At 34.3% G+C, this 115,343-nt stretch carries 91 protein-coding genes, 1 tRNA gene and 3 pseudogenes (2 of these 95 cut by a window edge); 54 read left to right on the forward strand and 41 right to left on the reverse strand.

The annotated features are described in order from the left end of the window. The 5 genes from CW751_RS02070 to CW751_RS02090 all read right to left on the reverse strand — a co-directional run. Nucleotides 1–250, reverse strand: the 5' end (the start) of a protein-coding gene (locus CW751_RS02070) for an enoyl-CoA hydratase/isomerase family protein (RefSeq protein ID WP_101333292.1). 527 nt of this gene lie to the left of the window's left edge; only the first 250 of its 777 coding nucleotides appear in the window; its start codon is at nucleotides 248–250; its stop codon lies beyond the left edge, outside the window. Between the two features lie 88 nt (nucleotides 251–338). After that, a complete protein-coding gene (locus CW751_RS02075) occupies nucleotides 339–1,274 on the reverse strand; it encodes an Omp28-related outer membrane protein (protein ID WP_101333293.1) in 936 nt (311 codons plus the stop codon). 12 nt (nucleotides 1,275–1,286) lie between these two features. Then, a complete protein-coding gene (locus CW751_RS02080) occupies nucleotides 1,287–2,942 on the reverse strand; it encodes a DUF6029 family protein (protein ID WP_101333294.1) in 1,656 nt (551 codons plus the stop codon). A 36-nt stretch (nucleotides 2,943–2,978) separates the two neighbouring features. Further along, the gene (locus CW751_RS02085) at nucleotides 2,979–3,488 is read right to left on the reverse strand and encodes a peroxiredoxin family protein (protein ID WP_101333295.1); all 510 of its coding nucleotides are present in this window, start codon (nucleotides 3,486–3,488) and stop codon (nucleotides 2,979–2,981) included. Between the two features lie 189 nt (nucleotides 3,489–3,677). After that, nucleotides 3,678–5,294 carry a T9SS-dependent choice-of-anchor J family protein gene (locus CW751_RS02090; protein ID WP_101333296.1) on the reverse strand — a complete coding sequence of 539 codons (1,617 nt, stop codon included), beginning with the start codon at nucleotides 5,292–5,294 and terminating at the stop codon, nucleotides 3,678–3,680. Between the two features lie 170 nt (nucleotides 5,295–5,464). Here CW751_RS02090 and CW751_RS02095 point away from each other — a divergent pair, with 170 nt between their 5' ends. Further along, on the forward strand, nucleotides 5,465–6,190 hold the full coding sequence (locus CW751_RS02095; protein ID WP_101333297.1) for a T9SS type A sorting domain-containing protein: 726 nt from the start codon (nucleotides 5,465–5,467) through the stop codon (nucleotides 6,188–6,190). 38 nt (nucleotides 6,191–6,228) lie between these two features. On the opposite strand, the pseudogene CW751_RS02100 reads toward CW751_RS02095, so the two are convergent. Continuing rightward, nucleotides 6,229–6,926: pseudogene (locus CW751_RS02100) on the reverse strand (SIR2 family NAD-dependent protein deacylase). Between the two features lie 82 nt (nucleotides 6,927–7,008). Between CW751_RS02100 and CW751_RS02105 the strand changes: the two are divergent. The 8 genes from CW751_RS02105 (at nucleotide 7,009) to CW751_RS02140 (ending at nucleotide 24,643) form a co-directional block, all read left to right on the forward strand. Beyond that, nucleotides 7,009–9,276, forward strand: coding sequence for an NADP-dependent malic enzyme (locus CW751_RS02105; protein ID WP_101333298.1), 2,268 nt, complete (start codon nucleotides 7,009–7,011; stop codon nucleotides 9,274–9,276). Between the two features lie 2 nt (nucleotides 9,277–9,278). Beyond that, entirely contained in the window at nucleotides 9,279–9,854 is a 576-nt protein-coding gene (gene ruvA / locus CW751_RS02110; protein WP_101333299.1) for a Holliday junction branch migration protein RuvA, read from the forward strand. 45 nt (nucleotides 9,855–9,899) lie between these two features. Next, a complete protein-coding gene (sov, locus tag CW751_RS02115) occupies nucleotides 9,900–17,357 on the forward strand; it encodes a T9SS outer membrane translocon Sov/SprA (RefSeq protein WP_165779191.1) in 7,458 nt (2,485 codons plus the stop codon). 14 nt (nucleotides 17,358–17,371) lie between these two features. Beyond that, entirely contained in the window at nucleotides 17,372–17,818 is a 447-nt protein-coding gene (locus CW751_RS02120; protein ID WP_101333301.1) for a GNAT family N-acetyltransferase, read from the forward strand. An 803-nt stretch (nucleotides 17,819–18,621) separates the two neighbouring features. Further along, complete coding sequence (gene lepA, locus CW751_RS02125) at nucleotides 18,622–20,421, forward strand: translation elongation factor 4 (protein ID WP_101333302.1); 1,800 nt, start codon at nucleotides 18,622–18,624, stop codon at nucleotides 20,419–20,421. 19 nt (nucleotides 20,422–20,440) lie between these two features. Continuing rightward, nucleotides 20,441–21,091 (forward strand): LysE family translocator, encoded by a 651-nt coding sequence (locus CW751_RS02130; RefSeq protein WP_101333303.1) that lies wholly within the window; start codon nucleotides 20,441–20,443, stop codon nucleotides 21,089–21,091. 42 nt (nucleotides 21,092–21,133) lie between these two features. Continuing rightward, complete coding sequence (locus tag CW751_RS02135; protein ID WP_165779192.1) at nucleotides 21,134–22,861, forward strand: toxin-antitoxin system YwqK family antitoxin; 1,728 nt, start codon at nucleotides 21,134–21,136, stop codon at nucleotides 22,859–22,861. A 42-nt stretch (nucleotides 22,862–22,903) separates the two neighbouring features. Continuing rightward, nucleotides 22,904–24,643 carry a WG repeat-containing protein gene (locus CW751_RS02140; RefSeq protein ID WP_101333305.1) on the forward strand — a complete coding sequence of 580 codons (1,740 nt, stop codon included), beginning with the start codon at nucleotides 22,904–22,906 and terminating at the stop codon, nucleotides 24,641–24,643. A gap of 14 nt (nucleotides 24,644–24,657) precedes the next feature. Here CW751_RS02140 and mgtE read toward each other — a convergent pair whose 3' ends face one another. The 4 genes from mgtE to CW751_RS02160 form a co-directional block, all read right to left on the reverse strand. Further along, nucleotides 24,658–26,004 (reverse strand): magnesium transporter, encoded by a 1,347-nt coding sequence (gene mgtE / locus CW751_RS02145; protein WP_101333306.1) that lies wholly within the window; start codon nucleotides 26,002–26,004, stop codon nucleotides 24,658–24,660. Between the two features lie 45 nt (nucleotides 26,005–26,049). Continuing rightward, nucleotides 26,050–26,844, reverse strand: coding sequence for a 16S rRNA (adenine(1518)-N(6)/adenine(1519)-N(6))-dimethyltransferase RsmA (gene rsmA, locus CW751_RS02150; RefSeq protein WP_101333307.1), 795 nt, complete (start codon nucleotides 26,842–26,844; stop codon nucleotides 26,050–26,052). A 10-nt stretch (nucleotides 26,845–26,854) separates the two neighbouring features. Next, nucleotides 26,855–27,169 carry a DUF4286 family protein gene (locus tag CW751_RS02155; RefSeq protein ID WP_101333308.1) on the reverse strand — a complete coding sequence of 105 codons (315 nt, stop codon included), beginning with the start codon at nucleotides 27,167–27,169 and terminating at the stop codon, nucleotides 26,855–26,857. 245 nt (nucleotides 27,170–27,414) lie between these two features. Then, complete coding sequence (locus tag CW751_RS02160; RefSeq protein WP_101333309.1) at nucleotides 27,415–28,197, reverse strand: DUF3108 domain-containing protein; 783 nt, start codon at nucleotides 28,195–28,197, stop codon at nucleotides 27,415–27,417. A 115-nt stretch (nucleotides 28,198–28,312) separates the two neighbouring features. On the opposite strand from CW751_RS02160, the gene cls reads away from it, so the two are divergent. Then, nucleotides 28,313–29,737 carry a cardiolipin synthase gene (cls, locus tag CW751_RS02165; protein WP_317045777.1) on the forward strand — a complete coding sequence of 475 codons (1,425 nt, stop codon included), beginning with the start codon at nucleotides 28,313–28,315 and terminating at the stop codon, nucleotides 29,735–29,737. Nucleotides 29,738–29,789: 52 nt separating this feature from the next. Here the strand turns inward: cls and CW751_RS02170 are convergent, their stop codons facing one another. The 8 genes and pseudogenes from CW751_RS02170 to CW751_RS02205 all read right to left on the reverse strand — a co-directional run bounded on the left by CW751_RS02170 (nucleotide 29,790) and on the right by CW751_RS02205 (nucleotide 37,528). Further along, on the reverse strand, nucleotides 29,790–31,082 hold the full coding sequence (locus tag CW751_RS02170; RefSeq protein WP_101333310.1) for a cryptochrome/photolyase family protein: 1,293 nt from the start codon (nucleotides 31,080–31,082) through the stop codon (nucleotides 29,790–29,792). 20 nt (nucleotides 31,083–31,102) lie between these two features. Then, entirely contained in the window at nucleotides 31,103–31,753 is a 651-nt protein-coding gene (locus tag CW751_RS02175; RefSeq protein WP_240612515.1) for a flavin reductase family protein, read from the reverse strand. Then, nucleotides 31,743–32,149 (reverse strand): annotated as a pseudogene (locus tag CW751_RS02180) (6-pyruvoyl trahydropterin synthase family protein). Before CW751_RS02180 ends, CW751_RS02175 begins: the two are co-directional and overlap by 11 nt. Continuing rightward, entirely contained in the window at nucleotides 32,143–32,673 is a 531-nt protein-coding gene (idi, locus tag CW751_RS02185) for an isopentenyl-diphosphate Delta-isomerase (protein WP_101333311.1), read from the reverse strand. The pseudogene CW751_RS02180 and the gene idi overlap by 7 nt, the downstream one beginning before the upstream one ends. After that, on the reverse strand, nucleotides 32,673–33,509 hold the full coding sequence (locus CW751_RS02190; RefSeq protein ID WP_101333312.1) for a phytoene/squalene synthase family protein: 837 nt from the start codon (nucleotides 33,507–33,509) through the stop codon (nucleotides 32,673–32,675). Before CW751_RS02190 ends, idi begins: the two co-directional genes overlap by 1 nt. Next, on the reverse strand, nucleotides 33,510–34,997 hold the full coding sequence (locus CW751_RS02195; protein WP_101333313.1) for a phytoene desaturase family protein: 1,488 nt from the start codon (nucleotides 34,995–34,997) through the stop codon (nucleotides 33,510–33,512). After that, nucleotides 34,997–35,509, reverse strand: coding sequence for an RNA polymerase sigma factor (locus tag CW751_RS02200; RefSeq protein WP_101333314.1), 513 nt, complete (start codon nucleotides 35,507–35,509; stop codon nucleotides 34,997–34,999). Before CW751_RS02200 ends, CW751_RS02195 begins: the two co-directional genes overlap by 1 nt. A 1,167-nt stretch (nucleotides 35,510–36,676) precedes the next feature. Then, nucleotides 36,677–37,528 (reverse strand): MerR family transcriptional regulator, encoded by an 852-nt coding sequence (locus tag CW751_RS02205; RefSeq protein ID WP_101333315.1) that lies wholly within the window; start codon nucleotides 37,526–37,528, stop codon nucleotides 36,677–36,679. Between the two features lie 242 nt (nucleotides 37,529–37,770). Between CW751_RS02205 and CW751_RS02210 the strand changes: the two genes are divergently transcribed. From CW751_RS02210 to CW751_RS02220, 3 genes are all read left to right on the forward strand, one after another. Further along, nucleotides 37,771–38,391 (forward strand): carboxymuconolactone decarboxylase family protein, encoded by a 621-nt coding sequence (locus CW751_RS02210; RefSeq protein WP_101333316.1) that lies wholly within the window; start codon nucleotides 37,771–37,773, stop codon nucleotides 38,389–38,391. A gap of 61 nt (nucleotides 38,392–38,452) precedes the next feature. After that, on the forward strand, nucleotides 38,453–39,658 hold the full coding sequence (locus tag CW751_RS02215; protein WP_101333317.1) for a DEAD/DEAH box helicase: 1,206 nt from the start codon (nucleotides 38,453–38,455) through the stop codon (nucleotides 39,656–39,658). Between the two features lie 56 nt (nucleotides 39,659–39,714). Beyond that, nucleotides 39,715–40,176 (forward strand): peroxiredoxin, encoded by a 462-nt coding sequence (locus CW751_RS02220; RefSeq protein ID WP_101333318.1) that lies wholly within the window; start codon nucleotides 39,715–39,717, stop codon nucleotides 40,174–40,176. 5 nt (nucleotides 40,177–40,181) lie between these two features. On the opposite strand, the gene CW751_RS02225 is transcribed toward CW751_RS02220, so the two are convergent. The 5 genes from CW751_RS02225 to ric all read right to left on the reverse strand — a co-directional run bounded on the left by CW751_RS02225 (nucleotide 40,182) and on the right by ric (nucleotide 44,445). After that, nucleotides 40,182–40,958, reverse strand: a complete 777-nt coding sequence (locus CW751_RS02225; protein ID WP_101333522.1) for a class I SAM-dependent methyltransferase — start codon at nucleotides 40,956–40,958, stop codon at nucleotides 40,182–40,184. A 96-nt stretch (nucleotides 40,959–41,054) separates the two neighbouring features. Then, entirely contained in the window at nucleotides 41,055–41,387 is a 333-nt protein-coding gene (locus CW751_RS02230) for a metal-sulfur cluster assembly factor (protein WP_101333319.1), read from the reverse strand. Continuing rightward, on the reverse strand, nucleotides 41,384–42,679 hold the full coding sequence (locus CW751_RS02235; protein WP_205677767.1) for a cation-translocating P-type ATPase: 1,296 nt from the start codon (nucleotides 42,677–42,679) through the stop codon (nucleotides 41,384–41,386). Before CW751_RS02235 ends, CW751_RS02230 begins: the two co-directional genes overlap by 4 nt. Next, nucleotides 42,630–43,472 (reverse strand): DUF2249 domain-containing protein, encoded by an 843-nt coding sequence (locus tag CW751_RS02240; RefSeq protein ID WP_101333321.1) that lies wholly within the window; start codon nucleotides 43,470–43,472, stop codon nucleotides 42,630–42,632. Before CW751_RS02240 ends, CW751_RS02235 begins: the two co-directional genes overlap by 50 nt. Nucleotides 43,473–43,491: 19 nt before the next feature. After that, entirely contained in the window at nucleotides 43,492–44,445 is a 954-nt protein-coding gene (ric, locus tag CW751_RS02245) for an iron-sulfur cluster repair di-iron protein (protein ID WP_240612516.1), read from the reverse strand. 217 nt (nucleotides 44,446–44,662) lie between these two features. On the opposite strand from ric, the gene CW751_RS02250 reads away from it, so the two are divergent. The 3 genes from CW751_RS02250 (at nucleotide 44,663) to CW751_RS02260 (ending at nucleotide 46,329) form a co-directional block, all read left to right on the forward strand. Next, on the forward strand, nucleotides 44,663–45,139 hold the full coding sequence (locus CW751_RS02250) for a GNAT family N-acetyltransferase (protein ID WP_101333323.1): 477 nt from the start codon (nucleotides 44,663–44,665) through the stop codon (nucleotides 45,137–45,139). Between the two features lie 347 nt (nucleotides 45,140–45,486). Further along, on the forward strand, nucleotides 45,487–45,807 hold the full coding sequence (locus tag CW751_RS15630; protein WP_240612517.1) for a hypothetical protein: 321 nt from the start codon (nucleotides 45,487–45,489) through the stop codon (nucleotides 45,805–45,807). Nucleotides 45,808–45,888: 81 nt separating this feature from the next. Beyond that, nucleotides 45,889–46,329, forward strand: coding sequence for a DoxX family protein (locus CW751_RS02260; RefSeq protein WP_240612518.1), 441 nt, complete (start codon nucleotides 45,889–45,891; stop codon nucleotides 46,327–46,329). A gap of 50 nt (nucleotides 46,330–46,379) precedes the next feature. Here CW751_RS02260 and CW751_RS02265 read toward each other — a convergent pair whose 3' ends face one another. From CW751_RS02265 to CW751_RS02275, 3 genes and pseudogenes are all read right to left on the reverse strand, one after another. After that, complete coding sequence (locus tag CW751_RS02265) at nucleotides 46,380–47,240, reverse strand: fructosamine kinase family protein (RefSeq protein WP_101333324.1); 861 nt, start codon at nucleotides 47,238–47,240, stop codon at nucleotides 46,380–46,382. Nucleotides 47,241–47,243: 3 nt separating this feature from the next. Continuing rightward, the gene (gene pth / locus CW751_RS02270) at nucleotides 47,244–47,867 is read right to left on the reverse strand and encodes an aminoacyl-tRNA hydrolase (protein WP_240612519.1); all 624 of its coding nucleotides are present in this window, start codon (nucleotides 47,865–47,867) and stop codon (nucleotides 47,244–47,246) included. A 48-nt stretch (nucleotides 47,868–47,915) separates the two neighbouring features. Further along, nucleotides 47,916–49,084 (reverse strand): annotated as a pseudogene (locus CW751_RS02275) (sigma-54-dependent transcriptional regulator). A gap of 453 nt (nucleotides 49,085–49,537) precedes the next feature. Here CW751_RS02275 and CW751_RS02280 point away from each other — a divergent pair. From CW751_RS02280 to CW751_RS02295, 4 genes are all read left to right on the forward strand, one after another. After that, entirely contained in the window at nucleotides 49,538–49,906 is a 369-nt protein-coding gene (locus CW751_RS02280; RefSeq protein ID WP_101333325.1) for a hypothetical protein, read from the forward strand. Nucleotide 49,907: 1 nt separating this feature from the next. After that, complete coding sequence (locus tag CW751_RS02285; RefSeq protein ID WP_101333326.1) at nucleotides 49,908–52,652, forward strand: T9SS type B sorting domain-containing protein; 2,745 nt, start codon at nucleotides 49,908–49,910, stop codon at nucleotides 52,650–52,652. Nucleotides 52,653–53,000: 348 nt separating this feature from the next. Continuing rightward, entirely contained in the window at nucleotides 53,001–53,585 is a 585-nt protein-coding gene (locus tag CW751_RS02290) for a Crp/Fnr family transcriptional regulator (RefSeq protein WP_101333525.1), read from the forward strand. A gap of 136 nt (nucleotides 53,586–53,721) precedes the next feature. Beyond that, nucleotides 53,722–54,600 (forward strand): pirin family protein, encoded by an 879-nt coding sequence (locus tag CW751_RS02295; protein WP_101333327.1) that lies wholly within the window; start codon nucleotides 53,722–53,724, stop codon nucleotides 54,598–54,600. Between the two features lie 94 nt (nucleotides 54,601–54,694). Here CW751_RS02295 and CW751_RS02300 read toward each other — a convergent pair whose 3' ends face one another. Continuing rightward, entirely contained in the window at nucleotides 54,695–57,547 is a 2,853-nt protein-coding gene (locus CW751_RS02300; protein ID WP_101333328.1) for a PD-(D/E)XK nuclease family protein, read from the reverse strand. Nucleotides 57,548–57,777: 230 nt separating this feature from the next. On the opposite strand from CW751_RS02300, the gene CW751_RS02305 reads away from it, so the two are divergent. The 10 genes from CW751_RS02305 to CW751_RS02345 all read left to right on the forward strand — a co-directional run bounded on the left by CW751_RS02305 (nucleotide 57,778) and on the right by CW751_RS02345 (nucleotide 67,415). Continuing rightward, nucleotides 57,778–59,427, forward strand: coding sequence for a BCCT family transporter (locus tag CW751_RS02305; RefSeq protein ID WP_101333329.1), 1,650 nt, complete (start codon nucleotides 57,778–57,780; stop codon nucleotides 59,425–59,427). A 16-nt stretch (nucleotides 59,428–59,443) separates the two neighbouring features. Next, the gene (locus CW751_RS02310) at nucleotides 59,444–60,322 is read left to right on the forward strand and encodes a universal stress protein (RefSeq protein ID WP_133122100.1); all 879 of its coding nucleotides are present in this window, start codon (nucleotides 59,444–59,446) and stop codon (nucleotides 60,320–60,322) included. A gap of 134 nt (nucleotides 60,323–60,456) precedes the next feature. Further along, a complete protein-coding gene (locus tag CW751_RS02315; protein WP_101333331.1) occupies nucleotides 60,457–60,720 on the forward strand; it encodes a lipopolysaccharide biosynthesis protein in 264 nt (87 codons plus the stop codon). After that, nucleotides 60,714–61,934: a polysaccharide biosynthesis C-terminal domain-containing protein gene (locus tag CW751_RS02320; RefSeq protein WP_101333332.1), complete on the forward strand. Its 1,221-nt coding sequence runs from the start codon at nucleotides 60,714–60,716 to the stop codon at nucleotides 61,932–61,934. Before CW751_RS02315 ends, CW751_RS02320 begins: the two co-directional genes overlap by 7 nt. A gap of 211 nt (nucleotides 61,935–62,145) precedes the next feature. After that, a complete protein-coding gene (gene dut, locus CW751_RS02325) occupies nucleotides 62,146–62,580 on the forward strand; it encodes a dUTP diphosphatase (RefSeq protein ID WP_101333333.1) in 435 nt (144 codons plus the stop codon). Between the two features lie 3 nt (nucleotides 62,581–62,583). Further along, nucleotides 62,584–63,594, forward strand: a complete 1,011-nt coding sequence (locus tag CW751_RS02330) for a sugar phosphate nucleotidyltransferase (protein WP_101333334.1) — start codon at nucleotides 62,584–62,586, stop codon at nucleotides 63,592–63,594. 3 nt (nucleotides 63,595–63,597) lie between these two features. Then, nucleotides 63,598–63,855: a hypothetical protein gene (locus CW751_RS15305; protein ID WP_133122101.1), complete on the forward strand. Its 258-nt coding sequence runs from the start codon at nucleotides 63,598–63,600 to the stop codon at nucleotides 63,853–63,855. After that, on the forward strand, nucleotides 63,810–64,313 hold the full coding sequence (locus CW751_RS02335; protein WP_101333335.1) for a tetratricopeptide repeat protein: 504 nt from the start codon (nucleotides 63,810–63,812) through the stop codon (nucleotides 64,311–64,313). Before CW751_RS15305 ends, CW751_RS02335 begins: the two co-directional genes overlap by 46 nt. Continuing rightward, on the forward strand, nucleotides 64,310–66,124 hold the full coding sequence (locus tag CW751_RS02340; protein ID WP_133122102.1) for a DUF4292 domain-containing protein: 1,815 nt from the start codon (nucleotides 64,310–64,312) through the stop codon (nucleotides 66,122–66,124). The genes CW751_RS02335 and CW751_RS02340 overlap by 4 nt, the downstream gene beginning before the upstream one ends. Beyond that, complete coding sequence (locus CW751_RS02345) at nucleotides 66,117–67,415, forward strand: murein hydrolase activator EnvC family protein (RefSeq protein ID WP_165779193.1); 1,299 nt, start codon at nucleotides 66,117–66,119, stop codon at nucleotides 67,413–67,415. The genes CW751_RS02340 and CW751_RS02345 overlap by 8 nt, the downstream gene beginning before the upstream one ends. Nucleotides 67,416–67,520: 105 nt before the next feature. On the opposite strand, the gene CW751_RS15340 is transcribed toward CW751_RS02345, so the two are convergent. Continuing rightward, nucleotides 67,521–67,685, reverse strand: a complete 165-nt coding sequence (locus CW751_RS15340; RefSeq protein ID WP_165779194.1) for a hypothetical protein — start codon at nucleotides 67,683–67,685, stop codon at nucleotides 67,521–67,523. A gap of 80 nt (nucleotides 67,686–67,765) precedes the next feature. Here CW751_RS15340 and fumC point away from each other — a divergent pair, with 80 nt between their 5' ends. The 3 genes from fumC (at nucleotide 67,766) to lysS (ending at nucleotide 73,617) form a co-directional block, all read left to right on the forward strand. Continuing rightward, nucleotides 67,766–69,157, forward strand: coding sequence for a class II fumarate hydratase (fumC, locus tag CW751_RS02350; RefSeq protein ID WP_101333338.1), 1,392 nt, complete (start codon nucleotides 67,766–67,768; stop codon nucleotides 69,155–69,157). 445 nt (nucleotides 69,158–69,602) lie between these two features. Further along, on the forward strand, nucleotides 69,603–71,645 hold the full coding sequence (locus CW751_RS02355) for a zinc-dependent metalloprotease (protein ID WP_101333339.1): 2,043 nt from the start codon (nucleotides 69,603–69,605) through the stop codon (nucleotides 71,643–71,645). 256 nt (nucleotides 71,646–71,901) lie between these two features. Then, nucleotides 71,902–73,617, forward strand: coding sequence for a lysine--tRNA ligase (gene lysS, locus CW751_RS02360; protein WP_101333340.1), 1,716 nt, complete (start codon nucleotides 71,902–71,904; stop codon nucleotides 73,615–73,617). A 134-nt stretch (nucleotides 73,618–73,751) separates the two neighbouring features. Here the strand turns inward: lysS and CW751_RS02365 are convergent, their stop codons facing one another. Continuing rightward, nucleotides 73,752–73,961, reverse strand: coding sequence for a hypothetical protein (locus CW751_RS02365; RefSeq protein WP_101333341.1), 210 nt, complete (start codon nucleotides 73,959–73,961; stop codon nucleotides 73,752–73,754). Nucleotides 73,962–74,195: 234 nt separating this feature from the next. Here CW751_RS02365 and CW751_RS02370 point away from each other — a divergent pair, with 234 nt between their 5' ends. The 4 genes from CW751_RS02370 (at nucleotide 74,196) to alr (ending at nucleotide 82,369) form a co-directional block, all read left to right on the forward strand. After that, nucleotides 74,196–77,348: a hybrid sensor histidine kinase/response regulator transcription factor gene (locus CW751_RS02370; RefSeq protein WP_101333342.1), complete on the forward strand. Its 3,153-nt coding sequence runs from the start codon at nucleotides 74,196–74,198 to the stop codon at nucleotides 77,346–77,348. Nucleotides 77,349–77,551: 203 nt separating this feature from the next. Continuing rightward, complete coding sequence (locus CW751_RS02375; protein WP_101333343.1) at nucleotides 77,552–79,207, forward strand: SBBP repeat-containing protein; 1,656 nt, start codon at nucleotides 77,552–77,554, stop codon at nucleotides 79,205–79,207. A 307-nt stretch (nucleotides 79,208–79,514) separates the two neighbouring features. After that, the gene (locus tag CW751_RS02380; protein ID WP_101333344.1) at nucleotides 79,515–80,090 is read left to right on the forward strand and encodes a thymidine kinase; all 576 of its coding nucleotides are present in this window, start codon (nucleotides 79,515–79,517) and stop codon (nucleotides 80,088–80,090) included. Beyond that, on the forward strand, nucleotides 80,087–82,369 hold the full coding sequence (alr, locus tag CW751_RS02385; protein WP_101333345.1) for an alanine racemase: 2,283 nt from the start codon (nucleotides 80,087–80,089) through the stop codon (nucleotides 82,367–82,369). Before CW751_RS02380 ends, alr begins: the two co-directional genes overlap by 4 nt. 464 nt (nucleotides 82,370–82,833) lie before the next feature. On the opposite strand, the gene CW751_RS02390 is transcribed toward alr, so the two are convergent. The 3 genes from CW751_RS02390 to CW751_RS02400 form a co-directional block, all read right to left on the reverse strand. After that, a complete protein-coding gene (locus tag CW751_RS02390; RefSeq protein WP_101333346.1) occupies nucleotides 82,834–85,236 on the reverse strand; it encodes a TonB-dependent receptor in 2,403 nt (800 codons plus the stop codon). A 387-nt stretch (nucleotides 85,237–85,623) separates the two neighbouring features. Continuing rightward, nucleotides 85,624–86,175: a hypothetical protein gene (locus CW751_RS02395; protein ID WP_101333347.1), complete on the reverse strand. Its 552-nt coding sequence runs from the start codon at nucleotides 86,173–86,175 to the stop codon at nucleotides 85,624–85,626. A 40-nt stretch (nucleotides 86,176–86,215) separates the two neighbouring features. Further along, the gene (locus CW751_RS02400; protein WP_101333348.1) at nucleotides 86,216–89,623 is read right to left on the reverse strand and encodes a caspase family protein; all 3,408 of its coding nucleotides are present in this window, start codon (nucleotides 89,621–89,623) and stop codon (nucleotides 86,216–86,218) included. 296 nt (nucleotides 89,624–89,919) lie between these two features. Here CW751_RS02400 and CW751_RS02405 point away from each other — a divergent pair, with 296 nt between their 5' ends. The 8 genes from CW751_RS02405 to arsB all read left to right on the forward strand — a co-directional run bounded on the left by CW751_RS02405 (nucleotide 89,920) and on the right by arsB (nucleotide 96,810). Then, nucleotides 89,920–90,870: an NAD-dependent epimerase/dehydratase family protein gene (locus CW751_RS02405; protein WP_101333349.1), complete on the forward strand. Its 951-nt coding sequence runs from the start codon at nucleotides 89,920–89,922 to the stop codon at nucleotides 90,868–90,870. A gap of 132 nt (nucleotides 90,871–91,002) precedes the next feature. Next, nucleotides 91,003–91,878, forward strand: a complete 876-nt coding sequence (locus CW751_RS02410) for a toxin-antitoxin system YwqK family antitoxin (protein ID WP_101333350.1) — start codon at nucleotides 91,003–91,005, stop codon at nucleotides 91,876–91,878. 99 nt (nucleotides 91,879–91,977) lie between these two features. Next, nucleotides 91,978–93,456 carry a cysteine--tRNA ligase gene (gene cysS, locus CW751_RS02415; protein WP_101333351.1) on the forward strand — a complete coding sequence of 493 codons (1,479 nt, stop codon included), beginning with the start codon at nucleotides 91,978–91,980 and terminating at the stop codon, nucleotides 93,454–93,456. Nucleotides 93,457–93,624: 168 nt separating this feature from the next. Continuing rightward, nucleotides 93,625–93,700: transfer RNA gene (locus tag CW751_RS02420), tRNA-Met, on the forward strand. Between the two features lie 307 nt (nucleotides 93,701–94,007). After that, a complete protein-coding gene (locus CW751_RS02425) occupies nucleotides 94,008–94,349 on the forward strand; it encodes an ArsR/SmtB family transcription factor (RefSeq protein ID WP_101333352.1) in 342 nt (113 codons plus the stop codon). A 118-nt stretch (nucleotides 94,350–94,467) separates the two neighbouring features. Then, nucleotides 94,468–94,935, forward strand: coding sequence for a DUF6428 family protein (locus tag CW751_RS02430; protein WP_101333353.1), 468 nt, complete (start codon nucleotides 94,468–94,470; stop codon nucleotides 94,933–94,935). Between the two features lie 202 nt (nucleotides 94,936–95,137). Continuing rightward, a complete protein-coding gene (locus tag CW751_RS02435) occupies nucleotides 95,138–95,761 on the forward strand; it encodes a low molecular weight phosphatase family protein (protein ID WP_101333354.1) in 624 nt (207 codons plus the stop codon). 2 nt (nucleotides 95,762–95,763) lie between these two features. After that, nucleotides 95,764–96,810: an ACR3 family arsenite efflux transporter gene (arsB, locus tag CW751_RS02440; RefSeq protein ID WP_101333355.1), complete on the forward strand. Its 1,047-nt coding sequence runs from the start codon at nucleotides 95,764–95,766 to the stop codon at nucleotides 96,808–96,810. 203 nt (nucleotides 96,811–97,013) lie between these two features. Here arsB and CW751_RS02445 read toward each other — a convergent pair whose 3' ends face one another. The 4 genes from CW751_RS02445 to pta form a co-directional block, all read right to left on the reverse strand. Continuing rightward, entirely contained in the window at nucleotides 97,014–97,337 is a 324-nt protein-coding gene (locus tag CW751_RS02445; RefSeq protein ID WP_101333356.1) for a YtxH domain-containing protein, read from the reverse strand. A gap of 217 nt (nucleotides 97,338–97,554) precedes the next feature. Further along, nucleotides 97,555–98,775, reverse strand: a complete 1,221-nt coding sequence (locus tag CW751_RS02450; RefSeq protein WP_101333357.1) for a metallophosphoesterase — start codon at nucleotides 98,773–98,775, stop codon at nucleotides 97,555–97,557. 62 nt (nucleotides 98,776–98,837) lie between these two features. Beyond that, a complete protein-coding gene (locus tag CW751_RS02455; protein ID WP_101333358.1) occupies nucleotides 98,838–100,031 on the reverse strand; it encodes an acetate/propionate family kinase in 1,194 nt (397 codons plus the stop codon). A gap of 9 nt (nucleotides 100,032–100,040) precedes the next feature. Continuing rightward, nucleotides 100,041–102,152, reverse strand: a complete 2,112-nt coding sequence (pta, locus tag CW751_RS02460; protein WP_101333359.1) for a phosphate acetyltransferase — start codon at nucleotides 102,150–102,152, stop codon at nucleotides 100,041–100,043. Nucleotides 102,153–102,538: 386 nt separating this feature from the next. On the opposite strand from pta, the gene CW751_RS02465 reads away from it, so the two are divergent. Continuing rightward, nucleotides 102,539–103,138, forward strand: a complete 600-nt coding sequence (locus tag CW751_RS02465) for a hypothetical protein (RefSeq protein ID WP_133122103.1) — start codon at nucleotides 102,539–102,541, stop codon at nucleotides 103,136–103,138. 60 nt (nucleotides 103,139–103,198) lie between these two features. Here CW751_RS02465 and CW751_RS02470 read toward each other — a convergent pair whose 3' ends face one another. Then, nucleotides 103,199–104,434 carry a glycosyltransferase gene (locus tag CW751_RS02470; RefSeq protein ID WP_101333361.1) on the reverse strand — a complete coding sequence of 412 codons (1,236 nt, stop codon included), beginning with the start codon at nucleotides 104,432–104,434 and terminating at the stop codon, nucleotides 103,199–103,201. A 176-nt stretch (nucleotides 104,435–104,610) separates the two neighbouring features. Between CW751_RS02470 and CW751_RS02475 the strand changes: the two genes are divergently transcribed. Then, nucleotides 104,611–105,648 carry an AI-2E family transporter gene (locus CW751_RS02475; RefSeq protein WP_101333362.1) on the forward strand — a complete coding sequence of 346 codons (1,038 nt, stop codon included), beginning with the start codon at nucleotides 104,611–104,613 and terminating at the stop codon, nucleotides 105,646–105,648. Between the two features lie 507 nt (nucleotides 105,649–106,155). On the opposite strand, the gene CW751_RS02480 is transcribed toward CW751_RS02475, so the two are convergent. Further along, entirely contained in the window at nucleotides 106,156–106,812 is a 657-nt protein-coding gene (locus tag CW751_RS02480; RefSeq protein WP_101333363.1) for a signal peptidase II, read from the reverse strand. Between the two features lie 9 nt (nucleotides 106,813–106,821). After that, nucleotides 106,822–107,205 (reverse strand): TraR/DksA family transcriptional regulator, encoded by a 384-nt coding sequence (locus CW751_RS02485; protein WP_101333364.1) that lies wholly within the window; start codon nucleotides 107,203–107,205, stop codon nucleotides 106,822–106,824. Nucleotides 107,206–107,361: 156 nt separating this feature from the next. Between CW751_RS02485 and CW751_RS02490 the strand changes: the two genes are divergently transcribed. The 3 genes from CW751_RS02490 to CW751_RS02500 all read left to right on the forward strand — a co-directional run bounded on the left by CW751_RS02490 (nucleotide 107,362) and on the right by CW751_RS02500 (nucleotide 110,316). Further along, entirely contained in the window at nucleotides 107,362–107,994 is a 633-nt protein-coding gene (locus CW751_RS02490) for a nitroreductase family protein (protein WP_101333365.1), read from the forward strand. Nucleotides 107,995–108,089: 95 nt separating this feature from the next. Next, the gene (locus CW751_RS02495; RefSeq protein ID WP_101333366.1) at nucleotides 108,090–109,250 is read left to right on the forward strand and encodes an iron-containing alcohol dehydrogenase; all 1,161 of its coding nucleotides are present in this window, start codon (nucleotides 108,090–108,092) and stop codon (nucleotides 109,248–109,250) included. Nucleotides 109,251–109,290: 40 nt separating this feature from the next. After that, nucleotides 109,291–110,316 (forward strand): hypothetical protein, encoded by a 1,026-nt coding sequence (locus CW751_RS02500; protein ID WP_101333367.1) that lies wholly within the window; start codon nucleotides 109,291–109,293, stop codon nucleotides 110,314–110,316. 5 nt (nucleotides 110,317–110,321) lie between these two features. On the opposite strand, the gene CW751_RS02505 is transcribed toward CW751_RS02500, so the two are convergent. After that, nucleotides 110,322–110,834 (reverse strand): hypothetical protein, encoded by a 513-nt coding sequence (locus CW751_RS02505; RefSeq protein WP_133122104.1) that lies wholly within the window; start codon nucleotides 110,832–110,834, stop codon nucleotides 110,322–110,324. A gap of 403 nt (nucleotides 110,835–111,237) precedes the next feature. On the opposite strand from CW751_RS02505, the gene CW751_RS02510 reads away from it, so the two are divergent. Next, nucleotides 111,238–111,852 carry a carbonic anhydrase family protein gene (locus CW751_RS02510; protein WP_101333369.1) on the forward strand — a complete coding sequence of 205 codons (615 nt, stop codon included), beginning with the start codon at nucleotides 111,238–111,240 and terminating at the stop codon, nucleotides 111,850–111,852. A gap of 126 nt (nucleotides 111,853–111,978) precedes the next feature. On the opposite strand, the gene aspS is transcribed toward CW751_RS02510, so the two are convergent. Next, on the reverse strand, nucleotides 111,979–113,727 hold the full coding sequence (aspS, locus tag CW751_RS02515) for an aspartate--tRNA ligase (protein ID WP_101333370.1): 1,749 nt from the start codon (nucleotides 113,725–113,727) through the stop codon (nucleotides 111,979–111,981). Nucleotides 113,728–114,189: 462 nt separating this feature from the next. Between aspS and CW751_RS02520 the strand changes: the two genes are divergently transcribed. The 3 genes from CW751_RS02520 to CW751_RS02530 form a co-directional block, all read left to right on the forward strand. Beyond that, nucleotides 114,190–114,543, forward strand: a complete 354-nt coding sequence (locus tag CW751_RS02520; RefSeq protein WP_101333371.1) for a single-stranded DNA-binding protein — start codon at nucleotides 114,190–114,192, stop codon at nucleotides 114,541–114,543. Between the two features lie 112 nt (nucleotides 114,544–114,655). Further along, a complete protein-coding gene (locus CW751_RS02525; protein ID WP_101333372.1) occupies nucleotides 114,656–114,982 on the forward strand; it encodes a single-stranded DNA-binding protein in 327 nt (108 codons plus the stop codon). Between the two features lie 57 nt (nucleotides 114,983–115,039). Beyond that, nucleotides 115,040–115,343 carry the 5' portion of a single-stranded DNA-binding protein gene (locus CW751_RS02530; protein ID WP_101333373.1) on the forward strand. It continues 17 nt past the right edge of the window, so 304 of the gene's 321 nt are visible here — the first part of the coding sequence; it begins with the start codon at nucleotides 115,040–115,042; its stop codon lies off the right edge, out of view.

Genomic DNA, 115,343 nt, shown 5'->3' on the forward strand with positions numbered 1-115,343 from the left:
CTGCAAGTTGTTTACCATTTTCAGTATCAAAATCAGCAAATTCCTTAATGTCAGCTCCAGCAACAAAAGCTTTTTCACCGCTTCCTGTCAATATAACTACACGTGTGTTTTCATCTGCTTCAGCAGATTTTAAAGCTTCATGTAATTCTTGAATTGTTGCCTTATTTAAGGCGTTTAATTGTTTTGGTCGATTTACTGTAATGTAGTGAACACGTTCTTTTTGTGTTGTCGTTATATTTTCGTAACTCATGTTTGTTTTTTGTGCTAAAGTAAGGAAATAGACTGTATTGTCAAAGTCAACACTTCAATTACGAAAAACATCAAAGAAAGTTGATTAATTATTCAATTTTTTGTTTGATGACCTGAAGAATTTCATACGTATCTACATCATACACATAAATCAAAAAATGGAGATTTTCTTTATTGATGTTTGCGGGTAGTGTATAGGAATAATCGAGTAAAACTTTTTCACCCACTGGAGCGTCTGCATCAAAAGCCTTTATTCCAAATGGATTGTTATCGATACTGCCTAAATGTTTATCACGATGTATATAAAATTCGTTATGTGTGTTATCTGGCATCAATTGCCAATCCACTAGAGAATCTTGAATTACATAAACAACTGCGTTCATTTCAATGGCTTCGCTTGTTTTCTTTTCTGCTTCAACATGTAAAAAACCTCCGTTGGTACTCTGATAATAATTAAAAACTGATTGAATATTTACTTTTAAATCATTTGCTGTAAGTATATCAGAGGTTCTACTTTGCCATGTACCCGAAAGATCAAACATTTTGTTGTCAACCGTTTTTCTATTGACTGTTCCATTTGGATTTCCACCGAAGTTAAATCCATTCTCAAACTCCTTACCATAAACCACAGCATCTGGATTAGTATGGTCAGTATAATATTTTGTGGCATTTGGAAATGCAGATTGAAAAGATAAATTTGCTCCAGGGTCAATATGAATAGATGCTACAAAAACACGATTTGGGTTGTTTTCATGTATTCCGTGTGCGATATCTGCTGCTGTAGGGCAATTATTACATTTATGTCCTGTATAATCTTCAATTAATACATTCACATTTGTATTTGTATTTTGAGAAAATGAAGGATATTCATTTGCTAAATAATCATCCCATGTTCCATTAGGATATAAAGTAGTATCCAAATTAACACTTGCCACCTTTTCATAAGGATGATCTACTTTGTCGCAGCTGGTTAGCAAAACAAGTGAACTGATCAAAATAAATAGTACGTAATTTAAATTATTCATTACTCTTTTCTTTTAAAAACTATGTGTAAAGGTTACGCTTAACCCATTTGATGCAGGAACAAATCTACATATTCCTCCAACACAAAACAACCCCTCTTTTTGTCTACCGTAACCAACTTGAAGACGTGTAGCTCCCCAAATTTTTCCAACAAAAATCATCGGATAATTGATGCGGTCTTCTTTTACTGGATTTCCGTAATTGGATTGTAAAATTGCGCTAAAGAACCAGTCAGGAGATATCGTGTACTCAATTAATGCAGTTGCCCAAGCCCCTCTATCTTTGTTATCAACCGTCCATAATCCTTGTAGTTCTGCCCTCACGGTATGTTTTCTATTAATTTTATATTCCACATCCAAAACTCCAATATGAGATTGAATAATACCTTGTTCACTTGTAAGCTTCAGCACATCGTTATTCATCGATATGTTGTAATAGCTTCCTTCAACAGTCCACTTTCTATTTAACTTTCTTTTGATACTCACATTGATATCCTGCCAATACAATAAATCACTTTTATCAAAAAGTGTTGATTCGTAAGTTACCCTTGAGGAATCCATGGGGTCAATTCCTGAAGTTCTCTTCAAGGGTTCATAAGCAGTTGAAAAATTCAGTGAAACATCTGTTCCATATTTACCTCCAAGTGCAGTTCCTCTTTTTATTTTGTAAATTACATCAGCTTGAAAAGCAACTTCGCCATTGGGTTGTGAGGCATAAGGATACAATGTTGCCGCTAAGTTGTAAGTATGAGTCTTTGTTAATGGAGGTATAAAACCGATAGTTAAATCTTGCAAAGCAGCGTTTCTATCACTTCTAAAACTCATATTGTCAATAGATTTGGCAGACAGAACAATTCCAAGTCCTTTTTGAGAATATCCAGCATTTACAATCATACCTTTACCGTAATTATAAATATATCCGTTGTCTTGAGAAGGGTCTTGTTCTTTAATGATGTATTCACCATTGATAAAGAATTTCTTATATGCTAATTCTAATCTTCCGCCATAAGCTCCAGTGTTTTCTGGCAATATAAATTGCGAATTATTATCCTCTTGATATTTTGAGACCAAAGATCCACCACCGGTGATTCGTATATTATTATCGGAAAGACCAGGAAACCATTGGTTAAAGTTTACCTCTAAATCTGCTCCTCTAACAATCCCAGGACTGTATTGGTTTTTCCCATTGGTAAATGAAAAACGTTGCCTCCCATAAACTGTTTTAATGGTAACTCCTTTGTACGGACGTAAATTTAAACTTATACCGTTCATCATGTTATCTACGCCTAGAGCACGATCTTCATAGGACCTAAAAATTAATCCTGATCCAAATTGTTCATAAAAATTACCTACGGTAACATCTATCAAATCGTTTTCGTATCCTACATACCGATACCCTAAACCAGCACCATCAAAACGATCAGGATAGCCAAGTGTTCTTGGAAGATAAGCTTCTAGTCGGACCCCCGCTTTAAATCCTGCCATTCGGTAATTAACATTAATATAAGAGTTCAGTAAAGATTTTTCATCAGGTTGAATAGCATTAATTTTTTCATCGGAAAGTAAATATTGATAATTCGTTTCCATATTTCCCGAAATAGAACCTTGAGCTATTAGATTACCAACAATAGTTGAGCAAAAAACAGCAATAAGAAGTTGTAAAGTTTTCATACGCACAATTAAACCGTCAATATTCAGATTGCTTTATTATTCCTTTAGTTTAAGGATTTCATCGTACAATTCATATTCATCCCCAGGAGCATAGTTATTATGCGAGTAAACAATTTTACCGTTACCATCTACCAAAAATGTATGTGGCACATTGTTTACACCCATTGCACGTTTAAAATCTCCATTAGGATCTAATAGGATTTCATACTCCCAAGCTTTTGAATCAACATAAGGAACAACACGACTTGCAGTTCTTTGGTCATCTACTGATACTGCTACTAACCGAACACCTGTTTCATCTTGCCAATCGATATACATATCGTGAATAGCGTTTAATTCCTTTTTACAGGGTGTACACCAAGTTGCCCAAAAAGAAATAATCATTGGTTTCCCATCATTTTCTAACTCACCTGTTTGAATAGTTTTACCTTCTGTATCTTTTAATTGCATATCAGGGATTCCTTTTTCAAAAACACCTTCTTGAGCATTTGTAATTAAGAACAAAGTCATAAAAGTGGTAGTTAATATCAGTGATAATTTATTCATAATTTATTTTTTTATTGTTCTGCATTGCCTAGGCATACTTCGTGCCGAATTCTGTATAGATTTCAAATATATAGATTAAACTTACAAATAAAGTTAAAATCAAGACCCTACTCTTGGAATCCAAAAAAAGAAAGAGGAACGAAATTTCGTTCCTCTTTCAAGTTTATTATATGTAATTTTTCAAGAAAACTACTTCGCTACAGAGATTCTTTTTGTTTGTTCTCCATTAGAAGTTTTAACTTTAACAATATACATTCCTGCTTCTAAATCAGCAACATTAAGTTGAATCGACTGTACACCTGTAACACTTCCTAAGTTATTTACAACTACAGTTTGACCAACAGTATTGATGATAGAAATAGTAGTCTCTTCTTGAGTATTCAATTCAAAATCAATATTTACTACATTGTTTGCTGGATTTGGATATGCTTTAAAATCTACTTCTTGTGCTGTCATTTCAACTACATCCATTGTTGCTGTTGGACATTGATCTAAAGCTGTTTGGTATGCGTTAAACATTCCGTTGCTATATCCTTCATCAGACTTTACAATTGTACTCAATTCTGGATTTTGTACATCCGGACATATTAATAGAAAGAAAGGAATAGAACCTCCTGCATTCAATTCATGATTAGAAGCATAATGAGAATAATGCTGTACATTTGTGGCTGAATAAGGAAACTTAGGATATTCATAAAAACCACCGTTCCAATTTAAACCATTTAGTACACTTGCATCATCTGTTTGTTCAACCGTTATTGCTAATGCTTCTACGTCACCTTGCCCAGAACCATTGTTCTCAATAAATTCAGAAAGTGCTGGGGTAGACTGTAAACAAGGATTACACCAAGAAGCCATAAAATCAAGAACAATAGCTTGGCCATTCGATAAGCGATCATGAAGATTAAAAGAGTTACCTTCAGAATCTGTTGCAATGTATTGTGGGATGGGGTTAAGAATTTCTAACGATCCAGAAATGCTGTTATTAGTTGCCACATCATCAGAAGTGGTTAATTCCGCTGAAATTGTTTTTACACCAGCAGTTACACCAGTAATATTGATGTTTAGGGAGTGAACATCACCAAAATTTAAATTTAAACCAGTAACATTCTCTGTATAAACATCTCCGTCAAAATCCAAAGATACATCAAAAGAATTTACGGTATTCACTCCTGTGTTTTTAACTTCAACGGTTACTGTTCTATCACCAATTATTGTTTTATCTAAACTTAAACCGTTTAATGACAAGTCATTATCAGGAACTTTAGCTACTTTAACATCGTCAATGTTTAACCAAAATTGATCTGTTACATCATGGTGACGAAATGCAACATAAATCGTTTGACCATTGAACCCAGAAACGTCTATACTTTCTGCCGACCAATCATCACCGGTATAACCCACTACATCCGTAAAATTAGCTCCATTCGCAATAAATGAAGTAGTATCACTTGCAGTTCCAACATACACAGAGTACTTTTCATCAGGAAAACTTTGATCTTGTGCTCTTGCAATCCATGATAGCATTGTAACTCCAACCGCACTGGATAAATCAATAACTTCGGAAATCATCCAGTTATCTGGTGTCAATGGAGTGCCATTGGCATTATCATATGATTTGGATGTAGCCATTTCAACCGTAGCGCCTTGCTGTGTTTGTGGTCTTAACCAATTGTTGTTGTCTTCATCCCCATCGATAAGTGTCCAATTATTTGAAAGAGGACTAGAAAAATCATCTTCAAAATAAGTTTGTGCACTAAGCCCTGTTGCAAATAAGAGCGAAGCCCCAAGTAATAATTTATTCATAATTGTATAGTTTTAAATTAATTTTTGTAAAAGTAGAGATTTAATATACAACCAAATTATTTAAATCTACGTAATGTTGGAATGCTATTTATCACAATCATTGATATTACAATACAAGATTTTTGACTACTAGAACTAAATCTCTTATATTTGGTCTAAAATCAAAATATATGAAGATATTATACACAATTAGTGCAATCCTTTTATTTACAACATGGTCTTTGAGTCAAAGCAGTGTAGAAATTAATGGAGCAGATGACAATATAAATTATGCAAGCGATACCGCTTATGTTGTCGGAGATGGAGACGGCGTTGGTTTTATATTTAAAAAGTTTTATGTTGTCAATACCGGAAACACCACTAACTTTTTTTATTCTAGATCTATTTTAAGTAAATCTAACTCAAGTTTACAGATACAATTATGTGATGAAACACAATGCTTCTCAACAGGAAATGATCCATATTGGATTATAGATGACTCTTTTGAGAAAACAATTCAACCTGGAGATTCTCTAGAAATAAAACCTCAAATGACCTTCGGAATGTCTGATGGGAATGCAAAGATCAAATACTACGTACTTGATGGGAATAAAAACAAAATTGATTCTGTAACTGTATTTTTCACCTCTACGCTTTCAACGTTAAAACAAGAAAAACTAGCTTTCAATATTTTTCCCAATCCAGCACAAGATGTTGTTACCCTTAAAGGTGAGGCATTTAAAAAAGGAGGTGAAATAGTATTCCTAGATGCGTTGGGTAAAGAAGTTAAACGCACAAAAATTATGAATGCTAATAATCAAATCAATATTAGTTCGCTTAAGAAAGGAGTGTATTTTGTTAATATTCTCCACAAGGATGGTGAAAAAAGCGCTGTACAAAGATTAATTAAGCAATAGAAGCAAAAAAGAATTTATTACAACCCTGGTCAATACGATCAGGGTTTTTCTTTGTTTAAACTTTTTACTAAATCAACAAGCCCTTCAGAAGCAGTCTTTTTAATAACGTTGAAACTTTGTGGAACATTTACCTCGTTGGGATCTACCAAATAAAACCTTGCGTTTTTGGGTGCATAATCAATGATACCCGCTGCAGGATAAACATTTAAAGAGGTTCCTACAACAATAACAATATCTGCTGAAACAATTTTTTTACAGCTTCCTCTAACATTGGAACTGCCTCACCAAACCAAACAACATGTGGTCTAAGTTGATATCCATCAGGACATAGATCTCCCATCTTTACCTCCCAATGAGATTGCTCATAAAAGGCTTTTTCGGCGGATGGACCTGAGCTTTTTACTTTGCTCAACTCGCCATGTAGGTGTATCACTTTGCTACTTCCAGCGCGCTCATGTAAGTCGTCAACATTTTGGGTAATCACCTCAACATCATATTTCTTTTCTAATGCAGCGATAGCATGATGAGCAGGGTTTGGTTGTGCCTCAAAACATTGTTTTCTTCGCATGTTGTAAAAGGCTGTCACTTTTTCTGCGTCTTTATTCCAAGCTTCTGGAGTTGCCACGTCTTCAATTTTATACTTTTCCCATAAACCTCCACTATCTCTAAATGTTCCAAGACCAGACTCAGCACTAACTCCAGCTCCTGAAAAAACAATTATTTTCTCTTTTCTCATACTTTGCAGATATTATTTCTTTTGATGTGTTGGTTTTTGTTAAATTTGCCCTCTTGCATAAGATTTACAAAAACTTAATAGTATGGCTAAGATAAAAAAACAAGATGCATTAGACTATCATTCACAGGGAAAACCAGGAAAAATTGAGGTTATTCCTACAAAACCTTACAGTTCGCAACGTGATTTATCCTTAGCTTATTCACCAGGAGTTGCAGAACCTTGTTTGAAAATAGCGGAAAACCCTGATGATGTTTATAAATATACTGCTAAATCTAATTTAGTCGCAGTTATCTCAAATGGTACTGCTGTCTTAGGATTGGGAGATATTGGTCCAGCAGCATCAAAACCTGTTATGGAAGGAAAAGGATTATTATTTAAGATTTTTGCGGATATTGATGTTTTTGATATTGAAGTAGATGCCAACGATCCAGAGACTTTTATTCAAACAGTAAAAGCCATTGCACCAACTTTTGGAGGGATTAATTTAGAAGACATTAAAGCTCCAGAAGCATTTGAAATCGAAGATCGATTAAAAGAGGAACTCGATATTCCAGTAATGCACGACGATCAACATGGAACTGCAATTATATCTTCGGCAGGGTTGATTAATGCTTTAGAATTAGCAGATAAAAAAATTGAAGAGGTGAAAATCGTTGTTTCTGGTGCAGGAGCATCGGCAATGAGTTGTGCAAAGCTTTATAATTCTTTGGGTGCCAAAATGGAAAATATTTTCATGTTTGACAGTAAAGGATTGTTGAGTAAAGATAGAGAAAACCTGAGTGGAAATAAGGCCTTTTTTGCTGAGCACCACGAAAATACGTCAGATCTTGCAACAGAATTAAAAGGTGCAGATGTACTAATAGGATTATCAAGGGGAGGTGTGGTTTCTAAGCAGATGGTAAAATCGATGGCAGACAACCCAATTGTTTTCGCTTTAGCTAATCCAGAACCTGAAATAGCTTATGATGATGCAATGTCGGTTCGGAAAGATGTAATCATGGCAACAGGCCGATCAGATCATCCCAATCAAGTCAATAATGTACTTGGCTTTCCTTTTATTTTTAGAGGAGCTTTAGATGTACGTGCTAAATCTATAAATGAAGAAATGAAATTGGCAGCTGTTTATGCCATTGCTAATCTTGCGAAAGAAACAGTTCCCGATGAGGTTAGTGAAGCGTATGGAGAGCGAAGTATAACTTTTGGTCGCGACCAGTTTATTCCAAAGCCACTTGATCCTCGCTTGATCTATTATGTAGCGCCTGCCGTAGCAAAAGCCGCAATGGACTCAGGTGTTGCACGAACACCAATCGAAGATTGGGATGCTTACGATGCCGAGTTAAAAAAACGTTTAGGAATTGATAATAAATTAGTAAGAACAATTACAGATAAAGCGGAACGTAATCCAAAACGTGTTGTTTTTGCTGAGGCGGATAATTACAAAATCCTAAAAGCTGCACAAACTGCAATGGAGGAAGGTGTTGCTACTCCAATTCTGTTGGGAAGAAAAGAAAAAGTGCTTCACATGATTGAGGAATACAATATGGACTTCCCAGATGTAGAAGTAGTTGATCCGAAGGATATCGGAGAAAAAGATAGATTGGAAAGATATGCAGAAGCATTTTTCGAGCTGAGACAACGGAAAGGTTTTACCGCTTATGAAGCTTCTAAAATAATGCGAGAAAGAAATTATTTTGGTGCAATGATGGTTCAATCTGGTGATGCTGACGCAATGATTTCTGGTGCAACAAGAAAGTATAGCGATGTGCTTAGACCTGCATTACAAGTGATTGGTACGCAGAAGGATGTAGACAGAGTGGCTGGAATGTATATTCTCATTACGAAGCGAGGTCCAATCTTTATGGCCGACACTACTGTTAATTTTGATCCTACGGCAGAAGAAATTGCAGACATGACGCATCATATCGCAAAAACCATCCGTAAGTTCAAAGTGAATCCTAATATTGCATTGTTATCTTATTCAAACTTTGGATCAGCAGAAGGGAAGGATGCCAAGAAAATGGCAAAAGCTGTTGAAATCATACACGATAAATATCCTACATTAAGAGTGGATGGTGAAGTACAAGCAAACTTTGCATTAAACAATGAGTTAATGAATGAGAAGTTTGCATTTTCAGAATTAACCAATAAAAAAGTAAATACATTCATATTCCCGAATTTATCAGCAGGAAATATAGCGTATAAATTATTACAAGAAATGACAGAAGCAGAGGCTATTGGTCCTGTTTTAGTTGGTTTGCGTAAATCAGTACATGTATTGCAATTGGGTGCTTCGGTTAGAGAAATCGTGAACATGGTAAAGGTTGCGGTTGTTGATGCTCAAAATAAATAAATATGATAACATACCTTAACGGAAGATTAATTGAAAAAACACCTACCCATATTATTGTTGAATGTGGAGGGATAGGTTATGATGTTCGGATTTCGTTAAACACGTTTTCAGCTATTTCGGATGAAGAATCCATCAAGATTTTTACGCAATTTGTGGTGCGTGAAGATGCACAAATCTTATATGGATTTAAAGATATCGAAGAACGTGAAATGTTTAACTTATTGGTGTCTGTTTCTGGAATAGGACCAAATACGGGTATTCTAATGCTTTCAGGATTAACGCCATCGGAAATAGCAAATGCAATAACCTCAGAAGATGTAGCAACCATCAAAGGAGTGAAAGGAATAGGCAACAAGACCGCACAAAGAATAATCGTTGATTTAAAGGATAAAATGTTAAAATTCGAAGTTTCTGATGAGAATGTTGCTACTCAAAACAATACGCTTCGATTTGATGCGTTAACTGCATTGGTTTCTCTTGGATTTGATAAGAAATCAGCAGAAAAAGCATTAAAGAAAGTAATAAAAGAACAAGATACAGTAGAACTTTTAATTCGAGATGCATTGAAAGTTTTATAATCGGAAAACACTGCCGTGAAAGTACATTTTTTAAATATTAATTTTGTGAAAGGGTTACTAACCTTGATTTTTTGTGTAGTTATTTCGCTAGTACATGGACAAAACAATCCTGATTCTACGGAATTAAAATATCCAATTAAAAATCCTTACGATCCTACAAGCAACGATAAACAAAGTTTTGACATTGGAGACCCTTCTAGTGTTGAAAAAACAATTGTTTATGATCCGAAAACAGGAAAATATATATTTAAGGAAAAAATTGGTGATTCTGATTATCGAAAAGGTTCCATGATGACCTTAGACGAATACATTGAGTATGAGCGTCAACAAAACATGAAAGATTATTGGAAAGAAAAAATAGACGCTCAAACAGCTGAAGAACAAGGGCTAATTCCACCCATTAAAATTGACTCTCCAGGTTTTGCTAATATTTTTGGATCAGATGAAATAGAAATTCGCCCGGAAGGTAGCGTTGAACTTTCTTTAGGTGTCAATTCAGCACGATATGACAACCCAAACATTCCAGAAAGAGATCGAAGAATAACGCGTTTTGATTTTCAACAACAAATTCAATTGAACTTAGTTGGACAAATTGGTGATAAATTGAAGTTAGGTGCCTCATACAACACGGAGGCCGCATTTAGTTTTGACAACCAAACCAAATTGGAATGGACAGGAAACGAAGATCAAATTTTACAAAAAATTGAAGCTGGTAACGTTGCAATGCCATTAGAAACATCTTTAATTGAAGGTTCTCAAACGCTTTTTGGTGTAAAAACGAAATTAAAGTTTGGTCGCTTAACCATCGATGCAATTGCTTCTACCTCTCAAGGTCAAAAACAAGAAATTAATATTCAAGGAGGAGCACAAGTACAAGATTTCAAATTAAAAGCTGATGAATATGAAGCTAATCGTCACTATTTCTTGAATTATTATCATCGTGAACATTATAATGAAGCCATGGAAACGGTTCCTGTTGTGAGCTCACTGGTTAATATTACAAGGATTGAAGTTTGGGTAACAAACGAAACCAATAAAGTAGAAGATACAAGAAATATTCTGGCTTTTACGGATTTAGGGGAGTCAAATCCAGACAATTGGTCGGGTAATCCTGGGAGTCCATCTTCCAACGAATTGCCTAAAAACACGTCAAATGGATTATATAACTATGCTAAGAATAACCCTTCCATAAGAGGTTTTAATAATGCAGTAACTACACTTCAATCAGAATTAACCGAGCCTGGTCCTTTCCAACAATCTGATGATTATGAAAAAATTGAAAATGCAAGAAAGTTAACGGAACAAGAGTTTACCTATAACGCTCAACTTGGTTTTATTTCCGTTAATTTACCGCTCAACAATGATGAGGTTTTGGCTGTTGCTTATGAATATACCTATTCAGGTAGAACATATCAAGTAGGAGAATTTTCAACAGATGGAATTGTTGGAACAGATGCATTGTTTTTAAAATTACTAAAACCAACAATCGTTAATCCCAAGAATAAACTATGGGATTTAATGATGAAAAACGTGTACTCAATTGGTGCTTACCAAGTAAGTCAAGAAGGATTTAGACTGGATATACTTTACAACAATCCCAACAACAGTTTAATGGTCAATTTCTTGCCTTATCCTGGTTTAGACGATCGTCAAGTAATTGATGTAGTAGGAATGGATCGCCTCAATCAAAATAATCGTGCACAAAAAGATGGTGTTTTTGATTTTATGCCGATTACATTTGACGGGAATAGGGCAACAAATGGAGGAACAATAAACACGCGAAACGGTAGGATTTATTTCAGTACCATTGAGCCTTTTGGAGAAACAGTACGGGAAGAAGTGTTAAAAGATAACACGCCACAAATTGCAAATAATGTTGCTTTTAGCGAGTTGTATGATTCTACAAAGATAGCCGCCCAACAAGTTCCGAAAAAGAATAGGTTTTACTTTGTTGGAAAATATGAATCTTCAGTTAGTGATGAAATTCCGTTAAATGCTTTAAATGTTCCAGAAGGTTCAGTTGTAGTAACAGCAGGAGGAATTCGCCTTCAAGAAGGTTCAGACTTTACAGTAGATTATAATTTAGGCCGTGTAAAAATTCTCAATAGTGCTGTTTTAGAATCCAATGCTGATATAAAAATTTCAATTGAAAGTAATTCTGTATTTGGATTTCAAAATAAATCTTTGATTGGTACGCATTTGAATTATATGGTGAATCCAGACTTTAATATTGGGGCTACTTGGATGCGTATGACAGAGAAACCTATTACCCAAAAGGTAGATATTGGAGACGAGCCTTTTAAAAACAATATTGTTGGAATGGATCTTTCATACCGAACAGATATTCCCTTCTTAACAAAGTTAATTAACTTAATCCCAACGATTTCAACAAAGCAAATGTCTACTTTAACATTAAATGCTGAAGGAGCACATTTAATTCCTGGTACGCCACGCGCTATTTCAAAAGAAGGTATTTCTTACGTAGACGATTTTGAAGGAAGTCAATCGACTGTTGATTTAAAGAATTTTACATCATGGAAATTGGCATCTATTCCTCAAGGACAAACAGATTTATTTCCAGAAGCTTCCTTGAAAAATAACTTGGCAGCAGGATTTAATCGTTCGCATCTATCGTGGTACGTCATTGATTATTCCACTTTTCATACAACAACAGCCACTACGCCACAACATATTGCTGAAGATCCAACCATCAAGGAAAACATGAATGTTTCTTATGTAAATAAGCAACAGTTATTTCCTAATAATGACCCGGCATTTGGTGAAATAACTAATTTACCCACTTTAGATATGACGTATTATCCTCAAGAAAGAGGAATGTACAATTATGACACTACAAACACTGTAAATTCAGATGGTGAGTTTATTAATCCACAGGATAGGTGGGCGGGAATTATGCGTTCCTTGACCACTACCAATTTTGAGGAGACTAATGTTGAGTATATCCAATTTTGGATGTTAGACCCATTTAACGATGATCAGGAAGCACAAGATCCGAATTCAAATCATACAGGAGGTGAGCTATATTTTAACTTAGGAAACCTTTCTGAAGATGTGTTGCCAGACTCAAGGAAAAGTTTTGAAAATGGTCTTCCCAGAGATTACTCGAACACCGACAATATAGATCAGACCAATTGGGCTCGGGTTTCAACAGAGCAAGTCGTAGTAAATGCTTTTGATAATGACCCAGAAACAAGAGCAGCTCAGGATGTTGGATTAGATGGATATGATGATGATAAAGAAAAGCAAAATTTCGAGAATTATGTCAGTTGGGTTCAAAACAATCCAACGCTTTCACAAGCAGTAAAAGATAAATTAATAGAAGATGTTTCTAATGATAATTACAACTATTATCGTGATGACTTATACGACCAACAGAAGCTTGGAATTAGGGATCGATATAAATACTGGAACGGCCACGAAGGAAACTCTCCAACTCCAGAAATGTCCGCTGAATTAAATGCTGAAGGCTATAATACACAGGCTACCAACACGCCTGATATGGAGGATGTAAACCGCGATAATAATTTGAGTGAGACAGAAAGTTATTATCAATATCGTGTTTCACTTGAAAAGAGTGATATGCAGGTAGGAAAAAATTATATTATAAACACAAGGGAATATAGTGAAGGAAGCAAAAACTACAAATGGTATCAATTCAGAATTCCTATTCGTAGTCCTCAAAAAGCGGTAAATGGTATTTCAGATTTTAGGTCAATTCGTTTTATGCGAATGTTTTTAAAATCATTTGAAGAGAAGACAACATTGCGTTTTGCAAAATTAGAACTTGTAAGAAGTGAATGGAGAAAATTTAGAGAAAGCTTAGAAGCACCTGGTGATGGTGTGCAAACTGATCCAGATCTTACCTCTTTCGATATTGGAGCTGTAAATGTAGAAGAACATGATCAAAGAAAGCCCATTAAATACGTGATTCCTCCAGGAATTATTAGAGAAGTTGACCCATCTCAAACCTATCAAAGACAATTAAACGAACAAGCCATGACTATTGAGGTTTGTGATTTGAAAGACGGAGATGCAAGAGCAGCAACCAAGAATGTAGGGATGGACATGATCATGTATAAAAACTTAGAAATGTTCCTCCATGCAGAAGAAATAGAACCAACACAGCCATTAGCTGATAATGATGTCAGTGTTTTTGTGCGACTTGGAACTGATTTTAGAGAGAATTATTATGAATACGAAGTTCCTTTAAAAGTCACACCATGGGGAGCAACAAGTGATTTAGAAATATGGCCTGAAGAAAATAATTTAAGGATTGTTTTTGATGAACTAATTAACCTAAAAAAAGAAAGAAATAAGGCATTAGAACAACCGGGTTCTGGAGCAGCTTATAATATAGAATATTCGAAACCGACTGATCATCAACCAGGAACATCCGACAATAATAATGTGAATCACCCAAAGCGATTAATTAAAATTAAGGGGAATCCAAACTTAACGGACGTTAAAACCATTATGATTGGTATCCGAAATCCAAAACAAACATCAGATCATCCTTGGAAACCCGATGATGGTTTAGCCAAATGTGTTGAGGTTTGGGTTAATGAATTACGTTTAACAGAATTCCAAAACGAAGGAGGATCAGCAGCTTTAGCGCAGGCACAGTTAAAAATTGCAGATTTTGCAAACATTCAGGTGGCAGGTGCATATAGTGGACTCAATTGGGGTAGTATAGATAGTCGTGTTGCGGATCGACAAAGAGATACACGACTTAATTTAGACGTTTCAGCAAATGTACAAGTTGGACAACTCCTTGGAGAGCGTGCAAAGATAGATATTCCATTCCTCTATACTTATTCAGTTGGAACGATTAATCCACGTTTTGATCCCTATAACCCGGATATAGAACTTTCTTCTTATGATGCTGATGAACGCAGAAAACGAATGAAAGAAGGTCAAGATTTTAACGAAAGAAGGTCTTTTAACTTCACGAATGTTCGTAGACAAAGAAAACCTGGCGCAGAAGCAACGATTTTCGATATTAGTAACTTTTCTTTAGACTTTACTTATAGCGAAGATTTACACAGGGATTTTAGAACGAATTACGACCGAACAAAAGTATGGAAAGGTGGGTTAAATTATGTTTATAATGGTTCTCCAACACTTTGGGAGCCTTTTAAGAACGTAAGCTTTATGCGGAAATCAAAATGGTGGGACTTAATTCGGTCTACCAATCTTTATCTAGGGCCTAAAAACATTAGTGTTAAAAATAATTTGATTAGAAATTATAATGAGCGTCAAATAAAAAACAATATACCGAATACCAGTTTTGAGTTCCAGCCCATTTATTTAAAGAATTTCACTTGGAACCGCAGGTTTAATTTCAAATATGATTTAACAAGAAATTTCAAATTTGATTTTGCATCCAATACAAATGCAATTATAGATGAGCCAGAAGGACAAGTTGATAGAAATGAAAATCCGTCACTTTACCGTGAGTTCCAAGATTCAGTAAGAAATCAATTGAGAACATTGGGTAAAACAATGCGTTATGATCAAAATTATAACATTTCATACAACATTCCTTTTAATAAAATTCCTGCCTTAGACTTCATTAATTCAAATATTCGATATTCTGGAGCTTACGAATGGACACGACCTAATTTAGGGCAAGAAGCTTTTGGTAATACGATTCAAAATAGTAGAACGATAAATGCCACAGCTCAATTGAATATGCTTACTTTGTATAGAAAGTCAGAATTCCTTAAAAAAGTCATTAACGATGGAAGAGGACGATCCTCAATGCGCAGAAGTATAGGCGGCAGAGGTCGAGCTTCACGTGGCGGAAACAGTGGTAAAACACCAAAAAACGATAGCCGACTTGCTAAAAAAGTAAAGGAATTGGAGAAGAAAAAAGAAGAGTTAGACAAAGTTAATGTCGAAGACCTTTCACCAGAAGAACTCATAGAATATCAGAAAAATCTGAACAAGGTAGAGCGAAAGCTAGAAAACAAAACGCCACGATTAGAAAGGCAAAACGAAAGGATTGCTAAAAAGCAGGAAAGAGAAGAGAAGTATCAAGAAAAATACGGTAAAACATTCCATCCTGCTACTGGGTTCCTTGCGCGAGCACTAATGAGCGTAAGAACTGTTTCAGGAACCTACAGTCAAAATGATGGAATTCTTATGCCAGGATTTAATGAAGAGGCTGCATTTTTTGGAATGAATTCCAACACTATTGCGAACAGTAAGATTAGAGGATTTGCATTAGGAAATCAGCAAAGAGATGTCTTTGGAAGAGAGAATGGTTTTGAATATGCACCATATCTAGGAAGCAATGGGTTTATTGTTGATACAAGTGGTCTTAACACTCAACACACCGTTATGCATGGTCAAAACTATAACTTAAGGGCAAGTTTAGAACCGCTTAAAGATTTGAAAATTGATTTAACGATGAATAGAAACTTTACAGAGAATAGTTCAGAATTTTATCGATTCTCCGATAGTTTACAAGCATTTGAAAGTCAAAGCAGATTTAAAACAACCACAGTAACTTATTCAACAATTTCGATTGGAAGTGCTTTTGAAGAATTAAGTCCGAAAGACGAATATCGTTCTGAAACCTTTAAGAAGTTTAGAGAAAATAGAGCAGCTGTTTCAACTTTACTTGGAAAAGGAAATCCATATAGTATTTCCGATAGTGCTGGATATTATGAAGGATATGATCCAAGTCAGCAAGACGTAATAATAGGTGCATTTTTATCTACTTATACTGGAAAAAGCACGAATGAAAAATCAATATCACCGTTGAGAAATATCCCACTTCCAAACTGGCAAATTTCTTATAATGGACTAACAAAGTTTAAATTTTTCAAAAAATACGTTCAAAACTTTACGTTGCGACATGGGTATACGTCTTCAGTTACGGTTGGTGGAATGCAAACAAACCTGAATGCAGAAACCGATGCAGATGGAAATTTAACCGCGCGGAATATCAATGATAACTTTATTTCTCGTCAACAAGTACAAAATATTACAATTTCAGAGCGTTTCTCTCCTTTAATAGGTTTTGATGCTACTTGGAAAGTTGGTGGAAATGGCTTATTAACGAAATTTGAATTTAGTAAAGAACGATCTGCATCACTTTCATTGGCCAATAATCAATTAACGGAAATGATAGGAAGTGAAATCGTGATAGGAACAGGGTATAAATTTACGAAGTTTAGACTTCCATTGACATTTCAAGGAAACAAGCTTAAACCATCTGATTTAACGATTCGTATTGACCTATCCATTAGAGATAACTTAACGGTTATCAGGAAAATTGTTGAAAATAGTAGACAAGCAACGGCAGGACAAAAAGTGTTTTCTATTCGTTCCAGTGCAGATTATTTAGTGGGTAAAAACTTAACGGTTTCCTTATTTTATGATCAACAATTAAACACACCTGTAATTCAAACGTCTTACGTTACAGGAAACATTTCTTCTGGAATTCGTTTAAGATTCAACCTAGGTGGACTCTAATTTAAGCGTAGAATATGAAAACAATTAGGAAAGCTCAGCCGAATGATGAGATTCAAATCATGAAATTAATTCATGAATTAGCGGAATATGAAAATGCACCAGAGGAGGTAATAAACACCCCAGAACAACTGGCAATCGACCTTTTTCAAGATCAAATATGTGATTGCTTTGTTTATGAAGAAGATGGTGAAATTAGAGGTATGGCCTTATATTATATTTCTTATTCAACTTGGAGGGGAAGGTCCTTGTACCTTGAAGATTTATACATTCAACCCAAATATAGAAGAGGAGGAATAGGTCAAAAACTATTTAATCGTTTAATAGAAGAGGCAGAAAATTTAAACGTGAAAAGAATGGATTGGCAAGTTTTAGATTGGAATGAACCAGCGATTCAGTTTTATAAGAAAATAGGTGCAACCTTAGATGGTGAATGGATCAATGGACGGTTGTTTTTTGATTAGTCTAAATTTGATTTTTCTAAAGTAAAATCGATAGTGTTTTTCCTTCTTTCGTATATCATTTTATCCTGAAAAATACTTGAAAATAGAAAAGGGAAAGTAATAAAATGCTTATCGTAAACTTTATTGTTAGTTAACCGTTTATTCTCATGATTGACGTCTTAAATATATTTCAGATAAAGTATCGGATAGGCATATATATAAAATTAACATTTATTTAAGATTAAATACCTAGGTAAGTTGTTTTGTAATTCTTTTTATTCTTATATTTGCAGTGTTAGGTTTCATAAGTAGTAGTGTTTGATTGGAGATAGAGGCGCCCGCTTCTGTCTCCAATTATTTTTTAGACTTATTTCTTCTTAACCTCACCAAAACTTTGAGTCAATAGTAATTATGTGTTGAGTTGTAAATATACGTCCTCTATTGAGGATGTTCTTGATATTGAATGCAATGCATAAAGATCTAGAGTGAAGATCGAAATGTCACCACTGTGAAGCTAGGTTTATGTTAATTTTCTACTCCTATTTTTTATAAACACGGCACCCCTTTCCAACTTTTAATACTGATTCAAAGTTTTCATTTAATAATATATTTCCAGAAGAATATCAGGTATTGTGTTTATTACCCTTGGTCACATGGTTAAAGTGCGATACGATTAGAAAACAGACACAATTCTATCTATAATTGCATTCTCTATGATTCTTACAAATAAATACGTTGAAAAACCACTAATTTCCATTAAATTCGCATATCTATTGCTTTCTATAAAATTCAAGCAATAAAACATAAAAAATAAAAGAATTTACATGAAAAATATTCGCAACTTCTGCATCATCGCACATATCGACCACGGGAAAAGTACTTTGGCGGATCGCTTATTGCAAACCACTGGAACCATTTCCGACAGAGAGATGCAAAGTCAAGCACTAGATGATATGGATTTAGAGCGTGAGCGTGGAATTACCATTAAAAGTCATGCTGTCCAAATGGATTATAAGCATTCGAATGGTGAAGACTATATATTAAACCTCATTGACACTCCGGGTCACGTAGATTTTTCCTACGAAGTTTCTCGATCAATTGCAGCTTGTGAAGGCGCATTGTTAATCGTAGATGCTTCCCAAGGAATTGAAGCGCAAACAATTTCAAATTTGTATTTAGCACTAGAACATGATTTGGAAATTATTCCCATCCTCAATAAAATGGATTTGCCAGGTGCAGAACCAGAGGAGGTAACTGATCAGATTGTTGAGTTAATTGGTTGTGATCCTGCTGATGTTATTCCGGCCTCAGGAAAAACGGGCTTAGGTGTTCAGGATATTCTGAACGCCGTAATTGATAGAGTTCCCGCGCCTGAAGGAGATCCAAAAGCACCATTGCAAGCCATGATTTTTGATTCTGTTTTTAACTCTTTTAGAGGAATTATCGCCTACTTTAGAGTAATGAACGGTTCTATCAAAAAAGGCGAAAAAATACAGTTTGTAAACACAGGAGAAACTTATTATGCAGACGAAATTGGAATATTAAAAATGGATCAGCATCCCAGAAAAGAAATAAAAACGGGTGATGTAGGTTACATTATTTCAGGAATTAAACAAGCCAAAGAAGTAAAAGTAGGGGAAACAATAACCAGTTTTGATAATCCTTGTGAAGAAGCAGTAAAAGGTTTTGAGGATGTGAAACCTATGGTATTTGCTGGAATTTATCCTGTAGATACCGACGATTTCGAAGAGCTGCGTTATTCAATGGAAAAGTTACAATTGAATGACTCTTCTTTGGTTTTTGAACCCGAATCCTCTGCAGCCTTAGGTTTTGGTTTTAGATGTGGATTCTTGGGAATGTTACACATGGAAATCATCCAAGAAAGATTAGAGCGTGAGTTTAATATGACAGTAATTACTACTGTTCCTAACGTATCTTATTTCTGTTACACAATCAGAGAACCTGAAACAAAAATCATTGTAAATAATCCATCGGAATTACCCGATCCTTCAATTATTGATAGTATTGAAGAACCTTATATCAAAGCACAAGTAATTACAAAATCTGAATATGTTGGACAAGTAATGAATCTTTGTGTTGAAAAACGTGGTGAGCTTAAAAATCAGGTTTATTTAACACAAGATAGAGTAGAAATCACTTTCAATATGCCAATGGCTGAAATTGTATTTGATTTCTATGACAGATTAAAATCCGTTTCAAGAGGTTATGCTTCATTTGATTATCATCCTATTGGCTATCAAACTTCGGATCTTGTAAAAATGGATGTTTTGTTAAACCACGAGCAAGTGGATGCACTTTCTGCTTTAGTACACAGGAGTAATGCCTTTGATTTAGGAAAGAAGATTTGTCTTAAATTAAAAGAATTGATTCCAAGGCAGCAATTTGAAATTCCAGTACAAGCCAGTATTGGAGCAAAAATTATTGCCAGAGAAACAATTAAAGCATTGAGAAAAGATGTAACGGCAAAATGTTATGGTGGTGATATTTCTAGAAAAAGAAAACTACTTGAAAAGCAGAAAGAAGGTAAAAAACGAATGCGTCAAGTAGGACGTGTAGAAGTTCCACAAGAAGCATTTTTAGCCGTTTTAAAATTGAATGATTAATTGAAAGAATAAATAAAACGTGACAGAATTATTCCTCAAAGCAATTGTAACCGGTCTTATTTTAAGTGTAATGCTTGGACCTGCCTTTTTTTTGCTTTTAGAAACGAGCATAAAAAAAGGAATAAGAGCAGCATTGGCTTTCGATGCGGGTGTTTTATTAAGCGATATTATTTATATTATCATTGCTTATGTGTTTATTCAACAAGTTGAAGAATTGTCGAGCGGTGGAGATAACGCCTTGATTAGAGCAATTGGTGGCACCCTTTTCTTGGTGTATGGATATATAACATTCGTTAAAAAAGTAGGTAATATCCAAGTTAAAAAAACACGAGGAACATATACAGAATCTAAGGACTATTGGATACTTTTTATTAAGGGTCTTTTGTTAAATCTAGCGAACCCTTTGGTGATTTTTTATTGGTTTTCGGTTATGGCTTTAGGTCAATCAGGTTCTGAAAATTCACTTTCAAGCTTCGAAATGTTTATTTACTTGTTGGTTATACTATTTACCTTTTTCTCGATAGACGTCTTAAAGATTGTAGGTGCTAAAAAACTACGTCCTTTTATTACTGCAGGTTTGCTGCGCTCATTAAATCGTGTAACAGGTTCAATTTTGATGGGCTTTGGTGTATTTTTAGTAATTAATAGTGTTGTAATGTGGCTCCGATAAATGTAACCCATCAAGGAACCATGTATTATTAAAATGAATATGATGCAAAAAACAATAACATCCCTTTTATGTCTACTCTTTGTTACCTCTACATTCGTTTATGGACAAAATAGAGAGAAGCTTAAAAATAGATCCAAAAGACAACTGTTCTATTATGATCCCATCAAAAAAACAAAACTAGAAAGTCAAGGCTATTACTATGTTGATGAATTGGGTGAAACCACAGAACGACACGACAAATGGTCTTTTTATAACAAAAAAGGCGAATTAATTGAGGAACGGAATTACCACAGAAATAAATTACATGGCGAGGTAAAAACCTACTATGGTGCAAATCGTGTGAAAAATATTGGGTATTTTGAAAATGGTATTCAAGACAGTCTTTATGTAGCTTTTCATCTATCTGGAGATACCAGTGAAGTTGGATATTATCACCAAGGTGAACCTACTGGGAAATGGCGTTATTTTTATCGTGATGGACATCTTAAAACCGTTGAAGAAGTTATAGATAGCATTTCATATATATGGTCTTTTTACGCAGCTGATAGCGCACACACCCAAACGGTCGTTGATGGAAACGGTGAAATGGCTGAATATTATACAAACGGTAACCTTAAATCATGGTATAATTACAAAGATGGTTTAAGGCATGGGAAATTTGAGGAAGCTTCCGTACATGGTTATTATTTATTGAAAGGTTCTTTTTTAGAAAACCAACCCGATGGCAAATGGGAGTATTTTTATTATACGGGAGATTTAGAAAAAGTAAGTCATTATGCTAAGGGCAAACTACATGGAAATTACCGATATTACTATGATAATGGAGAGTTAAGTGTTGCTGGGCAATATGAATACGGCAAAAAAACGGGTGAATGGACTTGGTATACGAATAGCGGAGTCGTAGACATGAAGGGGAATTTCAAAGAAGACCTTCAACATGGCGCTTGGGTTTATAATTATCCGTCGGGAAAAGTTTCATACCGTGCTAAATATAAGCATGGTAAAAAGAGTGGTAAATGGAAATACTATTATAAAAATGGTAAAAAGTTCAAAGTTGGACATTTTGACAATGATCTAAAGAACGGTGAGTGGACGACTTGGTATGAAAATGGAAATACCTTAATGGAGGGTGATTACAAAAATGATTTAGAAGAAGGACTTTGGAAAAATTATTGGGAGAATGGACAGCTTAAAAATCAATCCACATTTACGAAAGGGAAATTAAATGGCGAATGGTTGTCCTTTTACAGTAATGGAATTCCATTATCGAAGGGGAATTATGACATGGGTCAAAAGTCAGGTGAATGGACTGAATATTTTAAAAATGGACGAAAGAGTGACATTACCAATTACAAGGTTGTTGAACAAAAGTCGAAAACTAAATATGGACCGATGAAAGATAGAGTTAACCGTGTTTCTATAAAACATGGAGATTTCGTTTCTTTTTCTCAAAAGGACTTTAGTAAAACACAAGAAGGCAAGTATAAAAACGGTGAAAAACATGGCACTTGGACAACTTATCACAAAGGAGGTTTATTGCCTGCGGTAATTGCCAACTATAAAAAAGGTGAATTGCATGGAAAAATGAAAACTTTTGAATTTAGAGGGAATCAAATCATTTCTGAGGTAAATTATAAGAATGGTCGTAAAGATGGTAAAGCAAAAGTTTTTGATAAGGATGGTAAAGTCGTAAAAGAAATGACTTATGAAAATGGGGTTCAAATTATTGAAGGAACTAAGTCAGGCTCATCTTTTGCACCCGGAAGGTAGGAATGAGATAGGGCTTTAGAGATAAATAAAAACCAAGTAAAAATGAAAACGCATCCAATAGTATTGTTTTTAGCTTTAATAATATTGGGATCATGTGCTTCATTAAAAAAATCATCCGATTTAGATAAACAAAATTCCTCATCAGAATCAGCATTGGATAGTGTTTTTATTGATTACCAACCGAAAATTCCCGAAACAGAGTATCGAGTTTTTCGCGCTTCCAAAGAAGATAAGTCGGGTTGGATGAACGTTGAAGGTAAATGGATAATAGCGCCTGAATACGATATTGACTTCAAAAGAGAATGGTCTGAAGGGATTAATGTTTGCCGTAAAAATGGGAAATATGGAGCGATAAATTACTCCCATGAAATTGTAATTCCATTTGAATATAATTTTCCTCCCGATGATTGTTCTGATGGATTAATTCTCGTTTCCGATAGTTTAAGACGAGAGGCTTATTTTTCAAAGTCAGGCGTTCAAATGACCGACTTCAAAAGAAGGCAACCTGAGTTTAGACATGGTTTTGCGGTAATTAAATCGAATCGTGAAAGATTTGCCTATTACCCCAGGATCACTCTTAAAAACTCAAAAGGTAGAACAGATATTTACAAAGGAGATTTCTTTGTTGTGAATAATCAATTTGATACCCTTTTGCAGTTTCAAAACGTACCTTTTTTTCTTGGATTTGGAAGTTTAAACAACAACAGAAGAACCTTCTTTTTATATCCATTCATATCACTACATGCCGATGTTGGAATTTCTTATGGACAATACGGTTATCTTGATAAAAAAGGAGAAATCGCCATTGCTCCAAAATTCAGAGCCCTCGATGTGTTTACGCCTGTTTCACAAGGAGTTGTTCGCGATGCAGATTGTCCATTTAATTCAAACCTTTCAAAAGTACGGTTAAATAATGATTACTTTTTTATAGATACAATTGGAAATAAGCAGTTTGAGTTAAAATCATCGAGAGAAAAATTACATGATGTGGGTAATTTTAATAATTATGGAATTGCAGGTTATCGAACATTTGGAAAGGTTTCAAATTCGAGCATGATACATTTGATTGATAGTACTGGGACAATTGTGCACGAAGCTTATGAGAGTGATGCTCCTTTGTCTTATGGTGGTGGATTGATTAGCCACCAACCAGATAATTATTGTATTCCCATCTTCGATATGAAAAATAATCTTTTTAGAATACACACTCCAGACTTTGTTCCATTTACAACCTTTCCAATAATGGATTCCTCAAAATCAATTTACTATAAATATAGAGACCTATTTGGTAAAGAATTGAATGATGAATTTGTTTTAACGCAATTCGAAATAAAGAAAGATGTTCCTGGTTATGCGAGTTCCCACAAATGTTTGATCGATAAAAACGGTAATGCAAAATCTTCTCGGTTTCCGTTTAAGTCTCTACTTTCAAGTACTTTTGGAAATTTCACCTTAACTGATACAACAACAAGAACTAGTACATTTTATGATTTTAATAAAAACGCATTGTTTGAATGTGATTCTTGCTTCTTTGTCTACGATTTTAGACTTAGACATAACGGAATTTATAAGGTGCTATTTCCCAATGGAAGTCCTAAATACATAAATTATAAGGGAAAAGTCCTTAGTGATAAATTTGATTCAATGAATGAGAAGATTTACGATATATCGAGTCAAGTAAGAAACTACGATCAGAACACGCAACAACGTTTAAACGTGACTGAGGAAGAAATTATTCAGCTTTTCGAAGAATCGATTATGAATGAGCGGATTATGAAGTAATATTTTTCCTACAATTACAACCCAAAAACCATCATTCCCACTGCGAAGTAGATAAACAAGCCTACAACATCATTGAGCGTGGTAATAAAAGGCCCAGTAGCAACAGCTGGGTCAATTTTATACCTGTGCAAGGCTAAAGGAATAAGCGTTCCAAAGATGGCTGCAAACACAATAACAATAAACAAAGCAATGCTCACAGAAATTCCCAAGCGCATGTTTTGAAGTAACCAGGTAACAAGAAAAATAAAGGTTCCGCAAATAAGACCATTCAATATTCCTAAACCTGCTTCACGTTTAACACGGGCAAAAATACTACTAAACTGATTGGTTCCATTAGCAATTGATTGAACAACAATAGCACTTGATTGAACGCCTACATTTCCACCCATTGCGGCTACAAGTGGAATAAAAAATGCTAAAGAAGGAATTTGACCGATTTGTGTTTCAAAATTACCAATCACTTGCGAGCCTAAAACTCCACCCAAAAGTCCAATCAGCAACCAAGGAAGCCTTGCTCTTGACATTTTCCATATACTTGAGTTGTGTTCCACATTTTCGGAAATACCAGAAGCCATTTGAAAGTCTTTATCAGCTTCCTCTCGAATCACATCAACAATATCATCAATGGTAATTCTTCCAACAAGTTTCTTTTGTAAATCCAATACAGGGATAGAAACAAGATCATATTTATCCATCATCCGCGCCACCTCTTCAGCTTCTTCGTTGGTATAAACATAAACCATGTTTTTGTCCTTATAAATGTCCTTCACCAATTTTGTTCTGTTGGCAACCAAAAGCGCTCTAAGAGAAAGAGTTCCTACGAGATTATCATTATTGTCTACTACATAAATAGAATGAACTTTCTCCACCTCTTCTGCTTGTCGTCGTAACTCAATCACGCAACGATTAACAGGCCACTCCAATTTAGCACGAATAAACTCCGTTTGCATCAATCCACCCGCTGTGTCTTCGTCATAATTAAGTAAATCAACCAATTCAGAAGCATCTTCTGTATCCATTTTGGAGATGACTTCTAATTGTCGATCGGTATCCATTTCTCCCAAAATGTCGACTGCATCATCCGAATCGAGATTTTCAAGTTGAAGTGCTAACTGGTCAGTATTAAAGCTTTCTACAAAACGCTGGCGAACATCATCTTCCAGTTCCATCAATACATCACCCTGTAGGTCGTGATCAAGTTGGTTGTATACAAACTTTGCTTCTTCGTTATCTAACTCATCTATAATTTCAGCAATATCCGCTGGATGTAAATGAATTAACTCATTCATGAATGCGGAGTTATTTTCCGCAATCATTACTTTTATATTTGCTAAATAATCTTTAGTTAATTCAAACTGCATGCTTTCAAAATTTAGGTAAAATTACAAACAATAAAAAAACTGCACCTATTGTGCATTGCTTTTAATTGTTTCTTCTACCAATTGCGTTAATTCTATAAATTGCTTTACACTTAAGGTCTCGGCTCTTTGCTTTAAATATGGATGTGCTGGTAAATTTTGAACATCAAGAATCACTTTTAGACCATTGCGAATTGTCTTCCTCCGTTGATTAAATGTTGCTTTTACAACCTTTTTGAAAAGGGTTTCATCACACGGTAAATGCGTTCTTTCATTCCGTATGCATCGAATCACACCAGATTTAACCTTTGGCGGTGGATTAAACACATTTTCATGTACAGTAAAACAGTAAGAAATATCGTAATACGTTTGCATAAGAACACTTAAAATGCCATACTTTTTAGATCCTGGAGGCTCTGCAACGCGTTCAGCTACTTCCTTTTGAAACATTCCCATTATCTCCGGAATTTGATTTCGATATGTTATGCAATGAAAAAGAATCTGAGAGGATATGTTGTAAGGGAAATTTCCTACCACAGCAAATTGTTCACCCTCAAAAAAGGTGGAAAGATCTGTTTTAAGAAAGTCTTGCTGGTGTACTTTTCCATGAAGTGATGGATAGTTTGAATTTAGGTACGCAACAGAGTCTGCATCTACTTCCATTACATGTAGATTAATAGCATCGTTCTGTAGAAAATGAGCTGTAATAGCACCCATTCCAGGTCCAATTTCAAGTACATTGTGAGTGCCTCCGAAATTCGTATATTGATTAACAATTTTTTTACAGATATTCTGATCCGTAAGAAAATGTTGCCCTAAATGTTTTTTTGGTTGTACACCCATTACTTTAGTGTTATTTTTGAAATTCTTGGACTACAGAAAGCAATGTTCTAAACGATGCAAACTTACCTTTAAACTTTTCGGTGTGTTCCGCTTGAAGTTGGGGTGCATATTTCTCTTGATACGTATCTAAATCTTCTTCTGAATGTGCTGTGTACATAATTGCAAAGGTGAGACCTCCTTCTTCTTCTCCTTTTACACGACAGATTTTACTATCTCGGAAATAACCTGTTGCCATAACATCAGGAATATGTTGTTCTTTCATCCAAAGTAACCATGCATCGGCAACATTTGCGTCAATACTTATTGTAACATTATAAACTACCATGGTGCAAATTTACAAAAGCGATTTCAATTCATTGGTTTGAAAACCATAAACAATAACTATGATGCAATAAAAAGACGCTTTTCAGTTAATGTTTGAAAGAAACAATGCGATATAATTTATGTAACAAAGTTAAACATCTTGTAAATCATTTTCCTGAAAAGCATCTTTAAAAAAAGGGTGTATTGAGGTTTTAGCGCTAGCGATTAAAAAACCATATTAGGAATGTAGTAATAAACGGATAAAGCTTATTTTTTTGCTAAATCTCCCATTAATCCGCTCCATTCTACAAGGTGCATTTTTACACTTCCTACTGGAATTTTTGCTTTGACCAAAACAGGGATACGATTAGCATCATTGGTAACCCAAAATTCTACGTCATCCTCTTTTTCAAAATATCTTCCTTCTTGAACAACAGGCTGAAACTTTAAACATTCGAAAGTTCCTTTTCTAATCTTAATTTCATCCTTACCAACATAGCGAATTTTTAAGGGCCAAATCTCTTCGTCCATAAAACATTTGAATTCGGTTACTTCGCCAACTTTCATGTTTTTAAAATCAAGTGTTCGCGCATAGTAAAAAGAAGATATCATATCTTGAATTCCTAGAGGAACTTTATATTCTTTTCCCTCTGCAAGCACCTTTTGTTGATCTTGTTTAAATTTATATTCTTGATTAATTTCATAACCGCCTTCATTTACGTCACGTACAAAATGCCAAGGGAAAGCACCTTGTTTATCTATATATGACTCGTAAGTATCTTCGACTTTGAAAAACCAATTAAAAGCACCTAAAGTTTTTCCTTCTCCTTTAACATGATAAAGAGGACGACCATTTGCACCCTTTTTTGAAGTTTCATTCACGGTTAAAACGGCTTCACCTGCATCCATAATTCCATAACTAATTCTATAACGTAAAGTTTCTCCACTGGTAAAACTTTTGGTTTCTATATTTGGGTAAAAAATTGTTGTTGAGCTTGTCATTCCAACAAGCAAAAGTCCTATTGTTATTATTGAAATGAGTGTTTTCATAATTTTTTATTTTGTATTCGATAGTATAATTTACAAAAAACCTGCCACATTATAAAATTTATGTAAATTCAAGAATTGAAAACAGATGCCTTTCAGTAGGTTTAACGCTTTTTTTATGATTGCATTGTGGATTACACTTCAAATTATTTATGTCATCGTGGTTATCATTGTGTGTATGCGCATTATCAATGATACACAAAGTTTTGCAAAATCTTTAGCGTATTTACTTTTAGTGGTATTGGTACCGATTTTTGGTGTAATCTTTTACCTTTCTTTTGGTATTAACTACCGCAAAAGAAAAATGTATTCCAAAAAACTCATTAAAGATAAAACGTTATCAAAACAATTAGAAATGTTGGTGCTTAACTATGCGCAAACAACTTTTGAGGAATCGAAGCCTATTTTAAAAGATTACAAGAAGCTCATTAACATGATAACTAATGATACCTTGAGTAGTATTTCCGACAACAATCAAGTGAAACTGTTATTTAATGGAGAGGAAAAATTCCCAAAAGTTTTGGAAAGTATCGCACAAGCAAAACATCATATTCATATCGAATACTATATTTTTGAAAACGATAAAATTGGGAATCAAATCATTGATTTATTAATTGAAAAAGCCAAGGAAGGAGTTGAAGTACGATTTATTTACGATGATTATGGTAGTCGAGGGGTGAGAGGTAAATTAGTAAAGAAACTACGAAAAGCAGGTGTAAAGGCTTTTCCATTTCATCGGGTAATATTTATTTATTTGGCCAATCGACTCAATTATAGAAACCATAGAAAAATTATCATAATCGATGGTCAAGAAGCTTTTATAGGCGGTATTAATGTAAGTGATAAATATATTAATGCTTCGGGTAACAATGAGCAAATGTATTGGCGTGACACACATCTTTACATAAAAGGAGCAGCAGTTTATTTTTTACAGCATACCTTTATGTGCGATTGGAATTTCTGTGCTAAAGATGAATTAGAACTATCGATGGCGTATTTTCCACTTTCAAACACAATTGATTTACCCAAAGAAAAAATTGTACAAATTGTTTCTAGTGGACCTGATTCAAGAGTTCCTACAATTCTGTATTCTCAATTACAAATAATTAATCTCGCCAAGGAAGAAGTATTAATAACAACTCCATATTTTATTCCTGGAGAAGGTATAATTGATGCATTAGTTGTAGCTGCTTTAGGCGGTGTAAAAGTAAAACTTTTAGTACCAGGTGTTTCTGATTCCAAGCTTGTAAACGCGGCTGCACGGTCTTATTATAAAGAATTACTTGCTGCTGGTGTTGAGATTTACACCTATCAAAAAGGATTTGTACATGCCAAAACAGCTGTTGCCGATAAAAAAGTAGCGGTTGTAGGAACAGCGAATATGGATTATAGAAGTTTTGATCTTAATTTTGAAGTGAACGCGATAGTTTATGATGATGAAATCGCTCAAGAGTTGACTTCAGCATTTTATAAGGATTTAGCATTTGCCCATAAAATTGATTACGAAATTTGGAAACAACGTTCGCAAGCAAAAAAATGCTAGAAAAGACTGTGCGTTTGGTTTCTCCGCTGCTCTAACGATTAAAATCTAAAGGTTAAGAGTTGATACTTTCTTTATAGGTGTCAATTGCTTTTTGTCGTGCTTTTTTATGCGCAACAATCGGATCAGGATAATCTGATGTACCATACTCTTTTACCCATTTTTTAATGTACTTTTTATCAGGATCAAATTTTTCCATTTGACTCGTTGGATTAAAAACCCTAAAGTAGGGTTGTGCATCGACTCCTGATGAAGCAGCCCATTGCCAGCCACCTACATTACTTGCCATTTCGTAGTCCAGTAATTTTTCGGCAAAATAAGCTTCTCCTAAACGCCAATCGGTTAACAAATGTTTGGTTAAAAAGCTAGCAACAATCATTCGTACACGGTTATGCATGTATCCTGTCTCGTTCAATTCACGCATACCGGCATCAACAATAGGATATCCAGTTTTACCTTCACACCACGCTTGAAAGTTTTTTTCATCGTTCTCCCATGGAATATTATCGTATTTTGACTTAAAGGATTCCGTTGCTGAGTCGGGAAAATGATAGAGAATCATTTGGTAGAAATCCCTCCAAATTAATTCATTAAAATATTTTTCATTAGACTTTCCTTGTCTACATAATTCTCGAATAGAAACAGTTCCAAATCTCAAATGTAAACTCATTCGTGAAGTACCTTTTATGGCTGGTATATCTCTTGTTTTTTCATAATTTTTAATAACCTCATCAGCAGCGGATAAAGATGGAAACTCTTGCGTTTGTTTATTTTTAAAACCCATTGATTTTAATGTTATTAAACTGCTAGGTTCTTTTACTTGATTCAAGTGTTTAAAATATTTCTTTGTAGGGTAAGACTTTAAATAAAAGGGAGTCAATTTCTCTTTCCAAGTTCGCATATAAGGCGTAAAAACTCGATAAGGATCTCCATCTCCTTTTAAAACTTCGTTTTTTTCAAAAATAACATGGTCTTTTAATGTTAAAAAAGGAATGCCCTTTTCCGACAACATCGATTCTATGGATTCATCACGTGTTTTAGCATAAGGTTCATAATCGCGGTTCGTGTATACCTTTTCGATTTTATTTTCTTTTATTAATTCCTTAAAAACATTCAGTGGCTTACCATAAAAAACCCATAAATCACTTCCCAGACTCTGATATTGCTCTTTTAATTTCTGAATATGTTGATGTATATATAAAACACGTTGATCGTTTTCTTTTAATTCATCTAAGATATTTTGGTCAAATATAAAAATGGCTTGAACGCTTTTTTCTTTTCGTAATGCTGCAAAAAGACCTGCATTATCATTTGTTCTTAAATCTCTACGGTGCCAAAATATTGTCATTTAATCTATGTGTTTGAAGTTTACTTTATAGTTTTTAAAAATTGATCTGGTTTTGCATAACTGTATCTATCTATTTCAGAAATCGATAAATAACTGTCTAATCCGTTTCCTCCAACAACATTATGTTTCGGAAGAGAAAGAAAACCATCTTTTTCCATGCTATTTTCATCTAATTCAATGAGCTGAATCTCACCAACAATTAACTTTGTATTATTTACGGGTATTTCAATTATATCAACGCATTTTAGCCCAATTTTAATAGGAGACTCCTCAACAAACGGTGCATGAAACCCTGTAATATATTTTTCAGTTAAAGATACTTCCTCAAATTCACTTTCAGATTTGGCATATCGAGCAGCTGTCTGATGTGCTTGTTGATGGATGGACGTTGAAACAGCATTAATAGTAAAGTATCCTGTAGATTTTATGTTTTCGTATGTATGTCGTTCCACCGATGTAGGTCTTTGTATAAACCCCATTATAGGAGGATGTGCACCCAAATGAATTACAGAATTGAAGATGGCCAGGTTATTTTGTCCTTTTTCATCTTTCGTTCCTATTAAATTCAAGCTTTTCACGCCGCTTAGGCAGTTAATTAGGTTTGTTCTCACCCGCTTTTCCATTTGGTTTATCTCATTGGTATGCACAGTTATTGTATTTTTATTTTCCATCGTAGATAACCATGTTATTTTGAGTTTCGTATAGCTTTACCGTTAATTCATAATGAGCTAAACGCGGTTTTAAACGGGTGTAGATTACTTTAGCGATATTTTCTGCTGTCGGATTTAATTCCTTAAAATCTTTTACATCCAAATTAAGATTGCGGTGATCAAGTTCATCTTCAATCTCTTCTTTTATTATTTTTTTAGGTCACTTAAATTAATGACAAAACCTGTTTCTGGGTCGATTTCTCCTTTCACCCATGTTTCTAGCACATAATTGTGTCCATGGTAGTTGGGAGAGTTGCATTTACCAAAAACAGCTCTGTTTTTTTCATCAGTCCATGAGTCATTGTGTAAGCGATGCGCAGCATTAAATGTAGTTCTTCGGCCTATTTTAATCATAATTTTATGAGTTCGTTTAAATAATCTTTTATTATTTTTTTAAACCAAACCGTATAATTTTCGGGATGATTTTGAATGTCTTTTTTTAAAAGATCGATATTAATATACTTAAAATCTTCTACTTCCTCGGGATTTGGTTTGGGTACATTACTATATCGACCTACAAAAACATGGTCAAGCTCATGCTCTGTTAATCCATTATCGAAAGTTGTTTTATAAATAAAAGAATCAAAATAATGAATGGGTGTTGTAAACCCCATCTCCTCCTGTAAGCGACGTAATGCAGCTTCTTTTGAGGATTCATTAAAACGCGGGTGTGAACAACACGCATTGGTCCATAAACCCTCGCAATGATATTTATCTTTAGCCCTGCGGTGTATTAGCATTTCATTCTGATCATTGAAAATAACTACAGAAAAAGCACGATGTAATCTACCCTCTTGGTGTGCTTGTAGCTTTTCCATGGTACCTAGTTCATTATCTTCTTCATCAACTAACACCACATTGCTTGTACCCGTTTTTTTCATTAAATTAAATTGAGTTTATGCCGTACCAATGAAGATACGAATAACATATATTTTTTGTTATTGGGTATTCTAACCCGTTCTAATAAAATTGATTCTGCACGTGTGTTTTTAATTTTCAAAAACAACTTGTAGTAATAGATATAAGCCATATACGTTCCAAATCGTGCTTTTTTTGGTAATTTTTTAATGCCTTCTAAACCTTTACTAAAGTCTTTTTCAATATCTTCTTCTATTTCTTTTTTAATGGTATCATTAAATTTAGACATATCCACACCCGGAAAATACGTTCTGTCTAATTCATTAAAGTCGGCTTGTAAATCGCGCAAAAAATTAATTTTTTGAAATGCTGACCCTAAACTCATTGCTTCTGGTTTTAGTCGTTCATATTCCGACTCGTCGCCATTCAAAAACACTTTCAAACACATCAATCCAACTACTTCGGCAGATCCTAGAATATATAATTCGTAGTCTTCTTGCGTATATTCATTTTGTTCAAGATCCATTTCCATACTGTTTAGGAATGTATCAATAAGATCGTCGGTAATGTTAAATTTATGAACGGTTTCTTGAAACGCATTTAATATGGGATTTAATGAAATTTTCCTTTTGATGGCTAGTTTAGTATTCGCTCTAAATTCATTGAGCAATTCCTGTTTTTCAAATCCATGGAAAGAGTCAACAATTTCATCGGCCAATCTTACAAAACCATAAATATTGTAAATAGGTTGTTGTATTTTTTTGCTTAAAAAACGAATTCCCAGTGAAAAACTAGTGCTATACGCCCGCGTAGTTCGTTTACTGATATCTTTAGAAAGGTTGTCAAATAGAAGTTTCATTTATAGTTTTTTAGCGTGAATACGTTTGTTAATTTCTTTAGCAACGACCTCACCCGAAATAATGCTGGGAGGAACACCAGGACCAGGTGTAGTAAGTTGTCCTGTGTAGAACAAGTTTTTAATGTTTTTGTTTGTTATTTTGGGTTTTAAGAATGCTGTTTGTGAAAGTGTATTGGCTAATCCATACGCATTTCCTTTAAATGCATGATAATCATCTTTAAAGTCTTGTATACAATAACTTCTTTTATAAATGACATTGGACTTCACATCAATTCCAGTTTTTTCTTTGAGTCGTGTCATAATTAAGTTATAATATTCTTCCCTCAACTCTTCGCTATCATTTAAGTTTGGAGCCAATGGGACTAATAGAAATAAGTTTTCTTTCCCTTCAGGAGCTACAGTGTTATCAGTTTTAGATGGACAACATGCATAGAATAATGGTTTTGAAGGCCATTTAGGTTCTTTGTAAATTTCTACAGCATGTTGATCAAAATCTTCATCAAAAAACAAGTTATGATGTAGTAAGTTATCTATTTTTTTGTCAATACCCAAATAAAAAAGTAAAGACGAAGGAGCCATTAAACGTTTGTCCCAATATTTTTCTGAATAATTTGACTTTCCAGCAGCTAATTGGCGGTCAGTATAGTTATAATCTGCACCAGAAACCACAATGTCGGTAGCTATGGTTCCATTGTTGGGTGTGTTTACCTCATGGATAAGGCCATTTTTATAGGTAAATCCTTTTGCTTCGCAATCAGTAATAATTCGAACACCTTGCGCTACAGCAATTTTTTCGAAAGCTGATATGATTTGATGCATTCCGCCCATTGGATACCATGTTCCTAACTTTATATCTGCGTAATTCATCAATGAATAAAGCGCAGGAGTATCTTTGGGCATTGCACCTAAAAACAGGGTGGGAAACTCTAACAGTTCAATTATCTTTGGATGAGAAAAGTAAGATTTTACATATTTAGAAAAGGATGAAAATAGGTGAAGTTTAATGCTTCCTTTGACAATACGCATATCGGCAAACTCTGATACTTTAAGACTTGGTTTATGCACCAAATCATTCATTCCAACTTCATATTTGTAAGCAGCTTCTTTTAAAAACTTATCTAGCTTTTTAGTTGAACCGGGCTCTAACTCTTCGAACCAAGCGTAAAACTCATCTAAATTTGCAGGAACATCATCTTTTGAGCCGTCTTTCCAAAAAACACGGTAACTCGGATCGAGTCTTTTGAGCTCATAAAAATCTTTGGTGGTATATCCAAAATCGTTATAGAACCGTTCAAAAACATCTGGCATCCAATACCAACTTGGACCCATGTCAAAGAAAAATCCGTCCACTTTAAAGCTCCGTGCTCTTCCTCCTATTGTGCTGTTTTTTTCAATCAGTGTAACATCGTGACCAGATTTGGCCAGATAACTTGCAGAAGACAATCCTGCAACTCCACTACCGATAACTGTAATTTTTTTCTTTTCCATTAATTATTGTAATGCTTATACTCAGGTAAAAGATCCATTAATTTTTTCCGTGCGATAAAAATTCTACTTTTTACTGTTCCTAAAGGAATGTCTAACTTTTCAGCTATTTCCTTATATTTGAATCCTAAGTAATGTAACTCAAAAGGTCTTTTGTATTCATCACTCAACAAGTCAATTTTTGCATTTACCTCTCCATCTGCAATGTAATTATACGGAGAATCTCTGTTTTCTGTCGAATTATTTAACAGATATAAATCAGTTGAGTTGTCAAAGATAGTTTTTGACCTTACTTTTCTACGGTATTGGTTGATGAAAGTGTTTTTCATTATTGTAAATATCCAAGCCTTAAAATTAGTTTTGGGCTTGTAATAATCTTTGTAGCGAATTGCTTTTAACATGGTTTCTTGTGTTAAATCTTTCGCATCTTCTAAATTCTTTGTGTAATTCATCGCAAAAGCCAATAAATAAGACTCCATGGATGTTAATGTGTTATTAAATTCTACTGTTGACATGATATTTTGTTTAATGTTTTGCTTGTTTTGTTAAACAAAACTGTGCCAAAAGTACACAATTTTTAATTAAAAACAACAATGTCAAGAAAAACAATACTATTTTGTTTAACTTTTTTGTAATAATACTAAACATAAAGCCTAATCGTATTTGTATTTGTGTATTTTATGCCGCTATGTTGTGTTTTAAAATACACATTGTTTTAGATAGCTCTGTAACCCGGATTATTCATGCATTTAATTTTAAATCTTTTCTAGGCACAAGACCTAAAGTAATATATGTATATTTCGCGGGGCTTGTAACGACGAATAGATCAAAATTAAATCAAAATCTTACAAATACACAAATACCCAAAAATGGGTTTCTCAAATTTTACAGGAAATACAGTTAAAATACTGATTTACAGATGTTAATATTCTTAAACTTTAAGATTGGTGAATAATTCGGGTGTAAAGCCGTTTTAAATCGGGAATGGACATTAATCCATTATCACAAAACGTGAACACAACGGTTTTTATACAACAATCCTATACTATTAGATTGTTCTTTATCCATTAAAATTTAAAGATTGATGTGTTAGCCCGGATTCTAAGACAGAGGGTCTTTTGTAACATAAAATAGCAAACTTCATCGACTAAGTCGAATTTTTTAGATTGAATTACACCTGACGCTGAAGGTGTCAAGTAATTATAGCCCCGTGTAAGCAAAGCGCAACGCGGGGCTATAAATATCGGTATAATTCTTTTTGGCGGCATTTTTGTCGCATAGTAAAACAAAAATGATGACAAAAAAAATCGTGAATCAAAATATTACCTGTATTCTAAAGTAGCGGGTTTTTTGTGATATAAAATAGCTGATTTTAGTAACTTAGTCAATTTGTTAGATAGAATTATTAACTCCTTTAGTCGTTGATCTCGCAGGCTCGGTTCATGCATTTAATTTTAAATCTTTTCTAGGCACAAGACCTAAAGTAATATATGTATATTTCGCGGGGCTTGTAACGACGAATAGATCAAAATCTTACAAATACACAAGTACCCAAAAATGGGATTCTCAAGTTTTACAGGAAATACAGTTAAGATGTTGATTTATAAGTGTTAATGCTCTAAGACATTAAGATTGGTGAATAATTCAGGTTAGGGTCAAAAATCTACAGTATGTTTATGAAATTACCCAACCCAGTCTTTGATAGAAAAAATAAAATCTGATTTTGGTAAGCCATATTGATCAACCACCGCACCGCCAACAAAAACGGGTAACTTTACAGCAGATGTCAATTCTTGAAAATATTTAAAATAATCAACTTTACTTACAGCCGCTACCATTGACACGACTAGGTTTTTAGGATTCGTAGAAGGTAATGTTTTTTTAAGGTCATCGGTTGGTACGTTTACGCCCAAGTATAAGGTGCGATAGTTTCTTTTGCGCAAAATATAATTGTAGTACAATAAACTAATCTCATGATATTCACCTTCTGGCGTAAATAAAACAGCGTCAAACTTTCTTTTTTCTACGAGTGGAAGTTTATCGGTTTCAACGATTATTTTTTGACGTATAACATTTGAAACAAAATGTTCTTGAACAGGTGTGATTGTGCCTACAACCCAAAGTACACCAATTCTTTTCAGAAATGAAACGAGGTAATTTTGATAGACAATTTCTAATCCTTCTTTTTCAATTGATTTAGAAAGTACCCTTTCAAAAGTTTCACAGTCTAACTCAATCATAGATTGGATCATTAAATTAACCACAGCACCCAAAGACTGTTTTTCATTGTAAATATCCTTAACCTTTGATCTTAACTCTCGTTCAGAACAACTGGCAATTTTGGAAATCTTTAATCCACTATCATAAAGAATAGCCACATTCATGAGTTTTACTAGCTCCTGATCAGTATAAGTCCTTATTTTTGTTTTCGTTCGTTTTGGAGAAATAAGATCATAACGCTTCTCCCACATTCGCAATGTGTGGGCTTTGATGCCAGTTAGCGTTTCTAAATCTTTAATCTTGTATCCTGCCATGTCATTAAAACAGATTAATCTCAATAAGGTTTAAGGTTTACAAAGATAATTTAAACATTTTGTGTGTGACAACATATTATTAAGTATTTCACCATACAAATTAAAATGTTTATTGAATATGAAGTTTGCAAATATAGGATTGTAAATTATGCCAATTTCTTCACCGTTAAATACTAAAAGTATCAATTGTTACCTAGTTAGCTTCATACTTTATGTAAATTTCGATAAATACATTGATCAAAATGAAAAAAGAAATAACAATTCCATCATCTTACTCAGAAAGAACTGAATTTAAAAGAAGATTTACTTTTTTTGAAATGTACAATTCGTTTGTAAAGGCAGTAAAAGCTTTCCCTATACTTTCAAAAAATAAAAAATCAGGAAAACTACATCTTGATTTTATTGAACGTATCCAATTAGCAGTTACAGAAGTTAATGGTTGTGCGGCATGCTCTTATCAACACACAAAAATGGCACTCAAACAAGGGATGAGCGCCGATGAAATAAGTAGCTTTTTAAGTGGAGGAGAAGATTTTATTCAGCCAAAAGAAGCAAAAGCACTTGTTTTTGCACAACATTTTGCAGACTCAACAGGTAAACCTGAATCCTACGCACTACAATCTATTGTAGACGAGTATGGATCTGAAAAAGCATTAATAATTCTGGCAGCGTGTCAAGTAATGATCGCTGGTAATATGTATGGGATACCGTTAAGCGCTTTTCAAGCACGATTAAAAGGAAAAAAATATCGGGATAGCACTTTGTTATACGAGTTAAGTATGATATTTTCAGGAGGACTTGTTTTACCTATTGCTATTATCCACGGCTTGTTAATACCATCAACTAAAATCAAAAAACCATAAAAATCCTGTAAAATGTCACATCAACTATAAAAATAATACCTTTGTTACTTATATTATATACATGACATTTAAACAACTCGGTTTAGCCGAACCCATATTAGAAGCCTTAAATGAACAAGGTTACGAAAATCCAACCCCAATTCAAGCGCAAGCAATTCCAATTTTGCTGGAAGGTAAAGACTTGCTCGGTGTAGCTCAAACAGGAACAGGAAAAACTGCTGCATTCGGCATTCCTATTCTGCACCACTTATACACGAGACAAGACAAAACAAAAGGCAAAAGACAGATAAAAGCATTGATTGTTACACCTACTAGAGAATTAGCTAGCCAAATAGATGAAAGTTTAAAAGCTTATGGCCGTCATACTGGTCTAAGAAATACAGTAATCTTCGGTGGAGTTAAACAACACAAACAAGTAGCTCGTCTCAAACAAGGAGTAGATATACTTGTTGCGACTCCAGGAAGATTGTTAGACTTACTTGGACAAGGGCATTTAACATTAAAACATTTAGACTTTGTAGTACTTGACGAGGCAGATCAGATGTTAGATATGGGGTTTATTCACGACATTAAAAAAATCATTGCCCAACTTCCACAAAAAAGACAGTCCCTTTTCTTTTCAGCAACAATGCCAAAATCAATTGTTGAATTGTCAAGAAAGATTTTAGGTCAATTTGAGCAAGTCTCTATTCAACCACAACAAGCAACCGCTGAGAAAGTCGATCAAGCAGTTTACTTTGTAAGTAAAGGAAACAAGATTAATTTGTTGAAAAATTTAATTTTGGAACGTCCTGATGATTCTGTTTTGGTATTTTCTAGAACAAAACATGGAGCAAATAAAATTGTTAAAAAGCTGGATAAAGCAGAAATTAATGCGGCCGCAATTCATGGAAATCGTTCTCAACCACAACGTGAAGCGGCTTTGGGCGGTTTTAAAGACGGAAAAATTCAAGTTTTAGTGGCAACTGATATAGCAGCCAGAGGAATTGACGTAGATGAATTGAATTTGGTAATCAACTATGACCTACCAAATGTTCCAGAAACCTATGTTCATCGAATTGGAAGAACAGGTCGAGCAGATGCGAGTGGAATTGCACTCTCATTTTGTGATAACGAACAACGCCCCTACCTTAAAAAAATTGAGAAACTGATCAAACAAAAGGTTCAGGTTATGCCACCTCATCCGTTAGTTGAAGAGGAAATTGAAGATAAAAATGTAGCCAAGAAAAAAAGCCGCAACAAAGAAGAAGGAGAAGGTAATTTTTAAATCATACAAGTCGGGAACAAAATCATGATTCAAATTGTTATATCAAAAATTTTCTAATGAGTAAATCAATACAAGTAGGGGAGCAATGTCCATCTTTTTCTTTAAAAGACCAAAATGGAGAAATAATTAATAGTGCAGATTTAATCGGTAAATCCAACTTAGTGATTTATTTCTATCCAAAAGATGAAACTGCGGGTTGTACCAAACAAGCCTGTTCATTCCGTGATGCTTATGAAGAGCTTCAAGACGCAGGAGCAAAAGTGATTGGCATCTCTAGTGATGATGAAAAAAGTCACAAAGCATTTGCAGAAAACCATCGATTACCATTTACTTTACTCGCAGATACAGATAAAAAGGTAAGGAAAGCTTTTGATGTGCCCACAAATTTATTTGGAATTATTCCAGGAAGAGTTACTTATATCGTCGATAAACAGGGAGTGATTCGTGGAGTTTTTAATTCTCAAATGAAAGTAGATCAACATGTTGATGAAGCTTTAAATGTATTAAAAAAACTATAATTTATTTAAACCTTTTTTGCTACAATCACCACAGCATTCATGTGCTTTTCGTATTTTCTAAACACTTTACGCATGGCCAAAATACGCTTTCTCGCCAAGGTATTTGTGGTAATTCTCCACCCTATTTTTAAGGCCTTGATAAAACCTTCATCGCTTATCAATCTTTTAGATTCTAAGAGGTGCATACCGTTGGTAGATTTAAACATGATTTCGAAGCCTTCTTGCTGCAAAAGCGCTTCCCATTCATTGACCGTAAGCGGACGAGCATTTACTCTAATTGTTTTGGCCAATTCTTTTTGTATAGAAGATTTTAAATCTTGCGAAATATCATTGGGAGTAAGTCCAATTTCGTGAATGGCATACAATCCGCCTGGTTTTAATAATCGGTGCGCTTCTTTTATAATGTTTGCTTTTCTGTGATCGGCATGCATGGTCAACATGGCCTCTCCATATACTTTTGTAGCGCAAGCATCATTCAACCCAACTTCTTGGGCGTTTCCATTTACAAATCTTAAATTATCTCCTTTTATTTTATTTTGCAAATAAGCAATTGCTTCTGGATCGGCATCTACACCAATGTATGAATGAGGTTGTTTTTGTAAGGATAAATTGGCGGTAAACCCAAGCCCTGGAGCAAATTCAATGACATCATCCTGATTGCTTATCTCAAGGTTGTTTACTAGTTTTTCTGTTAGTTCTTTCCCGCCTGGTCTAAGCACTTTCTTACCCATCTTAGCCAATATCCAGTGTCCTGGAGCGGTTTCCATATCTTTTACTTCCATGATTACTCTTTTAAAAGTAAAAGTATTGTTTAGAACCATTCTAAACAATACCTGATTCATGGTATAATCGGAGTTTTTTATCTTTTTTAAAATGAATTAAAATCCGCTCAATTGCGCATGTCCTTCTTCGGTGACCATTTCCATGCTCCAAGATGGTTCCCAAACTAGTTGAACCAAAACATCAATTCCAGGATAAATGCGTTTCAATGTTTCTTCGATGTCTTGAATAATTGCTCCTCCCATGGGACAACCTTTAGAGGTTAGGGTTAAATCTACCTTAACAGAAAACGGTTCTTGCTTGAACGAAATACCATAAACTAGACCTAAATCTATAATGTTGACATATAATTCTGGATCTATCACAGCTTTTAAACTTTCATAAATCCCCATCTCTGATACCTCTGCTGAATTATTATTTGCTGCTGTCATAATGTTTGTTTTTTGTGTAATACGATTTGCATTACATTGATTAAAAATAATACTGCGGCTATAAATAAAAACCCTATTCCGAGATAGAAAACCACAGTAAAGCCACTCAATAATGCGCCGAAAAACACAATAAATCCAATTACATGAAAATAATATTGGTATTTGAGTCGCTTGTAACTGTATAAGTCTTTTGGCAATAAGGTTTTCTCTTTACCCACAAAAGGTTTGTAGATTTTAAGCCAAACAATAAAAGGCAATGTTTTGTAAAATTGTCCGAGAATTAAAGTGGCGACAAAACCAATGACTAAAACCACAATATAGAATGCTGAAAGATGAAACGCGGTATTGATGTCCAATAAAAATAAAATGGAAATCGCCATGGCCAAAAGTATTGTTGGAAAGGCAATCATTGTTTTTTTCAAACCATAATCTAAGAATTTTCTCGGGCGGTTTTTATATACTACATAAATGAAGTTGAGGTAATAAATGAATCCCAAAATACCGGCTCCATAAGCGAGATACATCATCCACGACAAAACAAAAAGTTTACTAATGATTCCTAACACTAGGCTTGTCGTGAGTAACACGTAAGCGAAATTTAGCGGTCGTTTATCTAAATCGTGGACGAGTAAAAACATGGGAATTAATACACTTGAAACGCCAATAATTAAGAAAATAAACCAACCGATAATTCCAAAATGAGCATGGAGTTTAAGCAGTTCTAAATGAACAAAAGGAAGGAATGGATAAAGAAAATTGAGGGCTAAAATTAACCCTACAACAACGGTAATGGCGAGCCAAATTGCACTTGTTTTAATGAACTTTTTAGCAACTTTGTTTTCGGTAGATTTCCCGATGGTTTTCCAAATATTGACAAGAAAAAGAAGAACTGCAATATTGAGCAGACTTCCGAAAAGAGTTAAACCAATCGCATTGACATCAAAATAGAAAGACAAACACAGTCCGAGTGTTCCTGCAGATAAAAGATAGAAAATGCTTTTGGTGAGTTTTTCAGAATAGATTTTTTGAAGGAAGATAACCGGCAGTAATTGAAACAATGCCCCAAAAATTACAGAAGTCACGAAGCCCAGCATCAGAATATGTGTGATGGTTAGCATGGTTTCGTTGAAGTAAACTTGCGTAAGAACAGCTTTCGGATGCAAGGCTATAAATACAATTGCGATGAGCCAACTGAAAGCTGAAAATACAAAATACGGAATCACCGAATTTGCTGACGGGGCATTATTTGTTCCTTGATTGAACATTCTTGTGGGTAATAAACAGCATGACATTACCTTCTGAAATAGGACAAATAAATGTGTTTAGATTTTTGTCTTCCAACTCCGGCAACAAATGCTGAGGAATTCTTTTATGATAAATTTTAAGTCCAGTATTTTCTTCAAGCTCCTGAATGACTTCTAAAATCCTTATCATGGGTTCTGGCATTTCAAGGTTTCTAACATCCATGGTTTTGATTATTCCTGGATACTCTTCAACCAAACGATTATATTGACTTTCATCTATCTTTTTTATGGACTTATTTTGATTCTCCGTTTCTTTTTCGGCTGTTCCTCCTGATTTAAAATAAGTATGATAAACACCATCTTTTACGGTGGTAAATGAGAGAAATCCTTTCTTTTCTTGAATTCTAATCAAAGGAATGGGTTCGAAATCAATAAGAACTTCCAAAGCTTCATTTTTATTTAATTTTTTCAATGCCTTCTGAAGCACATTAAAGGGATCTTCCCCTTTGGCTAAAATTGGTCGGACATCTAAAGAAATTACAGATAGATTGACTAAAAAGTCTTTTACCTCATCATTTTCTCCTAAAGAATTGCTTTGTGTATTTTCTTTTACGTTCTCTTCTAACTCAAATCCGATTTTCACCAAAGCATTAAGCATTTCTTGAACTTCACATTTTCCTATTTTAGCGGCTTCGGCAATACTTACTCTTGGTGCCAAAAGTCTTCGTAAAATGGGGTTTCTCAGCTTTGTAAAATGAGAATTCAAAGAGGCAATTGCTTCAATCGCCTCTTTGTTTTCTTTGATCACTTTGGATACTTTTGTATTTCCGTTGATTCTCATAAGTTTCTCTTTCTATAACTTACGCCATCACTTCTTTCTCAAGCTCAATTGCTTTTTTGAACAGAATATTATTCTCTAAATGAATGTGTTGGTGTAAATCTTTTTCAAATTCGGCCAGCTTACCATAAAGTACTCGGTAAGTATTACACGCACTTGCTGGTGGTTGGTAAACATCACTTAAGTCGTGAATTTTTTCCATATCATCTCCAGCTTCAAGGTGCTCAGCCTCCATCATATTTATTGGATTAACAATTGTTCCAAATGATGGTTTTTCAACTTTTTTACCTGCTTTTTTGGCTGCTACCAATTCCTTGATGTAAGGGAACAATACATTTTCCTCTTTTGGCATGTGACTCATTAATTCATCTGCTACATTTTTGAAATAATGTGCAATATCGATTGTTTCAGGATGTGCTTCTCCGTGAACGCGTGCTACTTTTGCACTGTATTCCAACAACATCGGAATCGCATCTGAGACATATTTATGATGTTTGTTTACAATGAAATCACAAAGAAAATCGAGTTCCCATTCGTTAAAGTTTTCCATTGAACTGCCTTGATCTCTATCTAAAGCGTCTAAATCTGCTTTCACTACTTTGTAATCTACGCCACGCTTCTCACATGCGGCTTGAACAGATCTTTTTCCGCCACAACAAAAATCTAAACCGTGTTTTCTAAAAACCTCTGCTTTTCTGAAATCTTCAACCACTAACTCACCAATCGTAGAGGTGTCTTCCTCTTCTTCTTGACGTGGAATTTTGGTGATTTTCACTTCCCAAATTTCAGGACCTTGTAGGATATATTCCCATGTAAAGACTTTTCCTAACTCCGCTTGCATTTGATAATACAATGGCATTGGGTCGTGATCATTGTGAATAATGAAATGAGTATTTTCTGCTAAATTCTCAAATCTTTGAAAGATGGTTGAGTGCTTGAATTGTGGTTCTATTTTCGTAACATCTAAAGTTTCCATAACAACTATTTTTATTATTTAGAACAAATCTACGTAAGGATTTTTAAAATAAAGACATTATTATCTTTTATTGTCGTATGACTTTTGTCAGTTTTACTGTTTCTTAAGGATAAAGAGCCGCTGTTAGAATATAATAAATGATGAAAATGTTAATTAAAATGATCAACAATTAATAATAATTTACTATGTTTAAGTCAACGAAAATCAAACTATAATTATGCAGGATATTCTTATCAGACGTGCCAATTTAAAAGATTTACCCATCTTAGAATCCTTTGAACAAGCAGTCATAGAATATGAACGTCCTTTTGCACCCAATCTCAAGCCTGACCCGATAGAATATTATCCCTTAGAAGATTTGATTGAGGATGAATACGCTTGTTTTTTGGTAGCTGAAAAAGAGGGTAGACTCATCGCTTCTGGTTATGCCTCAATTGAAAAGTCAAAACCCACAAAAAAGGAAAGATATCATGCCTATTTAGGATTTATGTTCGTGGTACCTGAATTTCGCGGTAAAGGCGTAAATGGACAAATTATTCAGGCACTTATTGATTGGGCAAAGAACCATAATATTACAGAAATTGTACTTGATGTTTACGCCAAAAACGAAAGCGCTTTAAAGTCCTATAGAAAATTTGGATTTGAGCCTGAATTATTAAACATGCGTTTTAATACAGAAGAGTGCAACAATTAATTTTCGGTCAATGTCGCGCAATAGTATCACCTTATTGTTTCTTTTGCTTTACGTTCTAACGATGATAATTGTTGGGATTTTTAACCGAAAAAGTAAAAGCAGCGAAGACTTCTTTTTGGCATCTAGAAAACTCCCCGCTTGGTTGCTTTCCATTACATTTATCGCTTCTTGGTGGGGCGGTGGTTCGGCAATTGACGTGGTAGATCATGCACATCAAAACGGTTTAAACTCCTTTTGGATTTACGGTGTACCTGTGCTTGTTGCCACAGCTTTGATGCTCGTTTTTGCCAAAGGAATAAGAAACCATTGTTTTATTGGCGTTGTTATTTGCCTTACGTATAAAATCTGTGTTACAAATCTCGTGGATAGGTTCAGATTTCCTCACCACAGGTGCATTTATTCCTTTGGTTTTTGGCTTTCTATGGATCAGAGGAACGAGCAAAGCTGCATTTATCTCCATGCTATTTGGAATCGTATTTTCTACCTACAATTTACTAGTGGCACTTGGCATTCCACTCCCAACTTTATGGGAAATAGCCTCGGTAGAACAAGCGATCATTGGAATTTCCATTTCTTTGGTACTTTATGTGAGTATTAGTTTGTTCACCAAAAATGATACAGATAAAAGTCAACGCTTTGTAGAAAAAGTAAATATTTTGGAACGGTAGAGGTCAAGTTTATTCGTAATATGCTATTGAATGAGGTATGAATCCCACATCAATAGTTGTTTTAATTCAAACAGATTCAATATGAAGAATTCATACCTTCTAATTGAAATTATTGCTAGTTTTCATCGCTTTGATTATATTGTACTTCACAATTTAAATAAAACCATATCAATGCAAGAAACTGGACTCTACATCATGTCGGCTATATACATTCTCGCAGGAATAATGCATTTCGTTACGCCGAAAACCTACTTAAAAATAATGCCGCCTTATATTCCAGCGCATAAAACGATGGTTTTGTTATCTGGGATTATTGAAATCATATTGGGCGTTGGACTGCTTTTCGATCAATCACGTTTTTATGCTGCTTTTGGAATTATACTTCTGCTTATTTTCGTTTTTCCTGCCAATATTTACATGGCCAAACGCATGAAGGAAAAACAAAGCAAAAATAGATGGATTGCCTATTTGAGGTTGCCTTTGCAGTTCGTGTTGATGTATTGGGCTTATTTGTATGTATAGGGTTTGCTGAAATGCCTTGAACAACACATTTATACTGTGAGTTAGGTAGTTTAGAATTGTTTAATAACGCTATCAATAGCTGGTTTATATCCTGTTCCAAATAATATTAAATGAACTAGATTTGGGTATAATTGGAGGAATGCCATTCGATCTTTCCAGTTATGTGACAATGGAAAAGTAGCTTGGTATCCTTCATAGAAAGCAGAAGAAAATCCTCCAAAAAGTTTTGTCATCGCAATATCCATTTCTCTATGTCCAAAATATATGGCAGGATCGTATATCACTGGATCATTTTTAATAGATATAAAATAATTACCACCCCATAAATCTCCATGCAATAATGCTGGTTTTTCCACGGGAATGATTTCGTTTAATTTGGAACAAAAGTTTTCTAATTTTTTGATATCAGATTGAATAAGAAGCTTTAAATCAAACGCCTTTTTTGATAAATAAAGGATTCTTTCTTCAGCATAAAAATCGGACCATGTACTTTTCTGAGTGTTGATTTGCTTAAGACTTCCAATATAATTGTCTTCTGTCCAGCCGTAACAGCTATTACTTATTTTATGTTGCTGTGCTAATTGAATACCTAATCTTTCCTGGGCATCATGAGTAGTCCTGCCTTCTTCAATATATTCCATTAAAAGGTATTGATACTTTTCATCTGAAAAATGCGAGTGCATAAGAGGCGTGGTAAGTGGACTTTTTTTATTTAGGAACTCCATAGCATGAAATTCCTTTTCCAACATTTTAGGATATTGATGTTTAACGTTTTGCTTAACAACCCACAAAGCCTGATCTGCTTTAATCAAATAAACGTCATTAATATCTCCACCATGAAGTTGACGTAAAAACTCAGGACGTTCATCAAAGTTGCCTCCTTGTTGAATTTGATCCCAATTAATGTTCATGAATTATTTGTTATTCCAATTTGACATGGTTTGGTTTAACCCTATAGTGCTGAATCCTTTAATAAATTCCGTTGCTGTTTTTATGCGTTCTTCAATCTGTAAACGTTCTTCATCATTCCATTCTCCTAACACATAATCAACTTGTTTCCCTTTGCTAAATTCACTACCAACACCGAAACGTAAACGTGCGTATTTATTGGTGTTTAAAACAGCCTGAATGTCTTTTAAACCATTATGACCGCCATCACTGCCTTTTCCTTTCATACGCAACTTACCGTATGGTAGCGCCAAATCATCGGTAATAACCAATAAGTTTTCTATTTTAATTTTCTCCTTTTGTAAGTAGTAGTTTACTGCTTTTCCGCTGAGGTTCATAAAGGTTGATGGTTTCAATAAAATAAGTTGTCTACCTTTCCACTTTGCTTTAGCAACTTCTCCAAGTTTTAACGTTTCGAAGTTGGCTTCTCGTTCTTTAGCAAATGCTTCCACGACTTTAAAGCCAATGTTGTGTCGAGTGTTTTCATATTTAGCACCTGGATTTCCTAATCCCACTATTAAATATTTCATTTCGCTTGGAATATTATCTTCAGTTTCTTTTCGTTTACTGAATAATGATTTAAAAAACATTTTTTTGATATATGTAAATTAATCTTATTTATATCTTGAACTTCGGTTTTAAGCGCGTGGATTTGAAAAAGTATTTACATCAAATCCCGTAATTTCTTCATCACATAAAATCACCATGCGTTCAATGATGTTTCTTAGCTCACGAATATTTCCGCTCCAATTTGTGTTTTTTAGTGCTTCTAAGGCATCTTCTGTGAATTTTTTTCTCGGTATTCCATGTTCCGCACAAGTCATGGTTAAAAAATGATCAGCTAGCATGGGAATATCATCCGTACGGTCATTTAAAGTAGGTACATGAATTAATATTACGCTTAATCGGTGATATAAATCCTCTCTAAAATTTCCTTCCTCAATTTCCTTTCTTAAGTTCTTATTTGTAGCAGCTATAATGCGTGGATTGACCTTGATGTTTTTTTCGCCTCCTACGCGTTGAATTACGTTTTCTTGCAAAGCCCGCAACACTTTTGCTTGAGCTGATGCGCTCATGTCGCCAATTTCATCTAAAAACAAGGTTCCTTTTTTAGCCAATTCAAATTTCCCTTTTTTTGCTTTACAGCAGAGGTAAATGCACCTTTTTCATGTCCAAAAAGCTCACTTTCTATTAACTCTGCAGGTATAGCAGCACAGTTAACCTCAATAAAAGCTTCGTCTTTTCGAGGACTATTGTCGTGAAGCGAACGTGCTACTAACTCTTTACCTGTTCCATTTTCTCCTGTAACCAAAACACGCGCTTCACTTGGCCCTACTTTTTCAATCATTTCTTTGATTTGAATAATTGCATCAGTTTCACCAATAATTGAAGAGCCCTTAAAACGTTGAACCGTCTTTTTTAAATTTTTCTTCTCTTCGACTAAGTTGTTTTTTTCACTCGCATTTCTAATGGTAACCAAAATACGATTCAAATCCAGCGGTTTCTCAATAAAATCGAATGCACCTAGCTTGATAGATTCTACCGCAGTTTCAATATTTCCATGACCTGATATCATGATTACAGGACTTTCAACTTTTTCTTTTTGAAGAGCGGTTAACACTTCCATACCGTCCATTTTAGGCATTTTAATGTCGCAAAATATAACATCGTAATATTGTGAAGTGGCTTTTGTTAAACCTTCCTTCCCATCTTCTGCTTCATCTACTTCATAATCCTCAAACTCAAATATTTCTTTGAGAGCTCTGCGAATACTTTTTTCATCATCTATGACTAATATCTTGCCCATGGAAATTATTTTAATATCCAAAAATAATAAAGTTTAAGCATTTTAGTTCTAAACAAATGTCTAATTTATTTTTGAAGGTTCTCTTTTAGGATTTGTCACCATCTGTTCATTAAAATGTGAATGATCTTATTGTTTTTCCGTACTTGTTTATATATATGCACATATTTAAGTATCGTTCTATGCATTTGATGATTTTTGAAATTCCAAACCTGATGATTTTATTCAAATTATAAAAAGGCTCTTTGTAATTGTTACATTACTCAATCCTTCTCTATGCCTTATTTTACCAAATGTTAATTAACATGGAATTTAATTTGTATGTATTTGTTTTTAAGTTATTTGCTTCAACAGACCGTTTTTAAAAATTAACAACTCTATCAAATTATGTTTAATTTTTTTTAAGTTAATGCAACTTTATGTTGAGTTGCTCCGTCTCACTTAAAAAGATATAATATGTTGAAGAATTTTATTGTTATAACACTGTTTAGCCTTGCTTCTTATAGCTTCGCTCAAACGAATCATGATGCGCGGTTATTGACGCGTTATACTTCTGAGGAACTCACAAAGATAGAAGAAAGTAATCCTGAAGAATATGCGATTATTAATCATGCACTTGATGTAGGTATTTCTATTGGAGATTTTAAAGAAGGTGAAGGGAAGGAAATTAAATTTGATGGTGTGCTTGATAAAGACCCTACTAAAGAACATACCTACATTAGCTTAGGTATAGATTTAATTAATCGTTATCAATATTTTAAATTCGAAGGAAGCAATAAAATTGTTGTCGTTCGTCCTAAAAATCTCATATTAAAAATTAAATAAAATGAAGATACTAATTACGATTTTTGCTGTTCTGTTTTCTTGGACATTGTTATTTGGACAAACCATTAACATACAAGATGCAGATTTTGATCAATCCAATCCGATTGATTGTTCGGTATTCAATGATGCCTCTGTTGCTAACTTCTTTGATGATGGTGGTACAAGCGGTGATTATTCTCCAGGAACAACAGAAACAATTACTATTTGTCCAGACAACTCTGGCGATCCCAAAATAAGGGCCTTTTTTGGAAATAGTCCTGGCTTTACTTGGGATGTTCACGGGAGCGATACTTTATTCGTTTATGATGGACCTAATACAAGTTCTCCGCGAATAGCTGCATTAAACAATGGAACTATTGGTACAGGTTTTACAGGAACTGCATCTTGGGCGAATACCTCAGGATGTTTAACATTTGAGTTTGTTTCAGACGGTGCAAATAATGGAACTGGATGGGACGCAAATATTCTTTGTTTCTCACCACCCCAAGACATAGAAATGCACGTTGAAGCATTTATAAATGGAACGCCTGGAAATGATATGTTTCCTCTGGATACAGGTTATGTAGATATTTGTCAAGGTGATTCAGTACTATTAGTAGCTAAACCAATCTTTCCTTATTCTTTTGAGAATACGAATGAAGGTTACTCACAGAACATAAACAATGTTGATTATTTATGGGAGTTCACGGATGGAACTCTTGGACCTAACAATGACAGTATATGGTTTAATCCAAATAACGAAGGTGGGTTTATCGGGTACCTAAGAATTACAGATAGCTACCCTTCGAATGAAACAATAAAATTTAAGATAAGAACCAGTATAACGCCAACATTTGCGGGTACTGGACCAATTGAAGATACGGTTTGTTTTTCAGGAAGTACGGAGTTATTCGGTGGGGTAACAAGTGCTGATACAGTTGGTGTGAGCACAAATGAGGGTAGTTTCCAATTAGGAGGTTCTGTGGCTGGTGAAACTTATTTACCAGACGGTTCAGGAGTTACTTATTCCACTACAATTAATATGTCTGGTTTTCCTGCTGGAGCAACGTTTGCAAATGCTGGAGACCTCGTAGAGATGTGTGTGGATATGGAACACAGTTTTTTAGGAGATTTAGAAATGTGGTTAACTTGTCCAAATGGAACAGAAGTAACCATCTTTAACTCTTCAACTCAATCAGCAGGTTATATTCCGGGTGGTTTTGGTGGAGGAGGAAGGTTTTTAGGAGAACCTGATGTTTCAGGAGGATCGGGTCCAGGAAATGGATATGAATATTGTTTTTCTTCAGTAAATAATAACTGGGGAGATTTTGCCTCTGAATACCTAACCAATACAATTCCTTTACCTCCAACTGCACCTTCACAAAATACATTGGGTACGATGGATCCAAACGGAATCTATGCACCAGAAGATTCGTATATTGGTTTTGCAGGTTGTCCACTAAATGGTAACTGGACTTTGAATATTAGAGATAGTTGGGGAGGTGATGACGGTTACATCTTTGAATGGGGATTATATTTTGACCCTTCTTTATTTCCAGACAATGAATTCTATCAAAATACTATTACAGATGCATATTGGTCTCAAGACCCTACTATAGTTTCGGACACAACGAATGATACTTTAATTGTAATAGAGCCAGATGGAATTGGGGATTATTTCTACACATTTAATGTTGAAGATGACTTTGGTTGTTTTTACGATACTATCGTTCAACTTCACGTACAAGATACAGTAATAAACATTTCTACATTAGACACTTCAGCTTATTGTTTTAATGACAGTATTCCATTGTGGGTTGAAGTAGATGGAACTGTACCTCCATTTCAAATTGAATGGCAGGATGGTCAACAAGATTCAGTTGCATATTATAGTGTGCTCGAAAATGGATATACGGAATACGTCATTACAGTAACAGACGAATGTGGAATTTCGCATCGGGATACAGCATCAATAACCATGAATCAAACTTTGTCTATTGATTCTTTAAATCAATTTCCGGCAGATTGTGGTTTAGAAAACGGAGCCGTTTTAGGATTCGGAAGTGGCTTTACGGGCACACCTGATTATAATTGGCGTGGTCCTGGGGCAGAAAATCCGTCTAACACCCAATCTACAGCTTGGCCAGATAAAGCGGCTGGGTGGTATTATTTCCGTATTAAAGACGATGTATGTACAGTAAGAGATAGTATCCTATTAGAACAAAATCCGCCGCCAGAAGCTTCTTTCACGGCTACACCAACACAAGGTCCTGCGCCTTTAGATGTTATTTTTACGAATACCTCCGATCCAGCATCACAATATGATTGGGATTTTGGAAATGGTGATGGAAATATAGTAAATGACCTGAGTACTCAATATTCAAACTATCCTGATGAAGGTGTATATACTGTTGTTCTAACTATTACGGAAGGAGCTTGTACTGATGAGGCCACTCAATTAATAGATGTGTTTTTACCAGTTGAATATGATATGGTAAATTCATTTACTCCAAATGGTGATGGTGTTAATGATTTCTTTACAGTAAACGCAAGTAATACAACCTCTTTTGAAATCGTTATTTTGAACAGATGGGGGAATGTTGTTTTTGAGAGTGATAATCCTAACTTTCAATGGGATGGTACTGTTGATAACAATGGAACAGAATGTAATGACGGAACTTATTTTTACAAGTTTATAATAGAAGGTGCTGGTGGTGAAAGTAAGGAAGAACACGGTTTTGTTCATCTTTTAAGAGGTACCGAATAAACATTTGATAGATTTATAGTTGTCATATTTACTGATGACGCATTCATATTAAATTACCTCCAAGAATTCATTTTTTTGGAGGTTGTTTTTTTAGGATCATTAATTCAGTATGAAAATGCAAATTTCAAGGAACCCGTAACGCTTAATCTAACAAAATCAAAACCTCATAAATGATGGTAATATCCAAAATTAAGCGCCTTGAAACTTCTCCTGTCACATTTTAGTGTTGGGTTTTACTGAATGATACCTGTTTAAAGATTTAGAATGGTGAAATAGTTCGGGATAAATTCGTTATATTTATCTGTCTATATTGTCTTTAGTTAGATTGTTACTACAAATACTATGATTATGGCCCACAATTATTTTAAAAAGTTCTTATTGTTGCATCTGAAAATTGATGAATCAAAAATTGATGCAATTCTTAAAAAAAGCCGACACAGTATCGTGCATAAAGATGACTTTTTGTTACGTGCGAATGCACATTGTAAACATACTTTTTTTGTAGAGAAAGGTTTGCTAAGACAATTTTCTACTGATGACAAGGGAAAAGAACATATTATTTCTTTTGCGCCAGAGGGTTGGCTCGTTACTGATCGAGAGAGTGTTTTCTTCAACGAACCATCCGCTTACAACATTCAAGCGCTGGAAGATAGTCAAGTGGTAATCATTGATGATGAACTCCTACAAAGAATCGCACAAAAAGCCCCGAATTTTGTACGTTTTAATAGTCGTTTGTTGCATAATCATATTCGTCATCTCCAGCAAAGAATCAATTTATTATTGAGTGCCACGGCAGAAGAACGTTATTTGAAGTTTGTAAGTATGTATCCAAATATACTTCAACGTGTCCCACAAAGTATGATAGCCTCTTATCTAGGAATAACCCCAGAAAGTTTAAGTCGTGTGCGCAGAGAATTGACAAATAAAACATAAATTAGCATTTAGTCAGGTTATATCCACACTAATATCATTACAAATATATTTCCATAAATCTAACGATGGGGTTGGTTCTTACCATACATCAATGCATAATATTTTTGTTTCATGTAATTTTGTTTAAAAACTAGATATGAAAAAGAAAGAAGTAGAATACATAGCGCAACCGAAACCACCACATTTTGTTGGAGATGGATTTCGTGTACATAATTATATCCCAGGTGTAAGCCGCTTAAGCATGGAAAGAATGAATCCGTTTATTATGATGGATTATAATTCAAAGTATTATTTTCCTGCTACAAACACGCCAAGAGGTATTGGTGTTCATCCGCATAGAGGATTTGAAACTGTTACAATTGCATACAAGGGGAGAGTAGCCCACCATGATAGCAGTGGGGGCGGAGGTGTAATTGGCGAAGGAGATATCCAGTGGATGACAGCTGCAAGTGGCGTTTTACATAAAGAGTATCACGAAAAAGAATGGAGTAAACAAGGTGGCGACTTTCAAATGGTCCAGTTATGGGTGAATTTACCAAAAAAGGATAAAATGAGTGCTCCAAAATATCAAGCCATCAAAAAAGAGGAAATTGAACGATATCAATTGCCAAATGATGCTGGAACCATTGAGGTAATTGCAGGGGAGTATGAAGCAGTCCAAGGACCAGCTTCAACATTTACACCTATAAATATGTTCAATGCAAAACTCAAAAAAGACGGAAAAGCTAGCTTCGATTTTCCTGAACATTATAATACGGCTTTATTGGTTTTGGAAGGTAATATTAAGATCAATCAAACACATGAGATTCCAACAGATCATTTAGCGTTGATGGCGAATAAAGGCGAAACCTTTGATGTCGAAGCTACTGAAGATGCGCTTGTTTTGGTGATTAGTGGTGAGCCGATTGAAGAGCCAATCGCTGCACATGGTCCTTTTGTAATGAATTCACGAGAAGAATTAGTTCAAGCGTTTGAAGATTTTAAAAATGGTAAATTTGGAGAATTGAAAGATTGAATTTTTTTGTGTAGGATTTTTAATAAACACGTAGAACCACACTGCAATTTGGTTCTACGTGATAAAAAATGTGATCAATCATCATTGAAAAGCCCTATTCACAATATCCGCAATAATCACTCTTTGTATCATGTTCAAAGTCTACCTCTGTATCATACAAATCACTTACGATTTTCGTTAATGTCTTTTTAAATAAGTCCATTAATTCCTCATTTGTTTCAGTCATTTGATTGTCTAAATAAAATGGACCGTCGTAGAGATTTACCATAGAAATAATGCCCACTTTTTCTGGATAATATCCAAATTTATCATAGAAAAGCATGTTGTAAACCAACATTTGAAAAACATACTTGCTATTTTTTAATTTCTTAATGAACTCTTCAACAACATCTTCTTCTGTCTTTGCTTTCGAAGTTATTTTTGTCAGTTTAACATCTTGTTGGGTACATTTCCCCGATTTGTAATCAATAATGCGCTTTTTTCCATTAAAATCATCTATTCTATCGATAAAACCTATGAAATTCACTTCTTTTTCTTCTCCGTGAACATTGAGTTTTAAAGTAGATTGTAACTTCATTTCTAAACTCACAATGAATAAATGACCGTCTTTGTCTTTTAATTCTTTTTCTTCTTGCTTTAAAAATCGATCGGTAAGATGCTGCGCAATTTCTAGACTCAAATAATTTTTCCCTTCGATGTTTTGATTAGGCGAATAATTAAAGAAATCATAAAAATGCTTTTTCATCACATCTTTCTGTTTTTTGCGCATTTGGTTGACATCAATTGCAGATAATGATTTGTGATTTTCTCGTTTTGCTCCGTCTGAATTGAATTGTGCAAAGTCTTCGTATAAAGTTTCTAAGGTATTGTGAATAAAATCTCCAAAAGTACTGGCCTCAATTTCTTCTTCTACTTTGTCTTCTTCTCCAAATCCGAGTAGATATTTGTAATAGAAATCCATTGGACAACGCAATGCTGTCTTTATTGCTGAAGCGGATGTTCTTCGTTTAAAATATTCGTCTAATCGTTGCAATACCGCATCTGTTTTTGGAATGGTCAATAATTCGCTTTCCTCTTCTTCATTGGAAATCGTATAATCGTAAGTATTGAATTCGATTAAAGGATTGACCCGCGAAAGTTCCAATTGTAACTGCATTATGTAACGAGAAGGCTCGTCCACACCACCCATTTCTCGATCAGAAGATGAATACGTGATCCAACAGTTTTCAACATGGTGCAATAAGCGATAAAAGTGATGCGCAAACAAACCTTGTTTCTCTCTGGGAGTTGGCAGATTGTGATAACGCCTTAAATCCATTGGAATAATGGTCTGAATCGGATTTGTAGGTGGCATACTCCCATCGTTTAACCCAACAACAATCATGTTCTTGAAGTCGATTAAACGTGTTTCCAATAATCCCATCACTTGCAAACCGTCTAATGGATTTCCGTAATAAGCAATGCTTTCGTTAATCCAATGTTGATTAAATAAAGATTTAAAAGTACCTAGGCGTAAATCTGCCTTAAATTCTTCCAAAACGGAAACTAACTTTACCAAAGAACGGTCAAAATGATAAAGTATAGAACGTTCTATTGCGTTTTTATCGTTGTTTAAACCCTGATAAATCAATTGGTTTAATGTACGGATTTGTGTTAAAGAATATTCTTTTCCAGCTTCGTTCCAAGGTGTAAAAAATAGATTAATCAATTTGGAAATGCGCTCGCCAAGCTTCAATTGTTTTGGAAATATAAATGTCCAATTCTTAGACAAAATTGTTTGTTCCACTTTTGTAATTGCTTTCAGCTCTTCGTCTGTACAAAACCCAATTATAAATGGATGTTTGATGAAACGCACAAAATCTTTATGATAAATTTGCTTAGAGTTGAATTGCTGAAAATGTTCTTGTACGGTAAAAAGTATGTCGACCCAAGACTTTATAGCCGTGTTTTTTAAAGGTAAACCCAGCGTAATATTGGTATCTCCAACATTCTTAGGAATGTTTTTCATTACAGGAACCACTAACTTTTCATCGGCTAATAAAAGTAAAGTTTCTGATAGTTCATTGTTTGGTATACCTTGATGTAAAATAGTTGCGCTTACTTTTGCTTGTCCTGTTGGTTGAGCACAATTAATGATGTCAATTTTCTTTCTTTCCTTTCCTATTTTATCAACAACAAAAGGAAGTTTTTTTACATTCAATTCAGTAAATAAATCGCGTATAAATTGACCTGCTTCATGATTATTGTCGTTGAGATAATATTCATCTGCATCAACAAATATTTCAGCTTTCCCCATATTTTTCAATTGTTTCATAATTGAAATTTCGGCAGGAGAAAGTGCGTTAAATCCGGCAAAAATGAATTGTGTTGCTTTATCTTCTTCAAAAGCGAGATCAATTTGGGTAGCTAAATTTCTATACGCCATTCCCATATAACATTCACCATCATCTTTTAGTTTTTCATTGAAATGCTGGTAATAATCAGCCAGCAAATCCCAGAATCGCATAAAACGTACTTGACCTTCGGTGAGTTCCTCTTCGGTATCAAAACTCCAATTTTCAATATCTTTGATGTCAGCTAAATTCTTGAACAGGTCCTTACTATCAATAAGGTAGCGATCCATTTCATCAAAATCACTTAATAAAGTTTTTCCCCATTTAAAAAATTCATCTAAAGACTGCGGTTCTTCTTTATCGACTTTTAAATGAATATCGTACAGCTTAAATAAAGCACGAGTTGGGTCAATAATTGGATATGGAGATAGTTCTTGCACCCACCGATTCATCGTAATGATCTTTGGAGAGAAAATAGGCTGGTCGTAAACTTGAAATAAAGCACGTTGCAAATATTTCTTAGCCCTTTGAGAAGGTAGAATTATGGTTAAATGCTCAAGTGGAAGTTGTTCTTCAAAAATATGTTGGGCTATGCGGTCGATGAAATGACTCATGTTTTATTTTTTGTAAAATATTATGGTAAGAATTACGCTTTCTGAAAAATAAGAAAAAGATATAAATTTAAAGCCAATTAAAATGTAAATATTCAAACGAGCAGGATAAAATAATTTTATTGAGTTAAAGCTTGATTAAAACATCTTAAAGTAATATTTTATGGCGCCCAATTTTAAAGGAAAATAGTCCACTTTGGAAAGCTAAAGTACTAATTTAAATAAAATTATAGATGTCAATAAAAGTTGAAAGAAAAGAAAATACTTCAAAGTTTTTAGGATTAGTTGTAAACAGAACTGTTTTTTTTGCGGTTGTAGGTGTTGTTATATTTAGTGTGGGCTTTACACTTTTTTTTGAAGAACAAGCAGATCATTATTTTGGAATTGCACAAACTTATGTTTCTGAACACGGTGGTTGGATTTATACCTTGGCAGTTAATCTATTTATCGTTTTTTGTTTGTACATGGCGTTTAGTAAATTCGGATCAATACGAATAGGAGGCCAAAAAGCAAAACCTGAATTTAGTCGATGGGCTTGGTTTGCCATGCTGTTTAGTGCCGGAATTGGAAATGGTTTAGTGCTATTTAGTATTGCCGATCCTGTACGTGATTTTTTAAATCCACCTCGATTAGCTGGTGAAGACCCAGTGCTCATTGCACAGGAAGCAATTAATTTTTCGTTTTTACATCATGGAATTCATGGATGGGCTATTTATTCAGTTGTTGGTTTGTCTTTAGCATACTTTACTTTTAACCGTAAAATGCCATTAACCCTACGGTCGGTTTTTTATCCAATCTTGGGAAATAAAATTTACGGTTGGATGGGAAATTTAATCGACATCATGGCAGTTATTACAACCTTGTTCGGATTAGCAACTACCATTGGTTTTGGTGTTGGTCAAATTAATTCTGGGTTAACCCATGTTTTTGGTATTCCAAGTTCATTATTTTATCAAGTGGTAATTATTATCGCCGTTACCTTAGCAGGAACAATATCAGCATTTAGTGGTGTCAATAAAGGAGTTCAAATGCTTAGTAAATTAAATGTTCGTGTGGCTTCGGCTATTTTCTTTCTCGTTTTAATTTTAGGGCCAACAACTTTTATTCTAAGTGCGTATATTCAAAACATAGGGAGTTATTTGGTCAATTTTATTGATATGTCAACTTGGACAGAATCATTGAGAGGAACAGATTGGCAAAAAACCAGAACAATTATGTATTGGGGTTGGTGGATTTCTTGGTCCCCATTTGTTGGAACTTTTATCGCACGTGTTTCAAAAGGACGTACCATTAAAGAATTTATATTGGGTGTTTTAATTCTGCCTGCGTTAGTTACATTTTTATGGTTTAGCGCGTTTGGTGGTACAACGATGAGAGATATTTTATTAGGCGATACAGCTATGGTTGCAGCGGTTGGTGAAAATATATCTACTGCGCTGTATGTGTTTTTTGACAAGTTTCCTTTTGCTATGTTGTTAAAAGTCTTAGGGGTGATTCTAATCAGTAGTTTTATCATCACATCTGCAGATTCTGGGGCGCTCGTTGTGGACAGTATCACATCTGGAGGGAAACTCAAAACACCAAAGTATCAAAGGGTTATTTGGGCAGCTTCCACAGGTGTAATTGCCGCTGTTTTAATGTACGGTGGCGGATTAAATGCCTTACAAACTGTCGTCACCATCTCAGGATTGCCCTTTGCAATTTTGCTGGTTATGATGTGTTTCTCGTTGTATTCTGGGATAAAAGAAGATTACGAGAAAAAACAGCGAAAAGAAAAGTTGATAGAAAAAGAAGATTATCGAAAAAATATTCTCCAATTGGTGAATAAAGATCGCGAAGAAAGAGGTGATCATTCCAATCAATCTAAAGACAACAACGAATAAAACAAAGAAAAGAAGAATGGCTAGAAGAAACGATTTAAAATCTAAATTAAAATTGATGGTAGCAATGGATCTTACTGAAATGGATGCCATCCTGCTTAAATATGTTAGTTTTTTATCAGAAGTTTGGAATGTAGAACATATTTATTTCTGTCATAATATTAAACAGTATAAACTTGAGGGCTTAAAGGATAGTTTTTTAGATGAAGATATTTCCATTGAAAAAATTATAGAAAAAGAATTGCACAAATCTATTGCTTCGAATTATACTGCCGAAGTTCCACATTCTTTGGTTCTAACCTCTGATGATTACACCGAAAGTATATTAACGCATTTGTCCAAAGAATATAAAATAGATCTTGTTCTTTCGGGTAATAAAAATGAACTTCAAGGAACTGGAGCATTGAATCAGAAACTTGTACGTATGTTGAACACTAACGTGCTATTGGTTCCAGAAAAAACCAAACATCAACTCAAAAGGGTGCTAGTACCTACTGATTTCAGTGCAGATTCAGCCAATTCCTTTGAGGTTACACAAACCCTAGTTGAAAGCTCTCAAGGTGAAATCGAAGCTTTACATGTTTATACAATCTCCTCATTCTTTTTTCCGTATATCAATACCGAGAAAGCGATTGATAAAACCGAAAAACAATTGAATGAAAAGGTGAAGCACTTTAAAAAAAGATACACCAATACCGCCGAAGTTAAATTTAACTTCATGGATAGGAAAGAATTCTCCATTGTGGAAGCAATTGAAAAACATGCTGATGAAAATGATTTTGACATTATTGTTGTGTCTGCAAGAGGAGGAAATAAAATCACATCACTTTTTATAGGTAGTGTTACGAATGATTTGCTTATACGCAATAGAAAAATGCCTTTGTTGGTAATCAACTAAGTTTTGATTTTTGTTTAAAACGTCATAAAAATACTCACCTAATGAGGTATTCACTATGTTTTGAGTTAAACAAATACAACAATAAATCTCATTTTAAAAGATTCCATTTATCTTAGCGCTTAGTTTATGACCGAATGAGTAATCCATTAAAAAAATTAGCAGGGCAAACCGCAATCTACGGACTTTCAAGTATTGTAGGTCGATTGTTGAATTATTTACTTGTTCCTCTTTATGTGTCAGTCTTTGCACATACCTCAGATTACGGTGTAATATCCGAACTTTATGCTTGGATTGCTTTCTTAATGGTACTGTTGACCTTTGGTATGGAAACAGCTTTCTTTAAATTTCTTTCAGACCAACCCGAAAAAAAGATAAAATCTTTCGGAACTCAATGTTAAGCTTAATTGTTGTCAATCTTATTTTTCTAACATTGGTCATCTTGTTCAATGGGTTTATTGCTGAAAAATTGCTTTTTCCTAATAACCCAGAGTACATAGTTCTTTTGGGGATTATAGTTGTAATAGATGCAACATCTGCACTTCCTTTAGCCAAACTTAGAGCTGAAGAGAATGCGAAAAAGTTTGCTTTCGTTCAATTATTAGGAATAGGAATAAATATTGGACTCAATCTTATTTTTATGCTCATCGTTTTTCAACCTGCAACACAAAATGCTGAAGTTGGTGTGCGATTTATTTTAATAGCCAACCTTGCGGCTTCACTCGTTAAACCTTTGGTGCTGTATAAAGACTTTCTTCAATTGAAGTGGAATTGGGACACACGACTAGTGAGAAGTATGGTGAAATACAGTTTTCCGCTTGCATTAGCAGGTTTTGCTTTTATAATTAATGAAACTGTAGATCGAATACTTTTAAAACACCTTACATTTAAACAAGCAACCACCGAAATGACCAGCGAAGCCGCTTTAACTTTTGCAGAATCTCAAGTGGGGATTTATAGTGCGAGCTATAAACTTGCAATGTTGGTTACAATTTTATTACAAGCTTATCGATATGCCGCAGAACCTTTCTTTTTTGCGCAAGCTAAGAGTAAGGATAGGAATAATACTTACGTAAAAGTTATGAACTACTTTGTAGCAGCTGTATTTGTATGTTTTTTAGGTGTCGCCTTAAATCTGGATATTTTTAAATATTTTATTCCTAACTCAAGTTATTGGGAAGGATTAAAAATAGTTCCAATACTTCTTTTGGCTAATGTTTTTTCTGGTATTTATATTAATCAAAGCATTTGGTACAAGCTAAGTGGTCAAACTAAATACGGTGCTTTTATCGCTACTGGAGGAGCTGTTTTAACACTTACACTGAACTTTATTTTTATTCCTATTTACGGTTATATGGCATGTGCTTGGGCAACGTTTATTGTTTATGGTGGACAAATGATTGCCTCTTATTGGTTGGGACAAAAGCATTATCCAATTCCCTATAATCTCCGAAAGTTTGCATTGTATAGTAGCGTCGCTATTGCAGTGTATTTGTTGTTAAACTGGGTTGATATCTCTCCAGGAATTACACAAATTCTACTTCATAATTTTGTTATTTTACTCTACATTGGCTTAGTTTATTGGCTTGAAAAACCAAGTGTATCAAAGCGATAAGGGGTAGGTTCAAATCTCCGTTATTCTATTTTAAGTAAAATTAAATTATTGCTTTTTTTACCCACTATTTTAAAATAACAAACAATAACGTTTCTTTAAAGATAAATCAGGAATTAGCCCATGAAATCTAGCCAAAAAAAGTTACTTTTGTAGATTGTGGAAAAATGAATTGCAATTTTTTTCACGATGAATTACCAATAAATAAACAATAATGAAAGTAAATATCATTAATCGTTCTAAACACGATTTGCCCAAGTATGAAACGAATGCTTCTGCAGGAGTCGACTTACGTGCAAATATTAGTGAGCCTTTTACACTCCAATCTTTAGAGAGAAATATTGTGAAAACAGGTTTGTTTCTTGAAATTCCTGAAGGATATGAAGCACAGGTTCGGCCGAGAAGTGGTTTAGCAATCAAGCATGGCATTACAGTACTGAATAGTCCTGGCACAATAGATGCTGACTATCGCGGTGAGATAGGTGTTATTTTAGTGAATTTATCGCAAGAACCTTTCGTTATTGAAGATGGAGATCGTATAGCTCAATTGGTATTCTCAAAAGTAGAACAAGCAGAATTTGAATTAACCGAAAAACTTTCTGAAACTGACCGTGGAGCAGGTGGTTTTGGAAGTACAGGAAAAAAATAAATCATGAAAATAATCGTACCAATGGCGGGAAGAGGATCTCGCCTAAGACCACACACACTAACCGTTCCTAAACCTTTAGTCCCTGTTGGTGGTAAACCAATCGTCCACCGTCTAGTTGAAGATATTGCTGCGGTTTGCAGTGAGCCTATTGAAGAAATAGCTTTCGTGATTGGCGATTTTGGAAAGGAAGTTGAAAAAGAATTGATCCAAGTGGCTGAAAGTTTGGGTGCTAAAGGAAGTATTTACCATCAAACTGAACCGCTAGGAACTGCACATGCAGTTATGTGTGCTCAAGATAAATTAGAAGGTCCAGTTGTTGTCGCTTTTGCAGATACCTTATTTAAGGCTGATTTTAAAATTGACCCGAACGATGATGGAATTTTGTGGGTGAAACAAATAGACGATCCAAGTGCCTTTGGTGTTATCAAGATGAATGAAAAAGATGAAATCGTTGACTTTGTTGAAAAACCTAAAACGTTTGTCTCTGATCTAGCAATGATTGGAATCTATTACTTTAAAGAAGCTGCAGATTTAAAAGTAGAATTAGATTATTTGATAGAGAACAACATCATAAAAGGAGGAGAATATCAACTACCGGATGCCTTGCGTAGATTAACAGAAAAAGGGAAGATTTTCAAGCCAGGTAAGGTTACCGAATGGTTAGATTGTGGAAACAAGGTTGTTACTGTTAATGCAAATCAACGCGTACTTGAGTTTGATAAAGAAAAAAATAAAGACTTAGTTGCAAACTCAGCAAAAATTAAAAACAGTATTATCATACCTCCATGCTTTATTGGCGAAAATGTTGTTGTAGAAAATTCAATTTTAGGACCTCATGTTTCTGTAGGAGCGAATAGCACTGTTGCCGATAGTATAATAAAAAACACTATTATTCAAGGCGAAACACAACTAAAAACACTTCACTTAAAGGATTCAATGATTGGAAATCACGTTGATGTTTCTGCAACTCCGTATGATTTAAGCATCGGAGATTATACAAAAATCACATATTGATAAATGAAATTGTTTCTAGCCATATCATTTTTTGTTTTCTCTTCTTTTGTTGGCGTTCTTGCACAGAAGAATAGAAATGATGATCTTAAAAATGAAGCGTTAGATGACATCAAAGCCTTGTCTTCTAAAGATTTTCCTTACATCGAGCTTTTTCATCAAGGTGTACGTGAAAAAATGGCTGGAAATTTTGAAGAAGCTAAAACAATTTTTAGAAAATGTTTAGATCAGAAAAAAATGATGATGCTGTTTATTTTGCGTTAGCTGAAATAGCAAAAGAGGAAAATAAAATTGGTGAAGCACTTAATTTTTATCAAAACGCTTTTGGAATAGACACCAGTAATGTCATTTACTTACAAGAATTGGCATTTATGCAAGCAGAAAAAACAAATTTTGAAGAGGCAGAAGTGCTTTTTAGAAAACTGTGTAAAAAAGAACCACGGAATCTTGATTTTATATATGGATATAGTAAAGTGCTGATCTATAACAAACAATACGAACAAGCGATTAAACAGCTTACAAAATTGCAAGACCAAGCCGGAACAGTTCCTGAGTTAATGATGATGAAGGCAGACTTGTATATGGAGTTAAAAAACCATCAAAAAGCAGAAGAAGCATTACTTCAGTTAAAAGATGAATTCCCATCGAATCAAGAGGTGCTTGATAAAATAGTTGCTTTCTACAAACAACAAGGAGAGGAGGGAAAAGCAAAAAAATATTGAATGAACTCAATCATTCAGATCCAAATAATAGCTCAAGCCAGTTTCTCTTGGCTAATCAAATGTTTGAGGAGGAAAGGTATGCGGATTATACGACGCTTGCAATGAAATTACTTGATAGTGAAACCTTGCCTTTACAAGAAAAGCTAGTTGTTTTCGAACGCTTATCAGAAATTTATACTGGTAAAAATGAATCTTTACTTAAAGCATCACAATTAATTTATGATAAACATTCCAAGGACTTTGAAGTGGCGAAGAATCACGTGCTTATTTTAATTGAAAATCAGCAAACCAAAAAAGCTTTAGAAATAGCCCGAAAAGCAGCAAATGCCAATAAAGAAAATTATCATGCCTGGCGTTTGGCGCTTAATATAGCCTCAACATATTGGGATTACGCTGTGCTTTTCGAGGATGCAAAAAAAGCGCTTGAATTTTTTCCTACAATGCCTAGGCTATATTTTGATGCAGCAAAAGGAGCGATATATGCCAAAAAATTAAATGAGGCTATAGAATTGCTCGCAGCAGGTGAACTCTATATCTTAGATGATAGACAGGCAGGAGCATTATATGATATGCGAAAGGGAGAAATCTATTTTGCAAAAAAAGAATATAAAAAAGGGATTATTGCATTCGAGTCGGCATTGAATAAAGCGAAAAACAAGTCAGCTGTATATTCTACTTATGCACTTGAGTTAAGTAAAGCAAATATCGCAACTGAAGTTGCAGAAAACCTGCTATCCGAGTTGAAAAATCCAGACCAAGATCGCAACTATTTTTTAGCTCATGGATACCTAAGTTTACATTCTAAAAATTATGATTTTGGTATTTCTCTGTTAAATGAAGGAGTGAAGGCTACTTTCAATAATGCTGAAATATTTGACTTACTGGGCGACTTGTACTTTAGAAAAGGAGCTATTGATAAAGCTATAGAGGCTTGGGAAGAAGCTATGGTTTTGGAATCGAGAAATAAGAATCTATCTCAAAAAATTAAAGAAAAAAATATTATGCTCCAAAGTACTATTAAAAGCATATTGATATTTATTGCAATTGTAACGTTGGCTTCATGTGGAAGATCGAAAGATTTACACGAAGAAAATGCTATCAAACTTCCAAAAGTTAAGGAAGAGTTGTTAATTAGCCGGCTAGACAGTCTTTCTGAAAATAGACCAGATCACTTTTATACAAAATTGAGCTCAAAATATTCTGATAGTAAATACAACGTTTCTTTTAAGACATCTATCAGAATGCGCTCAGATAGTGCTTTACATGCTTTAATTACTTTTGCTAGAATTCCTATTTATAATACAATGGTTACACCAGATACCTTAACGATGGTAGATAAAAGAAACAATTGTTACATGAAAGAAGGAATGGAGTATTTAAAGACAACCTTTGGTGTAGACTTTAAGCATGAAAATATTGAAGAACTTATTTTAGGAATGCCAATTGCATGGGATGATGAAATAGCGTACAATCAAGTTAAAGACCCATATAATTATGTGATTTCATCTACTTCAAAAAGAAGAATTCGAAGACAAGACAGTGAAGATTTTATTATACGCTATTTCCTGAGCAACGATACCAGAACCCTTCGGAAAACCATCATTGATAGTCCTAAAGATACCACATCAATTACCATTAATTATTATGGACGAGAATTGGTAAATGGTTTCAATATTCCAACAGAAGGAGATATCAAAGTAGATACACCAAATGATGAGTTATTTATTGATTTTAAATATAATAAAACAAGTGTAAATGATCCAAGAGTATTATATTTAGCAATACCTAAAAGATATGATCGGTGTGAATAAAGGTTTAGTTTTGTTTTTTATTTTGTTGTGTTCTGCTTCATTTCCATTGTGGTCGCAGACAGGTTCGCAGCGTTTAAAAAAAGAACAATCTGCACTCGAGAAACAAATAGCTACTACTAAAACTTTACTAGAAAAATCAAAGAAAAACACCCGGCTTTCTCTTGATGAGGTGCATTTAATTGAAAAACAAGTTGAATATCGTGAACGTTTATTGAGAAATATTGACAACCAAATTCGTTCTTCCGAGTTGAAAGTTGAGCAAAAGAAAGGGCGTATTCAAGAGTTAAATGCCGAAATTGAACGTTTAAAGAAGCAATACGCGAAATTGCTACTCTATGCTTATAAGAAAAGAAACAAGTATGGAGATTTGATGTTTATTTTTAGTGCTAAATCTGTTGAGGAAGCCTTGAAAAGAAAATTATATCTTGAGAAACTTACTGAAATTCAAAAAAAGCAGATGCGCTTAATAAAGCAAAATACAGCGCTTTTAGAAGAAGAAATCAAATCGTTAAATCAAGAAAAGAAAGAACAAGAAAAGCTAGCAGCACAAAAGAAAAGTGAACGCGCCGAAATTATTAAAACTAAACGCGAAAAAGAAAAAGTCTATCAACGTTTCAAGGAACAGGAGGAGGAGTTGTTGAAAGAATTGGCACAACAAGAAAAAGCAAAAACTCGGTTGAAGAATGAAATTGCAGCTGCCATAAAAAGAGAAATTGCAGCTGAAAAAGCTAGATTAGAGAAAGCACGTAGAGAAGCAGAAGCAAGAAGAAAAGCAGAGGAGGCTAGAAAGGCTGCAAACACACCTACGGTTGAAGAAGCAAAAAAGGAAGAATCTTTTTCATTAACAGCTGAAAGTACGTTAATTGGAGAAAGTTTTGCAGCCAATAAAGGGAAGCTACCCTGGCCTGTTGAAAAAGGCACAATAACACAAAACTATGGTAAAAATAAACACCCTTCCTTGCCAAATGTGTACACGCAAAACAATGGAGTTGATATTAGTACACCAAAAAATGCGAATGTTTTGGCGATCTTTAAAGGGGAAGTAACCAGTGTTATTAATATCCCTGGAGCAGGAAAGGTAGTAATCATTAAACATGGTGATTATAGAACAGTTTACTCTAATTTGCGTGATGTATACGTCACAAAAGGAAGCACAGTAGATACTAAAACACCTATCGGATCACTATTACCTAATCCATCAGGTGATATTTCTGTTGCGCATTTTGAAGTGCATCATGTTAAAGGAAGCGGTGTGAATCAATTGAATCCAAACCTGTGGATTGCCAAATAAATTAACCTTAATTCCACAAAAGTCTCTTTTTATTAAAAAAATAACTGGAAATAGAAAAAGGAGCCTTTAAAGCTCCTTTTCAATATCGTTATTTAATAACTGAGTTTATTCTTCTCCTTCTATTTCGTTGTCAAATACTTTCTTTGGACGCATTTGTTCTACTGCACCCAAGGTAATCCAATACGGCACAGCAAAAGCCATTAAGAAAAGTAAAAGCCAAAATGCCATTCCAGCAATTAAAAGAAACATAACAAGACCGAAAATACTCATGATATATTATTTTTGTAACTATTATTGTTATTTTAAACTGCTGTAAAATTAAAAAATAATTTAATATAAAACGATATATAATGAAATATAGAGTAGAAAAAGACACGATGGGCGACGTGAATGTGCCTGCCGACAAGTATTGGGGGGCTCAAACAGAGCGTTCTAGAAACAATTTCAAAATCGGTCCTGAAGCTTCAATGCCAATAGAAATTGTTCATGGATTTGCTTATTTGAAGAAAGCTGCGGCATTTACCAATTGTGAATTAGGTGTTTTAGAAGAAGCAAAGAGAGATTTAATTGGCCAAGTGTGCGATGAAATTATTGCTGGAAAACACGATGATCAATTTCCATTAGTGATTTGGCAAACAGGTTCTGGTACGCAATCAAATATGAATACCAACGAGGTGATTGCAAATCGAGCTCATGTCATTGCAGGAAATAAGTTAGGAGAAGGAGACAAAACACTCCAGCCGAATGATGATGTCAATAAGTCACAATCATCAAATGATACCTTTCCAACAGGAATGCATATTGCTATTTATAAGCGTATCGTTGAAACAACTATCCCAGGTGTGAAACATTTACGTGATGTTTTAGATGAAAAAGCAAAAGCATTTGACGATGTAGTTAAAATAGGAAGAACACATTTAATGGATGCTACGCCGTTAACTCTAGGACAAGAATTTTCAGGGTATGTAGCGCAATTGGATCATGGATTAAAGGCTTTGGATAATACGCTGCCTCATTTGTCTGAAATCGCCTTAGGTGGTACAGCTGTTGGAACAGGTTTAAACACCCCTGATGGATATGCAGAATTGGTAGCGAAACATATTGCCGATTTTACTGGTCTTCCTTTCGTTACAGCTCAAAATAAATTTGAAGCACTTGCAGCGCATGATGCACTCGTAGAAACACATGGAGCATTGAAACAATTGGCTGTTTCATTAAATAAAATTGGTAATGATATTCGTCTTCTGGCTTCTGGTCCAAGATCAGGAATTGGAGAAATTATTATTCCTTCAAATGAACCAGGCTCATCAATAATGCCAGGAAAGGTAAATCCAACCCAAGCAGAAGCGTTAACTATGGTTGCCGCACAAGTAATGGGGAATGATGTTGCTGTTTCAGTAGGTGGCGCACAAGGACATTATGAGTTGAATGTTTTTAAACCTATGATGGCGGCTAATGTATTAGAATCTGCTCGTTTAATAGGTGATTCATGTGTTTCTTTTGCTGATAATTGTGCTGCTGGTATTGAACCAAATCATGAACGAATAGACGAACTAGTAAACAATTCTTTGATGTTGGTTACCGCTCTAAATACAAAAATTGGATATTACAAGGCAGCAGAGATTGCAGGAAATGCACATGAAAAAGGAATTACATTAAAAGAATCTGCTTTAGCGTTAGGACATTTAACAGCTGAAGAATATGATGAATGGGTAGATCCTGCTAAAATGACGGGAAAATAATCGCAGTTTTTATTTAAGAATATACGCCAAAAGTTAACGCTTGTGCGTGATAAATAAGATTACGTAAAGGAGAATGAATTTAATTTTGTTCTCCTTTTTTGTTGCTCATTTTCATTTCATCATTTTGTAAATTGCGTACATTGAAAATCTACTTTCGTTTGCTTTTTTGAAGTCAGGTTATTCTAACTCCCTTCTTTCTTTGTGAGACAAATATTGTTGACCTTATAATTATCTAATTCGGGTGCATAAACCAGCCTAATATGTCTCGATTTTTCCATTGAATCAATAAAATAGTCGTATTAAAATAAAAATTCTTAAAATTTGCAAAATTTATGTATATTGGAATCGCTAAATTATATCAAAGTCAAATTATGAAGAAAACAATACTATCTTTTTTAACAGCATTTGGATTTATCTTTACTGCTGTTTCTCAAGATTATTTCGAATGTTATACAGATCAAAAACAGCCGAGTACATAGAGAGTTTATCACCTGAAGAAAGGTTACAATACAAACAAAATGAGCAAGAAAAGGCTTTGCAAATTGAAAACTTTATTGCACAAAACCCCGAATTATTACAAGCGTCTAACTCTAGAGGTGCTATTACTTATACCATCCCAGTTGTATTTCACATAATACACCAAAACGGTCCTGAAAACATTTCAGATGAGCAAGTTTTAAACGCTTTAAATCACATGAATGAAGATTTTCAAAAATCAAATCCGGGATGGCCAAATGTACAACCAGAATTTCTGCCTATTGTTGCTGATGTAGAAGTTGAGTTTAAGCTAGCAAAAAAAGATAATTTGGGAAATTGCACCAGCGGAATCACAAGAACAAATTCAGCAGTTACAGATGGTGGAACAGGTGCGCAAAGAGTACAAGCAGTTCAAGCAGTTCATGGAAACTGGCCAGGTGACAAATACTTAAATATTTTTGTATTTAAAACAATGGATGTTCAAGGTGCTGCTGGATACACTTTTAGACCTGATCCATGGCGTTCAAACAGTATGGATAATGGTATACATTTAATACATAATTATGTGGGAAGTATTGGAACAGCAGGCTCACAAGGTGCACATACCTTAAGTCACGAAGCTGGTCATTGGTTAGATTTACCACATCCGTGGGGTAACTCCAACGATCCTGGTTTAGCGTCTAATTGCAATGGTGATGATAATATCGCAGACACACCTAATACGATTGGATGGAGAACATGTAATTTACGTGGAGAATCATGTGGTTCTTTAGATAATGTAGAAAATTTCATGGAGTATTCCTATTGCTCTAAAATGTTTACGAATGATCAAAAAGCAAGGATGCATGGTGCTTTAAACATTTCAAATACAGGAAGATTAAATGTACATTCAGCAAGTAACTTAATTTCAACTGGTGTAAATAGTCCTGATGTTTTGTGCGAGGCTAATTTTGGAGCGAATTATAGAGAGGTTTGTGTAGGACAAGAGGTTACTTTTACAGATTACTCATATAATCTAGTGACTTCTCGTAATTGGGAGTTTCAAGGTGGTTCTCCAGCAACTTCTACCGCTGAATCACCAACAGTAACGTATGATACTCCAGGTTTATATGAAGTTAAATTAACCGCTTCAGACGGTTCTTCAAGTGTGAGCGAAACTAAACCTTCTTATATTAAAGTATTACCAGCAGGTCAATCTTTACCATTTACTGAAGGGTTTGAGAACATAACTTCTCTTTCTAATTCAGATTGGTTAGTAGATAACAATTCAGGTGCAGGATTTGAATTAACTTCTGATGCCGCATTCACTGGAAATAATTCTGTCTATTTAAGAAACTTTGGACAACCAAGAGATAATATTGATGCATTGATATCATCACCAATTGATCTTTCTTCAATTACTAGTTCAGAAGGTGTGACCCTTAGTTTTAGATATGCATACCGAAGAAGATCTAGTTCTAATTACGAACGATTAACAGTTCTTTTATCTCAAAACTGTGGTGAATCATGGTTAGTAAGAAAAAGTTTGGTTGGACATAATTTGGGTACTGAGACAGCTGGAAGTAATTGGGCTCCTGACTCAAAAGATGATTGGGTTACTGTACACATGACGAATGTTACAAGCTCTTTTTGGATTGATAATTTTAGATTTAAATTTGAGTTTGAATCTGATGGTGGAAATAACATATATTTAGACGATATCAATATTTTTGCAGGTCCTAAAGAAAATGATCCTTTAAATATTGATGAGGAAAGCTTTGTAAGATCTTTCAATGTTTATCCAAACCCTGCAAGTGATGTAGCAAACGTATCCTTTAATATAAATGATAGTAAACTTGTTCAAATTGATCTTGTAAATATTATGGGACAAAAAATATCTACGAATAAAATACAATCTAATGTCGGTCAAAATCTTGTCATGATTGATACAGAAGGAGTAGAGGCTGGTGTATATTTAATTAATATCAATGTCGACGGCGTTAAGAAAACAAAACGAATTGTAATTGAATAATCAAAATTTAATGTAATAGTAAAAAAAATCGCTAAAGAACGCTTTAGCGATTTTTTTATTTTCAGTCTTTATATTTGAACCATCCATTGAGTAGTCAATCTAGTTTCAAATTTGTGTAATATTTAACATTAAAGGAGTAGCTCTAATGTTTATGTTACACGTATTTTAATTTCCTCATTTTTTAGTACCTAAATATGTAGTTGACATAACTGTAATCCCTATCTTTGCAAATTAATTGAATTATAATACAACAGTTATGAGCAATTTAGAATTGTCAGATCAAGAGATTCAACGTAGGGAAACGTTGACAAAGTTACGTGAACATGGAATAGATCCATATCCAGCGGAATTATACCCCGTGAAACACAAAGCCAAACAGATCAAGGACAATTATAAGGAAGAACAAGAAGTTGTAATTGCAGGAAGATTAATGCGTCGTAAAATTCAAGGAAAAGCATCATTTGGAGATTTACAAGACGATACGGGAAGAATTCAAGTGTACTTTAATCGTGATGAAATCTGTCCAGGCGAAGACAAATTCCTTTACAATGACTTGTTTAAAAAGATGCTCGATTTAGGTGATTTTATCGGAGTAAAAGGGAAAGTTTTTAAAACACAAGTAGGTGAAATTTCCGTTAAGGTTGAAGAGTTTACATTGTTATCAAAATCGCTTCGTCCTTTACCATTGCCTAAAACGGATTCTGAAGGAAATGTTCATGATGCATTTACAGACCCTGAAACACGATACCGTCAACGTTATGTTGATTTGGTTGTGAATCCAAACGTTAAAGAAGTATTTGAAAAGAGAAGTAAACTGTTTTCTGCTATGCGAAACTATTTCAACGATGCGGGTTATATGGAGGTAGAAACGCCAATTTTACAGCCTATCCCTGGTGGAGCAGCTGCACGTCCGTTCGTTACACATCATAACGCTTTAGACATTCCATTATATATGCGAATTGCCAATGAATTGTATCTAAAAAGATTAATTGTTGGTGGTTTTGATGGAGTTTATGAGTTTTCAAAAAACTTTAGAAATGAAGGAATGGACAGAACGCATAACCCAGAGTTTACGGTAATGGAAATCTATGTTCCTTACAAAGATTACAACTGGATGATGGAGTTTACAGAAAACTTACTCGAACATTGTGCTGTAGCAGTAAACGGCTCAACAAAAAACACTTTCAATGGTCAAGAAATTGAATTTAAAGCACCTTATGCACGTGTTACAATGCGTCAGTCAATTATTGATTTTACAGGTTTTGACATCAAAGGAAAATCAGAAGACGAACTAAGACAAGCGTGTAAAAATCTTGGGCTAGAAGTTGATGAAACAATGGGGAAAGGAAAGCTTATTGATGAAATTTTTGGCGAAAAATGTGAAGGAAACTACATTCAACCAACATTTATTATCGACTATCCAAAAGAAATGTCTCCGTTGTGTAAATCACACCGTGATGATCCAGAATTGACAGAGCGTTTTGAGTTGATGATAGGAGGAAAAGAAATTGCCAATGCCTATTCAGAGTTGAATGACCCAATTGACCAAAGAGAACGTTTTGAGGAACAAGTTCGTTTGGCACAAAAAGGAGATGATGAAGCAACAGGATTAATTGATCAAGATTTCTTACGTGCATTGGAATACGGAATGCCACCAACCTCTGGATTAGGAATTGGAATGGACCGTTTGATTATGTATTTAACAGATAATCCAGCAATTCAAGAAGTGCTTTTCTTCCCACAAATGAAACCAGAAAAATTCGGAGCGAAGAAAGGACCTGAGTTGAAAGAAGATGAGCAATTGATTTTTGATTTGTTAGCCAAAGAGCAAACCATGGATCTTAATGTTTTGAAAGAAAAAGCTGGATTAAGCAACAAAAAATGGGATAAAGGAGTGAAAGGCTTAGCAAAACATGGCCTAACTAAAGTTACAAAAGACGAAAATGGTTTGACAATCGAGATGATTGGATGATTAGGTAATTAAACATATGTCAAGTCCTAAATAACCGATACAGATTATTAAAGGGCTTGACAAAACCCATTCTAAATAAAAAATCCGCCTTAAACTCAAGCTTAAGACGGACGATAGTGATAGGTTAATAATTATTAATCAATTTCTTGAACTTTTCCACCTAAAGCCTCACATTGTTCAACAAAACCATACTGGTTCCCATTTTCTGCTGCGTCAGCCTTGTGCTGTTCTTCAGTGTATAATAAACCACCTTCTTGGGTGTAACATCCTTGTTCTTTCTTTAGACATGATGTTGTAAACAACGTGAAGCTTCCCAATGCCATTACTAAAAATACCTTTTTCATTTCATCAATTTTTAAATTAAACAGTGCCGCAAAATTACTTCTAATTACAGTTGTTAATGGGGTGATTTTTCGTCATTAATTGGTGATTTTAACGCATTGTATTTTCATAAAAAACCCTAACCACAAAGACTTTCAGGTTGTTATGCGTGATTCTTTTATCACCGTTATTTTCATGTTTTATATCAAAAAATATAAATTACTATGTTTACTTTTGTAGATCAAAAAATGTAGATTTTGACAAAAACCATCCTGCTCATAATTTCGCTCGTTTTCTTTGTTTTTAATCTCTTTGCCCAAGAGAACGTGTTTGAACCTATTCAAGTAAAAAAGATTAAAGAACTTGAAAAAGAGATCGACCCTGATAAAAAAGATGCTGATTATGCTTTTCAACTGGCTGAACTTGCCCGACTGTATTCTACCATAAAACAATTTGACACAGCAATAGCGATAGCCGAGTCCGCTATGCACTTTGCGAAAAATCATAATTTCAAAAAAGCAGAATCTTCAGCACTTTCATCTCTTGGTTCTATATATTTTGATCAAGGTCTATTTGAAAAGTCTCAAAAAACATTGCTTTTAGCTGAGATAAGTTTACAAAATAACCATCAAGAAGAAGAGTTGGGGTTTATTTATCGTTTCATGGGTCAGAATAGTATTCAACTCAAAGATACTGTTGAAGCCTTACATTATTATCAAAAAGGTCTAGCAATTAGTAAGAAATACCAAGATTCTATAAGAATAGGTTTTTTCTATGATTTAATGGGTTACACTTATTATTGGAAAAGAGATTACGAAAAAGCGATTTATCATTTCAAGTTAGCACTCAACATTTTTAAGACCATTAATGTAAATCATCGAATAGCATTAGCAGCCGGAAATATTGGTTTATGTTACTTAGAGATTGGCGATAGACTCAATGCTGTTCAACATTATATAATTGCGGCTAAACATTATCAAATAGATAAAAATAAATCTGGAGAAAAACTCACCAATAGCAAGATTTCTGATATTTATAAAGACATTGGAAGTTTTGACTTAGCTTTTCAATATAATCAGCGCAATAAGGAACTCTATAAACATGAAAAGAATCGACTTATTGATGTAATTACCACAAGAAAGGACGGAGAGATTTATCTTGCTCAAGGAAACTATAAGAAAGCAGAACAATTGCTCTTAAACGCTTTTGACGCTGTCAAAACTATTGATAATTCAAAAGAAAAATCAGATATTACCCTAGAACTTGCAAAACTATATTTTGAGATTGAACAATTTGATAAAGCGATTGATTTTGCCAAAGAAAGTCAACGTTATGCTAAAAAATTAAACTTAAGTTATGCCGCAATGGAAGCTGAAATTCTTGTTGCAGCTAGCTTCATCCATCAAGGCCAGCACCACAATGGTAAAAACATATTAATGAAGGCCCTAAACTTTTGTTTGAATTCTAAAATAACAGAACAATTACCGTTTATTTACAAAAACCTATCTCATGTAGAAGAGGTTTACGGCAATAATGATATAGCTCTTCAACATTATAAAAAGTACGCTCATTTTTCTAAAGCAGTTGATAAGAACATATACTTAACAAGCAAAACAATAAACCAATATGAACAAGAAAAGAGAGAAGCGATAGCAAAAGCAAAATTAGAGCAGGAAAAATCAAGACGGAATTATTTATTTATCGGCCTTGCTGTGGCCGTAATTTTATTTCTTGTGTTTATCCGACTTTACTTTTTGAATAGAAAAAACATAAAACTTGAAAAGAAGAATGTAAAGCTTCAAAAACAAAGGGTTGATGAACTAGAAAAAATGGAAGAATTCAAATCTAGATTTCTCACCAATATAACGCATGAATTCAGAACACCATTAAGTTTAATTAAAGGTAATATTGAAATATTAAGTGAAAAGCATAAGAATGAAGGTCTAGAAGAACGTTTCAAGGAGATTCAAGATTCAAGTAATAATTTATTAGCGCTTATCAATCAGCTCATGAAACTATCAGAAATCGAAAACAAACAATATCAGTTAGAATTTACCCAAAACGGGGGTTTAATTGATTTTATAAACACAACGATGAATCTCTTTTATTCTTATTTCCATCAAAAGAATATTGATCTCAATTTTAAAAACCTGACAGACTCCAACTTCAAGGAGGAAGATTTTATTTATTCTGAAGAGGCTATAAAATCAATTTTATCGAATCTATTATCTAACGCATTAAAGTTTACCCCAAAAAATGGTCAAGTAAATGTAGAATTGCACAATGAGGGCACTGAATTTATTGAAATAAAAGTTATTGATACAGGGGTTGGCGTTGCAAAAGAACATACTGAGTTTATTTTTGATCGCTTCTATCAAGCTAACCAGACCCGTCAAAAAGCGTATGAAGGATCGGGAATAGGTCTAGCAATGGTAAAGGAAATGGCCTTATTGCATGGTGGTATGGTAAAAATAGAAACGCAAGAGGGAAAAGGTGCAACTTTTATTGTTCGACTTAAATCTAATAAGGAAGCACAAAGACTATTGTCCAATGAAGTCAAAACGGATGACGTAATAAACGCACCAACACATATTGAACAGCCATTTGAATCAACAGAAAATTCAGAAAGAGTCGAATTAAGCCAGGAAAAACCAATTGTTTTAGTTATTGAAGATCATCTTGAAATACGAAAACTCATCACCCAAAATATTGGAAATCAGTATCGTTATTTAGAAGCAGACAATGGCAAAACTGGAATAAAACTAGCGCAAGAGTATCTTCCAGACCTCATCATTAGTGATATTATGATGCCTAAATTAGATGGTGTTTCCTTGGTTAGAAACCTAAAAGAGAATATGTTAACTTCACATATTCCGATAATATTACTCACTGCCAAAAGTTCGTTTGATGATAAAATTGAAGGTCTAGAAATAGGAGCTGATGATTATCTCACAAAGCCTTTTTCAATTAAGGAGCTTAGGCTTAGAGTTAAAAACATATTAAAGCTAAAAACAGCTTTAAAAAGGGCTTTTTCACACGCTACCAAAATTTCTAAAGAAAAATCGTTTAAATCTCTCAGTAAATTAGATAAAGAGTTTATTGAAAAAATTGAAACAACAATTAGTACTAACATAGATAAGGTGTTATATGGGGTCAACGACTTGGCGGATGAGATGTGCCTATCCAATAGTCAATTAACAAGAAAAATCAAGGCTTTAATTAATCAAACACCAGCTGCTCTCATTAAAACTGTTCGAATAGAAAAGGCTAAGGAACTTATACTAGAAGGTTATAGCGTTGCCGAAGTCGCATGGAAAGTTGGTTACGAAGATCCTGGATATTTTAGTAAGGCTTTTAAAAAAGTAGTGAAAAAATCTCCATCTAAATTTAGGGAGGAGAGTATGAAATAAATCAATATAGATTGTTACAGTCATCCATGAAAATAGACCTTTCAAAATGATAAGTAATTCAAATAAACGTTTTTTATTTTTCATAACATATTAGGCAAAACTTGTTCCATATTAGAACACCCTGATCAGGTTAAACCCTTGTAGGTCTGACTAATAGGCATGATTTTTGTAAAGATTTAAATGTTATATTAAATCTAAATATTATGAAGAAATTATTTACACTTTTAATTTTTTACGTACCTTCTGTCACTTTAGTAGCCCAAACATCATCTATTGATTGGGTAAAGAGGATAGGAGGTAATTATGACGAAATCCAAGGAGACATTCATGTTGATAATTCTGGAGATATTATATATACAGGCTCCTTTATGGGTACAGTAGATTTTGATCCTGGACTTGGAACATATGAACTCTCATCAAGTGGTTACACTACCCCCCCATATATCTCTCCAGATGTTTTTGTTTCAAAACTGGATGAAAATGGAAGTTTTTTGTGGGCAAAGAGCCTAGGTGGAGTGGCGAATGATGGTGGATCTGATGTGGCAACAGACGTAAATGGAAACATTTATATTTCAGGAAGTTTTGTTGGTACTTCGGATTTTAATCCTGATTCAAGTACATATAATTTAACCTCTATTGGTGATAGGGATGCGTTTGTTTTAAAATTAAATTCAAATGGTGAATTTGTTTGGGCTAAAAGTTTCGGTGGTTCTCAAGCAGATGGAATTAAGTCATTAACAATTGATGGTAATGGAAATATCTATACTACAGGGGAATTTAGAGGTACTGTAGATTTTGACCCAGGAAGTGGAACTTATAACATGACTTCTGCAGGAAACACTGATGCTTTTATTACAAAATATGATGCTAACGGCAATTTTGAATGGGCTCAACAACTTGGAAACGCTGGTTATGATACGGGAGAAAGTATTGTTGTTGATTCATTTGAAAATATATATTTTACAGGAGGAACATGGAGTTCTGGTAATTACCAAATATCTATTTCAAAAGTAGACGCTAATGGAAACTTTTTATGGACAAAAGAGTTAGGAGATACAGGAGTTGGTCTTGATATTGGGTATTCTATCATTACCGATAACGATGGAAATAACTACACAATAGGTCAGTTTCAAAACACTGTTGATTTTGATCCAGGACCTGGAGAGCATAACCTAACAGCTATGAATGATATATTTGTTTTAAAATTAAATTCAAATGGTGAATTTGTTTGGGTTAAGCAATTTGGAAGCAGTAGTAATGGTTATGGATCCGGATATGACATCACTCTAGACCCAAATGGAAATATTTATGGTACAGGTCGATTCGCTCAAACAATAGATTTTAACCCTGGACCAGGCGTTTACAACCTAACATCGGAGACAAACAGCTATGATGCTTTCATGTTTAAATTAACAGCTTCTGGAGATTTTGTTTGGGCAAAAAGTTTTGGAGGAGAAGAAATAGTAAGTGGAACTTCCATTTTTTCCGATAACTCAGGGAACTTATATACTGCAGGCATTTTTCAAAATAGCGGAAATTTCGACCAAGTAAATGGAGGTGAAATATTAACGTCGTCTGGTGGATATGACCTTTATATACTCAAATTAGAAAATCAGTCTGCTTCCATGACCAAAAACAAACAAAAGTCTCTATCAATTTATCCTAACCCTTCTAAAGGTAAATTACATATAAATGGTAATTACAAATCAGCAGAAATTTATGACCTGAATGGCAAAAAACTATTTTCTTTTGATAATCAATCAACAGAAATTAACATTTCGCAATTTAATAAAGGGCTTTACATTATGAAAGTGGTTTCAACAGATGGAATTTCTACTTTTAAAATAGTGAAAGAATAGAGAAATTAATTATTGAGCTCAATTTTAATAAATATTAAAGTCTTTAAGGAAAAGATCATTAGAAGAGAAATACTCTACTGATGAGCTAAAAGCAGATTTCAAAGCAGCAATGGAAAAAGAATTCGAAAAAAAACTGTAAATAACATTGCACAGCGTATTCAAGCGGGACAATCTTAAATGATGTCCCGCTTTTTTGTTTAACCTACCACTGTTTTCCTCCACGTGCATAACTTTTCATTTCTTCCGTTCAAAATATCGCTCAAAACTTCTACAACTTTATAATTTTGTAGCAAATCAAAAGTAGCGTATGTTTTTAGAACAATTTCCAGAAGATGGTAAATATAGAGGTTGGATTGAAGTAATCTGTGGTTCAATGTTTTCGGGTAAAACCGAGGAACTCATTCGACGTTTAAGACGTATAAAGTTTGCTGGACAAGATTTATTGCTTTTCAAACCACGTATAGACAAACGCTACAGTGAAGAAAGTGTGGTGAGCCATAACGGTGCTACATTTGAAGCGATTCAAGTGGATTCTGCAAAAGAAATACTTGACCATTGGAAAAACGAACGTATTGTAGCCATTGATGAGGCACAATTCTTTGACCAAGACATTGTAGAAGTAGCAAGTCACTTAGCTGCCCATGGTGTTCGCGTGATATGTGCTGGACTCGACATGGATTTTCAAGCAAAACCATTCGGACCTATGCCTTTTCTAATGGCTTCTGCTGAATATGTTACAAAAGTTCATGCTATTTGTATGTCTTGTGGTAACTTAGCACAGTTTTCGCATCGAAAAACAAAACAAACAGAACAGGTTCTCGTTGGCGCTGTTGAAGAATATGAACCGCTTTGTAGATCTTGTTATAACAAAATAAAACATTGAATTTAAATCTTACACATACGCAACTCATTGATATTGTTTCTGGAAATGCAAATACACAAAATGAAAACATTATTGATGTTATTTACTACGATACCCGATTAATAAACACCACCAAAAATGGTGTTTTCTTTGCACTGAAAGGAAGAAAAAATGGTCATGAATATATTCAAAAAGCGTATGATAAAGGAATCCGTAGTTTTGTGGTAAGTCAGGAAGTGGAATTGCCCAAGGATGCAACTATTATAAAAGTGGATGATACTTTGCGTGCATTACAGCAAGTTGCCAAACACCACAGAAATCAATTTTCATATCCTGTTTTAGCAATAACAGGAAGTCTTGGTAAAACAACGATCAAAGAATGGCTTTACTTTTTACTTGCGGATGAATTCAACATTATTCGAAGTCCAAAAAGCTTTAATTCGCAAATTGGAGTTGCGGTTTCCTTGTTAGAAATGTCCGATGCTCATGATCTGGCAATTATCGAAGCAGATATTTCGCATCCAAATGAAATGGATTATATCGAAGATATGGTTTCGCCAACCTTGGGAGTGTACACTGGAATAGGACATTTCTATGCCGATAATTTTGAATCGCAAAAAGTTCATGCTTCAGAACACCTAAAACTGTTCAAACACGCCAATATCACCTTTGCTTTAAAAGCACATAAGAGTGAATTGCGTAGAAATAAGATCAATACAGATATTGCCAATTTTGAAGACTGGAATAACATAGATTTCTCACAGTTGTCTTACCCTAACAATCGATTATTGGCATTACACGTGGCGGAGTTTTTAGGCATTGAGAAGAATGATTTAAATAAAAAAGCTATTCAATTGCCAGTTCTTTCGAATCGTATGGAAGTTTTTGAAGGACAAGACAATAACCTCATCATTAATGATTCTTATAATATCGATATTGATGCCTTGGAGCAAGCTTTGTCGTATCAATTCTCTTCTGATGAGCGCAAGGATAAAATTGTAGTACTCGACCTTTCTTATGTTGACGAAAATCGTAAAAAAGCAATTCTTAACATTGTTGAAAGTTATCATCCTACACAATTGTTTGTGATTGAAAACAATAAGGTTCCAAACGAACTATTGGCGATAAAAAACGCAAGTATTTTGTTTAAAGGCTCTTATCGTTCGAATTTAAAAAATACAGTTCAGCTCTTTAAGAACAGAAAGCATGAGACTTGGGTAGAGTTCGATTTAAAAGCCATTGAGCACAATATCAGAACTTTTCAAAACAAACTACCCGAGAAAACAAAAACCTTGGTCATGGTGAAAGCATCTTCCTACGGAACAGGTGATGTAAACATTCCACATTTTCTACAACAAATTGGAGTCGATTATTTAGGTGTGGCATATACAGATGAAGGCACAACTTTACGTGAAAATGGAATTTCTTTACCAATTCTAGTTATGAACACGGAAAATGATGCTTTTGAAGATATTATTCGTTTTCAGCTAGAACCTTCTTTGTTTTCATTTAATCAAATTGATGCTTTTTGCGAACGATTAAAACAAGATGGAATCACTAATTTCCCTATTCACATTACAGTAGAAACGGGAATGAATCGTTTAGGTTTTTATCCTGAAGACATCGAGGACTTAATAACAAAACTCAACAGTCTACCGGAAATAAAGGTGAAATCTGTGTATTCTCATTTAGCCGATGCCGACAATATGGATACCGATTACACTTTGCAGCAAATTGAACGGTTTAAAGTCATGAAAAGTCAATTTGAAGCAAGATTAGATAATAAAGACGTTTTATTTCACATCCTCAACAGCGAGGGAACAAGTAAATTTGGTGCAACCGCTGGATTCGACATGGTGAGACTTGGCATTGGAGTTTTTGGGTTTACTTCCACTGCTAAGGAAGACGAGTTATTGCCGACTTTACAATGGAAAACTACAATTTCTCAAATTAAATCAATAGAGGTTGGTGAAACAATAGGTTACGGAAGGACTTTTAAAGCCGAAGAAGAAATTCAAATTGCAACTTTACGCATTGGTTATGCCGATGGATTTAGAAGAAGTTTAAGCAATGGAATTGGATCTGTTTTTATCAATGGAATTGAATGTCCAGTGGTTGGAAATGTATGTATGGACATGACCATGGTCGACGTCACAGAAGCCAACTGTAAAGCAGGAGATGAAGTTGAAATCATTGGTAAGAATATTTCTATTGAAAAATTCTCAAAACGGTTAAAAACAATTCCATACGAAGTGATGACAAGTATAAACAAAAGAGTTTCAAGAGTTTATCTTAGATGATGTTTGATTGTTAATGATTAATAATTAGCGAAGTGAATTAAGTCAAATTTATCACTTGTTTTTAAAGGTATGTAATTACAATAAGAAGATAGATGAGATTGTTACTGTATAGTGTATCCCTTTTTTTAGCAGCAATATTTTTTGGTGTATTTATTACTTACCTTGACCTTTTCTTTAAAGGTGGAGATGTAAAAATAGAGTTGGTAAAAGCGCTTTTGGAGTGTTAACTTGTCTATTAATTATTTTCGTAATGAAAAGAATAAAGCTAACTAGAAAATAGAATACTGTATAAAATTTGAAGTTCAATATTTTCATTCATTTGGTTAAAAAACGATTTGATCTAAATCAACGATCGTCATTATACAATCGAAAGCAAAAAAAGGACTGTCTCAATCCTTAGGTTTATGAGACAGTCCTTTTTATTGTTAAGTGTTCATCAGGCTTTATAGATTTGAATAATAAGCCTAAAAGTTAGCTGTTAGTGAGAGGATAAAGTTGCGTCCAGCTCCAGATAATCCGGAACTGTAAGGACGATATCTTTGATCTGTTATGTTCTCTAAACCACCGCTAACACTAAAGTTTTCATGAAATTGGTACATAATCTTTAAATTCAAGGTGTACCAACTAGGCGCATAAGTATTTCCATTCTCGTCGAGTGCATATATATCAGTTTTTCCGATTTCACTTACCGACATGTCTTCATTTTTTCTTTCACCTTGATACATAGCATTAAGTTCAAGCTTTAATTTTCTGTAGGTATAACTCAAACGTGTAACACCAAACCATGGTGCTGCATGTCGAGATGGACTAACGGTACCATCATCCATTTCCTCTTCACCTACTTGATAATTAAACTTAGAATTTAATAGAAATCCATTCGTTAAATTTATGCTAAGTCCCGCTTGGAGACCATAAACATTAGCTTTTGCAGCATTTTGGAGTGCTTGAACTTGACTTAGTGTACCATCATACAATATGCTATCAGCTCCATTTAAAGTGAAATTTCTCCTTACTAACGCGTTTTCTAAAATTGTGTAATAACCTGTTAAATCAAGTTTTAAAACATTACCAATTACTTTCGTTATGCCTAAATCTACGTTGTAAGCATATTCAGCATTAAGATTAGGATTAGGTATTACAACAGTTCCTGGTTCTGAATCAAAAATCTTTCCGATGTCATCTACATTTGGTGAACGGAAAGCAGTTGATGCATTTAAACGAAGAACAGTTTTTGAGTTGATTTTATATACACCTCCAATTCCTCCTGTCAAAGCTCCATTGTCAAGGTTTGCTTTTTGAAAAGGAAATGAATAGAAAGTATTATCAAAATCTGCATCTAATAGAAAATGAGTATAGCGTAATCCAGCTTGTAATGTGATCTGATCAGTAAGCGTATATTCATCATTGACATAAGCACCAATGGATTGCCATTGTGCCATTGGATATCTCGAGGCAGAGGCCGTAGAAATGTTGGTATTTATGTCTTCTGAAACGCCTATAGAATTTACATCATTGATAATATACTCCAATCCATAAAAAAGATTGTTTTTCTTACCTAATCGTTTCGCAAAATCTGCATTCAAAGAATATGCGGTTACACTTTCTGTTCTCGTTCGGCGTTTAGATTTGTTAAATTTCCGATCAATTCGACTTTCTTCAAACTCTTGGTGTGCAATCTTTATATTCATTTGATCGTACAAAGCATTTGCTGAATAATTGGTGATTGATAATTGATTCATCATCCATTTTTGTGGCCCATAGTTCCATTCAGCATATTTTGGCGCACCATTCTTTAAGCTTGTGTGTCGATCATAACGACCATAACTGCTGGTTTCTGAAAAATGAAAACCATATTCAAAATCCCAGTTTTTATTAGGCGAAAATCGTACTTTCTGCATCAAATTAATCTGACTATACGCACTAGGTTGTTGAAGTAATGGATCATCTTGTGCCATAACCACATCAACACTGTCAACACGTTGCACATGATAAGGCTTAACATAATCATCTGGTCCAAAACTACCTTGTTTCAAATCCTCAAACTTACTCGCTGAAACACTGGTTACCATCGCCCACTTTTTCCATCCTACATTGATATCAAAATGTCCAGTTTTTTCATTATTTGCTGTTGCGTATCGAGCGATTGCTTTACCTTTAACATAAGGTTGATCATTATCTGAAAAACGTGGTTTTAAGGTTTGAAAACTCATAACCCCTCCAACAGCATCACTTCCATAAATGGTAGAACTCGACCCAAAGAGCACTTCAGCATTTTCCATTGCGAATGCATCAAGCGATATAACGTTTTGAACGTTTCCTCCTCGAAAAATAGCTGTATTCATTCTTACCCCATCTATGGTGTATAGTAAACGGTTTGTTGCAAAACCGCGAATCATTGGACTTCCACCACCTTGTTGGCTTTTTTGGACAAAAACATCACCTGAAACAGACAATAAATCTGCAGCAGTTTGTGGATTGTGGAAAGCAATATCTTTCGCTGAAAGTTTACTCACTTTGTAAGGAACATCAGAAGAAATTTGACTCCATTTATTTGCGGAGATAACTACCTCGTTCATAATAAAAACGCTGGGCGACATTTCAATTATAAAGTCATTTTCAAGTAATGTTTCATAACTATACTCTCTAGGTTCATATCCATAAAGTTTAAAGATAATATCATTTAATCCTTTAAAAATAGAAATGTCAACTTCTCCTTTTTTATTAGTAAATAACACTTCTTGAGCACCTTTGCTTCCGACTTGAACAAACTCAATTGGTTCGTTTGTTGTTTTGTCTTGCACGGTTACTTTTTGTGCATAAATCATGGAAGTATAAAACAAGACCCCCAGTAATATGATAATTTTCATATATTTTATATTTTAATATTAGTAATACGTATGTGTTACGCCTAAGGAATCAATGATTTATTTAACCTTTTTATATTTATGAATCAATATTGATCCATTAGCTGCTTGGTTTCTTATTAAAAAGAAGCATCAAGTATAAATATTTGGTTTTTTAAAAATCATACGACTTTCCCTGGCATTTTTTAATTATTAAATAAGACTTACAAGGTCAACAAATGAGCAGATTTTTTATAACAAAGGGTGATTATTGCAAAAATCTAAGAATTAAAAACTCTTCAATAGTCTCCCATGTCGGATACAACACCAATTAGGTATATTACCGTAGTATATTGTATTCGAATCTTATCAATATTATGATGTGTCGGCTGACACACCAATTAGTAAGTCTTATGTTGTAAATAAAACAAGGTATTGTGGGGGTGGTGAAATAGGTTGTAAGGAAATACTCCTATAAAGGTTTGTTAATTCTGTAAACGTAGTTGATTTTAATGATAATGGGGATAAAGGTTGCACAATGATTGAATTTACTTCATTGTACATAGTTTTTTGAATATGTGCTAAGTAATTCCTTCGGGATTGTTCATCTGGATTTCTATTAAGTAATTGATTGGTTAAGGTTGCGAGTTTTTTATTCAATGCTGTTTCTTCATGATCCCACCATAAATCGTAGACAACGGAATCGACTTTATAATTTCGTGTTACGATATCGTACATCTCACCACGATATTCAAATTCTTTTCCATGCTTCCAATCAAGTAGAGTCGCTGTATCCTTTAATGCAAAAGTGAACTGAACCAATTCTTCTTTTGGAATCCCTTCCATTAGTCGATGTTTTACCGACTTTTTAACTGCGGATTTTTCAAATTTCAACCATCCATAAACTCCAACAAAAGGCAATGTAAGTGCCAGTACAAATATGATTGGAATAAATTGTCTCATCACCACAAAGTTAATAGACAATTAGGAAAAATACTAAAGTTTACCAAATTGGATAGTCTAATCTGATGTTTTGAACCCGTGTGGTCGGAACTTGTTTTCCGTGAGAAAGCTTATCTACTTGTGAAATCAAGTGTTTTTGTAATTCAGACAACATGATTACCCCATCTCCATTTTTATCTGCGGTTCTATTTGTTAATCCATTTAAAAGACAGTAAGTGAACAGTCCATTTTTCCAATCTTCACCTTCCATGGCAAATTCGACTCCTCCAGCACTTGAGATAACTGTAGCTCCAGTTCCTTTTCTTATATCGGCAAATAACACACGTGCCATTTTACCTGCAGAAGCCTTGGTGTCTGTACCTTCGCGTAACTTAGGACCCACTGCTCTAAAAGTTACATCTTCAAAAGCTAAATCTTCACCTTCATCGTTTTCTGCTAGTACAACTTCATCTTCTGATACTTCACCTGAATGACAGGTATCCATTATTAATAGTTTTTTTACCGCTGAAATACCCGAAAGAATATCTTCTAAATTGGCGTATGCTAATCCTCTCGTTCCGGGTTGTAAAAAGTTAATATCATACGTTCCGTAATAGTAGGCGTATTGTTCGTCTAACACACCATGACCAGCGATATAAAAAACAACTTGATCATTTCGACCCGCTTTTTTTAAAAATGATTTCAAATCATCAAACGCCTCTTTTTTTACCTCTTCATTGGTTAAGATATAAGTATTTACTTCATTGTATATTGAACGATTATTTTGCTCAGTAAATAAGCTATTTAGATCTTTAGCGTCTTTAGCCGCATAGTTTAAACTAAATCGGCTGTCTTTATATTCAGATGTCCCTACTGTAACCAAGTATAGATTTGGCGCGTCTTCTCTTGTACAATTGATTGAAATACTTTCCGCTAAACTTTCCTGATCTTTATTGTCAATTAGATAAACATTGATTTTATTTACCCCTCTAATTAATTCTAACTGAATTTCTTCAGTATATGTTTTTCCTGAGATAGATTGATTAATTATAGGCACATTATTTATGGTTATTTTTAAGGTCTTTAGTGAACTATTTTCTGTTGATCCTTCTAATTTTAGATTTACGTTTTTTGCTTTTTGAGTGTATGGAAGATCTTTTTTATTAGTTATCGAAAGTTGAGGTAGCGTGCTAAAATTTGGCGTTTCTGTATCCGTTAGGTTTAATTTTTTCATTCTTCTCGAATGTGCTTTTTGATATAAATCGATGTATGCATCATCAGGACATTTTAATGCTTTTAAAACCAGGTCAGGTCGGTTGTAATATGCATCAAACTGTTCAAAAGGATAAGCTTTTTGCCCGACCCTGAAAGAAACTAAATCAAACCCTTCTTTATTTACTTTGTAAAAATTGTCTTCAGTTTTGATAATAGTATTTTCACCTTCACCAATGAAAGTTGCTAACAATTCACCACTTCGTGCATCGATAATTCTAAATTCACCGTTTTTAAGAGCAATTCCAATATAATTTCTTAGTGAAGCATCTACATCGTTAATTAAATTAGAGTGAATATCAAATTCAATAATATCTTTCGTTTTTAAATGTTCGATATATCCCTTATTCTTTTCAAAACCTACCATGTAATCTTGTGGCGTTCCTAAGGAATGCGGAGTTCCCGTCATTTTTAATTTGTTAGTTCCAGATACGTGAAAGCCATCTACAGAGTAGCCCCGTATTCCATCCATTCCCTTCAAATATATGACTTTCCCGTTCTTGGAGTAGGTGACAAATGCGTTATTTCCAGCTCTAAAAATGTTTGAACCACTTGTTTTAAATTCACTTTTGAAATTTTTATCCCAGATAAATAATTGTCCGCGACCAGTACAAACACTGAAGTTCTCACCTTTAGGGTGGTAGGCTACAGAAATAGCATTATTTAAAAATTCATAAGAAGCGTCTTGGTTTTTGGTTTCTAGTTTTCTTATTAACTTACCAGTACTTAATTCAACAACAGAAACTGCTTTATCACCTGCTCCTAAGCATATTAAATATTTTTCATCTGGGTCGGTAATAAAATCATTAATTCTTTCTTGTTGATGTTCGGCATAAAAAGCATACGTTAATTTTTTGTCTTTTAAATTGTAAATACGAACCTCATCTTTTTCAAGCTTCGTAATTAAATAGTTACCATTAGCGGAGAATTTTACTAAAACAGGTTGCTTTCTAATTCCTCGATTAACTGTTCTTCTAACGGTGGAAGATACAAGCTTATCTTTTAATTTATTCAGTTTGAATGGGCTAATATCTTTAGCCTCTTCATCTGATATGAGATTTATTTTTTGTTCTAATTGAGGTTCTTTTAATTCAAAGTCCATTATTTTCTCAGCATAATCCATGTCCCATAAACTTAAGGATGTATGTTCACCTAAAATGGCAACCCAGTTTTTTTCGGGATGAAATGAAAAGCTACGAACAGGGTTTACAGAACCTTTTAATTCACTAATGAGTCCTTTTCTTTGAACATCCCATATTTTTATACTGTTTTCACTCAAATTATTTTTAATTTGAAACTCCTTAAAACTCGAAGTGGCAAGAATATTTCCGTTAGGTGAAAACTCCATCACTTGTATTTTCTCAGCTGCTATTGTGTCTAAAAGTTGTGTAGTTAGATTTCCTGCTCTATTATAAATAGAAATTTCATTTTGATTGGTAATATAAGCTACCAATCCTTCTTTTGCCATCACCTTACCGTAACGTGTTCCGAAAAATAACCCGCGAATAGGTTGGAAGGTTTTTCCTAATGATAAAGCTTGTCGTGAAATTTCCGAAACCGATCCGTTATTATTTAGCACCATAATTAGATCTTCATGTATATCCATGTGTTGAAAATCTATTTTTGAGAATGTCTTTTGTTGTTTGACCTCACTGGTTTTCCAATTGAAAAGTGTGAGCTGACCATTGTTAGAACCTAAATAAGCTAAATTGGCTATTGATTTGCCACTGATTACCTTGCCCGAAATTGATATGTCTTTTTGTTTTTTTAGTGCTCTGTCGTATACCGAAATTCGGCCATTTTGCTCAACGAGAATTGAGTTGCCTTTAAATAATACAAAATCACTAGTATGTGGAAGCGTTATGGAATCAGCAATAGACCAAGTTTCTAGATCCCAACGAATAATTGTAGCATCTTCATGAATGCTAATCATTTCATCTCCCGAAGTGTTGAAGGAAAAAGTGTTTACAGTATTTTCATATCCTTGTAAACTTCCAATAATTTTGTTGGAAGCAAGGTGCCAGACGTGAATACTTGGGTCGTCTTTTGATGAATTTGCTAAATATTGCCCATCTGGACTAAATTTGAAATTAGTAATTGTACTCCTTATCCGTTGTTGTGTAATTAATTCTGCTTCTTGTGCAAAAACACTAGATACAAACGCTGTAAGGAAGAAAATAAAAAATATACTTTTCATGCTCAAATGTTTGATTCAAAGTTATTTAAAAAAATGAAATATCAAGCTATGAAATTGAACATTTCTTAAGTTGTAAGGAGACTTGTAAAATCGTTGAAATACCAATAAGTTAATTTCATTTTAACTTGATTAAATTCATTAGACCCAATGTATTTTTATAAATATCACTTGAGAGGTTTATGATGGCCTTTCTTATGCTAATTACTGACTAAAATTTGCTGTACAATTTTCTACTAAAACTTCTTTAATACTTCATTCTAGTCCGTATATTTGCAGCTTAAGATTAAAGTAGTGTTATGAAAAAGGTATTAGTCATTGGTGCAGCGGGACAAATTGGTACAGAACTCGTTCAGTTATTGGTAGATAAATTCGGGCAAGATGCCGTAATAGCATCGGATATTAAAGAGGATGCTCCTTCTGCATTAAAAGCATACAATTATATGCCTTTGAATGTTCTTGATGGAGAAAGTTTGACAAATATCGTTAAAGAACATAACGTAACAGAAGTATATCTTTTAGCTGCTCTTCTTTCTGCAACAGCTGAGCAACAGCCAAAGTTTGCATGGCAACTCAATATGGAAGGTTTGTTTAATGTTTTGGATCTTGCTAAAGATGGTTTAATTAAGAAGGTGTTCTGGCCAAGTTCGATTGCAGTTTTTGGTCCTACGACACCAAAAAATAACACGCCTCAGCATACCATAATGGAGCCAAGCACTGTGTATGGTATATCTAAGCAAGCAGGAGAGCAATGGTGTAATTACTACTTTGAAAAATATGGAGTAGACGTTAGGAGCATTCGATATCCAGGATTGATTTCATACACTGCACTTCCAGGTGGAGGAACAACAGATTATGCAGTGGATATTTTCTATCATGCGAAAAAATATGGAAAATACACGTCTTTTGTGAACGCAGAAACACGGTTGCCAATGATGTATATGAATGACGCCGTTCGCGCAACCGTTGAGTTGATGGAAGCTCCAGCTGAAAAGATAAAGATAAGAAACTCTTATAACCTTGCTGGTATTAGCTTTACACCAGAGGATTTAACTAACGAAATACGAAAACATATTCCGAGCTTTGAAATCGATTATGAGGTTGATTTTAGACAAGAAATTGCGGATACATGGCCCGACGCGATAAATGATGAGCGTGCGCAAAAAGAATGGGGTTGGAAACAACAGTATGACTTAAAGAAACTTACATCTTTGATGTTAGAAAAGGTTGATACTGACGCTATAGATTGATTATCTGATAAGTTTGTCCTTTTATCTATTTAAAACTGGGACTTATCGAAAAATTGGCACGATAATCGATTAATTTTTAAATATTTTGTTACTTTGCTGTAATGCTATACTTTTAAACTAATTATTTAGGACATGAAAATTTTACTTTCTTTACTTCTTTCCTTTTGCATCTCAAGTTGTTATGTTTTTTCGGCTGTCAACCCAACACAGCACGATCAGGAGAAGCCAGAGATCAATAAGAGAGACGAAAAAGGAAAAAAACAAGGAAAATGGATCTTTTATGGAAAAGACCAACCTGAGAAAGGATTTCCACCCGAAGGTAAAATATCTGAAGGACCATTTAAGAATGACCGAAAAAACGGTGTTTGGATTCTTTATTTTAATGATGGTGAAACTCCAAAGCTTGAAGGGACCTATGTTAACAATAGACCTAATGGTTCTTTTGTAAAATATCATCCCAACGGAAAAATTAAAGAACAAGGAACTTTTGAAAAAAGATTTTATTCAGATTCTCTTAAAAGGTTTAACGAAGAAGGAATACTTATTTATGAAGGTAATTACGATGAAACAGGTCAAGAAAATGGTACTGTGAAGTATTTTCATGACAATGGTAATCCAGAGTTTGTTTATGAGGCTAAGAATGGTGTTCCAACAGGAAAAGCTACTCGGTATTGGCCAAATGGAGATGTGAAAGAAGAAATAGTTTTCGGAGAAGATGGTAAGGTTGTGGAAACCACGGGAGAAATTGAACGTGAAAACAAAGAGGTAGAAGTTAAAAAACCAGGTGATGAAAATGTTAAAACAGCACCTAAACCAGAAAACGTGAAGAAGTTTAAACCTAATGCTTACAATAAAATCTTTAATGATGATAAAGAGCTGTGGCAAGAAGGTGAATTTAAGAACGGTAAGTTATATGATGGTCGTTTGTACATATATGATGAGGATGGATTGCTTTTCAAAGTTGAAGTTTATAAAGAAGGTAAATATCATTCTGATGGACAACTCTAAAATTTATTAGTCAATAAAATATTAAGGGAACTATAAAAGTTCCCTTTTTTATGCATTAATTTATTGTAAATTCGCAGGCACATCTTCAAATTAGATAAAATGTTATATAAAGATAATGAGCTTAAAATCACCAATAGCTTAACAGGTAAAAAAGAGGTTTTTAAACCAATTTTAGATGGTTTTGTGGGTCTTTATGTTTGTGGGCCAACTGTTTATAGTCATGTGCATCTCGGAAATTGTAGAACATTTATCTCGTTTGATACCATTTACCGTTATCTGTTACACTTAGGATATAAAGTACGTTATGTTAGAAATATAACAGATGCAGGACATCTTGAAAATGATGCAGAAGAAGGTGAAGATAAGATTGCTAAAAAAGCGAGGCTGGAGCAATTAGAGCCTATGGAAATTGTTCAACGTTATACTTTAGATTTTCATAAAATATTGGGTCAATTCAATAATCTTCCGCCAAATATTGAACCCACAGCAACAGGACATATTATTGAGCAGATTGAAATGATTTTAGATATTATTGATAACGGTTTCGCTTATGAAGCGAATGGTTCTGTGTATTTTGATGTTGAGAAATATAACGAAAGCAACAACTATGGTGAGCTTTCAAAACGAAAAATAGAAGACCTCATTTCAGGAACGCGTTCTTTGGACGGACAAGAAGAAAAAAAATCTCCACTTGACTTTGCGCTTTGGAAAGATGCTAAACCAGAACACATCATGAAATGGCCATCTCCATGGGGTTTAGGTTTTCCTGGTTGGCATTTGGAATGTTCGGCAATGAGTACAAAATATTTAGGTGAAAAATTTGATATTCATGGTGGTGGTATGGATTTAAAATTTCCTCACCACGAATGCGAAATTGCACAAGGAACCGCAGCAACGGGTGAAAAGCCTGTTAATTATTGGATGCATGCTAATATGCTGACGTTGAATGGTAAAAAAATGAGTAAATCGACAGGAAACACCCTGCTTCCTGAAGAGTTATTTTCAGGAAACAATGAAGCCTTAGGTCGCGCGTATCATCCTATTGTTGTACGTTTCTTCATGATGCAAGCCCATTATGCAAGTGTTTTAGATTTTAGTGCTGAAGCATTAAATGCAGCTGAAAAAGGGTTCAACAGATTAATGGAAGCCAGCAAACTATTGAAAGACCTACAAACAAGTGAAAGCTCTTCAATAGACATTAACGGATTAATTGCCAAATTTTACACGGCAATGAACGATGACTTCAACACTCCTGTTTTAGTATCTCACTTATTTGAAGCCGCAAAGTTTATTCAAGCCGTAAAAGCAGGTAAAGAAACCATTACCACAAATGATTTAGCAGTCCTTTCTAAAGAAATGAATGCTTTTATCTTCGATGTGATGGGATTAACAGAACTTTCAGAAGAAAAGGAGGAAAGCGACAGTTTGGACATTGTTATGGATTTGGTATTACAAATGCGTCAACAAGCTAGAGAAAACAAGGACTGGACCACAGCAGATGCCATTCGTGACAAATTAAATGAGGCGAAAATTACCGTGAAAGACGATAAAGACGGTGTAACATGGAAAGCAAAGTAGGATTTTATTGTTGTAGTGATTTGATTGTCTTTAAGTTAGTTGTTTTTTTAAATTAATTACTTTTAAAAGTTTTGAAATCCATAAAATGTCTGTATATTTGCAATCCGCTTGAGGCGGAAATGCGTAACGCAAACGTATCAATTTAGATAAAATTACATAAAGATATATTGCGGGGTGGAGCAGTTGGTAGCTCGTCGGGCTCATAACCCGAAGGTCATAGGTTCGAGTCCTGTCCCCGCTACCATTAAAGTGGCAATTGATTTATCAGTTGCCACTTTTTGATTTCATTCCAAGTGAAATATTTGTAGTGCCTAATAAATACTCCTCTTTTAAGAACTCTGTAATATCAGCTTCACCGTGAGTTTACAATGAGGTCTATTTTGCTTGATGTAAAGTAATGAATTGATGGATTTGTCTTTGGATGAACTTACCTTTTTCGTTTAATGCGACAGAATAACCTATTTAAAACTCTTAAGTATATCTAAGAAGGAGTAGACTTTTTCTATAAAATAATTGTCATTTAAATAATTAATCGTAATTTTACGATTGATATGAAGACAAAGTTAAAAACAACTCCAGAAAATAGATTTACCGAAGAGCAAAATCAGATTGCTTTGTTCGCAAAAGCGCTCGGACATCCGGCAAGAGTGAAAATATTACAGTATTTATTTGAAACAAAATCTTGTGTTTGTGGTGATATCGTAGATGAAATTGGATTGGCACAATCTACTATTTCTCAGCATTTAAAAGAATTAAAGAAAACTGGATTAATCCAAGGTACTGTGGAAGGAACTAGCGTTTGTTATTGTATTAATAACGAGAGCTGGACAAAAATGAAGGATTTGTTGGTGGAGTTTTTTGATCAGGACTTAATTAAAACAGATTGTTGTTAAAATTGAAAGGCATTTCGAGAGCGCAAGCTACCGCGAGCTTGTAGCTCGTGGTCTTGCTAAAAAACTAACGACATCCGGCAGCAGCATAGTAAACAAAACATTTAAAAAAATATAAAATATGAAATTATCAGAAGTTAAAACAGCGTTAACAAACTTGGAAACAATTGCGTTTCAATTGCCGAATGGAGAATTAGTTCCTAATCACTTTCACGTTACGGAAGTTGGGAAAATCACCAAGAATTTTATTGATTGTGGCGGCACAGTAAGAAACGAAGAGGTCATTAATTTCCAATTGTGGAACGCCAATGATTACGATCACAGATTGCACCCAGAGAAATTATTAAGCATTATCGAATTGTCAGAAAAGGTGTTGGAATTAAAGGACCAAGAAATCGAAGTGGAATACCAAGGTCAAACCATCGAGAAATTCGCATTAGAATTTGACGGAAAAAACTTCTTGTTAGTAACAAAACAGACAGATTGTTTAGCACTAGATAAATGTGGAATTCCAGAAGAGAAACCAAAGGTTAAAATGGCAGATTTAGGTGATGCCAATGGATGTACGCCAGGTGGAGGATGTTGTTAGTTAATTATGAATGATAAATGTTGAATTATGAATTTTAAAAGTCTTACATAAATCTACGAATTGAAATTTAAGACAGAGTTTTTAGGTGAGATCAATTGAAGATTCTTCTTTCTTCTCCGTGTAACTCTGTGAAAAGCCTCCGTGCATCTCCGTGTAATAAAAAAAGCACCACCGGTGCTAAACCAACTTTATAGCATAATCAATGAAACTATTTGATAAACTAGAACAATTCACAAGCCAAATCGATATTACAACTATCGATGAAAAACGAAAAAACACCCTTCAACCCTTAATTGAATTTATTCAGGAAAAAGTCGATAAAGAAGAAGCTGTAAAACTCAATTTTATCTGCACGCACAATTCCAGACGAAGTCATTTGGCTCAAATTTGGGCACAAACCATGGCGCATTATTATGGTGTTTCGAATATAAATTGTTTTTCGGGAGGAACAGAAGCAACAGCAATTTATCCAGCGGTGATTGAGACTTTGAAAAATACTGGATTTAACATTTGCACGATAACTTCCTCAGAAAACCCGAAATACTCCATAAAATTCACAGAGGAGGAAGCTTCAATTGTTGCCTTTTCAAAACGATGGAATGATTTATCAAATCCGAAAGATTCGTTTTGTGCGATCATGACCTGCTCCGAAGCTGATGGCGATTGTCCCGTAGTTTTAGGAGCAGAAAAACGTTTTCCTATACATTACAACGATCCAAAAGTATTTGATCATTCCCCAAGCAAAATGGAAGAATACAATAAGACAAGTATTCAAACCGCTACAGAAATGAGCTATGTTTTCTCTCAAATAAAAGTCAAGAATTAGTTATGAAAAATATGAGTTTTCTCAATAGAAATCTAACCCTTTGGATTTTTGTTGCCATGGCAATTGGTGTTGGAATTGGTTATTTCGTTCCAACTTTCCCTGATTTTGTAAATTCATTAAGCAGTGGTTCCACGAATATTCCTATCGCAATCGGATTAATTTTAATGATGTATCCTCCGCTTGCCAAAGTGAATTATAAACTCTTACCCAAAGTTTTTCGCAACACAAAAATTCTATCCATTTCCCTTTTGTTGAATTGGGTGATTGGCCCAATTTTAATGTTCACTTTGGCTATTATATTCTTACATGACCATCCAGAATACATGGCCGGAATAATTTTAATTGGATTAGCCCGATGCATTGCCATGGTGATGGTTTGGAATGATCTCGCCGAAGGAAGTAGCGAGTACGGCGCAGGACTAGTGGCGCTGAACAGCATCTTCCAAGTTTTCGCATATAGTTTTTATGCGTGGATCTTCATTACGGTTTTACCTCCTTATTTTGGATTCGAAGGGGTAATTATGGATGTTTCGATTGCTACAATTGCCGAAAGTGTGGCCATTTACTTAGGAATTCCATTTTTAATGGGACTTTTGAGTCGACAAATACTCATCAAACAAAAAGGCAAAAAGTGGTTCACAGAAAAGTTTATTCCTGCGATATCTCCACTCACATTGATTGCTTTATTGTTTACAATTGTCATTATGTTTTCACTTAAAGGTGAGTTAATCGTTGAAATCCCAATGGATGTTGTGATTATCGCCATTCCATTGATTCTTTACTTTACCTTAATGTTCTTCATTAGCTTTTTCTTTACCAAAGCCATGGGAACTTCCTACGACAAAACCGCTTCCGTTGCGTTTACTGCCGCAGGGAATAATTTCGAATTGGCCATCGCAGTTTCTATTGCTGTTTTCGGATTAAACTCTGGTCAAGCCTTCGCAGGAGTGATTGGTCCTTTGGTTGAAGTCCCAGTGCTGATTTTATTGGTGAACATATCCTTGTGGTTAAGCAAAAAATTTAAACCCATCAAAGGAATGTTGAAATGATTTTATATGCGTGTAGGATTATCTGTTTTGTCGAAGTTGTCGCTTTATCTTTTTTTGAATGTTTTATTTTGGAGTAAGAAATAAAACCACTTTATAAAAAAAAGAAAAATGGTTTTGTATTTTCTCACAGAATAAAAACAATCACAGCAAAAAAAGACCATATTGAATAACAATACAGTCTTCTAATTAATTTAATTAATCAATTATTTTTGAAGCTTTTTATTCTTCTTTTTCAAATCTTCAAGTTTCTTTTCGAGAGAAGTAATCACATCTTCAGCTTTATAACTCATGCTGGAAAGTGTCATTTCTAATTTCTTGTCAAAATCTTTCTTTTTCTCTTCAGCAGTCAGGGCAATATCCTCTCTTTTTTGATTCACCCAATCTTTTACATCGTTTGTGGTGCCAGCTGCTTTGTATCTTATTAGCTCTCTTGTTTTACTTCCTTTTCTTGGTGCATATAAAATCCCTAGTCCTGTTCCAATTGCTGCACCAATTAAAAAACTTTTTATATCACTTCCGTTTGCCATAATATTATCTTTTTAAAATTTATTTAATTACAAATTGTAGTGTTAAAATAAGGATTTTAAAGCGATTAGTACTAAGTAATTAAGTTAATAAGTGATAAAAAATACGTTGATTTTTGGTTTGAGCGTGAAATACGATTCTAAAAGAAGATCAATCTGCTTTTGATTATTAATACGGTTATCCTTTTATCAAGACCACGTTAAAAATTAAAATTAATCCTTAAACATTACTTTCCATCTCTATCAATGTAATTTCTGGTCGCATTCCAATTCTTGCAGGAAAACCTAACCAACCCAAACCTCTATTCACGTACAAGTATTGACCGTTTTCTTCATAAAGTCCCGCCCAATGCTTGAACTTGTACTTGATTGGGCTCCATTGCTTATTTTTGACGCTAATTCCGGCTTGCATTCCGTGGGTGTGACCTGCCAACATCAATGAAATATCGGTTTTTTCAATAACTTCTTCTGTCCAATGCATAGGATCGTGAGAAAGCAAAAGTTTAAACGGAATTTCGTTTACATTTTTAAGGGCTTTCTGTAAATCTCCGTATTGTTTAAACGGCGGTAAACCCCAGTTTTCCACTCCTACAATTACTATTTCAGCCTCATCTTTTCGAATAATTTCAGCTTCATTATTTAAAAGTTTAAAATCGATTTTCTTAAAGAAATGCTGAATCAACTCAAAGTTTTGGCGTTTTGCTTTGGGTGAAGTCCAGTTGCTGTAGTCGCCATAATCGTGGTTCCCTAAAATGGCATATTTTCCTTCTTTGGCTTTTAATTGCTTGAAAATTTTGTCCCAACCTTTGAGTTCGATTGCGTAATTATTCACTAAATCGCCAGTCATGAAGATGAAATCTGGCTCAAGCTTGTTGATGATCTCAATGGCGGGTTTTAGCTTTTTGTATTTGTAGTCAAAACTGCCCAAGTGTAAATCCGAAATTTGAACGACTTTCATGCCATCAAAGGCTTTGGGAAGTAAATCAAATTGGACTTTTTCGCGATAGACTTTAAAACGGTAAACAGATCTTACAATTCCATTTAAAATAACGAAGAAAGGCAGAAATCCAGATAGTAATCCTACAATTGAAATAATCAAAACGGATTGTGTTTCAGAAAACAAGAAATTCGTGAAATACAATATAGAAATGACAATTACGAAAATCAATTTAGGTGCAAAAGACAAAATTCCCAATCCGTAAAACCGAGAAATAATAGCTTGTCGTCTTTTGGGATGCACTCGGTCTAATCGAATTTTAAGTAAAAGAATAGCAGTAATTAATCCAACGGTAAAGAGCCAAAACAAAGCGTGTACGGTATAGCGAAACCAATCCGCAGCCACCAATTGCGTAATTGACTTCAACCAATAAAAAGCCAAGATGTCGATAATTAATATCGCCAAACACAAAAATATTATCTTAACTAAAGAAACTTTTTTCATTGTGTTATTCTTATTGACTTATACTAAAGTATTAAAACTGATTCTACCCGCAAATTCATCATTCATCGTTCAACATTCATCATTAAAAAACTCTGCTTCGCAATTTCAATCTCCTCATTCGTGGGAATCACCAAAGCTTTTACTTTAGCGTTTTCAGTGTTGATTTCACGCAATTCATCTACTCTCTTCGAATTGGCTTTTTTATCTAAATGAATTCCTAAATATTCCAGTTCTTCACAAACCAATTCTCTAATAATAACAGAGTTTTCTCCGATTCCAGCGGTAAATACAATGGCATCCAATCCATTCATTGCTGCGGTGTAAGATCCAATATATTTCTTAATGCGATACGCGTTCATTTTTAAAGCCAAAAGACAATCTGCATCGCCTTTTTCTGCTCTTTCACTAATTTCTCTTAAATCACTAAATCCAGTAAGACCCAACATCCCACTTTTCTTGGTTAAAAGCGTGTTGACCTCCTCTAGTTCATAGCCTAATTCATTTACCAAATGAAAAATAATGGTATGATCAATATCGCCACTTCTTGTTCCCATAATTAAACCATTCGCAGGACCAAATCCGAGGCTGTGATCAATACTAATTCCGTTTTGAATGGCGGTCATACTACATCCATTTCCCAAATGAATGGTGATGATTTTATCGGACTTTTCGCCCAAATATGCACGCGCTTTCTCGGAAACATATTTATGACTAATGCCATGAAAACCGTAGAGCTGAATTTCCTCTTTTTCGGTTAATTCTTTTGGAATAGCATACGTTTTGGCATGTTTTGGCACGGTTTGATGAAAAGCAGTATCAAAAACCGCAACTTGTTTAGCTTTAGGAATGAGTTTTTCAGCAACTAAAATTCCCTCCAAATTATTGGGATTATGTAAAGGCGCTAAAGCACAATACTTTTCAATTTCTTTTTTTACCTCATCGGTAAGTAAAACAGTATCTGAAAAAGAATTACCGCCATGCACCACACGATGTCCAACCGCTTCAATTTCATCCAAACTCTGAATTACTCCTTTCTGAGTATCCAAAAGTAAATCCATCATTTTTTGAAGGCCTTCATTATAACTTTCAATGGGTTCTGTCCGTTTTTCATCTGCCGAATTGGAATGGTAATTTATTATGGCGTCTTGTTCTCCGATGCGTTCCAAAAGTCCGTTGCAAAGTAGTTTTTCACTCGGCATTTCAATCAATTGAAACTTTATAGAGGAACTTCCTGAATTCAATACTAAAATCTTCATATTTCTCAATTAAATATCTTGTGCTTGGATCGCCGTAACAACTACCGTATTAAAAATGTCATCTACTGTACAGCCTCTACTTAAGTCGTTGACAGGCTTGTTCAGACCTTGAATAACCGGTCCAATTGCCAAGGCTTTTGTTTCTCTTTGAACTGCTTTGTAGGTGTTGTTTCCTGTGTTCAAATCTGGGAAAATAAACACATTGGCTTGACCCGCAACTTCAGATTCAGGGAGTTTCAATTTCCCTACAGTCATGTCTACAGCAGCATCGTACTGAATTGGACCTTCGACTTTTAAATCTGGGCGTTTACTTTTCACAATTTCCGTTGCTTTTCTCACTCTTTCCACGTCTTCTCCTACTCCAGATGAACCAGAGGAATAGGAAAGCATGGCAATTTTCGGATCGATATCAAATGCAACACTTGTTTCTGCTGAAGAAATTGCTATTTCGGCCAATTCTTCGGCATTTGGATTTGGATTAATCGCACAATCACCATAAACAGAAACGCGATCTTCTAAACACATAAAGAAAACCGAAGAAACGATAGACGCATCCGGTTTTGTTTTAATGAACTGCAACGCTGGTCGAATCGTGTGTTGCGTTGTATGAATTGCGCCTGAAACCATTCCATCAGCATCACCCATATAAACCATCATAGAACCGAAATAGGAAACATCACGCATTAAATCTTGCGCCATTACCTCATTCACATTTTTGTGTTTGCGTAACTCATATAGCTCTGAAGCATATTTTTCAAAATGTTTAGATTTTATAGGGTTAATTATTGAAATAGCCGCTAAATCAATATTTAAGTTTAGTGCAATTATCTTTTCTTTAATTTGTTCTTCATCACCCAATAAAGTAATTTTTGCTGCATCAACTTCCAGAATTTGTTTAGTTGCTTTTAAAATTCGTTCATCTATGCCTTCTGGTAAAACAATATGCTTCTTATTAAGTTTTGCCTTTTTGAGTAAGTTGAATTGAAACATACGTGGAGTAATTCCTTCTGTTTCGAAATTAATTAGTTTTTCAATGAGCTGATCTACATTTACATGTTTTGCAAAATCTTTAATGGAAGTCTCTATTTTCTGTGTATTTTCTGCATAAATCTGAGATTTTATATCTCCAATCGCGTTTACAACTGAAAAAGTTCCTCCATCTACAGCAATAATAGGAACAATATCTGATAGTCCTTCTAATAGTTTATTGATTGATTCTTCGGGTACTAATCCTCCAGTTAGAACAATTCCTGACAAGTTGGGATAGTTATCAGAAACACTTGCTTGTAACGCACCTAAAATCAAATCAGCCCGATCTCCAGGTGTAATAACTAAACTGTTGTTTTTATTTAAATGATTGAGGTAATTGGGTAATTGCATTGCGCCTACGCTAAAATAACCCGCTTGATTATTAATGTATTTTTCACCGAAAAGTACTTTAGCATTGAGCATTTTTACAATCTCTTTAATTGAAGGGTGCGCCAAAGTACTATTTAATGGAATTGCGTTAACACTCACATCAGAAGGGAAATGTTTTTTTAATTCATTCTCGACAAGTTCAATGTTTCTTGAATCAACCTTATTACCAATAACAGATAATACTTTTACACCTTTATCTGCAAATGAATCATAGGCCATGTGTAAGTTTCCAACAAGCTCATGTAATGTTTTATTTATACCGCTTTCTAATACAATTGCAGGAACTCCTAAATTTTTTGCAATTAGTACATTAATATCAAACTCACCAATAGAGCCTTCACCCGAAAAACTTGTTCCCTCCACCAAAACAAAGTCAAACTGTTCCTCAACAGCTTTAAATTTGTCTATAATATGACCAATGATTTCATCATCTTTATCTTGATTTTTCATTTTTACCACTTGACTTCTTGTAAACGCAAAGGCGTCTTCATAATCAATTTCAAGCTTAAAATGATTTAAAACTGTATTAATGTGGTTGTCAATTTTCCCATCTTTAGGGTTGTCAATTATTGGTCGGAAATAGCCAACTTTTGCCGCTTTACCGAGTAATGCATGCATCAACCCCAAAGAAACAATTGATTTTCCGCTATTGGGTTCAGTGGTGGCAATATATACTGCTTTATTGGTTGCTTTTTCTATCATAAATGTCGGTTCTTTATACAAATGCTTAAAGATAGGCATAAACCTAAAACTGGTGTTATGTTTTTGTTATTATCTAAACTTACATAATTATCTGAATTGTGCTGTGTTGAATTTGTTGAGTGAATGCAAATGCAAGGTTTGTGAACCATCAAATTTCAATTTTCGAAAGGTTTAAAAATTGTAGAAACAAGCTAAAATAGAGATGATAAAATCAATTGATCATCATACTCAGAAAGATACTACTTTATTTAAGGATGCGAGCAATGTGGATTACTATCGTATTTGGATGTTTTACATGTTTTTGAAACAGAAAACTTATAAAATTAGGATATATTTAACAAATTTTTATTAATTTCGATGTCAAACTTTATTACATCAGAAAACGAATGAAAAATCTAAATTTCTCTCTTTTGGCATTACTATTATCACTACTTATGTTAAGCTGTGGTGAAGAACAAGCAAAAACTAATGATGATTTAAAGGTTGAATACCCAGAAGAGCTAAATGAACTTGATAATTTTGAAGCACTTAGTTTAAAACCGTATAATATCAACGCGCTCATTTATGTTCCTGATGCTACTGCTAACATCGGTGCATCCACTGCTCCAGAAATAATTCATGAGCCAAATGATTATAAATGGGAAATTAAAGTAGGTCAGAATTTTCACATGACAATAGAGGATTGGGGAGATGAAAATGTATTGAAAGATCATTTGGATGAATTAGAAAACCAAAGTGTTTATGCTATCGAATTTTTGGAGAAAGAAGATGGTTTTGCATACTACAAAGCAAGTTTAAATGTTAAAGGACAAGAAGATAACAACAGTGTAGGTGTAGACCATGTAACCTATCATGTGGTTGCTCAACATAGTATCGAAGGGGTGAATTATTTATTTAAGACCAATAAGGATGGACATCAAAAACCAATAACTGATTTAATGGCAAAGTCTGTAAAAAGTGTTCAGCCTATTTCTGAACCTTCGTGATTATTTTTTAGGAATAAAAACATGTTTAACGTTTAAAATATGTTTTGAACAACATTGTTCTTATAGGTTATCTAAACATAACCTTTTGTAAATGTCAAAATATTGATTTACACCTTTTTCTAAGGAATACCATTTTTCCGCTCCACTTTTAATTTTCTTTTTATCATAATTGTTCGGTTCTAGTTCAAAGGAACGGTAGTTTTCCGCATCTAATGTTTCTAACACAATACCAGCGCCAGACTCTTTGATGATTAAGTCCGTATCACCAACTCCTGAATTGCAGATGATGGGAATACCGAGTGACATAAGCTCTCCTTGTTTTGTGGGAGATGAAGCTTTTTTTGAAAATGTAGGACGAATAAAAAATATAGAAAAATCGAAAAGAGAAATGTAAGTAGGAACTTTGTTGTGAGGTGCTCCGATTACAATAATTTCTTCTTCTGGAATGTTTTTTTTACGCGCGTGTTTAATGATGTTCTCCTTAGGTTCTTTAGAGATGAATAAAAATTTACTTTCTGTTTTTTGTGTACGTAAAACAGCATAGTAATCTAGCATCTCTGATAGCATATACCATGTTCCTATAGAACCAATATAACCAAGTACAAAATCTTTTTCGGAAATACCTAGCTCAATTCTTTTATCATTGACTATTTCAGTATTTATAGCATCAGATTGAAAACGATGGATATCAACACAACAAGGAATTACATCTATTTGAGGTTTATTGGGAAGATTATCCCAAGATTCTATTTCTTTTTTTCCATTCTCTGTTAGTGACACTATAGCATCTGCCGAGTTGAAAAATGTTATTTCTTTTTGTTTGAAAAACGCATAAGCACGCTGAAAAATAGGATTATTTTTGTTCCAAATACCACCTTCAATTCTTTCGTCTGGCCAAAAGCCTCGCATATCAAAAACAAATTTTAAATTGTATTTTTGCTGTAATGCGCGGCCTGCGATTGCTGGAATATAACTTCTACAATGTACAAGATCAAAATGAACTGCTTTGTGTAATTCATGGGCAACTTTTTTCATCCGCCGAATGTCAAATAGTGTTGAGATTAAAGGTGGGTTTTTAGTATAGGGTTGTGGGTGCCATACAACTCCATTTTCTTGACATGCTTCTTTTATATTTTCTATATTAACTGCCCGTTCTTTTTTTTCAAAACTAATCAAATGAATACAGACACTTTTTGCGGCTAACCCAAACAAATAGGGTAGTACTTGCGATTGACCAAGTGGATCTGTCATCCCATCATAAGACAGGTATAATACATTGATTTTAATCTTTTCCATGCTGTGTAAAGATAATATCTATTCTCTAAATCAGTACTAAAAGATTGTTTTCTCAGTTTATTTTATTTTAAGTTATAGCTTATAAATGGTTTTTATCATTAATTGACAATTTGCAAGATTCAAATCAACTATATTTTATATTTATTTCTTAATATTGAACTCTCTAAAGAAATCAAATGGAAAAAGACATCCTATCTATAAAAAAATTGCTACTTATTATCGTAGTGCCACTAGTGCTTTACTTACTGAACGTGCTTTCCATAATATTTATTCCATTAACATTTGGACTTTTTGCTGCATTAGTTTTTTCTCCATTGATGCGTTGGTTTTCGCGTAAAGGAATTCCAAATATCATAGGTGTTATTGTAGCTCTAACGATTGTTTCGGTAGGGATAAAAGGTGCTTATGAAATGGTTCAACTGACTGGAAAGGAGTTGTCTAATGCGGATTCAGACTTCACGAATAAGCTTAATGACCGAATGAATGATTTGGCAACTCCTGTTGTTGATATTTTAGGAATTCAATTAGAAGAAGATGAAACCAACTTACAAGCATTAATGAACGATGAAATGATTAGCTCAAATCTTTTTGGAAATGTTGGAAGTGGTTTAAATGTTGCTAAAAACTTTGTGAGCATGTTGCTAATGACGCTATTTTTCATGGTTTTACTCTTAGCTGGGTCTGTCAATATGCAAAAAGTAATGCAATTGCTGATCTTTAAACAACGGCATGCATCGGTAAAAACTTTTCGTCAGATTGAAAAAGATATTTTTAAGTTTATCATCGTTAAATTTCTTTTAAGCTTATTTACAGGTTTATCATTTAGTTTAGCGTGCTATGCATTTGATGTAAGCTTCCCTATTTTTTGGGGTGTATTTGCGTTTCTAATTAACTTTATTCAAATGGTCGGTTCTGTCATATCAGTTGTTGTTCTTACCTTGTTTGCAGTTGTCGAATTGAATATTGGAGGCTCGTTATTCTTCTTTATCTTGGTAATTACTGGTATTCAAGTTTTATTTGGTGGAATTTTAGAGCCTATATTGATGGGTAAATCGTTCTCCATTAATACGGTTACCGTATTGATCATGCTGGCTTTATGGGGCTATATCTGGGGGATTCCTGGATTGATCTTATCAATTCCTATTACTGCTTTAGTAAAGAAGATTATGGAAAAATTCCCTGGAACGGCAGTTTATGCAAGAATAATGTCCTAAAGTTTTCGTTAAAAGTTATTTTGCTTACCTAAATATTTTTTATTGCTTATCGGCTTGTTTCTATAAGGTAATATTCGATTAGTGAAAAAATAAAAGATCCTTCGGTGGTCTACTCCATCGGGAAGAATGGCTCAATAGAGAAAGTAATATTGTTGTTTAAAACACTATTTATTGGCGAAAGTATTGGATAATCACTTTCTTTTTCAGGTTAGCATGCAGTTCTTCCGGCCCTGGCGTAACTGGAAATCCTGTAGAACTTGATTGAACTACTGCTTCAACTAAAAGAGCGACCAAAGGAAGCTACTTTTTGTTGATTTAGCAGTGTATCAATGAAGGAGACAGATTGAAGGAGAAGACAGATGAGGCCGCCAAAACAAAAGAAGCAACTTTTAGCGAATAGTAAACGTGAACCACATAAACAGGTGTTTAAAAGCTATTTTTCACTTCTTACCAAAATTAGAATACGATGTGTACAACTTCAAGTAAGTAAAATATGAGGTAGTAAAATTATTGTTTGGGGAAGTAAACTTTTTGTCTGAAAAGTACTAAGATTACACCAACCGAAATGGCTGCATCAGCTATGTTCCATATTGCTGGAAAAACTTGTTTACCACCAAGATAAGGCATCCATTCTGGCCAATGGGCATAAAACTGAAACATATCTACAACGTTACCAAACAAAAATCCGCGGTGACGTACTTCCACAGCTTCGGTATAGCCATAATACGTGCAATCTTCCCAAATACCAGAGCCTTCGACCTGATTGTAGGAAATACAAGGGTCGAAATAAGTAGGAAACATGAGGTCATAAAACATTGAGTCGAATAAATTTCCTGCAGCACCTGCTAAAACTAATCCTGAGACAATTAAAAATTCTAATTTAACTTCAGGTTTTTTAATTTGCTTCAAAATATAGTATACGATTGCAATGATGGCAACAATTCTGAAGATGGAAAGCAATAGTTTTCCCCACATTCCTCCTCCAAGTTGAGTTCCAAATGCCATTCCTTGATTTTCAACATAGTTTAGTCGAAACCATTCACCAATTAATGCGATGCTTGGATCGTCGTAGGAAAAACTCGTTTTTATCCAAATTTTTACGGCTTGGTCAAGAATTAAAATGAACAAGACCACTCCAAAAGTAATTAAATACCGCTTCTTCACCGTTTCACTTTATGAGTCTTGTTGATTTTTTGCTTCAATGCTAAGCGTTGCGTGTGGAACGAGTTTTAAACGTTCTTTTTGGATTAATTTACCTGTTACACGACAAATTCCATACGTTTTGTTCTCAATTCTAATTAACGCATTTTTTAATGCGGTTATAAATTTCTCTTGTCGAAGTGCTAATTGCGCCATTTCTTCACGTGACAGGGTGTCTGAGCCGTCTTCCATCATGTTAAAAGATCTACCCGTATCATCTGTTCCGTGATCATCTTTATGCGAAAGAGAATCTTTTAAGATTTGTAGATCTTCGTCTGCTTCCTTTAATTTACCTTCTATAATTTCTTTAAATTCTTGTAACTCTTCTGCTGAGTATTGTAGTTTCTTATCTGCCATTTTTTAAAAGTTTAATGATTTTTAAAATCAGATTGAACAAATATAATCGAATTTCGTTTCGAATCAAGTGCTTTTATCGATTGTGAAAAAGTATTTTTGTATTTTAACACATATCGTAAAATAATCGCCCTTAAAATAATAAAACAAATCAAGATAATGGATGTAATTGAAGCATTAAATTGGAGGTACGCAGTTAAAAAATTTAATTCAGAGAAAAAGCTAACCGAAGAACAGGTAGATCGGATAAAGCAAGCTTTGCAATTAACGCCTACTTCTATGGGATTACAATTGATGAAATTTGTAATGGTAGAATCTGAAGCCGTAAAGCAAAAAATAACGCCAATTGCTTACAATCAACCACAAATTGAAGATGCTTCTCATTTGATTGTTATGTGCCGGAAAACTGATGTGCAGCCCAAAGATATTGACACTTTTATTGAGACTGCAGCCGCCGCAAATAAGATGGAGGTTTCTAACCCGGCAATGGTAGATTATGATAAATCTTTGCGTGTAAGTTTGTCAATACCTGAAGAGCAACAAAAAATATGGATGGATAATCAAGTGTATATTGCATTAGGAAACTTGATGACAGTTTGCGCAATTGAAGGAATTGATGCTTGTCCGATGGAGGGTTTTGACAGAAAAAAGCTAAACGAAGAGCTCGGTTTTTCAGAACAAAACTTAGATGCTGTCGTGATTTTTGCTTTAGGATATCGATCTGAAGATGATTACCGTTTGAAGTTTAAAAAAGTAAGGCGACCATTGGAAGATTTATTTGAAACGATTTGAATAAAACTCAAGTGAAATCTTCAATTTATTTAACAATATGACATCTCTTATTGTATTACATTAGAAGTTGTCAAAAAAATTAACAAAAGAGATATATGAACAATTTCGAATACTATAATCCAACTAAAATTGTCTTTGGAACAGATACTTACGATCAAATTCCAGCTAAGATTAATGAATTCACAGCTGGTAAAAGAATAATGATTACCTATGGAGGGGGAAGTATTAAAAGTAATGGAATTTATGATTCTGTTATGAAAGCGCTCAAGGATTATGAAGTTGTAGAATTTTCAGGGATAGAAGCCAATCCAGAATATGATACTTTAATGAAAGCAGTTGATCAAATTAAGGAAAATCCAGTTGATTTCGTTCTTGCCATTGGTGGTGGTTCTGTTATTGATGGAACCAAATTCATTGTATCTGCGGCTAAATACGACGGTAATCCTTGGGATGTTCTAACAATGAAAAAAGGTTGTAAATTTGAATATGCAATTCCTTTTGGAACTGTTTTAACACTTCCTGCAACAGGTTCTGAAATGAACTCTGGAGCTGTGATTTCAAATAGTCGATTGAAAGAAAAAAGAACCATGGGCGGTCCACAAGGTTTTCCAAAATTCTCATTTTTAGATCCTACAGTTGTTAAAACTTTACCAAAAAAGCAGATTCAAAATGGTATTATTGATGCTTACATGCATACGTTAGAACAGTATTTGACGTATCCTAGTGATAATCTTTTACAAGAACGTATTGCCGAAGGTATTCTTTCTACACTCATTGAAATAGGCCCTGAAGTTCTTGAAAACCCTGAAGATTATAAATTGGCAAGTAATTTAATGTGGTGTGCTACCATGGCTTTAAACGGAACCTTGAGAGCTGGAGTAGCCTATGATTGGTCAACCCACATGATTGGTCATGAATTGACAGCGTTACATGGAATTGATCATGCAAGAACACTAGCTATTATTGCTCCCAACTTATACAAAGTAAAATTGGAGAATAAGAAAGAAAAACTGATTCAGTATGGTCAAAGAATATTTGGTTTAGAAGGTTCTTGTGCGGAGGAAGCTATTAATAGAACGCGTACATTTTTTGAATCACTAGGTGTAAAAACTTCTCTTTCTGATTATACAAAAGAGCATGATGAAACAGCTGTTATCATTAAGAAGAGATTTGAAGAAAGAGGTTGGGAAGGAATTGGAGAGAGAAAAGACTTAACACCAACTGAAGCCAAACAAATTGTTGAAATGAGTATTTAATTTTTTCCCATATCAAGTATAAATAATTTAATTTTTTAATATGAAAGTAAAGGCTCCATTTGTGTTGCGTGAAAACTACAATGACGAAGTATTGGCTTTGTTAAAATCAGTTACACTGGGTTCAAATGGAGCGCGTTACCAGCATCAACGTTTAGAAAATAGAATTCAGCAGGTTTATAAACCTTTATTCTTGAATCTTGAACGCAATGATAAAGTGTTAGGAAATATTACCTTTTGTAGGAGACCCAAAAACTGGTATGTACGTTATTTTGCGTTTGACCTAGGTATGCAGGCAACTAATAAACAACCGCGTTCAAAATCTCAATATTCAGGACTAAAGAAAAGGATAGGGAGTTATTTTGATAGTGCTTTTGAACTAGATGAAGCTCCTGAAACTTTCTATGCCTACATTGATCCAAGAAATGAACGTTCTTTATGGATGAGTCAAAACTTTAATTTTTATACGGTAGCCAAAATTGCAACCCAAAGTTTTAGCCGGGTTAAGCCGAAAGAAAAAGAACGTGTTGCCCCTACAAAGGCTAATGAGTTTATCAAAGAAAAGGTCAACTCCATTTATGGGAAGGCACCATTTTATTTTACACAACATACGTTTAATGAAGATCCATTTTATGTATTGAAAGTTAATAATGAAATAGTAGCAATGGCCAAAACACACAACGCAGAGTGGAAGATAACTAGGCTGCCCGGTAAAAATGGTACTTTAATGCGTAATGTGATTCCTTTTGTGCCTGGTTTGAGAAAAGTTATTCGACCAAACTCTCATGTTTTTACTGTTGTAGACTCTGTTTGGAGCAAAGAACATAATGCGAAGTATATAGAAGAACTATTTGAAGGAATTCTTTATTATGAAAAAACCAATACAATGATTTGGTGGGTAGATCAAAAAGAGCCAATCTATCGCAAAGCAAAAGATGAGGTAAATTGGGGACTACTCAATAAAGTAAATGGTGTGCAAGAAGTTGATTTAGTTGTGAGAACGCCAAGAAATAAACCGAAACTTAAATTAGATGTTCCCACTTATATTACAGGATTCGATTTTATATAAATTGTTTAATCTTCATGTTCTTCACCTTTCTTTTCTTTAAGCTTAGGTAGATAAATTTCATCCTCTATTACAATAGCTTCGGGAAAGTTTGAAATTAATTTAGCCCTAACTTTTTCAGCGTCGAGTTGTTGTCTAAAATCTCCTAATAGAAGCAGATAGTTTGGCGCTCTATATTCAATATATGTTGTGGTTTCATCGTCAATCTGCATGACTTCTGACCGCGCCTTGTTTACCGCATCTCTATCTTGATCGAAAAATAATTGAATGCGATATCCTTCCATTGTAGGCGCAATATTAGGTGGAACAGTAGCTGATTTGAACTTTATTATTTTAGCAATTGATGCACTCTTTTTCACATTTACATCTCCTGGTTGGACATTTTCCATAGCTTTCGAACTGTCTTTGCCTTGAAAATCTTGAGGGTTGTTATTTTGCATTTTGGTCGTATGCTTTTTGTCTAATTCTTTCCCACTAGCGTTTTTCCACCATTCGTTTTGTGCGCTACTTATTGATGTCACAGAAAATAAAATTATTATAAGTGTTATGAATCGCATAGATTAAATTTTAAAGCAAAAATAATTAATATTTTTCGTTATCTCTTGCATTTATCATTCCAGAGTGTGCTAATATTTGTATACTTTAACTTTATAGTATTGTTTTCAATTATTAAAAGAGATTTAAGTTATCTCTTTCTTTATCATAATCTCTATGAAATATTGCTCACTATCCTCAATACCTTATCAAAAAAATTTAAGGACATTTACTTTCATGAAGCAACAGGTTATTGGCTATATAACAATTTGATTTTATGTAATAAGAAGTTGAACATTTTGGTGGTTAAGTGATCTTCGTTACAATGATCTAGGTGTTGTTTTTCTAATTTTGTATTTGAAAAAGATGTACAATTCAGTCTTAATAACTATGGACACACAAACAAGAGAGAAACAGTATCAATTAACGCCTAGAGAAATTAAACAACTACTCATTGAAGGGAATCAACGTTTTGCATCGGGAGAAATGATGGAACGCGATTTACTTGAACAAGTCAAACAGACTTCAGTGGGACAATTTCCGCATACCATTGTTTTGGGCTGTATAGATTCTAGGGCTACGACGGAACAGATTTTCGACCAAGGAATAGGCGATGTTTTTAATGCCAGAATAGCTGGAAATGTTGTGAATAAGGACGTACTTGGCTCAATAGAATTTGCCTGTAAAGTGGCGGGCTCGAAATTGGTGCTCGTATTAGGGCATACTAAGTGTGGTGCGGTTACATCTGCTTGCAATGGCGTAAAACTCGGACACATCACCCATCTTTTAGGTAAAATTGATCCTGCAATTGAAAAAGTGAAACAAAAGTTTGATGATGTAACTACACCAGCGGCAGTTAATTTAGTAAGCCAAGAAAATGTTTTGAATTCAATTCAAGAAATCAAAGAAAAAAGTCCAATTCTAAAAGGCTTAGAGGAAAATGGCAGAATAAAAATCATCGGAGGAATGTATGATGTAGAAACGGGATTGGTAGAGTTTTTATAGATGTGGATTATATCCCTGATGCAGAAATAACAGACTTTAAGTATAAAACAGAAAAAGAGGGAAAAATAAGTTTCTTCCCTCTTTTTATATAGTTATTAAATCTGTTCAAAAATATGATACTTTAACCTATCCTTCAATTTTCAAACCCAATTCTTTCAATTGTTCTTCATCAATTGTCGCAGGTGCATCAATCATAATATCTCTACCAGAATTGTTTTTAGGGAAAGCGATGTAATCTCTAATTGAATCTGAACCGCCCATTGTTGCAACCAAACGATCTAATCCAAAAGCAATTCCTCCGTGTGGTGGCGCCCCAAATTCAAATGCATCCATCAAGAATCCAAATTGTTTTTGTGCTTCTTCATCCGTAAATCCAAGGTGCTTGAACATTTTTGCTTGTAATTCCTTGTCGTGAATTCGAATTGAACCTCCACCCAATTCTACTCCGTTCATCGCTAAATCATAAGCATTGGCACGAACCTTTCCTGGATCTGTTTCTAACAATGCAATGTCCTCTTCTTTTGGAGATGTAAAAGGATGGTGCATCGCATGGTAGCGATTATTATCTTCGTCCCATTCTAACAATGGAAAGTCAACTACCCACAATGGTTTAAATTCGTTTGGATTTCTTAATCCCAATTCATCTCCCATGTGCAAACGCAAGTCATTCATTTGACTACGAACTTTGTCGGCATCCCCGCTTAATACCAGCATTAAATCGCCAGGCTGAGCACCTGAAGCATCCGCCCATGCTTGTAAATCTTCTTGACTATAGAATTTGTCAACAGAACTTTTAAATGTTCCGTCTGCATTGTATTTACAATACACCATTCCCAAAGCACCAACTTGCGGACGTTTTACCCATTTGGTAAGGGCATCCAATTGTTTACGTGTGTAAATGGCACAATCTTCTGCAACAATTCCCAAAACCAATTCGGCTTCGTCGAAGATTTTAAATCCTTTATTTTGAGTCACTTCATTTAGATTCTTAAACTCCATTCCAAAACGAATGTCTGGTTTATCAGAACCATATTTTTCCATTGCATCAGCATAAGTCATGCGTGGGAAATCACCTTCAAACTCAACATTTCTGCATGATTTAAACAAATGTTTTACCATGTTTTCGAAAGTGTTAAGAATATCTTCTTGCTCTACAAAAGACATTTCACAGTCAATTTGTGTAAACTCTGGCTGACGATCTGCTCTTAAATCTTCGTCTCTAAAACAGCGAACGATTTGGTAGTATTTGTCTATTCCAGAAACCATCAACAATTGTTTGAAAGTCTGCGGAGATTGAGGCAAAGCATAAAATTCGCCTTCATTCATTCTGCTAGGTACAACAAAATCTCTAGCTCCCTCTGGTGTAGATTTAATCAAATATGGAGTTTCAACATCCATGAAGTCTACAGAATCCAAGAATTTTCTTGTTTCTAAAGCCACTTTATTACGCAAATGCAATTTATTTAGAATTGACTTTCTACGTAGATCCAAGTAGCGATATTTCATACGCAATTCATCACCTCCATCTGTTTCTTCCTCAATTGTAAAAGGTGGGGTATTGGCTGCATTAAGAATATTAAGCTCTTCAACTTTAATTTCTACTTCACCAGTAGGAATGTTTTTATTTTTGCTTGAACGCTCAATTACGTTTCCTTTGATCTGAATTACAAACTCACGCCCCAATTTACGTGCTTTTTGATTTAGTTCATCATTGTCATCGCTACTAAAAGCCAATTGAGTAATTCCATATCGATCACGAAGATCAACGAAAGTCATTCCTCCCATTTCGCGAGTACGTTGTACCCAACCACTCAAAGTCACGTTATTTCCAACATCAGAAAGGCGTAATTCGCCACAATTGTGCGTTCTATACATAATATTCAATTTATATAATTGCAAAAATAGAAAGAAGATTGCACTTTATGACCACAGTTATAAGAATTGTGGAACTACAATGAAAAATATAAAAAGGGAAAATAATATTTTGTAAGTCTTCAATAGGGTTTTAGGTGAAAGAACGAATCCATTCATTAGTCCAAAATACTACCTGATTGCCTTAATGTGCAGAATGTTTTAGAAGGTATCATCAACAATATGAAGGGTTTTCTAGTAGGGCGCCTTACAAAAATTAAATTTTTTTCAATTATTTTTTATTTTACTCTTCCTTTTATTTATGGGGTTATAAACGGTTTTAATTATTTACAAACGAAAAATATTCGACAACAAACGAAAACTAACCGATTTTGGGTTTGCCTTTGTCTCACCTTTGCAGTGTCGATGGCTGAAAGACAGCAGATGACGAAATGTTCAAACTATTATTAATTAAAATTTACAGACATGAACACGTTAAGAAACACAGTTAGTTTAATCGGGAACCTAGGAGCGGATCCAGTAATTACAAAGTTTGGTAATGATCGCAGTGTGGCGCGATTTAGTGTAGCCACGAATGAGTCGTATAAAGACAAAAAAGGTGAGTGGGTAACCAATACAACATGGCACAATGTAGTGGCATGGGATAAAGCAGCTACGTTATGTGAGCAATTATTAAAAAAAGGAACTGAACTTGTTTTAGAAGGTAAGCTTGTGAATGATGCATACGAGACCAAGGAAGGTGAAAAGCGTTATAAAACGGAAATATCTATGCGAGAATTTATGCTTTTGAATCGCGATAAAAACAAAGCGAGTAAATAAAGTAATCACTTAACCAACCCCTAAAAAAAGCGTGTTTGAGCACGGCTTGGACACGCTTTTAATTCACTTTTATTAAAAAACATCAATTTAATCACGTTTAAAACATAATATCATGAGGGTACAACAAATGAATCACGTTAATTTAATTGGACAAATGTCAACAGATCCAACATTTTTAGAGGTTGAGGGCGGCAAGAAGGTTGCTCGCTTCTCATTATCTACTAAAGAAAGTTACCTTGATGAGCAAGGCAACACCAAGAGTTTAAAAAACTGGCACAAAGTTACTGCTTGGGGGAAATGGGTTCCTGTTTTAGAGCAATTAGGAGCGAAGGGTCAAGCCTTGGCTATTGAAGGACGTTTGCGTTCTCGTTTTTATAAAAAGAATGGCGAGCGAAAATCGTTCACAGAAATAGAAATCAATGATTTAGTTATTCTTTAATTCATTCAACTTATCATTCAATAATTATTCAAATTAATCACTAAAACAATATAAATCATGAAAAATCAAGTTCAACTTATCGGAAACATAGGAATAGATCCTGAAATTACCAACTTTGAAAGCGGTGCAAAGAAAGTGCGTTTCACTTTGGCAACCAATGAGCGTTACGTAGGCAAAGACGGCAAGCGCACCGACAAAACTTTTTGGCACAATATTCATGCTTGGGGACCTACTGCTAATTACATTGCTAAATCTGGCAAAAAAGGTACACAAATGGCGATTACTGGAAAATTGGTGACTAGAAAATACTTATCTCGCAAAGGAGAATCAAAATCATTTACTTCGATTGAAGTTAAAAACG

Source organism: Brumimicrobium salinarum (genome assembly GCF_002844555.1).
Taxonomy (GTDB): Bacteria; Bacteroidota; Bacteroidia; order Flavobacteriales_D; family Crocinitomicaceae; genus Brumimicrobium; species Brumimicrobium salinarum.

What these genes read in the sequence shown, in the direction of transcription:
- CW751_RS02220 (WP_101333318.1), top strand. Translation starts at nt 39,715, where the DNA reads ATGAGTAAATCAATACAAGTAGGGGAGCAATGTCCATCTTTTTCTTTA.
- CW751_RS02260 (WP_240612518.1), top strand. Translation starts at nt 45,889, where the DNA reads ATGAAGAATTCATACCTTCTAATTGAAATTATTGCTAGTTTTCATCGC.
- CW751_RS02295 (WP_101333327.1), top strand. Translation starts at nt 53,722, where the DNA reads ATGAAAAAGAAAGAAGTAGAATACATAGCGCAACCGAAACCACCACAT.
- mgtE (WP_101333306.1), bottom strand. Translation starts at nt 26,004, where the DNA reads ATGCAGTTTGAATTAACTAAAGATTATTTAGCAAATATAAAAGTAATG.
- CW751_RS02280 (WP_101333325.1), top strand. Translation starts at nt 49,538, where the DNA reads ATGTTGAAGAATTTTATTGTTATAACACTGTTTAGCCTTGCTTCTTAT.
- CW751_RS02170 (WP_101333310.1), bottom strand. Translation starts at nt 31,082, where the DNA reads ATGACAATATTTTGGCACCGTAGAGATTTAAGAACAAATGATAATGCA.
- CW751_RS02205 (WP_101333315.1), bottom strand. Translation starts at nt 37,528, where the DNA reads ATGGCAGGATACAAGATTAAAGATTTAGAAACGCTAACTGGCATCAAA.
- CW751_RS02090 (WP_101333296.1), bottom strand. Translation starts at nt 5,294, where the DNA reads ATGAATAAATTATTACTTGGGGCTTCGCTCTTATTTGCAACAGGGCTT.
- CW751_RS02405 (WP_101333349.1), top strand. Translation starts at nt 89,920, where the DNA reads ATGAAAAAGGTATTAGTCATTGGTGCAGCGGGACAAATTGGTACAGAA.
- CW751_RS02330 (WP_101333334.1), top strand. Translation starts at nt 62,584, where the DNA reads ATGAAAATAATCGTACCAATGGCGGGAAGAGGATCTCGCCTAAGACCA.
- CW751_RS02135 (WP_165779192.1), top strand. Translation starts at nt 21,134, where the DNA reads ATGCAAAAAACAATAACATCCCTTTTATGTCTACTCTTTGTTACCTCT.
- CW751_RS02120 (WP_101333301.1), top strand. Translation starts at nt 17,372, where the DNA reads ATGAAAACAATTAGGAAAGCTCAGCCGAATGATGAGATTCAAATCATG.
- CW751_RS02200 (WP_101333314.1), bottom strand. Translation starts at nt 35,509, where the DNA reads ATGTCAACAGTAGAATTTAATAACACATTAACATCCATGGAGTCTTAT.
- CW751_RS02190 (WP_101333312.1), bottom strand. Translation starts at nt 33,509, where the DNA reads ATGAAACTTCTATTTGACAACCTTTCTAAAGATATCAGTAAACGAACT.
- CW751_RS02495 (WP_101333366.1), top strand. Translation starts at nt 108,090, where the DNA reads ATGAACAATTTCGAATACTATAATCCAACTAAAATTGTCTTTGGAACA.
- CW751_RS02290 (WP_101333525.1), top strand. Translation starts at nt 53,001, where the DNA reads ATGGCCCACAATTATTTTAAAAAGTTCTTATTGTTGCATCTGAAAATT.
- lysS (WP_101333340.1), top strand. Translation starts at nt 71,902, where the DNA reads ATGAGCAATTTAGAATTGTCAGATCAAGAGATTCAACGTAGGGAAACG.
- CW751_RS02230 (WP_101333319.1), bottom strand. Translation starts at nt 41,387, where the DNA reads ATGACAGCAGCAAATAATAATTCAGCAGAGGTATCAGAGATGGGGATT.
- CW751_RS02285 (WP_101333326.1), top strand. Translation starts at nt 49,908, where the DNA reads ATGAAGATACTAATTACGATTTTTGCTGTTCTGTTTTCTTGGACATTG.
- CW751_RS02490 (WP_101333365.1), top strand. Translation starts at nt 107,362, where the DNA reads ATGGATGTAATTGAAGCATTAAATTGGAGGTACGCAGTTAAAAAATTT.
- CW751_RS02355 (WP_101333339.1), top strand. Translation starts at nt 69,603, where the DNA reads ATGTTATACAGATCAAAAACAGCCGAGTACATAGAGAGTTTATCACCT.
- CW751_RS02380 (WP_101333344.1), top strand. Translation starts at nt 79,515, where the DNA reads ATGTTTTTAGAACAATTTCCAGAAGATGGTAAATATAGAGGTTGGATT.
- arsB (WP_101333355.1), top strand. Translation starts at nt 95,764, where the DNA reads ATGAAAAATATGAGTTTTCTCAATAGAAATCTAACCCTTTGGATTTTT.
- dut (WP_101333333.1), top strand. Translation starts at nt 62,146, where the DNA reads ATGAAAGTAAATATCATTAATCGTTCTAAACACGATTTGCCCAAGTAT.
- CW751_RS02155 (WP_101333308.1), bottom strand. Translation starts at nt 27,169, where the DNA reads ATGGTAGTTTATAATGTTACAATAAGTATTGACGCAAATGTTGCCGAT.
- CW751_RS02520 (WP_101333371.1), top strand. Translation starts at nt 114,190, where the DNA reads ATGAACACGTTAAGAAACACAGTTAGTTTAATCGGGAACCTAGGAGCG.
- CW751_RS02315 (WP_101333331.1), top strand. Translation starts at nt 60,457, where the DNA reads ATGAGTAATCCATTAAAAAAATTAGCAGGGCAAACCGCAATCTACGGA.
- CW751_RS02310 (WP_133122100.1), top strand. Translation starts at nt 59,444, where the DNA reads ATGGCTAGAAGAAACGATTTAAAATCTAAATTAAAATTGATGGTAGCA.
- CW751_RS02475 (WP_101333362.1), top strand. Translation starts at nt 104,611, where the DNA reads ATGGAAAAAGACATCCTATCTATAAAAAAATTGCTACTTATTATCGTA.
- CW751_RS02485 (WP_101333364.1), bottom strand. Translation starts at nt 107,205, where the DNA reads ATGGCAGATAAGAAACTACAATACTCAGCAGAAGAGTTACAAGAATTT.
- CW751_RS02075 (WP_101333293.1), bottom strand. Translation starts at nt 1,274, where the DNA reads ATGAATAATTTAAATTACGTACTATTTATTTTGATCAGTTCACTTGTT.
- CW751_RS02400 (WP_101333348.1), bottom strand. Translation starts at nt 89,623, where the DNA reads ATGAAAAGTATATTTTTTATTTTCTTCCTTACAGCGTTTGTATCTAGT.
- CW751_RS02435 (WP_101333354.1), top strand. Translation starts at nt 95,138, where the DNA reads ATGAAACTATTTGATAAACTAGAACAATTCACAAGCCAAATCGATATT.
- CW751_RS02375 (WP_101333343.1), top strand. Translation starts at nt 77,552, where the DNA reads ATGAAGAAATTATTTACACTTTTAATTTTTTACGTACCTTCTGTCACT.
- CW751_RS02445 (WP_101333356.1), bottom strand. Translation starts at nt 97,337, where the DNA reads ATGGCAAACGGAAGTGATATAAAAAGTTTTTTAATTGGTGCAGCAATT.
- CW751_RS02195 (WP_101333313.1), bottom strand. Translation starts at nt 34,997, where the DNA reads ATGGAAAAGAAAAAAATTACAGTTATCGGTAGTGGAGTTGCAGGATTG.
- CW751_RS02525 (WP_101333372.1), top strand. Translation starts at nt 114,656, where the DNA reads ATGAGGGTACAACAAATGAATCACGTTAATTTAATTGGACAAATGTCA.
- CW751_RS02080 (WP_101333294.1), bottom strand. Translation starts at nt 2,942, where the DNA reads ATGAAAACTTTACAACTTCTTATTGCTGTTTTTTGCTCAACTATTGTT.
- pta (WP_101333359.1), bottom strand. Translation starts at nt 102,152, where the DNA reads ATGATAGAAAAAGCAACCAATAAAGCAGTATATATTGCCACCACTGAA.
- CW751_RS02410 (WP_101333350.1), top strand. Translation starts at nt 91,003, where the DNA reads ATGAAAATTTTACTTTCTTTACTTCTTTCCTTTTGCATCTCAAGTTGT.
- lepA (WP_101333302.1), top strand. Translation starts at nt 18,622, where the DNA reads ATGAAAAATATTCGCAACTTCTGCATCATCGCACATATCGACCACGGG.
- CW751_RS02265 (WP_101333324.1), bottom strand. Translation starts at nt 47,240, where the DNA reads ATGAACATTAATTGGGATCAAATTCAACAAGGAGGCAACTTTGATGAA.
- fumC (WP_101333338.1), top strand. Translation starts at nt 67,766, where the DNA reads ATGAAATATAGAGTAGAAAAAGACACGATGGGCGACGTGAATGTGCCT.
- ruvA (WP_101333299.1), top strand. Translation starts at nt 9,279, where the DNA reads ATGATAACATACCTTAACGGAAGATTAATTGAAAAAACACCTACCCAT.
- CW751_RS02215 (WP_101333317.1), top strand. Translation starts at nt 38,453, where the DNA reads ATGACATTTAAACAACTCGGTTTAGCCGAACCCATATTAGAAGCCTTA.
- CW751_RS02175 (WP_240612515.1), bottom strand. Translation starts at nt 31,753, where the DNA reads ATGGAAAATAAAAATACAATAACTGTGCATACCAATGAGATAAACCAA.
- CW751_RS15305 (WP_133122101.1), top strand. Translation starts at nt 63,598, where the DNA reads ATGAAATTGTTTCTAGCCATATCATTTTTTGTTTTCTCTTCTTTTGTT.
- pth (WP_240612519.1), bottom strand. Translation starts at nt 47,867, where the DNA reads ATGTTTTTTAAATCATTATTCAGTAAACGAAAAGAAACTGAAGATAAT.
- CW751_RS02085 (WP_101333295.1), bottom strand. Translation starts at nt 3,488, where the DNA reads ATGAATAAATTATCACTGATATTAACTACCACTTTTATGACTTTGTTC.
- CW751_RS02320 (WP_101333332.1), top strand. Translation starts at nt 60,714, where the DNA reads ATGTTAAGCTTAATTGTTGTCAATCTTATTTTTCTAACATTGGTCATC.
- CW751_RS02390 (WP_101333346.1), bottom strand. Translation starts at nt 85,236, where the DNA reads ATGAAAATTATCATATTACTGGGGGTCTTGTTTTATACTTCCATGATT.
- CW751_RS02365 (WP_101333341.1), bottom strand. Translation starts at nt 73,961, where the DNA reads ATGAAAAAGGTATTTTTAGTAATGGCATTGGGAAGCTTCACGTTGTTT.
- aspS (WP_101333370.1), bottom strand. Translation starts at nt 113,727, where the DNA reads ATGTATAGAACGCACAATTGTGGCGAATTACGCCTTTCTGATGTTGGA.
- CW751_RS02465 (WP_133122103.1), top strand. Translation starts at nt 102,539, where the DNA reads ATGAAAAATCTAAATTTCTCTCTTTTGGCATTACTATTATCACTACTT.
- CW751_RS02510 (WP_101333369.1), top strand. Translation starts at nt 111,238, where the DNA reads ATGGACACACAAACAAGAGAGAAACAGTATCAATTAACGCCTAGAGAA.
- CW751_RS02470 (WP_101333361.1), bottom strand. Translation starts at nt 104,434, where the DNA reads ATGGAAAAGATTAAAATCAATGTATTATACCTGTCTTATGATGGGATG.
- rsmA (WP_101333307.1), bottom strand. Translation starts at nt 26,844, where the DNA reads ATGGGTGTACAACCAAAAAAACATTTAGGGCAACATTTTCTTACGGAT.
- CW751_RS02140 (WP_101333305.1), top strand. Translation starts at nt 22,904, where the DNA reads ATGAAAACGCATCCAATAGTATTGTTTTTAGCTTTAATAATATTGGGA.
- cysS (WP_101333351.1), top strand. Translation starts at nt 91,978, where the DNA reads ATGTTATATAAAGATAATGAGCTTAAAATCACCAATAGCTTAACAGGT.
- CW751_RS02225 (WP_101333522.1), bottom strand. Translation starts at nt 40,958, where the DNA reads ATGGAAGTAAAAGATATGGAAACCGCTCCAGGACACTGGATATTGGCT.
- CW751_RS02335 (WP_101333335.1), top strand. Translation starts at nt 63,810, where the DNA reads ATGTTTAGATCAGAAAAAAATGATGATGCTGTTTATTTTGCGTTAGCT.
- ric (WP_240612516.1), bottom strand. Translation starts at nt 44,445, where the DNA reads ATGGAAACTTTAGATGTTACGAAAATAGAACCACAATTCAAGCACTCA.
- CW751_RS02395 (WP_101333347.1), bottom strand. Translation starts at nt 86,175, where the DNA reads ATGAGACAATTTATTCCAATCATATTTGTACTGGCACTTACATTGCCT.
- CW751_RS02095 (WP_101333297.1), top strand. Translation starts at nt 5,465, where the DNA reads ATGAAGATATTATACACAATTAGTGCAATCCTTTTATTTACAACATGG.
- CW751_RS02455 (WP_101333358.1), bottom strand. Translation starts at nt 100,031, where the DNA reads ATGAAGATTTTAGTATTGAATTCAGGAAGTTCCTCTATAAAGTTTCAA.
- CW751_RS02235 (WP_205677767.1), bottom strand. Translation starts at nt 42,679, where the DNA reads ATGTCATGCTGTTTATTACCCACAAGAATGTTCAATCAAGGAACAAAT.
- CW751_RS02105 (WP_101333298.1), top strand. Translation starts at nt 7,009, where the DNA reads ATGGCTAAGATAAAAAAACAAGATGCATTAGACTATCATTCACAGGGA.
- CW751_RS02425 (WP_101333352.1), top strand. Translation starts at nt 94,008, where the DNA reads ATGAAGACAAAGTTAAAAACAACTCCAGAAAATAGATTTACCGAAGAG.
- CW751_RS02240 (WP_101333321.1), bottom strand. Translation starts at nt 43,472, where the DNA reads ATGAGAATCAACGGAAATACAAAAGTATCCAAAGTGATCAAAGAAAAC.
- CW751_RS02430 (WP_101333353.1), top strand. Translation starts at nt 94,468, where the DNA reads ATGAAATTATCAGAAGTTAAAACAGCGTTAACAAACTTGGAAACAATT.
- CW751_RS15340 (WP_165779194.1), bottom strand. Translation starts at nt 67,685, where the DNA reads ATGAGTATTTTCGGTCTTGTTATGTTTCTTTTAATTGCTGGAATGGCA.
- CW751_RS02450 (WP_101333357.1), bottom strand. Translation starts at nt 98,775, where the DNA reads ATGAAAAAAGTTTCTTTAGTTAAGATAATATTTTTGTGTTTGGCGATA.
- CW751_RS02500 (WP_101333367.1), top strand. Translation starts at nt 109,291, where the DNA reads ATGAAAGTAAAGGCTCCATTTGTGTTGCGTGAAAACTACAATGACGAA.
- CW751_RS02210 (WP_101333316.1), top strand. Translation starts at nt 37,771, where the DNA reads ATGAAAAAAGAAATAACAATTCCATCATCTTACTCAGAAAGAACTGAA.
- CW751_RS02160 (WP_101333309.1), bottom strand. Translation starts at nt 28,197, where the DNA reads ATGAAAACACTCATTTCAATAATAACAATAGGACTTTTGCTTGTTGGA.
- CW751_RS02305 (WP_101333329.1), top strand. Translation starts at nt 57,778, where the DNA reads ATGTCAATAAAAGTTGAAAGAAAAGAAAATACTTCAAAGTTTTTAGGA.
- cls (WP_317045777.1), top strand. Translation starts at nt 28,313, where the DNA reads ATGATTGCATTGTGGATTACACTTCAAATTATTTATGTCATCGTGGTT.
- CW751_RS02250 (WP_101333323.1), top strand. Translation starts at nt 44,663, where the DNA reads ATGCAGGATATTCTTATCAGACGTGCCAATTTAAAAGATTTACCCATC.
- CW751_RS02300 (WP_101333328.1), bottom strand. Translation starts at nt 57,547, where the DNA reads ATGAGTCATTTCATCGACCGCATAGCCCAACATATTTTTGAAGAACAA.
- idi (WP_101333311.1), bottom strand. Translation starts at nt 32,673, where the DNA reads ATGAAAAAAACGGGTACAAGCAATGTGGTGTTAGTTGATGAAGAAGAT.